Annotated in this window: 89 protein-coding genes and 1 pseudogene (2 of these 90 only partly in view); 27 read left to right on the top strand and 63 right to left on the bottom strand. The window is 48.0% G+C overall.

Annotated features, from left to right (window positions below):
* On the bottom strand, positions 1 to 563 hold the 5' portion of the coding sequence (locus tag SK066_RS20955) for an HD-GYP domain-containing protein (RefSeq protein WP_188775717.1). 472 nt of this gene lie to the left of the window's left edge; 563 of the gene's 1,035 nt are visible here — the first part of the coding sequence; it begins with the start codon at positions 561 to 563; the stop codon falls past the left edge of the window.
* 262 nt (positions 564 to 825) lie between these two features.
* On the opposite strand from SK066_RS20955, the gene SK066_RS20960 reads away from it, so the two are divergent.
* The gene (locus SK066_RS20960) at positions 826 to 1,257 is read left to right on the top strand and encodes a DUF6526 family protein (protein WP_320542867.1); all 432 of its coding nucleotides are present in this window, start codon (positions 826 to 828) and stop codon (positions 1,255 to 1,257) included.
* A gap of 517 nt (positions 1,258 to 1,774) precedes the next feature.
* On the opposite strand, the pseudogene queG reads toward SK066_RS20960, so the two are convergent.
* Together queG and SK066_RS20975 are read right to left on the bottom strand one after the other, a co-directional pair.
* A pseudogene (gene queG, locus SK066_RS23170) lies at positions 1,775 to 3,755 on the bottom strand (tRNA epoxyqueuosine(34) reductase QueG).
* A 457-nt stretch (positions 3,756 to 4,212) separates the two neighbouring features.
* Positions 4,213 to 4,635 (bottom strand): GNAT family N-acetyltransferase, encoded by a 423-nt coding sequence (locus SK066_RS20975; RefSeq protein WP_188775720.1) that lies wholly within the window; start codon positions 4,633 to 4,635, stop codon positions 4,213 to 4,215.
* Between the two features lie 837 nt (positions 4,636 to 5,472).
* Between SK066_RS20975 and SK066_RS20980 the strand changes: the two genes are divergently transcribed.
* Positions 5,473 to 6,084 carry a superoxide dismutase gene (locus SK066_RS20980; RefSeq protein ID WP_320542869.1) on the top strand — a complete coding sequence of 204 codons (612 nt, stop codon included), beginning with the start codon at positions 5,473 to 5,475 and terminating at the stop codon, positions 6,082 to 6,084.
* Between the two features lie 193 nt (positions 6,085 to 6,277).
* Here SK066_RS20980 and SK066_RS20985 read toward each other — a convergent pair whose 3' ends face one another.
* From SK066_RS20985 to SK066_RS21010, 6 genes are all read right to left on the bottom strand, one after another.
* Positions 6,278 to 7,594, bottom strand: a complete 1,317-nt coding sequence (locus SK066_RS20985; RefSeq protein ID WP_320542870.1) for an oligogalacturonate lyase family protein — start codon at positions 7,592 to 7,594, stop codon at positions 6,278 to 6,280.
* 208 nt (positions 7,595 to 7,802) lie between these two features.
* Positions 7,803 to 9,272, bottom strand: coding sequence for an A/G-specific adenine glycosylase (gene mutY / locus SK066_RS20990; RefSeq protein ID WP_407673835.1), 1,470 nt, complete (start codon positions 9,270 to 9,272; stop codon positions 7,803 to 7,805).
* Between the two features lie 479 nt (positions 9,273 to 9,751).
* Positions 9,752 to 10,165 carry a holo-ACP synthase gene (gene acpS / locus SK066_RS20995; protein ID WP_320542872.1) on the bottom strand — a complete coding sequence of 138 codons (414 nt, stop codon included), beginning with the start codon at positions 10,163 to 10,165 and terminating at the stop codon, positions 9,752 to 9,754.
* Between the two features lie 270 nt (positions 10,166 to 10,435).
* Positions 10,436 to 11,242, bottom strand: a complete 807-nt coding sequence (nadE, locus tag SK066_RS21000) for an NAD(+) synthase (RefSeq protein ID WP_188775723.1) — start codon at positions 11,240 to 11,242, stop codon at positions 10,436 to 10,438.
* Between the two features lie 118 nt (positions 11,243 to 11,360).
* Entirely contained in the window at positions 11,361 to 11,795 is a 435-nt protein-coding gene (locus SK066_RS21005) for a BrxA/BrxB family bacilliredoxin (RefSeq protein WP_188775724.1), read from the bottom strand.
* A 99-nt stretch (positions 11,796 to 11,894) separates the two neighbouring features.
* Positions 11,895 to 13,601: an ATP-binding protein gene (locus tag SK066_RS21010; protein ID WP_320542873.1), complete on the bottom strand. Its 1,707-nt coding sequence runs from the start codon at positions 13,599 to 13,601 to the stop codon at positions 11,895 to 11,897.
* Between the two features lie 318 nt (positions 13,602 to 13,919).
* Here SK066_RS21010 and SK066_RS21015 point away from each other — a divergent pair, with 318 nt between their 5' ends.
* The gene (locus SK066_RS21015) at positions 13,920 to 15,191 is read left to right on the top strand and encodes a BaiN/RdsA family NAD(P)/FAD-dependent oxidoreductase (RefSeq protein WP_320542874.1); all 1,272 of its coding nucleotides are present in this window, start codon (positions 13,920 to 13,922) and stop codon (positions 15,189 to 15,191) included.
* A gap of 62 nt (positions 15,192 to 15,253) precedes the next feature.
* On the opposite strand, the gene SK066_RS21020 is transcribed toward SK066_RS21015, so the two are convergent.
* On the bottom strand, positions 15,254 to 15,727 hold the full coding sequence (locus SK066_RS21020) for a copper amine oxidase N-terminal domain-containing protein (RefSeq protein WP_320542875.1): 474 nt from the start codon (positions 15,725 to 15,727) through the stop codon (positions 15,254 to 15,256).
* 390 nt (positions 15,728 to 16,117) lie between these two features.
* Positions 16,118 to 17,029, bottom strand: a complete 912-nt coding sequence (locus SK066_RS21025; protein ID WP_320542876.1) for a glycerophosphodiester phosphodiesterase family protein — start codon at positions 17,027 to 17,029, stop codon at positions 16,118 to 16,120.
* Positions 17,030 to 17,779: 750 nt separating this feature from the next.
* Between SK066_RS21025 and SK066_RS21030 the strand changes: the two genes are divergently transcribed.
* Positions 17,780 to 18,247, top strand: coding sequence for a MarR family winged helix-turn-helix transcriptional regulator (locus SK066_RS21030; RefSeq protein WP_250343794.1), 468 nt, complete (start codon positions 17,780 to 17,782; stop codon positions 18,245 to 18,247).
* A 164-nt stretch (positions 18,248 to 18,411) separates the two neighbouring features.
* Here SK066_RS21030 and SK066_RS21035 read toward each other — a convergent pair whose 3' ends face one another.
* The 4 genes from SK066_RS21035 to SK066_RS21050 form a co-directional block, all read right to left on the bottom strand.
* Positions 18,412 to 20,082, bottom strand: a complete 1,671-nt coding sequence (locus SK066_RS21035; protein WP_320542877.1) for an ABC transporter ATP-binding protein — start codon at positions 20,080 to 20,082, stop codon at positions 18,412 to 18,414.
* Positions 20,072 to 20,674 (bottom strand): ECF transporter S component, encoded by a 603-nt coding sequence (locus SK066_RS21040; protein WP_320542878.1) that lies wholly within the window; start codon positions 20,672 to 20,674, stop codon positions 20,072 to 20,074. The genes SK066_RS21035 and SK066_RS21040 overlap by 11 nt, the downstream gene beginning before the upstream one ends.
* Positions 20,675 to 20,776: 102 nt before the next feature.
* Positions 20,777 to 21,517: an energy-coupling factor transporter transmembrane component T family protein gene (locus SK066_RS21045; RefSeq protein WP_320542879.1), complete on the bottom strand. Its 741-nt coding sequence runs from the start codon at positions 21,515 to 21,517 to the stop codon at positions 20,777 to 20,779.
* A gap of 570 nt (positions 21,518 to 22,087) precedes the next feature.
* Positions 22,088 to 22,423, bottom strand: coding sequence for a hypothetical protein (locus SK066_RS21050; protein WP_250343798.1), 336 nt, complete (start codon positions 22,421 to 22,423; stop codon positions 22,088 to 22,090).
* 310 nt (positions 22,424 to 22,733) lie between these two features.
* Here SK066_RS21050 and SK066_RS21055 point away from each other — a divergent pair, with 310 nt between their 5' ends.
* Positions 22,734 to 23,213, top strand: coding sequence for a GAF domain-containing protein (locus tag SK066_RS21055; protein WP_320542880.1), 480 nt, complete (start codon positions 22,734 to 22,736; stop codon positions 23,211 to 23,213).
* Between the two features lie 368 nt (positions 23,214 to 23,581).
* Here SK066_RS21055 and SK066_RS21060 read toward each other — a convergent pair whose 3' ends face one another.
* Positions 23,582 to 24,271, bottom strand: a complete 690-nt coding sequence (locus tag SK066_RS21060) for a hypothetical protein (RefSeq protein WP_320542881.1) — start codon at positions 24,269 to 24,271, stop codon at positions 23,582 to 23,584.
* 510 nt (positions 24,272 to 24,781) lie between these two features.
* Between SK066_RS21060 and SK066_RS21065 the strand changes: the two genes are divergently transcribed.
* A complete protein-coding gene (locus SK066_RS21065; protein ID WP_320542882.1) occupies positions 24,782 to 28,678 on the top strand; it encodes a collagen binding domain-containing protein in 3,897 nt (1,298 codons plus the stop codon).
* Positions 28,679 to 28,914: 236 nt separating this feature from the next.
* On the opposite strand, the gene SK066_RS21070 is transcribed toward SK066_RS21065, so the two are convergent.
* Positions 28,915 to 30,435 carry a dihydrolipoyl dehydrogenase family protein gene (locus tag SK066_RS21070; protein ID WP_320542883.1) on the bottom strand — a complete coding sequence of 507 codons (1,521 nt, stop codon included), beginning with the start codon at positions 30,433 to 30,435 and terminating at the stop codon, positions 28,915 to 28,917.
* Between the two features lie 317 nt (positions 30,436 to 30,752).
* Here SK066_RS21070 and SK066_RS21075 point away from each other — a divergent pair, with 317 nt between their 5' ends.
* A complete protein-coding gene (locus SK066_RS21075) occupies positions 30,753 to 31,484 on the top strand; it encodes a hypothetical protein (protein ID WP_320542884.1) in 732 nt (243 codons plus the stop codon).
* Positions 31,485 to 31,688: 204 nt separating this feature from the next.
* Complete coding sequence (locus SK066_RS21080) at positions 31,689 to 32,306, top strand: hypothetical protein (RefSeq protein WP_320542885.1); 618 nt, start codon at positions 31,689 to 31,691, stop codon at positions 32,304 to 32,306.
* 124 nt (positions 32,307 to 32,430) lie between these two features.
* Here SK066_RS21080 and SK066_RS21085 read toward each other — a convergent pair whose 3' ends face one another.
* Positions 32,431 to 33,648 (bottom strand): ROK family protein, encoded by a 1,218-nt coding sequence (locus tag SK066_RS21085; protein WP_320542886.1) that lies wholly within the window; start codon positions 33,646 to 33,648, stop codon positions 32,431 to 32,433.
* A gap of 234 nt (positions 33,649 to 33,882) precedes the next feature.
* Here SK066_RS21085 and SK066_RS21090 point away from each other — a divergent pair, with 234 nt between their 5' ends.
* A complete protein-coding gene (locus tag SK066_RS21090; RefSeq protein ID WP_320542887.1) occupies positions 33,883 to 34,578 on the top strand; it encodes a hypothetical protein in 696 nt (231 codons plus the stop codon).
* A 211-nt stretch (positions 34,579 to 34,789) separates the two neighbouring features.
* On the opposite strand, the gene SK066_RS21095 is transcribed toward SK066_RS21090, so the two are convergent.
* The 10 genes from SK066_RS21095 to SK066_RS21140 all read right to left on the bottom strand — a co-directional run bounded on the left by SK066_RS21095 (position 34,790) and on the right by SK066_RS21140 (position 45,393).
* Positions 34,790 to 36,163: a TraB/GumN family protein gene (locus SK066_RS21095; RefSeq protein ID WP_320542888.1), complete on the bottom strand. Its 1,374-nt coding sequence runs from the start codon at positions 36,161 to 36,163 to the stop codon at positions 34,790 to 34,792.
* A gap of 216 nt (positions 36,164 to 36,379) precedes the next feature.
* Complete coding sequence (locus SK066_RS21100) at positions 36,380 to 37,324, bottom strand: alpha/beta hydrolase (RefSeq protein WP_407673836.1); 945 nt, start codon at positions 37,322 to 37,324, stop codon at positions 36,380 to 36,382.
* Positions 37,325 to 37,610: 286 nt separating this feature from the next.
* A complete protein-coding gene (locus SK066_RS21105) occupies positions 37,611 to 38,987 on the bottom strand; it encodes a TraB/GumN family protein (RefSeq protein ID WP_320542890.1) in 1,377 nt (458 codons plus the stop codon).
* A gap of 116 nt (positions 38,988 to 39,103) precedes the next feature.
* A complete protein-coding gene (locus tag SK066_RS21110; RefSeq protein WP_320544934.1) occupies positions 39,104 to 40,225 on the bottom strand; it encodes a peptidoglycan DD-metalloendopeptidase family protein in 1,122 nt (373 codons plus the stop codon).
* 255 nt (positions 40,226 to 40,480) lie between these two features.
* Positions 40,481 to 41,803: an ABC transporter permease gene (locus SK066_RS21115; protein ID WP_320542891.1), complete on the bottom strand. Its 1,323-nt coding sequence runs from the start codon at positions 41,801 to 41,803 to the stop codon at positions 40,481 to 40,483.
* Positions 41,796 to 42,701, bottom strand: coding sequence for an ABC transporter ATP-binding protein (locus SK066_RS21120; protein WP_320542892.1), 906 nt, complete (start codon positions 42,699 to 42,701; stop codon positions 41,796 to 41,798). The genes SK066_RS21115 and SK066_RS21120 overlap by 8 nt, the downstream gene beginning before the upstream one ends.
* The gene (locus tag SK066_RS21125; protein WP_320542893.1) at positions 42,698 to 43,666 is read right to left on the bottom strand and encodes an ABC transporter ATP-binding protein; all 969 of its coding nucleotides are present in this window, start codon (positions 43,664 to 43,666) and stop codon (positions 42,698 to 42,700) included. Before SK066_RS21125 ends, SK066_RS21120 begins: the two co-directional genes overlap by 4 nt.
* Before the next feature lie 14 nt (positions 43,667 to 43,680).
* Positions 43,681 to 44,070, bottom strand: a complete 390-nt coding sequence (locus tag SK066_RS21130) for a GntR family transcriptional regulator (RefSeq protein ID WP_320542894.1) — start codon at positions 44,068 to 44,070, stop codon at positions 43,681 to 43,683.
* Positions 44,071 to 44,116: 46 nt separating this feature from the next.
* Positions 44,117 to 44,833: a hypothetical protein gene (locus tag SK066_RS21135; protein WP_320542895.1), complete on the bottom strand. Its 717-nt coding sequence runs from the start codon at positions 44,831 to 44,833 to the stop codon at positions 44,117 to 44,119.
* A 371-nt stretch (positions 44,834 to 45,204) separates the two neighbouring features.
* The gene (locus SK066_RS21140) at positions 45,205 to 45,393 is read right to left on the bottom strand and encodes a hypothetical protein (RefSeq protein WP_188775745.1); all 189 of its coding nucleotides are present in this window, start codon (positions 45,391 to 45,393) and stop codon (positions 45,205 to 45,207) included.
* 814 nt (positions 45,394 to 46,207) lie between these two features.
* Here SK066_RS21140 and SK066_RS21145 point away from each other — a divergent pair.
* Positions 46,208 to 47,422: an MGDG synthase family glycosyltransferase gene (locus SK066_RS21145; RefSeq protein WP_320542896.1), complete on the top strand. Its 1,215-nt coding sequence runs from the start codon at positions 46,208 to 46,210 to the stop codon at positions 47,420 to 47,422.
* 140 nt (positions 47,423 to 47,562) lie between these two features.
* Here the strand turns inward: SK066_RS21145 and SK066_RS21150 are convergent, their stop codons facing one another.
* On the bottom strand, positions 47,563 to 48,135 hold the full coding sequence (locus SK066_RS21150) for a xanthine phosphoribosyltransferase (RefSeq protein WP_320542897.1): 573 nt from the start codon (positions 48,133 to 48,135) through the stop codon (positions 47,563 to 47,565).
* 592 nt (positions 48,136 to 48,727) lie between these two features.
* Between SK066_RS21150 and SK066_RS21155 the strand changes: the two genes are divergently transcribed.
* Positions 48,728 to 49,087, top strand: a complete 360-nt coding sequence (locus SK066_RS21155; protein ID WP_188775748.1) for a helix-turn-helix domain-containing protein — start codon at positions 48,728 to 48,730, stop codon at positions 49,085 to 49,087.
* 525 nt (positions 49,088 to 49,612) lie between these two features.
* Here the strand turns inward: SK066_RS21155 and SK066_RS21160 are convergent.
* The 17 genes from SK066_RS21160 to SK066_RS21240 all read right to left on the bottom strand — a co-directional run bounded on the left by SK066_RS21160 (position 49,613) and on the right by SK066_RS21240 (position 68,634).
* On the bottom strand, positions 49,613 to 50,938 hold the full coding sequence (locus tag SK066_RS21160; RefSeq protein WP_320542898.1) for a UDP-glucose dehydrogenase family protein: 1,326 nt from the start codon (positions 50,936 to 50,938) through the stop codon (positions 49,613 to 49,615).
* A gap of 513 nt (positions 50,939 to 51,451) precedes the next feature.
* Positions 51,452 to 52,600 (bottom strand): glycosyltransferase family protein, encoded by a 1,149-nt coding sequence (locus tag SK066_RS21165; protein ID WP_320542899.1) that lies wholly within the window; start codon positions 52,598 to 52,600, stop codon positions 51,452 to 51,454.
* The gene (locus SK066_RS21170) at positions 52,564 to 53,931 is read right to left on the bottom strand and encodes a sugar phosphate nucleotidyltransferase (RefSeq protein ID WP_320542900.1); all 1,368 of its coding nucleotides are present in this window, start codon (positions 53,929 to 53,931) and stop codon (positions 52,564 to 52,566) included. Before SK066_RS21170 ends, SK066_RS21165 begins: the two co-directional genes overlap by 37 nt.
* A gap of 83 nt (positions 53,932 to 54,014) precedes the next feature.
* Positions 54,015 to 55,307: a glycosyltransferase family 4 protein gene (locus SK066_RS21175; RefSeq protein WP_188775752.1), complete on the bottom strand. Its 1,293-nt coding sequence runs from the start codon at positions 55,305 to 55,307 to the stop codon at positions 54,015 to 54,017.
* Between the two features lie 33 nt (positions 55,308 to 55,340).
* Positions 55,341 to 55,925, bottom strand: a complete 585-nt coding sequence (locus SK066_RS21180) for a WcaF family extracellular polysaccharide biosynthesis acetyltransferase (RefSeq protein WP_188775753.1) — start codon at positions 55,923 to 55,925, stop codon at positions 55,341 to 55,343.
* A gap of 117 nt (positions 55,926 to 56,042) precedes the next feature.
* Complete coding sequence (locus SK066_RS21185; protein ID WP_320542901.1) at positions 56,043 to 57,293, bottom strand: glycosyltransferase family 4 protein; 1,251 nt, start codon at positions 57,291 to 57,293, stop codon at positions 56,043 to 56,045.
* Complete coding sequence (locus SK066_RS21190; protein WP_320542902.1) at positions 57,223 to 58,482, bottom strand: O-antigen ligase family protein; 1,260 nt, start codon at positions 58,480 to 58,482, stop codon at positions 57,223 to 57,225. Before SK066_RS21190 ends, SK066_RS21185 begins: the two co-directional genes overlap by 71 nt.
* Complete coding sequence (locus tag SK066_RS21195; protein ID WP_320542903.1) at positions 58,479 to 59,093, bottom strand: DapH/DapD/GlmU-related protein; 615 nt, start codon at positions 59,091 to 59,093, stop codon at positions 58,479 to 58,481. Before SK066_RS21195 ends, SK066_RS21190 begins: the two co-directional genes overlap by 4 nt.
* Positions 59,090 to 60,250, bottom strand: coding sequence for a glycosyltransferase family 4 protein (locus SK066_RS21200; RefSeq protein ID WP_320542904.1), 1,161 nt, complete (start codon positions 60,248 to 60,250; stop codon positions 59,090 to 59,092). The genes SK066_RS21195 and SK066_RS21200 overlap by 4 nt, the downstream gene beginning before the upstream one ends.
* Before the next feature lie 625 nt (positions 60,251 to 60,875).
* A complete protein-coding gene (locus SK066_RS21205; RefSeq protein ID WP_320542905.1) occupies positions 60,876 to 62,243 on the bottom strand; it encodes a flippase in 1,368 nt (455 codons plus the stop codon).
* Positions 62,244 to 62,258: 15 nt separating this feature from the next.
* Positions 62,259 to 63,242, bottom strand: coding sequence for a GDP-mannose 4,6-dehydratase (gmd, locus tag SK066_RS21210; protein WP_320542906.1), 984 nt, complete (start codon positions 63,240 to 63,242; stop codon positions 62,259 to 62,261).
* Between the two features lie 76 nt (positions 63,243 to 63,318).
* Positions 63,319 to 64,254 carry a GDP-L-fucose synthase family protein gene (locus SK066_RS21215; RefSeq protein ID WP_320542907.1) on the bottom strand — a complete coding sequence of 312 codons (936 nt, stop codon included), beginning with the start codon at positions 64,252 to 64,254 and terminating at the stop codon, positions 63,319 to 63,321.
* A gap of 33 nt (positions 64,255 to 64,287) precedes the next feature.
* On the bottom strand, positions 64,288 to 64,983 hold the full coding sequence (locus SK066_RS21220; protein WP_188775762.1) for a sugar transferase: 696 nt from the start codon (positions 64,981 to 64,983) through the stop codon (positions 64,288 to 64,290).
* Entirely contained in the window at positions 64,983 to 65,888 is a 906-nt protein-coding gene (gene galU / locus SK066_RS21225; protein WP_188775763.1) for a UTP--glucose-1-phosphate uridylyltransferase GalU, read from the bottom strand. The genes SK066_RS21220 and galU overlap by 1 nt, the downstream gene beginning before the upstream one ends.
* Positions 65,889 to 66,348: 460 nt before the next feature.
* Positions 66,349 to 67,017 carry a CpsD/CapB family tyrosine-protein kinase gene (locus SK066_RS21230; protein WP_320542908.1) on the bottom strand — a complete coding sequence of 223 codons (669 nt, stop codon included), beginning with the start codon at positions 67,015 to 67,017 and terminating at the stop codon, positions 66,349 to 66,351.
* Positions 67,001 to 67,756: a YveK family protein gene (locus tag SK066_RS21235; RefSeq protein WP_320542909.1), complete on the bottom strand. Its 756-nt coding sequence runs from the start codon at positions 67,754 to 67,756 to the stop codon at positions 67,001 to 67,003. The genes SK066_RS21230 and SK066_RS21235 overlap by 17 nt, the downstream gene beginning before the upstream one ends.
* A 500-nt stretch (positions 67,757 to 68,256) precedes the next feature.
* Positions 68,257 to 68,634 (bottom strand): hypothetical protein, encoded by a 378-nt coding sequence (locus tag SK066_RS21240; protein ID WP_188775766.1) that lies wholly within the window; start codon positions 68,632 to 68,634, stop codon positions 68,257 to 68,259.
* A gap of 527 nt (positions 68,635 to 69,161) precedes the next feature.
* Here SK066_RS21240 and mscL point away from each other — a divergent pair.
* Positions 69,162 to 69,644: a large conductance mechanosensitive channel protein MscL gene (mscL, locus tag SK066_RS21245; protein ID WP_320542910.1), complete on the top strand. Its 483-nt coding sequence runs from the start codon at positions 69,162 to 69,164 to the stop codon at positions 69,642 to 69,644.
* Positions 69,645 to 70,184: 540 nt separating this feature from the next.
* On the opposite strand, the gene SK066_RS21250 is transcribed toward mscL, so the two are convergent.
* Entirely contained in the window at positions 70,185 to 70,607 is a 423-nt protein-coding gene (locus SK066_RS21250) for a hypothetical protein (protein ID WP_320542911.1), read from the bottom strand.
* 735 nt (positions 70,608 to 71,342) lie between these two features.
* On the opposite strand from SK066_RS21250, the gene SK066_RS21255 reads away from it, so the two are divergent.
* Positions 71,343 to 71,999: an NUDIX hydrolase gene (locus tag SK066_RS21255; RefSeq protein ID WP_320542912.1), complete on the top strand. Its 657-nt coding sequence runs from the start codon at positions 71,343 to 71,345 to the stop codon at positions 71,997 to 71,999.
* Here SK066_RS21255 and SK066_RS21260 read toward each other — a convergent pair.
* Together SK066_RS21260 and SK066_RS21265 are read right to left on the bottom strand one after the other, a co-directional pair.
* Positions 71,983 to 72,768, bottom strand: coding sequence for a TrmB family transcriptional regulator (locus tag SK066_RS21260; RefSeq protein ID WP_320542913.1), 786 nt, complete (start codon positions 72,766 to 72,768; stop codon positions 71,983 to 71,985). The genes SK066_RS21255 and SK066_RS21260 overlap by 17 nt on opposite strands.
* Before the next feature lie 301 nt (positions 72,769 to 73,069).
* Positions 73,070 to 73,930 carry a zinc ribbon domain-containing protein gene (locus tag SK066_RS21265; RefSeq protein ID WP_320542914.1) on the bottom strand — a complete coding sequence of 287 codons (861 nt, stop codon included), beginning with the start codon at positions 73,928 to 73,930 and terminating at the stop codon, positions 73,070 to 73,072.
* Positions 73,931 to 74,224: 294 nt separating this feature from the next.
* Here SK066_RS21265 and SK066_RS21270 point away from each other — a divergent pair, with 294 nt between their 5' ends.
* The gene (locus SK066_RS21270) at positions 74,225 to 76,309 is read left to right on the top strand and encodes an ATP-dependent helicase (protein WP_320542915.1); all 2,085 of its coding nucleotides are present in this window, start codon (positions 74,225 to 74,227) and stop codon (positions 76,307 to 76,309) included.
* Between the two features lie 539 nt (positions 76,310 to 76,848).
* Here the strand turns inward: SK066_RS21270 and csaA are convergent.
* The 4 genes from csaA to SK066_RS21290 all read right to left on the bottom strand — a co-directional run bounded on the left by csaA (position 76,849) and on the right by SK066_RS21290 (position 82,358).
* The gene (gene csaA, locus SK066_RS21275; RefSeq protein WP_188775774.1) at positions 76,849 to 77,181 is read right to left on the bottom strand and encodes a chaperone CsaA; all 333 of its coding nucleotides are present in this window, start codon (positions 77,179 to 77,181) and stop codon (positions 76,849 to 76,851) included.
* A gap of 58 nt (positions 77,182 to 77,239) precedes the next feature.
* Positions 77,240 to 78,268, bottom strand: coding sequence for a M15 family metallopeptidase (locus SK066_RS21280; protein ID WP_320542916.1), 1,029 nt, complete (start codon positions 78,266 to 78,268; stop codon positions 77,240 to 77,242).
* Positions 78,269 to 78,348: 80 nt separating this feature from the next.
* Entirely contained in the window at positions 78,349 to 79,227 is an 879-nt protein-coding gene (locus tag SK066_RS21285; RefSeq protein WP_320542917.1) for a hypothetical protein, read from the bottom strand.
* Positions 79,224 to 82,358, bottom strand: coding sequence for a DEAD/DEAH box helicase (locus tag SK066_RS21290; RefSeq protein WP_320544935.1), 3,135 nt, complete (start codon positions 82,356 to 82,358; stop codon positions 79,224 to 79,226). Before SK066_RS21290 ends, SK066_RS21285 begins: the two co-directional genes overlap by 4 nt.
* A 476-nt stretch (positions 82,359 to 82,834) precedes the next feature.
* On the opposite strand from SK066_RS21290, the gene SK066_RS21295 reads away from it, so the two are divergent.
* On the top strand, positions 82,835 to 83,551 hold the full coding sequence (locus tag SK066_RS21295; RefSeq protein ID WP_320542918.1) for a copper homeostasis protein CutC: 717 nt from the start codon (positions 82,835 to 82,837) through the stop codon (positions 83,549 to 83,551).
* Positions 83,552 to 83,991: 440 nt separating this feature from the next.
* On the opposite strand, the gene SK066_RS21300 is transcribed toward SK066_RS21295, so the two are convergent.
* From SK066_RS21300 to SK066_RS21320, 5 genes are all read right to left on the bottom strand, one after another.
* Positions 83,992 to 84,924: an ROK family protein gene (locus tag SK066_RS21300; RefSeq protein WP_188775777.1), complete on the bottom strand. Its 933-nt coding sequence runs from the start codon at positions 84,922 to 84,924 to the stop codon at positions 83,992 to 83,994.
* Between the two features lie 988 nt (positions 84,925 to 85,912).
* Complete coding sequence (locus SK066_RS21305) at positions 85,913 to 88,357, bottom strand: glycoside hydrolase family 31 protein (protein WP_320542919.1); 2,445 nt, start codon at positions 88,355 to 88,357, stop codon at positions 85,913 to 85,915.
* Between the two features lie 582 nt (positions 88,358 to 88,939).
* On the bottom strand, positions 88,940 to 90,214 hold the full coding sequence (locus SK066_RS21310; RefSeq protein ID WP_188775779.1) for an ABC transporter substrate-binding protein: 1,275 nt from the start codon (positions 90,212 to 90,214) through the stop codon (positions 88,940 to 88,942).
* Between the two features lie 318 nt (positions 90,215 to 90,532).
* Positions 90,533 to 91,369 (bottom strand): carbohydrate ABC transporter permease, encoded by an 837-nt coding sequence (locus tag SK066_RS21315; protein ID WP_320542920.1) that lies wholly within the window; start codon positions 91,367 to 91,369, stop codon positions 90,533 to 90,535.
* Complete coding sequence (locus tag SK066_RS21320) at positions 91,369 to 92,298, bottom strand: carbohydrate ABC transporter permease (RefSeq protein WP_188776062.1); 930 nt, start codon at positions 92,296 to 92,298, stop codon at positions 91,369 to 91,371. The genes SK066_RS21315 and SK066_RS21320 overlap by 1 nt, the downstream gene beginning before the upstream one ends.
* Before the next feature lie 624 nt (positions 92,299 to 92,922).
* Here SK066_RS21320 and SK066_RS21325 point away from each other — a divergent pair.
* On the top strand, positions 92,923 to 93,681 hold the full coding sequence (locus tag SK066_RS21325; protein WP_320542921.1) for a tryptophan-rich sensory protein: 759 nt from the start codon (positions 92,923 to 92,925) through the stop codon (positions 93,679 to 93,681).
* A gap of 210 nt (positions 93,682 to 93,891) precedes the next feature.
* On the opposite strand, the gene SK066_RS21330 is transcribed toward SK066_RS21325, so the two are convergent.
* Positions 93,892 to 94,272, bottom strand: a complete 381-nt coding sequence (locus SK066_RS21330) for a RidA family protein (RefSeq protein ID WP_188775782.1) — start codon at positions 94,270 to 94,272, stop codon at positions 93,892 to 93,894.
* Between the two features lie 417 nt (positions 94,273 to 94,689).
* The gene (locus tag SK066_RS21335) at positions 94,690 to 96,090 is read right to left on the bottom strand and encodes an ATP-binding protein (RefSeq protein ID WP_320542922.1); all 1,401 of its coding nucleotides are present in this window, start codon (positions 96,088 to 96,090) and stop codon (positions 94,690 to 94,692) included.
* Between the two features lie 273 nt (positions 96,091 to 96,363).
* On the opposite strand from SK066_RS21335, the gene SK066_RS21340 reads away from it, so the two are divergent.
* From SK066_RS21340 to SK066_RS21360, 5 genes are all read left to right on the top strand, one after another.
* On the top strand, positions 96,364 to 97,221 hold the full coding sequence (locus SK066_RS21340; RefSeq protein ID WP_250343831.1) for a carbon-nitrogen hydrolase family protein: 858 nt from the start codon (positions 96,364 to 96,366) through the stop codon (positions 97,219 to 97,221).
* Positions 97,222 to 97,227: 6 nt separating this feature from the next.
* Positions 97,228 to 97,920, top strand: a complete 693-nt coding sequence (locus SK066_RS21345; RefSeq protein WP_320542923.1) for a GNAT family N-acetyltransferase — start codon at positions 97,228 to 97,230, stop codon at positions 97,918 to 97,920.
* A 16-nt stretch (positions 97,921 to 97,936) separates the two neighbouring features.
* Positions 97,937 to 98,608, top strand: coding sequence for a GNAT family N-acetyltransferase (locus SK066_RS21350; protein WP_320544936.1), 672 nt, complete (start codon positions 97,937 to 97,939; stop codon positions 98,606 to 98,608).
* Between the two features lie 710 nt (positions 98,609 to 99,318).
* Positions 99,319 to 100,044, top strand: coding sequence for a YoaK family protein (locus SK066_RS21355; protein ID WP_320542924.1), 726 nt, complete (start codon positions 99,319 to 99,321; stop codon positions 100,042 to 100,044).
* 379 nt (positions 100,045 to 100,423) lie between these two features.
* On the top strand, positions 100,424 to 103,102 hold the full coding sequence (locus SK066_RS21360; RefSeq protein WP_320542925.1) for a YhgE/Pip domain-containing protein: 2,679 nt from the start codon (positions 100,424 to 100,426) through the stop codon (positions 103,100 to 103,102).
* Between the two features lie 547 nt (positions 103,103 to 103,649).
* Here SK066_RS21360 and SK066_RS21365 read toward each other — a convergent pair.
* On the bottom strand, positions 103,650 to 105,167 hold the full coding sequence (locus tag SK066_RS21365; protein WP_320542926.1) for an HD domain-containing phosphohydrolase: 1,518 nt from the start codon (positions 105,165 to 105,167) through the stop codon (positions 103,650 to 103,652).
* Positions 105,168 to 105,414: 247 nt separating this feature from the next.
* On the opposite strand from SK066_RS21365, the gene SK066_RS21370 reads away from it, so the two are divergent.
* Positions 105,415 to 106,887 (top strand): potassium/proton antiporter, encoded by a 1,473-nt coding sequence (locus tag SK066_RS21370; protein ID WP_320542927.1) that lies wholly within the window; start codon positions 105,415 to 105,417, stop codon positions 106,885 to 106,887.
* A 256-nt stretch (positions 106,888 to 107,143) separates the two neighbouring features.
* On the opposite strand, the gene SK066_RS21375 is transcribed toward SK066_RS21370, so the two are convergent.
* Both SK066_RS21375 and SK066_RS21380 read right to left on the bottom strand, forming a co-directional pair.
* Positions 107,144 to 108,109 carry an anti-sigma factor domain-containing protein gene (locus SK066_RS21375; protein WP_320542928.1) on the bottom strand — a complete coding sequence of 322 codons (966 nt, stop codon included), beginning with the start codon at positions 108,107 to 108,109 and terminating at the stop codon, positions 107,144 to 107,146.
* Positions 108,102 to 108,683 carry an RNA polymerase sigma factor gene (locus tag SK066_RS21380; RefSeq protein ID WP_188775791.1) on the bottom strand — a complete coding sequence of 194 codons (582 nt, stop codon included), beginning with the start codon at positions 108,681 to 108,683 and terminating at the stop codon, positions 108,102 to 108,104. Before SK066_RS21380 ends, SK066_RS21375 begins: the two co-directional genes overlap by 8 nt.
* A 580-nt stretch (positions 108,684 to 109,263) precedes the next feature.
* On the opposite strand from SK066_RS21380, the gene SK066_RS21385 reads away from it, so the two are divergent.
* The 5 genes from SK066_RS21385 to SK066_RS21405 all read left to right on the top strand — a co-directional run.
* On the top strand, positions 109,264 to 110,958 hold the full coding sequence (locus SK066_RS21385) for a copper amine oxidase N-terminal domain-containing protein (protein WP_320542929.1): 1,695 nt from the start codon (positions 109,264 to 109,266) through the stop codon (positions 110,956 to 110,958).
* A gap of 561 nt (positions 110,959 to 111,519) precedes the next feature.
* Entirely contained in the window at positions 111,520 to 112,011 is a 492-nt protein-coding gene (locus tag SK066_RS21390) for a stalk domain-containing protein (protein WP_188775793.1), read from the top strand.
* Between the two features lie 925 nt (positions 112,012 to 112,936).
* Positions 112,937 to 113,632 (top strand): response regulator transcription factor, encoded by a 696-nt coding sequence (locus SK066_RS21395; protein ID WP_320542930.1) that lies wholly within the window; start codon positions 112,937 to 112,939, stop codon positions 113,630 to 113,632.
* Positions 113,625 to 114,731 carry a HAMP domain-containing sensor histidine kinase gene (locus tag SK066_RS21400; RefSeq protein ID WP_320542931.1) on the top strand — a complete coding sequence of 369 codons (1,107 nt, stop codon included), beginning with the start codon at positions 113,625 to 113,627 and terminating at the stop codon, positions 114,729 to 114,731. The genes SK066_RS21395 and SK066_RS21400 overlap by 8 nt, the downstream gene beginning before the upstream one ends.
* 81 nt (positions 114,732 to 114,812) lie before the next feature.
* Positions 114,813 to 115,343: the 5' portion of a M15 family metallopeptidase gene (locus SK066_RS21405; protein WP_320542932.1), read on the top strand. The gene runs 333 nt beyond the window's last position; the window shows 531 of its 864 coding nt (coding positions 1–531); it begins with the start codon at positions 114,813 to 114,815; its stop codon lies off the right edge, out of view.

Genomic DNA, 115,343 nt, shown 5'->3' on the forward strand with positions numbered 1-115,343 from the left:
AAGCCACGCCACGTATGGTGCATCCTCGAACCGGGAATCTGATCCAGCATATCCGCGCCGCCCAGCTTCCCAATATCATGCAGCAGTGCGCCCACACCAAGCTCCCACAGCTGATCACGATTCAGTCCGATATTCATACCAATAATAGAACTGAGCAAGCATACATTCATCGCATGCACGTATGCTGCATTGTCCGCTGTCTTGATTTCAGTCAACTGTACCTGTACCTCGCGTGAGCCAAGCACATCCTCCAGCAGCTGATCCACACTTTTCGAAATGCGCGAAGGGCTCCATTCCTTGCCCGAACGCAGCGCATCCAGTGTATCGCTCATTTCACTAATAATCTGCTGCTTGGTCGTCTCACTTAGAATCTCGACCAGCTCGACATCGTCATATTGCTCATCCTGCACATATAACATCGTGACGCCGATTCGATTCAGCGTGTTGACCATAAATACCGTAAGCTGCACCCCGGCAGACAGCAAAATCGTCCCGTTGCCCGAATAAATCGATTTCCCTAGATATTGTCCTGTTTCCACATTGTCTATGCTTACGTACCTCATCTGCATCCCCCTTTGTACGCAATGACAAGATATGTGCAGCCTGCCTGCTATTTATTCATAGTATTACGTTACTCTCACAGAATTTCAACAAAAAGTAAAAAATAACAGGATCGGAGGAGCAAAGTCACGCTGCCACCATCACGTATACATCGAAGCTTCTATATGCACTGACCGACGACTTCATTTTGCTACTGGTAGATTTAGCAGATGCAGGTGTAATAATAGATGAACCTATCTCGGAAACTGGAAAGGATATGTGATCATGGCAGCACCGAATAAGAAAACGATCCGCTTTGACTGGCCGTACCATTTTGTCGCTCTGCCGCTATTGTTAATCACGCTGGTGCTCACGATTACGTATTGGATCAACGCGCTACGCAGTGGGGAGAATACACTGCTCGCCTGGCTGTTGCTCGTACTGCTGCTATGCCTGTGCTTTGCGATTCCGCGTATTCGAGTGTATGCGACCAAGACGCAGGATCGGATTGTACGGATGGAGGAGCAGTTTCGATATTATCGTTTAACAGGAAAAGAAATGGATTCACGTGTGACACGAGAACAGATTATCGCGCTGCGTAATGCGAGTGATGCGGAGTTGCCGACATTGTGCGAGCGTGCAGTGAAGGAGCAATTGTCAGGGAAAGATATTCATGCGGCGATCACGAACTGGCGGACGGATGATATGCGGATTTGAGTGGTGAGGATAGATGGAATAGAAAAAAGGCAGCCTCTGTTGGTGGGAGGTTGCCTTTTTTGGGTTTGGGGGAAGATGAGTGTGATGTGGAGAGTGACGACCTACTCACTGAAATAAAGTATATTAGTCACATATTTCAACTCACACTCTCGCACGGAGAGTGACGGTTCGTGATTTTGTTGGTAACGCAGGAGGATTTGATATTTCAATCCACACTCTCGCACGGAGAGTGACCCGGCAGCAGTCACTTTAAACGAATTGGAAGACTTATTTCAATCCACACTCTCGCACGGAGAGTGACTGTACACCCTCTCAGCCCTTATCCCACAAGGAAAAAAACGACCAAAAGTGCGAACCTCATTTTTAGCCTACTCGAAAACATGCCAAAACACAACAAAAAACCCCGCAGCCCTTACGGGGCAAGAGGTGCGAACCTCCCGGGGTTTTCATGTGAGCTTGGGGTTCGCACTTATATACCGCCTACACTCCCAAGCTCATCGCTCCACTTCACCATTCATCAAAACAACATCGGCTCCGTTTCCAGCCCACGCCAGCCTTCCAATCCAAGCAAATACTGCTTATTATCCAGACCACCACCATACCCGACCAGTTGCCCATTCATCCCGATCACCCGATGACATGGCACAATGATCGATACCGGATTGCGGTTATTCGCTCCACCGACTGCACGTACCGCCGCCGGGCTGCCGATCTTCTCAGCAATATGCTTATACGATACAGCTTCACCGTATGGTACCGTACATAATGCTTCCCATACGCGCAGCTGAAATTCAGTTCCACGCATATCCAGCGGCAGATCAAACTCCTGCCGTTCACCTGCAAAATATTGCTTCAGCTGCATCGTTACGTTCGCTAGACGCTCAGAGGAATGCTCCAGCACATGCACACCATACCAGCGATTCGCCCATTCGGTTAGCCGCTCCGCTGCTTCCTCGTAGCTTCTGAACTTAATGTGACATAGTCCGCGCTCTGACTGTACCAGCGTTAACGTTCCGAGCGGAGTGTCCAGCTCGTCGTAGTAGAGGCGTTCCGATTCAGACAAAGATGTCAGTGTGAGTGCATTCTGATGTGACTCTATAGGAGCTGCATCCTGATATGGCTCTACATGAGCTACATCAGAATGCACCTGAACTACATCCTCATGCTGCTCCACGAGCATAGCTGTATCTACATGCTCCCCCTGCTCCACTCCAGTCGATGCACCGCTACGCTCCACATCGCTCACATCAGCTACCTCCATCTCAGGATTCACCCTACTCGCATCCACACTATCACTGAACCTCGACTTCCTGCTCATTGCGCTGTTCCTCCTCCAGGATATGCTGTGCTGTTAGTAGTCGCTCAATCACTTCATGCTCCTGCTCGCGTGCAAGCCCTGCCTGAACAGCTTCCAGCGCTTCGGCACCACCAATTCGGCTCAGCGCCCATGCAATCGTGCCGCGAATGACGGGACGTACATCCTTGATCAGCATCTCGCGTAGCTTCGGTACTGCGCTTTTATCCTTAAAGTTCCCCAGTGCGATAATCGCATTGCGCTGGATCGGATTTTTACCGCGCCATGCAGCGGATGTACTGCCGAACTCCTGCTTGAACTCTTTATTACTCAGCTCCAGAATCGGCAACAATAGCGGCTTTGCCTTTTTTGGATCAGGCTTGAGCTCCTCCTGATGATTCCAGCTTTTGCCCTTGTTTTTCGGGCAGACGATCTGGCATGTATCACAGCCATAAAGGCGATTACCGATTTTGCGCATATGCTCATCCGACAGCATGCCTTTTGTCTGAGTTAGAAAAGAGACACAAATTTGCGCATTGAGCTGCCCCGGATTCACAAGTGCTCCGGTTGGACAGGCATCGATACATTTCGTACATGTGCCACAATCCTCGGTCACTGGCGTATCCGGTGCAAAAGGAATATCTGTGATCATATCCCCCAGGAATATCCACGAGCCGAGCTTAGGCGAGATGATCGCACAGTTATGCCCGTAAAAGCCAATCCCTGCACGATGCGCCACCGCACGGTCGGACAACGCCCCCGTATCGACCATACTTTCGATGCGCGCTTCAGGCACACGCTCACGGATAAAGTCCTCCAAGCGCTGCATCCGATCGCGCAGCACGGTATGATAATCCAGTCCCCATGCCGAGCGTGCCATAATGCCGCGATACTCGCCTGGTGCAGACTTCGGCGGATTTTCCATTTTGGAATGATACGTGACCGCGATAGCAATGATCGAACGCGCCCCACCTAATGTGAGTGAAGGATCGATCCGTTTATCCAGATCCGGCTCCTCAAAGCCCGATTCATAGCCTTTACGCCGATTCTCCTCCAGCACCTCTCGCAAATACAAAAAAGGATCGGCTGTCGTAAAGCCGATATCGTCAATACCGAGCGCCGGTCCTGCCTCTTTGATCTCCTGCTTCAACCAATCCCAGCGATGCTGCTCTGCTGTGAGGGCTGATTGTCCTTGCCGTGTCACCTTACGGCCCCCTTACTTTGTTTCGATAATAATGTGTAGCTATTTAATGATCTGTAGCTCATTCGTACTTAGTTCGCACATACATATCTATAGATAAGCTTGTATCGTATAACGCTATACTCGCTATATTTCCATCATGAATAATTGTCTTTCTACTATAGTATACCGTTAAAATAGAAAAACACATCCGTTTCCCCGAATACTACCGGAAAACAAAATGTGTCCCATCAACAACGTATACGCTTGGATCGTAGCGACTCCGACCATGCAGCATATCCAGAAGCTATCTGAAATCAAGCCCACTGATGCCACAATGTCCGGCAGCACCGTTATCCATAACGGATAGCGGGCCGCTCGTGCAAGCGTGTATATTTAAACGATTAAAACAAGTATGGTCTCTAATCTGTTATGGTGCATTTTCTCTCTATACCTAAGCCTTCATCACCCTGTACAGGTATTAGCTACCAACGATGCTCAGCTTCTCGTAAGTGCGAAGCACTTTGCTCTCATCATAACCAAGTGCTGCATAGAGCGGCATAACCGCTTCATTGTGCTCATCACCTGCGACCATGATGCCACTTACATTACGCTGTTGGAAGCGTTTCTCCATTGAAGTGATCAATGCTTTGCCGATGCCACGGCCTCTCAGATCCGGATGAACAGCAATACGGTAGTAACAACCGAAATTGCGATCAATCGTACCAATTAACAAGCCAATAATCTCTTCTCCCTGCTCCGCAACAATAATTAACTCGGAATCCCAGGACAATTGTCTGGCAAAAGGGCCCATCGTGTGTTCGTAACACTCTTCGGACAAAGCTACTTTCAGCAGCTCCTTGACAAGGTGCAAATCACTCAGCTTAAAGGAACGAATATTCATCAGCCAAACTCCCTTTTCATCAGCTTAATCAAACCATGTTTCTACCACTCATACCCCTACTACATACCGCATGAGACAAGCACAAAAAAGAAGGACATCTGCGTATACAAGCCATAAGCCCTACATCAACAATTGTGTAAACTGCCGTCCCGAATTGCCCCATCAAAAAAGCAATAGAACAATCACATATCGCGCAATATAATCTCAGTGTTAATTAAACCATAAGTTTCTGAACATTACATCCATTTTCTGATGAAAGCGCTTTATAAATGGATGTTTCATCCAATTTTCATTAAAGTGCTTTTCAAACTTTCATATCCACGGTAAAACAAGCGCTTTTACCTATGAATATAAAGTTAAAATTATAATTATTCCTCTAAAAATCATTATCTTAATATGAAATAATATTGGCGACAAAGACGATTATATCACTACTCCGAGCATGTCACTATACTTTTTATCATAATGAACTCAGGATTTATTTTTACATAAAATGCCATGAGCAGTCTATTTTTAAAAGGGGATTACGATCCGTTTACAATATTAGGGACTTCATTTTACCCATTCTAACAACGTTCCTAAGTTGTTGTGCAAATATTCACACCTTGTTCACATTACGAACATACGATCCACATTACACTGGTCAATTGATGAATAAAAACTCACTTCACTCAAAAAAATTTTTACGCTCAGCCCTCATGGGATGGACTTTCTAAACACAAATGTTGATTTAGTCCAAAATATGCGGTTTAATAGATAGGGTAAGATGTTTATCTACATATGGAGTGGACACCATCAACGTTCGCTTCAAATCCAAATCTCAGGAGGTATTTTACGATGGCATTCGAATTACCAGCATTACCGTACCCTAACAACGCTCTGGAACCACACATCGACGAACAAACGATGATGATTCACCATGATCGTCACCATAACACATACGTAACCAATTTGAATAACGCTCTGGAAAGCGCTCCTGAACTGCAAGGCAAAAGCCTGGAAGAGCTGATCTCCGACCTGAACAGCGTACCTGAAAGCATCCGTACAGCAGTACGCAACAATGGTGGCGGTCACCACAACCACAGCCTGTTCTGGGAAGTTATCGGCCCTGACGCTGGTGGCGCTCCAACTGGCGAACTGGCTGCTGCAATCGACAGCGAGCTGGGCGGCTTCGACAAATTCAAAGAAGACTTCACAAAAGCAGCAACAACACGCTTTGGTAGCGGTTGGGCATGGCTCGTTGTGGACAAAGACGGCAAACTGGCTGTAACTAGCACACCTAACCAGGACAGCCCGATCATGGACGGTCAAACTCCACTGCTCGGTCTGGACGTATGGGAGCATGCTTACTACCTGAAATATCAAAACAAACGCCCTGATTACATCGGTGCTTTCTGGAACGTTGTAAACTGGGATGCTGTAAACGCTCGTTACACTGCTGCGAAGTAAGATCGCTGATCCCCTTCTTGCTTACCGCATGCGGTAATATAGAAAACACCAGTACCTACAAGGTACTGGTGTTTTTTGTTGATACTAGTTTTTTGTCACTAATATATCGTAGATGAGCCACATCAAGCATTGGATATCAGTCCATGTTACCTGCATCATCTACAATATCGAGATTTGATATCATGTCATCCCTCTATTTATCCCAGCGTGGCAATGAGGTGACATCCTCCGGCAGCTCCACCATGTACAGATTACTGTATCCACTACGATCACTGCTGAAAAATAGTCTGCGTCCATCCTCACTCAGACGTGGATGCGCATGAAGCTTTTGCGAATGGAAGCTACATCGTAGTTCACAGACGGTGAAAGGCCCCTCATATTCTTTTTCATATCCATACTGCTCCTGCTCGGAAGAATCGGATGCAGTCGAATGCGCCTTTACCTCAGAGCCTTCAGACGCAGCAACCGAATGACGTTCATCGGATGGAGCTACTTCATGCTCGTCCTTAGAATCAGAAGAAAGCAGATCAGATAACCCTGCACCAGCCAGCTTCCGCTGCCATACGGTCAGTACATCCACATCGCCTTGCCCATCTGCAACGACCAGCCGCTCATTTTGATACAGATGCCATGTTGCAAACGGCATCTCCTGTTCTTCCATACCCGTATTATCGTATCGAATCCGTCCGAAAAAATGACTTCCATCCTCGCGCAGCCCATGATACCCGATATACTCGCCATCCGGTAAAAAGCACTCATGCCCTACAGCTTCTCCTGCTGTTAACCGCTCCCGAATTGCCCAGACGCGTCCATCTCGCAGATCGATCCCCCATATACGCTGATCCACCAGATGCCACGGGCCTTCATGGCAAAAGGTCGCGAGCCACGGTAATTGCGGCGAAGCATTGATATGGGTAATAAAATGCTGCTCGCGATATAGCTCGCGTGCGTTTCCAGTTTTCAGGTCAATTTGCATGATGCAGCTGAGCGGCTTCGCCTCCATCCATTCCTGGTGCCCGACATAGCCATTGCCCAGATCAGTATCGATACGAGCGGACAGATCCTCACACACGCAGACCAGAATACTTTGCCCATCTGCTGTACAGGTTACATTGCTTAGTACATGCCCCTTCGGACAGCGAAACTTGATTCGTTCGCGAAAATTCGTCAGGTGTAACGCACGAATCATCCTGCCATCGGATACGATCGCATATTGTTCATCCGGTGTAAGCGCCACATCCAGATCATCATTGCCTGTGTAGGTCGTCAGCTGTGTCATCTCGCCCGTCTCCAGCTGAATCGAGAACAGATTCGCGCTATTATCTCGATCGGAAATAAACAACAAACGCTTGCCCCCATCATACAGACTATTCTCTGTAAAATAAGGCAGACGACTATGCCCGCGATAATCGGTCAATTGATGAACGGTCAAACCGGTATAGCGATCCGCGTACGTTTTCCATTCTGCTGCCCATATCGTTCCTTTTACCATTGCAATCGTTCTGGACATGGCTGCTTCCTCCCGAGATCAAATGGATCGGTGTCGCTGCTTATGATGTTACTAGACAACTACTATGAAGCTCTACACCGGTTTTCGTTTAAGATTTCCGTGAAGACATACGATTCAAACGATTCAAAAATGGCAGTTGGAGAATCGTCATTAGAGATTGAGCGTGTACTCATCATGATGCCAAGAGCTATCATGGAACGTGCCAATATCAACGTTTAATTCCAAAATACTGCTGTAAAATTTTCAAAAATAGATTCGGAAATGCGTACTTCTCCATATCCTCGGCATTGATCCAGCGATAATCATAAGCAAAGGCTTCACCCAGCAACGTACCCGGCACAGCCGCATACGTCTCTGGCTGCTCAGCAACCTGCTCCAACGGCTCTAATGTATCTGCAACCGCACTGGAGGCGAGCTGCTGACGAATACGTGTCATCGCTTCCGGTGTCGCTCCGCTTAGATGCAGATCGAGCGTGCCCTGCACAGTCGCCTCCTGCTCGTTTTCAGAGGCACCTTGAGAAGCATCCACTTTAGAGTTAGTTCTATCACCAGCGATACGCTCATCTGGCTTGCCAGCGGTAGAAATGAAAGCCGCTGATCCCGTATTGGCGAGACTCGATGGATCGCTACCGCTGCTTGCTAACGCGTCAGCCGCTGCCGCCTGCTGATCCTGTCCAGCTTCCGTGCAGCGGAATACACGCATATACCACTGAATATGGCTAAACGTATGCTCGGCACTCATCCATTCTAGCTGTGGACGAACATCTACGCCTTCATTTTCCAGCACCTGACGTAGACGATCCATCGCTGCTGTCTCAGACAAATCCGCACCAGCGCCTGCTTTTTTCGCATCCGATGCCAGCACATGCGGCAGCTCCCACATCCGCGCAAGCAGTCCAGTGGCTGGACGCTGACGAATGAGCACCTTGCCTGCATGCTCTCCCTGACCCTCGATTACCGCCATCAGGCGATGCTCTGGACGAGGAGGCTTGGCTTTTGTTTTGATCGGAAGCTGCTCCTCCATGCCGTTCATACGTCCTTCACAATGCTTCATCACCGGACAGGTGAGGCAATGCGGTGACTTCGGTGTACAGACCAGCGCACCAAGCTCCATCAGCGCCTGATTAAAATCCGATGCGCGTCCAGTCGGAATCAGCTCACCTGCCAGTTTTTCCATTTTGACGCGGGTGGAATTTTTGGCAATATCATCGCTCAGGCAAAAATAGCGTGACAGCACGCGCATCACGTTACCGTCTACTGCCGGAACCGGAACGTTATAGGCAATGCTAAGTACAGCGCCTGCGGTGTAGGGGCCAATGCCTTTGAGTGCAGAAATTTCATCTGGTGTATCCGGTACGATGCCGTCGTGACGCTCTACAACCTGCTTGGCAGCCGCCTGAATATTGCGGGCGCGTGAGTAATAGCCCAGCCCTTCCCAGTGCTTCAGTACGTCTTCCTCTGGCGCTTCGGCAAGCGATTCAACGGTTGGAAAGCGCTCGGTAAAGCGTAAAAAGTAAGGAATAACGGTATCAACTCTTGTTTGCTGTAGCATAATCTCAGAGATCCAGATGTGATATGGATTGCGGCTTCGTCTCCATGGCAGATCGCGCTTATGCTCGTCGTACCATGCCAGCAGCTCGCGGCTGAAATAGCGTTTGGCTTCTTGCTCGTTGGTCATGTTGTTGGACATTATACAGCTCCTTCTTCATGCACCCCATCTGTGCATGTCGTTCTTTTATGATTGGTTTGGTGTGCAATAGAGTGGCACCACTCCGGCAAGGAATAAGGGAACGGACTCGGGTGGAGCCGCGGGAATCTACGGATTAGGAATTCATTGTAGATTCCCGCCCCTCCAAAGGAGTCCTTTTCCCTTATTTCCTTGCCTCCGTTCCGTACGTATTGCAGCATGATTTAAAAGCAATAGAACACATCAATAAATCGGTACATATATGCCTAAATACGGCATGAAGCAAGCAATAGGATTGCAGTATTTAGCCTTATGTTCCGACTTGCTAATCGGGTCTTTCCGTTGTGGCAGTTAGCGGCTTGGTGTTGGTGTTGTTTTTAACTTGTATCTACTTTTGATTCGTGAATATGCCTGTTGGCGTCTTATCTGTATTTTCTCCCTACAATTTTAATGCTACTTTCCCTTCCAGCTCACAGTAGATCGCCCTTATCCAGTCGTTCGACTATGGCGAAGGCGGATGCCATGTGGGGCTGGTGGGAGATGCTGAGGTGGATGCGGTAGGCGCTATGACCGTCTTCTAAGCCCAGGCGTTGCCAGGCAGCTCCGGAGAGGGTGACGTTCGGTTTGCCTAATGGATCTGGTAAAATCTCGATATCTTCAAATCCGATCACTTTGCCGATACCGCAGCCGAAGGCTTTGGTGATGGCTTCTTTGGCGGCAAAGCGGCCGGATACAAATTCGGATTGACGTGACCCTCGGTGGTGAGCCACTTCTAGCTCGGCTGTGGTTAGCACACGTGCCATGAATCGTTCTCCAAGTGGACGCTCTAGAATTGCGACTACACGCTCGATTTCCAGCACGTCATGCCCTATTCCATAGATCAATATGCTACCTCCCGATCTGTGTGTATCTCTGCTTACGCATATGATCTATTGTACCAAATTCTTTGCTCTCAATCTGCCGCCGATGCAGATGACTTCGCGCAAGCATGAAGATGATTTCGTACGATGGTGAAGAGACGTGATTGAAGCGCATAAAAAAGCGACTACAACCATAGGATGGATTGTAGTCGCTTGGTTCACTTTTTAAAAGTGATAGCTGGCATGCTTTGCGCCCCTTACGATGGGGCAACAACACAGCTACCTGGTCAGCTATTAAATACCTGGAATCGGATCACGTTTGTGAGCGGTGCGCTTGTAGTAGCTTTCCAGACGCTCGGCTACTTCTGGCGCTACCTCTTTGCCTTCCAGATAATCGCAGTTATCGGCATAGGTGATGCCCAGCTCGGCTTCGTCGGTCTGATTTTCCCACAGACCCGCAGATGGAGCTTTATCCAGTATAGATTGCGGTACGCTCAGGTGGGAAGCAAGTTCGCGCACCTGACGCTTATCCAGCGTGCTCAGTGGCGTAATATCGACTGCACCGTCGCCATATTTGGTAAAGAAGCCTGTAATCGCCTCGGAAGCGTGGTCTGTACCGACAACAAGCAGATTGAGCGAGTTCGCGATGGCATATTGAACGACCATACGCGTTCTTGCTTTGATATTGCCTTTCGCTTGTGGGCTGATCGCTTCTTGCTCCAGATGTGGCATTACGCTGTTCACGGTTTCTTCGATCGCGTCGACGGCTTTGTGCACATTCGTTTCTACTTTGTATTTCAGGTTGAACGCTTCGGCTACCGCGTAGCTATCGTCGATATCTGCCTGCGTGCTGTATGGCTGGAATACGCCGACCGTTTTGTACTCAGTACCCTTTTCCTCGGTCAGCTCATCGGTTGCCTGCTTGCACAGCCCTGTCGCTACTGCGCTATCAATCCCGCCGCTGATTGCGATCAGCAAGCCCTGAGAACCGGACTTCTCGATATATGATTTCAGAAAATCCACCCGTTTGCGAACTTCTGCTTCCGGATCAATCGTAGGCTTTACTTTCAGATCATCAATAATTTGCTGCTGCATACTCATAACTGTTATCCACTCCTTCTGCTGTTCTGAACGTTTCTCTTTATATATACCCATAAACAAGTGAATCCTGCAACATCACATGATGTGATAGTTGCAGGATTCAGGGGCTTGCTTCTCATTACAGGCAGTATTTTTCGAAAGCATCATTCAGCGCAATGGAGATATCCTCTGCGGAATTGTTCTCGATCTGGTGACGCTCGATAAAATGAACCAGCTCGCCGTCTTTCATCAGAGCGATCGATGGGGAAGATGGTGGGAACGGTGCGAAATATTCACGCGCCTTTGCTGTTGCTTCTTTATCCTGACCTGCAAATACCGTGTACAGATTGTCAGGCTTCACGTCGCTTTGCAGTGCATGAGCAACACCTGGACGGCATTGACCAGCTGCACAGCCACACACGGAGTTGATTACGATCAGAGTTGTACCTTTCGCGTTCTCCAGCGTTTCCTCTACTTCTTCCGGTGTACGCAGCTCTTGAATACCGATGCTAGTCAGCTCGTCACGCATAGGTTGTACCATATCTCGCATATATTGATCAAATGACATTGACATTGAAGTTCACTCCTTACTTTTAATAAGCATTAACTCTATTATACACAGGTTCAGCCATAATACCACCGCCGAAGAGCCGATTTCCAATAAAAAACCGCCTTAATCCTCGTCTTCCTCCGTTAAGCTTTCCGTTTCCTCATTCGTACTCATTTGTTCAAAAATGACCGAAAAGGTCGTTCCCTTTCCTTCCACCGAATCCACGACAATTCGCCCATGATGCCGCTCGGCAATACTCAGACAGAGTGACAAGCCCAGACCTGTTCCTTTGGACTTGGTCGTGTAAAAGGGCTCGAACAGCTTGTCCAGACGATCTGCTGGAATACCCGGCCCCGTATCGCCAATGCGCATCACAACCTCACCATCTACCAGATCGGTTTCGATCCGCAGCTCACCACGATCATCCATCGCTTCCATCCCGTTACGCGCTAGATTCAAGATCAGCTGCTTGATCTCTCTGGAGTTCATCGCGATTCGTGGTAGCTGCTCATACGCATAGAATGCAATAGACTGTCCGCGCAGATTCGCATCTGCCCACATGAGCGGCAGCAGCTCTCGAATGATCGTATTCAGATCGCCAGCTTCCTTTTCAATGATGCGATTTTGAGCGAGGGATAGAAAGTCATTAATAATACTATTCGCACGGTCCAGCTCTTCCATCACGATCATATAATAATGATCGAGCGTAGCTGGACTTTTCTCCTTCATGAGTTGAAGGAAGCCACGCACCACAGCCATGGGGTTACGAATCTCGTGCGTAATGCTCGCTGCCATCTTACCCACCAGACTGAGCTGCTCGACATGGCTCAATTCACTGCGCAGATTCTCAATCTCCGTCACATCCTGACCGACGATAACGAATCCGGTTAGCTGCTCCCCTGGCTCATACCATAGAGGCGCGACATTCATATATAATACAGCATGATCTAGCCGTAAAATCTCACTTTCATTGGCATGGCTTTGCCTGGAGCGCTCGATCATCTTAATTGTCCCTACTAGACCCTCTGTCCGCTGCGGTTCCTCTAGCTTGAACAAGCATATTTCATGGATTCGCTCCCGTGTAGCCTGTGGGAATGCTCTGCGTAATTGTACCAATGCCGCATCGTTAATGGCGGTAATGCATCCGTTTGCATCAATAGATGTGATCATCATCGGGGCGACGTTCATAAGCTGACGTAGCTTTTCCGCTTCCAGAATGACACGATTGGATAACTCCATCATCTGCTGACTCACCTGCTTACGCTCGATCACACGCTCAATCGCCTGTACACAGTAGTCACCGACGATCACACCGGAAGCAATAATGAGACCGATCAATATCAACAGCGAGCTATCCATCTGATGAAGCCGCTGCTCTATAAATAGCACCACGATTCCGAATAGTGATCCTGTTATAATGAGCAGCAGCGCAATCATTCGCTTGATTCGCAGCGAAGAACGCTGGAATAACGGCGCACAAAGACCTGCTACCGGATACAATAACAGACCGGTCTGAATAAGGAGATCGCTTACATGATGCTCCGCACTAATTAACCAGTACATCGCCACACTTAATATAAATAGTATCAGTCCACGCTTTGCGCCTATATAAAGTACGCCAACCATCAATGAGACAGCACCTAACGAAATCTGGATATCCACCGCGCTATAGAGCGTCAATAGCCAGCCAATCACGATACTACAGGCAAAAGCAATCAAGAGCACCGGGGCATAGCCACGCCATTTCAGACGGATATCCTGAACAGCATCATCACCACTACGTTCTACAACAGCCGAGAAAATAAATACAGAGGAGCCTACAGTCAGCATTTGCAGCAGGATTTCCTTGACGGCAATAATAATGGTGCGCCCCTCCTTTAGTGTCTGTCCTATTTCGATTAAAGCATAGCCTGCTTTTCATTACAATATATAGTAGCTTCTACTATTATTTTGAACTCATTATTTGATTCACTTGTTATTTAGTTGTTACTGATTAGTATAGATCATTTTGTTGGTTAGTATTCAATCATTATCGCGAATATTCAACATAATTTTTCAGTAAAAATGCAAACCAGACACTGACGCTCTCATGTTCATGGTATACTATAGAGATAGCTTCATATTATGTATATAAAGGAACGATTACGTTTGAAATACGATATTATTGTGATCGGCGGCGGTTCTGCTGGTCTGATGGCAAGTGTGGCTGCCAGTGAGAACGGCGCACGCGTACTGCTTGTGGACAAAGGTAACAAGCTGGGACGGAAGCTGGGCATCTCCGGTGGTGGACGCTGTAATGTAACCAATGCGAAGGAAATTGACGAATTAATCAAATACATTCCGGGCAACGGACGCTTTTTGTATAGTGCGCTGGCGAACTTTAGCAATCTGGATATTATGCGCTTTTTTGAGGATATGGGTATTGCGCTAAAGGAAGAGGATAATGGGCGCATGTTCCCGGTATCGGATAAGGCGAAGACGGTTGTTGATGCGCTGATAAGTCGAGTACGTGCGCAGGGCGTGGAGATTCGAGTGAACAGCCCGGTCGCTGAGGTGCTGTACGAGGATGGAGCGGTCGCAGGTGTGCGTCTACGTTCCGGTGAACGTCTGCGCAGCAAAGCGGTCATTATCGCTGTCGGCGGCAAGTCTGTACCACAAACAGGCTCTGAGGGCGATGGATATCCGTGGGCAGAGCAAGCCGGGCATACGATTACCGAGCTATATCCGACTGAAGTTCCGCTCACCTCGCCCGAAGCGTTTATTCAAAGCAAGGAGCTACAGGGGCTGTCCTTGCGCGATGTCACCCTGACCGTCTGGAACCCGAAGGGCAAAAAGCTGATCATGCACGAGGGCGATATGCTGTTCACGCACTTTGGAATCTCTGGACCAGCGGCTCTGCGTTGCAGCCAGTACGTTGTCAAAGCGCTGAAAAAGTTCCCGGTCACCTCAGTACAGCTCACCATCGATCTGCTGCCTGATCGCAGTACAGACGATGTGTATCGGGAGACACTACAGCTCGCCGAGCAGGAATCTCGTAAAGCGGTCAAAAATGTGCTCAAGGGCTATGTGCCGGAGCGACTCATTCCGCTACTACTGCAAAAATCAGGTATTTCCGGTGATATCACCTACGATCATATTCCGAAGCAGCAATGGATGGAGCTGGCTCGCCTGATCAAGGCATTCCCGGTAGCCATTCACGGTACGCTGTCGATCAAGGAAGCCTTTGTTACAGGGGGCGGCGTGAACCTGAAGGAAATTCATCCGCAAACGATGGAGTCGAAGATGATGTCAGGGCTGTATTTCTGTGGTGAGGTGCTGGACATTCACGGCTATACCGGTGGTTATAATATTACTGCTGCATTTACGACCGGTCATGCGGCAGGTCGGAGTGCTGCGGAGGCTGTGCAAGCGTTGGTGTAAGCTGATGTAATAGGATGAATAAAGCCGTCTATCTTAAAGATAGGCGGCTTTATTCGTAGTATTTATTTACTCATCGTAATATTTACATTTAAGAAGCCATCATCTGCTTTTTTAGCATCTACTGTAGCTCCCAAAACTTCTGAGACAAATCGCAGAGGAACGATCACTCGATTAGGATAATTCAACAGAACAGGGGCATCCGATAGTACTTTGGGTTGCTTATTTACATAAGCCGTAGTACTACCTATCGTTAAGGTAGTCACAACACCTTTACTCGATACAATAGTTACTTGTTGTCTGGAACGATCCCAACTCACTATTCCCCCCAAATTTTGTGAGACAAAACGCAGAGGAACATAAGCAGTGCCCGTTTCTTGTTCAATATAGGGTTTGATATCCGTATTACCTGAAGCAATACTAATCGGACTCCCATTCACCTCAACATTGATAGTATAGATAGCTCTGGCGTTAGCCGCATGACTTGTAACAAGTAGAGCAACTAGCAATACACTAGAAATAAACATTTTTCTAATCATACGAAAGACTCCTTTCTTTAATTAACAGAGAATGTATATTGCTCCACATGAGAAGAATCGTTTTTGGTATGTTTTTGGTATAATTTATCTTTCCTCCATGCACCCATACATCATCATTTAATTTTTAAATTTTATATACACTAAATTTAACTTATTAATGAGGCCTGTTCCACGCCAAACACACATATATCCAATGCTGAAACTATATACTACTATATGATACCTTCGTACATTCTTGCTCTAGTTGACTACTTCATGCGAAAAAGACCTCCAGCACCATCTATTGGTGACATGAAGGTCTTCACTTTTAAAATATTAATTTATTAATGGATGAAATAAATTTCCCTTTAGTAAATAGCATAGCAACCTGTACTACGATCTCAAACTTCCCTACTCCACCTTCACCGAGCGACGCGCAGCACGCTCTAGCTGCTCCACTTCATCCAGATACCGGCGTAGCTTCTCCGTATCATCCGTCTGAATCATCGTAAAGCCCTGCTGCAAATGAGCCTGCCAGTTCGCTTCCGCATCACCTAACTCGGATTGACCTGCACACAATGAATCCCACATCGTATTGACCCACAGGCGGCAATTATGCTGACGAATAGTACGCAGCACCTCGGGCGCAACAAGCGGGCTATCCTCTCGCTCAAAGCAGATTTCCACCGCCTGCGGCTTTACATAGCGGCAGAAGTCATCCATCTGTGCCGTATGCTGCTCATTCGTACTATCTAAAACGTGCATATATAACGGCTTTTCTCCCACTCGGTGTATAAAACGATGGATCTCCTCAGGCTCTGCGGTGCTTTTGAACAGTGTTTGCTGCACGGTTTCGGTTCGCTCCAGAATCGGATAAATCTCCTCACGCCACGCCCAGCATTTATCCAGGTTAATCATCACCTTATTGCGTACAAGGATCATCACCTCTTCCAGTGTTGGAATGGTGTAGTTCGTCAGCAGCTTCGCCGATCCGCCCTGATATTGACGCAGCCGCAGCTCGCGTAGCTCAGCAAGCGTCATCTCCGCAATCGTTCCGCTACCATTCGTCATGCGATCCACTGTCTCGTCATGCATCAGTACAAAAGCACCATCGCGTGTCTGCTGTACATCAATTTCAATCAGATCCGCGTGTGCGACGATGGAATACTGAATCGCCGCCAGTGAATTTTCTGGCGCATGTCTCCAGTCGCCTCGATGGGCTGCGATCATGACACGTCCATCTGGGTTATGGAAGCTGGATACAATCTCGTTATAGCCTGTCCGACCTGGTTCATGTTCTGTTGTCAGGAAGTCTTCTCTCATTGGCGTTATCTCCAGTTCGTTATTTCCGGTCGCTGCCGGTAGCCTCGAATGCTTGTTATCCACTTTAACGTGTCAACATTAACGGGATTGGATATTTGTGCAATTTTTACGTAAACGTTTTGTAAACGCATCGATAAGTTACCAACATCCTATACACAAATTAGTACCAGATATTAAGTGCTTACGCACAAGTTATCAACAACTTATACACAGCCTGAGGATAGAAATTAGTAAAATACTTCCACACTATACAGGACGCGAGATAATTATGCAGATAGGCATGTGAATAAAAAGTTGATTTGGAGCTATTTTATCCTCACACGGTGTATAAACTGTGGATTTTATGCAGATCGAACCCCCTGAAAATGATGGATCGAATTTATTCACAAGGATATCCACAGTATTTATCCACTTTTCCACAGGGTATACACATCTTGCGCACATATTTTTTCCATTTTATTTGTGCGTAGGAAAATGGATGTTCATTCATTTATCCACAACATGCTTGCTTTCTTTTTAATGAAATACGGTTATCTCCAGCGTCAATTGTGAAATATAGAACACTTCGCTTACCGTTTAAATGAAATTTAATCCTTAAATTTAATATTTAAAATGCGCGGCATTGTGACAAATCACACATTTTTTAATTTTAATTGCAGGTAAGATAAAGATAGTAATCATAACTACTTCAACATTTGTCTCAATAGATTGGATGCCGTAATGATTCCATACAGAAAGGATGACCGTATCATGATTAATATGTCTATGAATAATACCGAGCAATCTATGCATCTGTACCGCGTTTTTGCCAAAGCCTTTAAAAGCTTGAGTGAGCACGCTGTAGCAGGCAGTAAGATCGAAGGCTTCAACTCCACCGCATTCTCTGTTATGGAGGTTTTGTATTTTAAAGGCGCACAGCCGATTCAGCAGATCGGTGCGAAGCTGCTGCTACAGAGCGGCAATGTGACGTACGTGATCGACAAGCTGGAGCATGGTGGCTTACTTCGCCGACACCCATGTCCAACCGACCGCCGCGTAATCTATGCTGAGCTGACCGATCAGGGACGTGCGATGATGGATGATATCTATCCAAAGTACGAGGAACGTCTGAACTTCGCTCTAAGCGGATTGAATGTACAGGAAAAGGAGCAGATGATCTATCTGCTCAAAAAGCTAGGTATGGAAGCGGAGCGCCTATCTCCATCCATGCGTAAATAATGTAGCGCTTCAGATCTATCTGGATTCCAGCAACACGATAGTACCTAACACAAAAAACGGATGCCCTATACGATAAGGACATCCGTTTTTTGATGTTTGATATACGCCAGCTTACCTGTGTACTTTATAGACTGGTAATCGTTTTGATCACTATTTATTAACGATCATCGAGGAGCAATGCTCATTCGACCTCGCTCTAATGTACACACACGAGACGCATAAGGATGGAACAATTCCGGCTCATGCGTCACGACCAGCAATGAAGCTCCACGCTGTATCGCATCTCCACATAGCTCGAGCAAGCGCGCAATCGTAAAATAATCCGCCGCCGAGCCCGGCTCATCTAAAATGTACAGCGAGCGCTCCAGTAGAAACTGTGCCGCTGCTGCCAGCAAGCGCTTCTGCCCACCGCTCAAGCTATACGGCGAGGCATCACGTTGCTCCAGCAGACCGATTCGCTCCAGCATCTGCTCTACTCTGGATGAATGCAGCTCTGGCAATTCCTCATGTCGACGCAAGCGGAGCTGGGCGCGCAGACCGAATGCACATTCCTCCCATACAGTCGCCGCTACCCATTGATGATCTGGATGCTGGAACAGATAAGCGGTATCCTCTGCACGCCTATCCAGCTTATCTCGATACGTATCGTGTGCGCCGCGATAGATCGTTCTCGCAGGCGGTTGAAGCAGACCGGATAGCAAACGTGTTAATGTCGTTTTCCCCGAACCGTTAGCACCACATAGCAATGTCATTTCGCCGGGGAATAGCTGCAAATCAATAGCCTGTAACGCAGGCAACGTCGCTCCTGGATAGGTGTAGCTCAGCTGCTTGATCTCCACGACTGCTGTGCGATGCTCAGCAGACAGGGCAGTCGGGTTCGCTGCTGATTTTACTGCCATTACTCTGCCTGCGTCTGGCAGAGCGATAGACTGTTCAATCGAATGCTGCTCTGACTGCATCGTCATCCCTTTTACCAATCCTGCTGATTGTTCTGTTGCCGAGTGTTCTCCTGCCGAATCTTCTGACGACCTTTCTATAGAAGAAACCGATGCTGATGGCAAAATAAATAGCGTCTCTAACCGCTCGCGATGCTGCTGCTTTATCGTCGCAGGCTCACCCTCCAGTAGCACCTTTCCTTCCTGGATAATGATCACACGATCAGCACGGTCTGCAAGCTCATCCCAGCGTGCAGATGCTGTAATTAGCGTTTTGCCTTGATCATGCCAGCGTTGGATCATCTGTGCCACACGCTGTCTGCCGGTCGGATCTAAGCTCGCCGCTGGTTCATCCAGCACCAGCATTTCCGGTTCCATCGCCAGTACAGCGCCTAATGCTGTACGCTGGCGCTGCCCACCAGACAGACGATGCACCGCCTGGGATCGCACATGCTCAAGCTCTAGCTCCTCTGTTAATCGATCGATACGCTTCCCGATCTCTGTAGCGGGTAGGCGTAGATTTTCCGGGCCAAATGCTAGCTCATCCTCTACCGTACCGACGACCAGCTCGGCATCCGGGTCCTGTCCCAGTGTACCGAGCACATCCACCAGCTCCCCCGGTGGTGCAAAGGCAGGATCAAATCCATGCACCAGCACGGTTCCTTCACGTTGCCCGCCAGCAAGCCGTGGCAGCTGTCCATTGATCAGACGGCAGATGGTCGATTTCCCGCTGCCACTTGCACCAATCATCGCCACCCATTCACCGGCAGCTACCGTTAGCGATAAGCCTTGAATAACAGGTGTAGAGCTACCCTCATATCTATACTGTGCATCCTTTAGCAGAATCGCTGGATCAGACACCATTGCCGCAGAAGACGTTGTCGACGATTTAGCGTCCATTCGAGAAGGCTGCGAAACGGCGCAACAGTCCTGTTTTGCCCAGTGCGCGTGCCAGTCCGACGGTCAGCAGACCACAGAGCAGAACACCGCTCAGAATGCGTACAACCATCGCAATCGCCAGCACACCAAAGCCAAATTTACTATATCCGAACAATTGAATCGCTACGATAAACCAGATCGGCACCATCGCGCCACCGACGAGCATCAGCACACCTGTCGACCAGTTACGATAACGCAGCACAGCGAAAATGATCTCCGCAATCGCCATATAGCATACCGCTGCTGCCAGCGCCGAGATCATACCATACGACGTTCCGACAAAGCTCTGTACCAGCGCACCGAGCGCGTACGTAATCACGGCTGTACCAGGCTTACGAATAATATAGTAAGCGAGTAAGCCATATACCATATACAGACCGGTAATGGTCGATGTGAGAATCGGACCACCCAGACTGCTCAGCAGCTGATTCACACCGGACATGTACATCGTCAGCACGGCATTGGCTGTAGCCAGTAGCGCCATCAGCACGATATCCATTGTTGTGAACGCTTGAAATGTTTTATTCATTGTATTCTGAATTGGGGTACTCATACATTCTCTCCTTACGGCATGCTCTAGCACACACTTATATTGTTAACCACGAATTATAATTTAGGTTAACAATAAACAGAAGTCAATCCCTTTTTTCATAGGCTACAGTAGAATACATACTATTGCCGTCAGGATCAGACCGGTAATCATCGTTGGTATCGCTGAGGCTGGCAGTACAAATGGACGGTAAAATGTACGCTCTGCATAAGCCCCAAAGCCCTTTGCATCCATCGCACCTGCAATATGCTGAATGCGGCGTATCGATCCAGTGAATACGGAGCCGAGATACTCGCGGTTTTGCCGAATCGCCTCCAGTCCACGTCCACGGCGTTCGCCGCGAAGTCTGCGCGCTGCCAGCGCAAGCATTGCTTCCTCACGCAATAACGGTAAGAAGGTGAGCGCCAGCGCCAATCCATAGGCAAATCGATAAGGCACTCTCAGCTTCTGCACCAGCGCACTCACCAGCTCGCGATAATCGGTCGTGAGCGATAAGGCAACCGAGGTCATACAGAGGATAAAAATACGCAGCGTCATCACAGCTCCATAATCCATCCCGCCTGCTGTAATCTGTAGCGCTCCTGCTTGCCATAGCACCGTACCACTACGTACCGTCAACAGAGATAATACGAAATACGGAATGCCAATCACCAGCAATAGCTTGAATAATGGACGGCCAATGACCTGCCCCGATCCCCACAGAATCGCCAGCCATACACATGCAAATAAAATCGTCTGCGGCAAGGCATGCTGAATATGCACAGCCAGCACCGAGACGCATAACAACAAAACGATCTTCGTCAGCGGGTCCATACGGTACAGCCATCTATGTTTGTTTATATCCAATCGTTCCACTCCCTGAGCTCTGCCGAGCCTTACTAGATCACGTCTCTTATGTTCAGCTTCTATATCTTGCAACCACCTGTACATAACCAATCATCGCTCAAGCATCGTTGCTTATAATCGCTTTGACTTGGTTACTGGGAAGTACATTTTTTTGAGTCAGAAGCGCTGTCCGCAATCGGTGTTAGAATAACGCATGCTTGTCATTTACGCAAGCATGGCTGCATCTGTTTTATGTGTGATTGCCACGTTTATCGTGACTGCTATCTAGCGCTTATCGCCTATCGTCACTTGGTAGGATGGTGCTGTTATTGTTGTAATGGTACTGCTACAGTTTATGATATGACTGCTATAGCTAGCGTGATGATACGTCCTATGCTCATCTATCCCTAATTTGCATCCAGCTTTAATTTCTGCACAAGCCAAAAACCGATATCCGCCCCAGTTGGAACGAATACCGGCAACTTGCCAGAGTTAATACTACGATCATGTTATGTAGCATCAAGCCCTTTTCAGTGGCATCGAATAGCAGCTTTCTCTTATCCGAGATCAGAGAATGATCTGATTCGGTACTTAGACGACGACGGAAGATTTGGGCTTGGAAGAGCGAGCACGCTCTGGAGAATTGCCGGTATCCGCAGACACGACCTCGCCGCATAGCATAGCAAGACGTTTGCGAATCTCGCGCAGCTCACCGATACCAGTACCTGTAATCCGGTACTCTTCACCACTCACGGTCAGCATATTTTCGGCGGTTAGATGCTCAAGCTGCTGCTTGACCTCGCGATCACCGACACGATATCCCCAATTTTCCAGTACAGGCTGCATATCAGCAATGGTCAGCTTATGCTGATTGGCCTGATGCAGCATATGAATCCGAATAAACAAATTTTGTACCTCCGCATGCATATACCCTTCTCTCCTTCCAATCGACTGATTAATATAGCGCTGAATAGATGTGCACAGGTCCGGAAACCGATTTGATTCAAGCTGTACTTACCCTGCCAGCCAGTGAGGTAAACATATTTCCAGTTTATATTCCAAATTTTACCTTACATTAAAAGTAATCTTCATCGTTCCACAGAGCAGTAATCTTTTCCTGATCTTCATTGGCAAAATATTAGTACAGCGGTATACTAGGACGTACACGTCAACACAGTAGCTGACCGCAGGATGAACCTGCGACCTGCAACCAATTTATACGAAAAAGGTGATTTCCATGTTTGAAAATATAACGTACACTGGCTCCCGTGAGGAGCAATATGCCACTGCACTAAGCCAGCTGAAAGCATTGATTCATGACGAAAGCGATCGAATCGCCAATCTGTCGAATGCGTCTGCACTGCTCAAGCAATTCCTACAGGATACGAACTGGACAGGCTTCTATCTGTATGATGGAACCGAGCTTGTTCTGGGTCCTTTCCAGGGCTTGCCTGCCTGCATTCGCATTCCACTCGGTAAAGGCGTATGCGGAACAGCAGCTGCGGAGCGCCGCACACTGCTAATTGCCGATGTGCATGAATTCCCGGGTCATATCGCATGCGATGCAGCGTCTAACAGTGAGATCGTTGTGCCACTTGTTCGTGGTGATGAGCTGATTGGTGTGATCGATATCGATAGTCCACTGAAAAATCGCTTTGATGAGCAGGATCAGCAATTTTTGGAGCAATTTGCTACCATTTTGCTAGAAGCAATCTGAGTGACTAAGCCTCAACCATAGATCACTCGTTACACAAAAAGCCATTCCCACATCAGAGCAGCACTCGTGCATCTGATACAGGGAATGGCTTTTTAGGCTGAAATGAAGCGGTAGTCGCCCCTATTCATCATTATCATTTTATAAAAAGGCAGCTATCTTATTAGAAGCCGACTTATACCATGAAGAGCTAGTGTGCAGCTTATAAGCTAATTTCGAAAAGTTGTCCACATGTGGATACTTTTTGATCGCTTATGCACTTCAACCTTATGCTCTATGCTCTACATGGGCTAAATGGAATGTATCATAAGGCAGAGAATATATCATGAGATAGAAAATACGCTATACACTCAACTCAGGCAAGCAGCGAATCAATCGCCTACGCTACTACCGTCCTGATACTCACCGCGTACACGTACGACATTACCGTCCTTGTCCAGATCGACACGTACGGTTGTCCCTGCCTTACGCTCATTGGCTGGGCCGTCTGTACCTTCAAAGTTCGCAGCTTTTTTATATTTTTTCTCATCTGTACCTTGCTTGATCACCACTTCGGTATCGGTTTCGGATACGAATTGACCTACGATATCACGCTGGGAATTGTCCATATCGTCTGCGTCCTTCGCAAGCTGTGCAGTAGCGATCGTGCTATCCTGCGCATTCAGTGTTACGCTCACCTCTTGACCCTTCAGGTCTACCGAGGCTGGTAGATCCGCAGCTGGCTCGTAGGAATTGCTTTTTGGAATCACGAGCTGATTACCACCCACATCGAGTGTCATCGTGTCGCCATTTTCAGATACATATTTACCAACTACGTTATAATCCGAGCTGGAATCACTTTTGTTTGGATCGGTAGAGTACTGACGGAAATCTCCCTCCAGCGTTTGCGCATTCGTGTTCGCCTGTCCAGTATCCTCTGGAGTCGCCTCACTTGCGCTTTGCAGAGGTGCGGTTGGATCGCCGCTCTGACTTGCCTCTTTATTATTTGTGTCGCCACATCCGGCAATCACACCTGATAATAAAACTGCCGCAGCAGTTCCCATCCATAATCGATTCTTCATACGAAAAAGCTCCTCTCGCTAGTAATATCCGTATTCGCAAGCAGTGTACATCGCTCATATGACCTTATACCCCAAACAACGGTCTTTCCAAACCTGCACCCTCTGGAATCATTCGCTCACTATTACGGAATGCTATGAATAGACAGCTATTTAGCAAGGATAAATGTACATTTTTTACCATGTTTCACCATAAACCGCGTGGTTTTAATAGTTCATACGGCTCGCTAAATGAAGCAGGTCATTGGAACTATAGTAAGGTGGTCAACTATCCGCAAAATTATTTACTAAATTCATTAATAAGTACGTTACATCAAGGGATGCAATAGAGTATAATCAAGTAGGTCACCTTACAGAAATTAACTATTTATTCATTGCATAGTTGCAGTGAAATAGTTAGCACATTGACTCCAATCTCCTCATTAGCACTTTAGCCGCAATGCTTCATCAGGGAGTACGGACACTTCAAGCTGACGACCGGAATCTATGAACTACATAAGAAAGGGGTTTTTTATGCATCTATTTAAGAAAGTTAGTGTAATAATGATCGCTGTCATTTTGTTGATGACAGGTACGCTCATGCCCACACTAACGTATGCGGAGGATAACACGTCCACGACTGCGAGTGATTCCAGTTCATCCAGTGCCTCCACAACGACAGTACAATCGGACACGTATGGAACGAATGGATCAACAACGGCACCAGATAATACGAGCGGAGCCGCTACACCTGATCCAGCAACATCAGCAGCCCCTGCGGCTACAACCCAGTCCACTCCAACAGCGAAGAAAAGCATTTTAACTGATGCGTTTTTGACAGATGCGAATGGTAATGTCATTCAAGGAGATGGATCAGGCGCAGCGATCGACCCGGATGCACCAATCAATCTGAATTACAAATGGTCATTGCCGGAGGATGGCTCGTACAAAGCCGGATCGACATTCGAATTCGATCTGCCCTCTACGTTTACACTTTATAATGATATCAACAATGTTTCACTCGACTTTGGCGGTCAATCTGTCGGTAGCTTCAACGCTACACAAAGCGGTCATGTAACCGTTACGTTCAACTCTACGATTGAACGCTACTCGGATATTCATGGCACCATGCAGTTCCGTACAGCGCTGAGTAAGCAAACGGTAAGCGGTAGCACCGAAGTGAAGATTCCTGTTCCCCTCGGCGATAGCTCCCAGGTTATCATCATCTATATCAAGCCAGCCAAAGGCAACGCCATTAGCAAAAAAGGTGCTGTCATTACGGGCGGCAAAATTCGCTGGACTGTCGATCTGAACACCAACGGTGAGAAGCTCGACAATGCCGTTCTGAGCGATCCGATGCTAGCCGGACTCAAGCTCGATCCAGCAAGCATTCAAGTGTACACACTGAATGTCAAAGGCGATGGCAGCACAAGTCAGGGCTCACAGCTTAGCTCCGGCTACACACTGACAGCAGACGATAGCCAGTTCAGCCTATCCTTTGATAGCTCGACTCGCTCTGCTTATCGTGTGATCTATGTAACCTCGATTACCGATAACGCTCAAACGGTATTCAAAAACAAAGCAACTCTGAGCACAAGTAGCGGTAGCGCTACAGCCGAGGCACAGGTTACCGTACAACAGCAATTTTTGAGTAAAAAGGTCGATAGTTACGACTCTGCTACCGGAACGATCAACTGGTCGATTGGCTACAATCTGAACAATCAGTCGATTCCGCAAAGTCAGGCGATTCTAAAAGACCGCTTTAACAGCTCACAGAAGCTGGTTGCTGGTTCAGTCAAAGTCTATGACACCAACAACAATGTGCTGACCGAAGGCACGGACTACACCGTAACGACAGTAGCGCCGCAAAATGGCACAACCGGCTTCGATCTGCAATTTAATAAGGATGTCCAAACAGCCTATACGATCAAGTACAGTACAGCCCCAGTTGGACAGATTATTCAGAATGACACGATTAATAACACCGTTACAGCAGGCAATACAAGCGCATCTGCCAGTCAGCCGATCAAGGGTCTGTCCTTTGTCAAAACATTGACGGATGCCAACTATATTCGCAAGGATGCAACGTGGAAGCTCGCGCTGGATAATCAGGGACAGCCTCTACAAAATGCATTGATCGATGATCAATTCCCGAATGGTGGACTGGAGTTCCTGCCAGATACGCTGAAGGTTATGCGTTCAGACGGTAGCGATTATCCTGCATCACTGTATACCGTAACTGTTAACGATGCACGCGCAGGCTTCCGCATTACGTTCCTTCAGCCGCCTAGCGAGCCGCTCAACATTACGTATCGCACGACATTCGATGCAGACTGGAAAAAGAACAAATCCGAAGTCTCTTATCAGAACATCGCTGCATTGTACTGGCAGGAAAACGGTACGTATCGTACTATTCCATCCGAAGCTCGCTTCTGGCCGGATAATCTGACCGTAAACAATGGCTCCAAAGACGGAACCTATAATGCGGTCACCAAAGAAATTACATGGACGATCAAAGCGAACTACAACAACAAGAAATTAACAAATGCAGTTTTAACCGATACGATCGAAGCAGGACAAAGCTATGTTCCTGGCTCACTCACTGTATCGAATATGACATTGCTCGGCTGGTGGAATGGTGTGGAGCAAGGCGCACCGGTTAATCCAGCAGACTATACGGTCACCACTCCAGCGGATGGGGCGAATGGCGGCACATTGCAAATTAATTTTGCCAAGCCGATCAATTCTGCTTACTGGATCACCTTCAAAACAACCCTGACCGGACAGGTCATCCCAAAAAGCGTGCACAATGCGGCAACGCTTAAAGGTAATGAAGGCGACTACCCATGGGCAGCGAATGTGAGCATCCCGAATGGTGGCGAGTACGTTAACAAAACGGGTGAGCAAAAAGGCAACAACATCAATTGGACAATCAATATTAACCGCGGCCAATCGTATGTTGAAAATGCCAAAATTATTGACACACCAACGCCAAATCAAATTTTGTTAACTGATTCATTCCATCTGTACAATGCAACAGTTGGGACGGATGGCTCATTGAAGCGTGGTACTGAGGCTGTTCAAGGTACAGACTACAAGCTGTCTGTCATTCCGGGCACACCGGAGCAGTTCGAGTTATCATTCACCAAGCCTATTCAATCGGCCTATATTCTCGACTATGCTACACTGATCACTGCGGGTGACCGCGATAAGGTGAGTAACAGTGTGAAGTTTACAGGCAACGGTATCACAACCGGAACGGTGCAAACGAACAAAGAAATCATTGTACGTAGCTCCTCTGCCAGCGGTACAGGCTCCGGTGCTACAGGCAACCTGATTTTGCATAAGGTCGATAGTGCAGATGCTACAATCTCACTAGCAGGTGCCGTATTCCAGCTACAGGATACGCTGGGTTTACGCTCACCAATCACGCTGACGACCGATGCACAGGGACGTATCCTGTTCACTCAGCTTCTGTATGGCACGTATAATTTGCAGGAGATTACCGCTCCAGCAGGCTATGTGCTTGATCCAACTGTACACTCGGTGACGATCAATGCGGCGAATCAGCAGGCAGGTAATGTACTGTCGATTACACTGACTAATACGAAGGCGCCACCTGTTGTGGGCAGTCTGCTTGTGAACAAGGTCGATAGTGCGGATGCTTCTATCGCGCTAGCAGGTGCTGTGTTCCAATTGCAGGATGCAGCAGGCGCTAATGCACCGATCGTCGTAACGACCGATGCTCAAGGACAGGCACTGTTCAACCAGCTGCCATATGGCACCTACAACTTGCAGGAGATTACAGCTCCACAGGGCTATGTGCTCGATTCGACTGTGCATTCGATTACGATCGATGCTACGAATCAGCAAGCAGGAACAGGCTTGGTGATGACGTTAACCAATGCCAAAACGCCAGTGACACCAACGCCGACTCCTACACCGGGTACGACGACACCTGGAACACCGACACCAACGCCGTCGAAGCCAGATAAGGATCGTCCATCAACACCAACGACACCTGGTAATGGTAACCCAACACCAGGCACGACAACACCAACCGATCCAACGGTTCCGATCAGCGATGATCCTGTACCGCAAGGTACGGTGACACCAGATCAGCCGTCCGTTCCACCAACAGATGAGACGACACCGGATATTCCAATTCCGGATGATCCGGTTCCACAGGGTACAACACCACCAGAAAGCACACCGGACATTCCGGTTCCAGATGAGCCAGTTCCACGTGGAACGACGGTGCCCTCTGAGCCTTCGACTCCGGTGAAGCAGCCATCTGTACCGATGCTGCCGAAGACGGGTGAGGACAGCAATACACCATTCTGGATCGCTGGTGCTTCGCTTGTTGCTCTTGGTATTTTGTTGAATCGTATGAATAATCGTCGCACACGCTCAAGCGGCAAATCCGAATAATGTAACACTAGATATCTAACAAAAATCCCACCTTACGAATGACCTGTAAGGTGGGATTTTTCTGTCTTATTTCTTGCTTATTTCTTGCTTATTTCTTGCTTATTTCTTGCTCCATTTTTCTTATACCATTTCTGAATACATAAAAGTTTATCTTTACGCGCTTCTGTAGCAAGCTATTCAGATATAAGATATAGACATGGAACGAGTAGGCTATCCTTATTTTTCGTTATTTCTCCTCATTCCTCGTCGTCCAGATTCAGCATATAGCTAATATCGGAGGCAGCCGTTGGATAGGCATAGATTACACTTTTAAGCTGATCAACTGTTAAGCCAAGTCGAATCGCGACTGCAAAATGATTGATTAGCTCATCCGCTTCACCGCTCAGCAGATGTGCACCGAGTACCGTCCGCTTTTGCTTATCCAAAATAATCTTAGCAAGTGCCTTCTCTCCACCTGTACGCTTGTAGGTGTACCAGGAGGACATATCGTAGGTCTTGATGCTGACTTCATCGCCTCGTTTACGTGCATCCTGCTCCGATAGCCCGACAGTTGCTAATCTTGGCATCGTGAAGGCGACACTTGGAATCTCGGTGTACTCGGCTGTTTGCGAAGGGCCATGTAGCATATTATTCGCCGCTATCTTGCCTTCCAGACCTGCGATTGGAGTGAGGGGCAAGCCCGGCGATGCCGCACAATCTCCAGCTGCATACACCTGCGGATTGCTCACACTTTGCAAATATTCATTGACGGTGATGCCGTTCTTCTGTGATTCCACATCGCCCTGCTCCAGCTCCAGACGATGAATATTCGGTCTGCGCCCAGCACCGTGGACGATCAAGCCACATTCGATATGGAGCAGCTCGGATGACTCATTCGTAATCGATTCGGATGTAGCAGAGGATGACGACTGAGACTGTGCAAAAGCGTCAGCGTGCTCATTGTCAGCTTGCTTGTAACGCGCACGAATTCGGTATAACGGCTGATTCGGCTGTGCGATTGGCGCCAGCGAGGAAGCTGTGACTACGGCGCCACCTGTCTCGGAGTCAGGATGCAGCGGTTCAATCGATTCTAGCTCGACATTCAGATGGATCTGAATGCCTGCCTGTCTGGATTGCTCCACCAGCGCATCCACCTGCTCGGGATCAAAGCCCTTGAGCGGACGATCACTACTATGCAAAATATGCACCTTCGCTCCAGCACGAGCCGCAATATGAGCAAACTCAAATGAAATATAGCCACCACCTACAAAGACGATCTGTTCTGGCAAATGCTCTAGCCCCAAAAAGCCATCGCTATTCGTCATATGCTCTTCACCCAGAATCGATAACGGTGCAGGCTCCGCTCCGGTTGCAATGAGAATATACCGTCCGGTTAATTGCTGTCCGTTCAACTCAATCGTTTGCTTGCCTGTAAAGTGCGCCTGTCCGTGTAAAGTATGAATACCTGCCTCCTGTAGCTTCTGTTCATGTGCTTCGGGCATCGGCTCGGTAAAGGTACGTTTGAATGCCATCAGATCCGACCAATCGATCATCGCCGTGACATCCATCCCTTTGCCACGCATACGTGCTGTTCGCTCGACCAGATCAGCAGCTCCAACCAGTACTTTTTTCGGATCACAGCCGCGTAGGGCGCAGGTTCCACCATATTCCCGTTCATCGATAATGGCGACCTCCCAGCCCTCCTGGCGGCAAAGCTGTGCAGCAGCGGCGCCGGCACTTCCGGTTCCAATTACGATCAGATCATAGGTTGATGTCACGTCGTATCGCCTCGTTCCCTGTAAGATAGTTAGGTGCTCTATTACCTTTTAACCTTGAATACAGGCACACAATCCCTGAATATATCGTAGCAAATGATTTGTCTACACCTGTGTAACAGGGCTTTCTTCCTGGTTAATATGTATAAGAGACAGGACAGATAGGTTAGAACGAATAAGACTATTCAACCAATTTGCTTTATCACTCGTCGGAAATGCTATTAACTGGGAATTGTCATCTTTTTATCCTTTCTTTTATTTACACACCATGTTAAATTGTAAAAAAAATCTATTAAATACAGATCAGAGGGGTTATGACGATGAAAAAATTATGGCTTACATTGACGATGACCGCTGTATTTGTCGGAAGTGCCGCCATTCCTGCTACACCGAGTTTCGCAGCTTCTAGTGATAGCAAGCCGGATGGCACATACACGATGGATCTGAATGATGATGGGAGCTATGAAGGCGATGTAGAGGACGATACGTACGGTGATGAGGGCACGATGGATGATATCGATCCTGCACTGGTCGCTGAAGCGGATCAGTTCGATCTGTATCTCGGTCAGCTCGGTGCATTACTGGATTACGAAGACAAAGCGTGGGCTGCCTACAATACCAATGATTATGTCAGCTCCAAAAACCGTAAGCAGGAATATCAGCTGATGACCTATACGGTGATCCCGAACTATACCAAGTTTTTGTCTGGATTAAAGCAGATCAAGCCTGAAAATGCAGAGGTTGCCCGTATTCACGCTCAATATGTGAAGGGTGCGTCCGCTGAGTTTGAAGCCTTTATGCTTTACAAAAAATATGTATCCACTCCCAAAATGAACGACCAGCTTCTGAAAAAAGTTCAAGCTAAGCTAACCGAAGGTAGTGATCTGATCGACCAGTTCTATAGCGATATCGATCAGTATCAGGTTCGCTTTGATGTGTTGTACGATTATGAAGACGATGGTAGCTATGACGATGAAGGCTACTACGATGAGGAAGCTGACAATTCGAGCACAGATGTAACGCCAAGCACATCAATGGACGATTTTATTTAAGCTTTTCGTTGATATAGCTAATTGTATAGCGGTACAGGCTTGATCATGTTGCGGCGGATATGGATAGCTTTCTCGCAAAGCATTCTATATCCGTCACAATGCACAGGAGCGCATACTCGCTGCACTCTGCTATCCCTGCCTCTCCTCTCCTTCACAGGATCAATAGGTTATAACCATCTCATATACATAAAGGAGCTCATCCCCATGAAAAAGAAACTTTCTTTACTGCTCGCCCTAACAGTTGTATTTGGCTTGACTGTCCCTTCTGTTGTCCCTTATGCACAGGCAGCTTCTACCGATACGACAGCAACAGATAGTAGCACGAACAGTACGGTGCAGCCACCAACGAACGAGGATACAGGCACAGATCCAGACCTCGATACAGGTGAAGATCCAGAGCTTGATCCTGCAATGCTCGCTGAAGCTGAGGCCATGATTTCCTATGGAGATCAATTGGATGCCATTGCTGTATATGAAGAGCGAGCGGTTGATACGTACAATAAATATCGCTATGTGACATCAGCGAATCGCAAGCAAGCGTATTCGGCGCTCACTTATACAGTTATCCCGAACTATACCAAGTTCCTGGCAGGACTCAAACAAATTAAACCAGAAAGCGTTCAGCTCGCCAAAATTCATGCGAACTATATCAAAGCAACTTCACTTCATCTGGAAGCAATGACATTGTTCAAAAAGTATGTATCCAGTCCAAAGCTAGACGTATCCATCTTAAATAAAGCAAATAAAAAGGTCGATGCAGGCATGGCTGCCCTGAATAGCTATAAAAAAGCGCTCGATGCCTATGGTGCTCAATTTAACTGAAGACAAGCCGAATCATATACGTAAGCCAATCGATACGATCTATCCCGTACCATTCGGAGTAAAAACTTCAATAGCCGATACATTCACAGCCCTATCGTTGTGAGTGTATCGGCTATTGCTATGTCTACATCTCCATCCGCTCCAGCACCATTACCGCAGCCCCTACCGAGGCGGCGCGCTCCTGTAAATAGCCACGCGAAAATTGGGGATAGGTTGCTGGCTCCCCATAAATTTGCTGCTGTGCCACATGAATCGCTGTGTCATAGTAGCCAGGCGCCGCTTGAATCAGTGCACCCCCTAGAATGACGCGCTCCGGCTGTAGCGTATTGATCAGGTTCGCCAGTCCGATACCCATATAGCCTGCCGAGCGATGGAACATCTCCTGTAGTGTCGGATCGCCCTGCTGTAAACGAGTCGTAATTCGCTCCCAATCGAGCATATCCATCGGTGCCGTATGCTGATCCTCACGCTCCGCTGCTACAGGTGTCCAATCCAAACCCATGCGGCTATGCTGACGCACCTGCTGCTCCAGCGCCTGAATCGACGCATACGCTTCGAGCGCACCGTAGTTCCCCCGATCATGCAGCCTTGCACCTCCAGCCGCCACGATCATTTGCCCAACGGCTCCCTCCTTGTCTACCGCTCCACGCATCAGCCGTCCATCGGATAGATACGCAGAGCGAATGCCCATGCCCGCATTCACATATAGTACATGACGCGCGTTATCTTCACGCATCGCCCAGTGTTCCCCTAGCAGAGCCGTATTTGTTCCATTATCCAGTAGTGCAGGCAGCTCCGTGCGCTCCCTTAGCAAGCGACAGATCGGCACCTGCTGCCAGCCCGGTGCATTAAAATAAATCGGATGATGAATCATCCCTGTCTCATGATCTAGTGGTCCCACCGCACCAACGCCAATACCAAGAATCCGGCGGCGGCTCATATGCCGCTCAGCGAGCACCTGCTGCACCTGCTGCCCCACCTCTTCCACCAGCTTCTCCGGGGTCATGCTCTCATCCATCGACCAGCGATGAGAATACAATGTATTCATGCGCAGATCGTACAAGCCTAGCACGGAGTACACACGCGAAATATCCAATCCGAAAATATACCGGTTATGCGCGTTCATCCGGTACAATACAGGCTTACGTCCTCCTGTCGATTGCCCCAGACCGGATTCGACGATCCAGCCCTCATGCAGCAGCTCATCCAGTACACGATTCAAGCTACTGCTCGTAATATCAATATCCTTCATTAATTCAAGCTTGGAAACGTCATCCTGTGCAGCAATCCGCTCATACGTCTGCCGCTTTAACGTTTTTGCTGTATTTTGATACACATTCATTCTCCCTATAGATGACATCATACAATGCCATTTGATATGTCTAGTTACGTTCATACGTCGAGCTTCATCCATATTGTGATATGTAGCTCCTGCACCTCACTCTATTGTAGCTACCTTATGGCGGAATAACCACCATCTAAAATAACTCTGCCCCAATGTCCAAATTTGCATAATTCATCCTATTAATGGTAAGTTAAATGTACCCCCATGATTTAACTAGAGGAGGTTATACATATGAAAAAATACACCGTACTTCTACTCACACTGATCATGAGCAGCTCTCTGCTCGGGTGTACCCAGCAAAGCAATACAGCAAATAACACGCCGTCAGACAGCTCGGCAACTACACAGCAACAGACAGAAACGACGACAACAGCCTCAACCGATAAGACAGCACCATCCAGTCAAGCTAGTCCAACGACAGCTCAACAGGGGGCTACTGCTACAGCAGAGCAAGTACAGGCTGCGACTGAGGTCGCTAAGCAGTACAAGCAAGCCGAATATGATGTGCCGGATTATAAGCAACTGAATATGGAGGATTCAAGTGCTACAGACAAGTCTGGATTACCAGCGATCTATCAGCAGCAATATGAGCATTTACAGTCGTATACGACTGCAAACTTTTTGAAGCAACAGATCACTAATCGTCTACTCGTTTTACCGCAGCATCTGGCGGTACAGTCCAAAGCTAATCTCAAGGCTGACGATCTACAGCTCACGCCTGATCCTGTATTTAAAGTCAAAGGAATTATGGAGATCGAATACCAGATGAACATCGCTGTGGGCGATAAGGAAAAGATTCCACTCACAGGCACACTGCAATTACAGCAAAACGAAGGGGAATGGAAAGTCATCAACGATGCTTACAATAAAACGCAGCTAGCCAAGCTTCTCGATCGTGCTGCTAGCAGAGCCACTTCTTCTTCCTAAAAATCATCAGCGTATACAAAAACCGCCTGTCTCTTATTGAGCACAGGCGGTTTTTATGATCACGTTTGTTACTTGCGGGCAGTAGTAGTATCGAAGTTTGGTAGGTACGGATTCTAAAGCTATGAATACAGTAACGCTGTATAACCTTTACTTTTGCCAAAATCACTTGTATTAAACCGTGTGTTCAACGATCACCAGCACGGTATCCAAACTATTTACGTACTACCGTGTAGCCCTTCTTCTGTAGCAGATGGACAATGCCATCATCACTCAGATAGTGGGCTGCACCCACAACGATGAAGTACTTTTTGCCGCCGCCATTTCTCAGATACCCGTCGATTTTGTCGACCATACCGATATTACGATCGACCAGCATCGCTTTGTGGTATTCTGGAATATCTTCGGAGCTTGTGGTCATTTGATACAGCTCGACTTCATTACCCGTTTTCCAGGTTTCCGCCATTTTGTCGACAGAATCATCGGTTTTGCCATCAGCATAGTCTTCATAGCCACGAAGCGCAGAGTACAATAGTAAATCCTGCAATTCTGGTGAGAAGTTGTTCAGCATACCGAGCTGAGACTGATCGGATTCGAGCTCAATTACAGGCAGCTTACGCGCGGCTGCTTGCTTGAGGAAATACAGATCGATTCCGTTGTCCGCCTGGTACTTGGACGTGGAATTGGCAATGGAGTCAACGATCATTTCGACCACCCATGGCTTGAATTCATTGAGTGCATCGGGTTCTTTGCCATTTTCTTTCAGGAATTTGCCAAGTTTGGCGTATGTATCCGCAGCGATATGATTAGGGAGTATGCTGCCATCCTGATACGTGCCCATTTGTGCGATTTGCTGGTAAAATTGATCATCTGTCGTTTTGGTAATGTCTACTTCAACGCCAAGATAATCGGCTTGAGCGAAGGCGTCCTCATATTCCTTACGCAGCGGATAAAAGCTGTCGTTCGCAATATGCATGGAACCGACCAGATAGACGGTATTGCCATTCGCTTGCACTTCCCACATGAATCCTTTGCCACCCGTTTGTACAGCTGGCGTTGTAGGTTCTGTGGTGGTCGCTGGTGGTGCAGTAACAGGCGGTGTTGCTGGAGCGACAGGTGCTACCGTATTGTCTACCGACGGTGCCGCTGCGTTATCTGCTGGTGCAGTAGACGGCGCTGTAGCTGCTGGAACGGTTACAGGAGCAGTGATCTGAATCGTGCGCGTTTTGGCATTCCAGCTTACCGCGTATCCGGTCAGATCGCCAAAGGTACGAATTGGCACGTAGATCGTACCATTCAGCTTGGTCAGCTTGCTTTTGACAGTGACGCTCTTGCCATTCACGATGGCGGTGATGTTGTTGCCAGATACGCTGGACAGAGTGATGCCCATCGCTTTGAGTGTAGAACGCAGCGGTACAAGTGTCGTCTGCTGCTGTACAGTAGGCGCTACGCCTGTGCTGTACTCTACTTTCTTATCGTTGATTTTGACCGTCAGCGGCTGGGCTGCGGATGCCAGCGCCGGGGTAGCGGTTACAAGCAGACCCGCTGCGAGAACCAGGGACAGTAATGGATGATGCCAATTTTTCATTGCAGGACTCCCTCTGAATGTGATGATATCCGAACTGTCCCATTCCTTGAATGATCAGGGATGATGCAAGTCAAACGTGTCTCTATTAATATTGCATATTCTTATTTGGAGTACAATATCCTTGTTACTGTATAATCATATTTTCATAAAAAATAGGGAATCGCTGACATGGTGCGTGGTGTCAGCGTATTCCCTATTAGCTTCGTATCAATTAGCTTATTTCTTACTATTATTACTCTCTAAAAAGCTCTTTAAATCTTCCGCAATCGTCTTGGACTGCGTATAGTGCAGATAATGCGTGCCATTCAGCGGTACGATCTCTGCGTGTGTGGAATTCGCGATCTGTTCTTCATGCAGTGGAATCCAATTCTTGATCTCTGGATCATCCTTCACGAGGAAGAAGATAACAGGCAAGTTTTTCGGGAATTGCAGCCCTTGTACCGACTCGAAGTTCGTCGGCAGGAGCTGGGCTTCACTCTGAATATCGGCATTCATCATATTTTGCAGGGTAATCATCTTGATCTGCTGCTGGGTTGGCTCGTCGACGCCTGGTGGTGTCATGATCTGTGCTGGATTCATTTTTACGATTAAGCGGTAGAAGCCCGACTGTTCCAGAAAGCTCAGCGACTGTGTATCCATCACCTCAGTTGGCTGAGTTGGTACGCTTGTATCAATTCCGGCAAAGGCAGTCACTTCATTCGGGTATTTGTTCACATAATCCAGTCCGTAGATACCTGCGATGGAATGACCCATCAGGATATACTTGTTAATTTTGAGCTGGGATAACGCTTCGTGCAGCTCATTTGTAATATTGTCTACGGTACGTGGCTTATCCGTCACATCGCTAAGTCCATAGCCAAATGGCTCTACGACAACGACTCGATAGTGTGGCGATAATTGCGCAATTAGTGGCTTGAAATCCAGTGCAGGTGAAGCGGTAGCAAAGCCGGGTAGCAATACGATCGTCTGCTCGCCTGAGCCTTGAATGAGCACGTTCATCCGCTTGCCGTCTACGGTTACGGCTTGTCCGTAGGACTGAATCTCCTTTTTCTCGGAGTTACTTGCGACGACATTCACGGTATAGACGGTAGCTACAAATAGTACGATCAAGAGTACGACAGTAGCCGCAGCGATGAGTATAAACTTGAGCAATTTCTTCAGTTTCATCTTCTTCATTCCTTCTCACGCACGACATGACGGCGACGTTGATTGTAGTGCCAAACGCTAGAAAAAGGTACGGATATTTTGCTGCACAAAAATCCCTTTTTTCATTTTACCTCGCGTTTATAGTGCCAAACGCTAGATCAGTACGGATATTTTGCTACGCAAAAATCCTTTTTTTATTTCACCTCGCGTTTATAATGCCAAACGCTAAAGGTACGGATATTTTGCTACGCAAAAATCCCTTTTTTATTTCACCTCGCGTTTATAGTGCCAAACGCTAGTACTACTTACGTTTGACCGTATATCCTTTGTTCTGTAATAGTTGTACAATCCCATCCTGACCTAGATAATGACCTGCACCGATTACGATAAAATACGTTTTGCCGTCGCCTTGTTGTAAGTAGCCGTCGATCTTATCGACCATATGAATGTTGCGATCGGTCAGCATTGCTTTTTTATATTCGGGCTCGATGCCCATGCTGTTCGTTAACTCTAGTAGTTGCTCATCATTACCACTCTTCCACATCTCTGCCATAGCTTTAAGCGTCTCCTGCTGGCTCTTGCCCATTTGATCTATGGCGGTATTCAGATTCTTCTCCTGCAATTCCTCGGAGAAGCCGCTAATCATCTTCATCTGGGAGTCAAACGTCTCCAGCTCCGTGACAGGTAATTTACGCTCGGCTGCTTTTTGTAAAAAGTGTAGATCAATACCCTCTGTTGCTTCATAGCCAGACTTTGCCGCATCCAGTGTGGCTAAGGTAAGTTCGGCAAACCACGGCTTGAAGGCGTCCAGCGCATCCGGTTTCATTCCATTTTGCTCTAATACTTTGCCAAGCTTAGCATAGGTTTCTGGAGCAATATGATCCTGAAGCTTGCTTCCATCCTCGTACATGCCCAGCTTCAAGCTTAGCTGTTGATCGGCTTCCGTCACTTTGGAAATATCGACCTCTACGCCGAGCACATCCGACTGCTGAAATGCTTCTTCGTACTCCTTACGCAGCGGGTAAAAGCTCTTATCTGCGATATGCATGGAACCGACCAGATACACGGTGTTATCGCCATGCTTCACTTCCCAGAGGAAGCCGCGTCCGGTACTTGTATTCGTTTCACTTCCTGCCAGAGCGTTACCTGATGGTGAGGTATTGCTACCTGTCGGACGCTCAGCTGTAGCTGTACCTGAAGACAACGTAATGATGCGCTTCGCGCTGTTCCACGTTACGGTATGTCCAGTCAGCTCGGCGAATGTGCGAACCGGTACATAAGTGACACCATCGACCATTGTTAGCGATCCGCTCGCCTGTACACGTTTGCCATGGATGCTAGCAGTAATCGTCTTGCCGGATACTTGTACCAGCTTTGCTCCCATGGCTTCCAGCGTCGCCCGCAGTGGCACAAGGGTAGTCTGCTGCTGCATTACAGGTGCTACCTTTGTATAACGAATCTGCTGTCCGTCGATATGCAGCGAAGGGGTAGAGGATACGATAGATGTCGCTGCATTCGCTTGTATATTCGTTGTTAGTAGACTTATAGTTAGGAATAGTGCTGTCCAGATCGATATCCATTTGCTCGCATTTTGCTTGCTTGATTGTGAGCGGTCTGACTCGTTCATCCTCTGCTTGGCGTCTGTACCAAAGTTAGCTATTCGATTTCTCAGTTTCATGGTGTTTCCCCCGTCCTGTAAAATGAGTGATCGTACCTAGAGCCATCCAATCGCGATAACGTTACAAGGGCTGGTGTAGACGAATCTCGCCTGCTGTACTACTTCAACTTACGAACTTACGGATTGTTATGAACGGTCTCACCTTTAAGCGGCTTCATACCATCAGGCCAACGAATTGCGATCGCCCGACCTTTGAACAGGTCAGCATGATCAGATACTTGAAAATGCATATGTGCTTCACTGGAATTACCAGAGTTACCTACATTCCCGACCTTTTGCCCTCGCTTCACCATATCGCCCTTTTTCACAATAACGGAGCCTTTTTCCAAATGTGCCAGTGTGCTGTATTCATCGCCATGCTGGATCACGACCATATTGCCAGCAGGCTGATCGGGATTCATTTTACCGACTGGCTCGTTATCTGGAATATCGTTTACGACGCTGACCACTTTGCCATCTGCGGGTGCAAGTGCTGGCTGTCCGAAGGCATAGTAGCTCTTATTCAGTTTCGGATCGCCGCTATACGAGACACCGTCTTTCATTTGAATAAAATCATACGCATAACGCTGTTCAGGTACTTCATAGTGATAGTTCTGCATCACATTATTGCCGCCCCAGAATACGAACCAGTCGCCATCAAAAGGTAACTGATACGTCGTACGAGTGAGCTTACTATCGGTATCTGGGAACGTTTCTACCGCTTTCATCACTATTCCTGAGATTTGACCGTTATCATTGACTGCTGCGATCAGACCGATCTTGCCTGTATCGCTAAGCCACTGATGAATGGTACTGCCATTCATATCCTGGGGTTTACCGAGTGGTGTGAATGCCTTGATATTTTGTAGCACCTGCTTTGTCGTTGCTGCCAATTGCTGTTCGGTAATGTCCTGTTGGAACTCTGGCGTAAATTGAGCATACACCTGCTTCGTTTGCCTGGCTAACAGGGCATCCGGGATGCGTTCAAGGGTAATCGGATCATTCGTTTGCTCTGCTGGTGATGCATCTGGTGCTTGCTGCTCGTCCATAGCTGTTGCCTCCTCTGGTGAAGCTGGCTGCTGTGCTGATGTATCGGAAGGAACGGGTGCGGTGTCATTGGAGGTGCACCCACTAAGTAAAAGCAGGGTCATACCTGTAGCTACAAGAAGAGGGAAGAAGGGACGGCTGACAGGATGAATAACCGAAACGTCTTTAGGCTGAGGTGAAGTCAAAAGGGAACGTAGCGTATTTTTTATCATTTTCAAACTCAATCTCTCCTTTATCTTCAGACGACGAGTCGATCAGGACAGATTCACAATTATCGACTCATCGCTAAAGGTATTGGGCTATCACATTATCTGCTGTAGCAAGTTCAAGCTAATCTACATTAAAGCTTCTAGTTATAATGACTACGAGATGAGGACTATTCTTACTAGAATGTTACTTGCTTGCTACGGGTGGCTTACATGCTATGGTGTAGCTATTTAGATTTCTCAAAACTAACTGCATCTTACTTAAATCTTGTACGCCTTCATCGCACGGCGTAGCTCCTTCCACGTTGGGCGCTTGCCATACATGAGTACGCCAGTACGATAGATTTTGGTGGAAATCCAGCCACAGACTAGAATGGAAACGAGTAGAATGATTGTGGAGACGAGAACCTCCCACCATGCGATCGTGCCAAGACCGATTCGGATCAGTGCTGTCGTTGGAGCGAAGAACGGCACATACGATGCAATCCGAATGATCAATGAATTCGGGTTCGAAATGCTGAAAATACCGATATAAAATGCCGCCAGTGTCAATACGGTCAGGATCGATACCGCTTGACCCAGATCCTCGGTACGGCTCACAATCGAGCCAACCGCTGCATACAGTGTGGAATACAGGAAATAGCCAAGAATATAAAACATAAAGCCGAGTACTGCGACATGCCACGATAAATTGGATACATGCAGATTGAACTGAGCGAGCACATCCTGATAATACGGTAAGAATAGATGTGCAATGACGACGACTGCATATACCCCCATCTGCGTAATACCGACCAGGAAGATACCGATAATTTTGCCAAACATCTGGGTTAATGGGGATACACTGGTGATCAGAATCTCCATGACACGCGAGCTTTTTTCCGACGTAATCTCAGAAGCGACCATATTGCCGGTCATCGTGAGCGAGATGAAGAACAGAATCATCAGAATATAGACGAGGATAAAGTTTTCACGCGTATACGAGCGACCATTGTCGTCCGTACCGCCGCTCCCCTGCTGATCTGGTGACTGATGCACAATCGTAACCGGGCTGCTCAGCTCCTGAAGCTGCTGTTCATTCAGCTGTCCGCCTGCTACACTGCGTAGCTTGACTGTCTGAGCGGCACTTTGTAATAGTGTTTGCGCGCTAGCTGCGTCGTTATCACTCACCAGTGTTACCGTTGGGAAGGCATCCTTGCCTGCTCCCTTGAGCAGCAGATATCCATCCAGCTCCTTATTTTGAATCAGACGATTCAGCTCTGCCTCACTGCGTGGCTGTGACTGCCAATCGATCTGCGTTGGCGCTGTCGTATTGCTTGTCGTAGCTGATGCTGCCTGTGTCTGCTGCTTCTGCGCCTGTACAGCGACCTCGCTAACCTGTTGTGCCAGTTCATTGTACGAGCCTGTCGCAATCCCTAGCTTCAACGCGCCCTCTTCATCGTTGCTGGAGAACAGCTGGATGGCGTACGGGATATTCAGAGCGACGATCAGTAGCACAGCAAGTAATAATGTCGTGATACGAAAGGACTTTGTTTTCACCTTATTCCGATACGTGAATGCGATTACAGCTCCGAGTTTATTCATGGGATGAACCCACCACCTTAATGAAGATTTCATTCAATGTTGGCTCTTGAATCTCGAAACGATCAACCGTGCCCTGCGCAATCGCTGCCTGCAAAATCCGCTGTGCGGCTTCTTCATTCGTAATATGAATGCGGTAATTCCCATCATCATGACGATCGACAGACTGCACACCTTCCAGCAGCTCCAGATTCGGAACAGGCTGCGGCGTACGAAGCAGCACATGCTCGCGAGGATATGACTTTTTGATCTCACGAATATCGCCTTGAAGTACAGGCTTCGAGCGGCGTAGCATCGTTAAATGGCGACATAGCTCCTCGACATGCTCCATGCGGTGAGTCGAGAATAGAATGGCAGTTCCTTCGCTTCGCAGCTCCAGCACGACTTCCTTGAGCATCTCTACGTTGACGGGATCGAGTCCGCTGAACGCCTCGTCCAGTATAAGAATCTGCGGACGGTGAATGACGGCGGCGATAAAGCCCATTTTCTGCTGATTCCCCTTGGACAATTCTTCAATCCGCTTGTTCTCGTATTCCATCGCATCAAATCGTTCCAGCCAGTAGCGCAGGCTTTGCTTCGCATCGGCATTTTTCATGCCGCGCAGATTCGCCAGATACAACAGCTGATCGCTAATCTTCACCTTTGGATACAAACCGCGCTCCTCTGGTAAATATCCCATCAACGGCTGAAGTCCACTATGATAAGGCTTACCATTATATAAAATGCTTCCCTCGTCGGGATAGATCAGACCGAGCACCATACGCATCGTTGTCGTTTTGCCGGCTCCGTTCGCTCCGAGCAGTCCGTAAATCTCCCCCGCTTCCACCTCAAGTGATAATCCATCTACTGCGGTATGCCCTGCATACTGCTTGACGATGCCATTTAACTGTAATGGATTCATACCTTCGCCTCCCCAAGATGATGGATTCGATAATCGTTCACCCAGCACGACAACAATTCTTCCCATTCCAGACCGTTAACCTGTACTGGAATATCGTTCTCCTCTGCAATCTGCTGAAGCTCGGCAGGCTGAGAGGTGTGTACGCGTACGCTTCCATCAGGCTTCGCATCCCAATCCAGTATGCCGGGCAACTCCTTCAGATCGTCCAATAGCTGTCTGTCTGCTACGGGACCGAGCCACACTTCCTTCCACTGCTGATACAGCTCGTCCTTTTCCTTCATGCCGCAGATTTGTCCTTCATACATGAGAGCGACATAATCCGCCAGTCGCTTGACCTCTTCCATCCGATGCGTGGTGATCAGCACTGTCACATCGCCGCGCTCCATCTCGCTATGCAGTGCGGACAGCATATCCTTCCAGGCAAAAGGATCAAGCCCGGATGAAGGCTCATCCAGCAATAATAGCTTTGGCGATGTTGCCAGTGCAGCCGCAAAAACAAATTTCTGCTGTTGACCCTTGGACAGCTTGGACAGACGTACATCATCAGGCACCTTGAGCTGATGTAGTAGCTCCTCAAATCGCTGTTGATTCCAATTCGGGTACCACTGCGAACGAAAGGCTGCGGCTTGCCTTGCTGTAGAGCGATTCTCTTCCAGCATAGGCAGCTCGGCTACATAGGCAATCTGTTGACGTAGCTGGACTGGCAATTCGCCGTCACATGCTTCGCCCATCCAGGTGATGCGGCCGCTATCCGGATACAGGGTGCGCAGCAACATGTGGATCAATGTACTTTTACCTGTACCATTCTCCCCGACCAGCGCAGTCACATACCCACGCGGTATACTCCAGTTAATCGGTCCGATCCGATGCTCACGACGTTTCTTACATACCTGTTCGAGTGTAATCGCCGACTCCAATTCTGATTGCATCATGCTAGCTGTCATTCCTGTATCCTGAATACTCATGCCTGTTCATCTCCTTAGGGTAGCTGCCGTTCACTCAGCAATTGTTCAAATAATTCATGCAACTGCTGACGATTCCAGCCAAAATTCGTTCCTCGTGTAATCACTTCATCCAGTAGCTGGCGAATCTGCTGTTCGCCCAAACGTACACGCTTCTCTTCCTCTACCTTCGTAACAAAAGTACCTGTTCCCTGACGGGTTCGTAATAAGCCTTCATTTTCTAGATCCTGATATACACGCCGGATCGTAATTACACTGCACTTGAGCTCTGCCGCGAACTCTCGAATGGAAGGAAGCAGTCGTCCTTCTTCAATCTGTCCGCTTAAAATAAGCGCTCGTAGCTGATCTTCAACCTGGCGGTACAGAGGCTCTGCACTATTTTCATTAATCTGTACTGGTATTCTCATACATCTCGCCTCCGTCTTTGACCCGTACCTCTCTCTCGCTTCATCTTCATACTAGATCACGTACTCTTGCTTTGCGGTAGATCACACGAAACGCGATGATTAGAGTGATCGCCGCTAGCGCCAGCCCGATCCACATAATTGGAGAAGCGAGCTGATAATCGATCGCTGCCTTCATCACCATACTGCTAGCATGCCTGTTGATCACAATACCAAGGATCGCAAGTCCGAGTAACAGCACGGTGCTAACGATACTCCAGAACAGGTATGTCTGTTGACGGACTGCATATTCCATATAGACATAAAGTGAAGTCAGGATCAGCCCCAGTGAAATCCAGCTAATGGCATAGGTCAGATAAGCGGTAATACTCATACCTGGAATCGTACGCGCTCCGACAAAATAGATGAGGCCGAAAAATAAAATGCTGTTGTATAGGAGCATAATGCCCATAACCTGCAATCGACTGCCCAGCACCGCTGAAAATGGAATTGGTAAGCTGCGGAAGTAAATCATCTGTTTCCGATACGTATCTTCCTTCATCAATCGGAAGGACCGACGGGAGTAATCGATACTCAGAAGCGGTGCGGTGACGAGCATTAGAATATCCAACAACCCATAATTTAGAATTTCGTTCTGATTGGTGTAATACAAAAATCCAACAATCACACCCATGTACACCATCATAATCGTCGACCAGATAAACATGACACTATTCGATTGTAGTTCCCGCTTGGTTATGAGCCATCCCTGTTTGAAATCAAACATACGTACACCCTCTCTGTTATGAATAACAAGTTTATCGTTAGATTACTTTGCTCATGCGTTGTGTGTGTATAGTGTATATATCGTTATACACAGTATATACACAGTATACACACTGCGGCAACATCTTTTTTGAATATTATTGGAATGAATTTGAAATTCAATTGCTCGCTGTATCGCTTCATTGTAGACAGGACAAGGGTTGGGTCACTGATCGAACATGATATCTAAACAGAAAAAAAGTCCTCTGGCAAAGTCGCCAAAGGACATATTTTCATACTTATCATATTTTAAAATGTTACATACAATTATCAAAATCATCATTCTCATAAGCATCAGCCAGCATAACCGATGCGTTCGTTATCTTCGTATGGTCAGGACACGGACGAATTAATTTTGTGCATTTCGTCCTCTACGAGAAGCGTGAGTTCTTCTTCGTATCCACCAGTAATATGATACTTGCGCACATATTCCTTTACGAATTTTTTTGGATCCTTAGGCCGGAAGATTCTTGTCATCTCCCGTAGACTTTCCTTGACTTCATTGTGACCTTTAGTTGCCATGGAATTCCCTCCCCAAAACGTGCCTTGTTTGTGAGTCGCCGAAAAGATCCTTAGCTGTGTCTTATAGTATGAAGTTATCTGTCTGTAGTGTGATCTTCTTAGCACGTGCCAACAGGCATTTATCTCAAAAATTACCCCTGGCTCATACATGTGAATCAGTCCGGCTGTAGCTCCTATCTTGTTATACAAGGCCGATATTGCCCTTCATATTGCTGCAATTGTCTTGCGTTAGGGCGCCTCTCTGGCGTGCTGACCCGGTCAAGAATGCTGCTATGTTATCAGCACTTATCTAAGCACCATCTTTCCCTATCATATCACATTCCAAACGCGAAAAGCACACTCAGTTTGTAAATTGAGCAATTTGGCAATGCTGCCAAAATTGATGGCACACCCGGCACCGTTCTCAAGCATCAAAAAGCGGGTAATAGACCGTACAATGAGAGCCCTCATTGCGCGATCTGTATCGTATATGACTCGGGGCTTCACTCAGCTTGATCGGAGCAAAACTGGACAACGCCTATAAAGGAGCTTTACTATAAGGTACTTAGCTATTCTCTTATCTAAGATTATGTATAGTTGTTAAATGAAGCTGCACGAGATGAAGCAATTCCGCTAAGAACTACATCAAAATCGGTCACAAACATCGGAAAGCGATTATAATAGAGCTGTACGAACCAGTAACCCCTCTATAAACGAATCCCAGGGTATGCCTGTGGCTACCTATGCATTGATACCAAGCGGTGCAGGCTTCAACGAGCAACCTTGTAGCATAAGACACCGAAGCCAAATCATTTGACCAGGAGAGGACATCCGTATGCAATCTAACTCTTGTGTTCTGATCTTGTATGCAAGCTATGGCGATGGCCATCTTCAGGCAGCGCGATCACTACAGGAAAGTCTGTTATCGCAAGGGATCAAGCGTGTGCTATTACTTGATCTGATGGCTGAGGCACATCCGTTTATTAATGATCTGACTCGTTTTGTATATATGCAAAGCTTCAAAACGATTCCGCATCTGTATGGCTGGGTGTATAATATGACGCGCAATATGAAGGCGGAATCGCCCTTTTCCAACTGGCTTCATTCCTTTGGCATTCGCCGCTTGCGCGAGGTGCTGGAGCAGGAGCGTCCACAGCTCATTGTGCATACCTTCCCGCAGCTTGCGCTTCCGCATCTCAAGACGCGCTGGGGCTTAACGGTGCCGCTCATTAATATTTTAACCGACTATGATCTGCATGGACGCTGGCTCCATCCGCATATCGATCATTATTATGTTCCTTCTCAGGCGATGCGCAGCGAAGCGATTCAGCGTGGCGTAGCTCCAGCTCATATTACCGTGACAGGTATTCCGCTACATAGCAGCTTTGAGGCGATTCCAGTAGAGGCGAAGGCGCGCTTACATAAACGCAAGCAATTGCGGCTGGAAGCAGGGCTAGATCCCGATAAAAAGACGGTGCTGCTGCTTGCTGGAGCGTATGGCGTACTGAAAAATGTACGCGATGTGAGTGAGGTGGTCGCCCAGCGTGAGGATGCTCAGCTCGTGATCATCTGTGGTAAAAATGAACCGCTACGCCGCGATCTGGAAAAGCGCTATGGTAGCCTGGACAATGTGCAGGTGCATGGCTTCACACGCCGCATGAGTGAGTGGATGCTATTAAGCGACTGTGCGGTGACGAAGCCAGGTGGTATTACCGTATCGGAATGTATCCGCTGTGGACTGCCTGTATTCCTGCTTCGCCCAGTACCCGGACAGGAGTTAGCGAATGCGCTCTATCTACAGCAGCAGGGCATTGCCGAGGTATGCCAATCGCCTGCACTGCTCGCTCATGCGCTGAGCGATATGCTGGATCAGCCGCAGCGTTTGGACATGATGCGACAGCAGATGGAACAGCTACAAATGCCAGATGCCGCCGCACGTATCGCTGGCGATCTGGTCACACGCTATATGAAGCAGACTACGCTGGGAACGAAGCTGGCGCCGATTCCTGTTTTACAGGGGAATGCACGTACTGCGAATGTAGAGCAGTAATAGGAAGAGACATGGCATCAGGCGCATAACGCCATTCCAGAAATACGAACCGGAATACATTATACAAACAGGCGGCGTGAATGCTCGGATTCGATCGAGCATTCGCGCCGCCTGTTGCTGTACATCCAATAGATTATTCCTTAATCGACAAACTGTACCTGTCCGCCCTCCAAGCCAGCGATCCGCACGAGCGATTCCAGACGATAGCCTTCATCGGTCAGCAGCTTAGCTCCAGGCTGGAAGGACTTTTCGATCACAATCCCGATTCCTACCACCTCCGCGCCTGCCTGCTGCACGATACGAGCCAGCGCAAATGCAGCCTCACCGTTAGCCAGAAAGTCATCAATAACAAGCACACGATCCCCGGGATGAATAAACTTTTTGGAGACGGTAATATCATTACTTTGCTGCTTCGTATAGGAATAGGCTGTTTCCACGAAAATATCCTCAGTCAATGTGAGCGACTTTTGTTTACGGGCAAAAATGAGTGGAACGCCGATCTCCAGCGCTGTCATAATGCCCGGAGCGATACCGGACGATTCGATCGTCAGCACGCGTGTCACACCGGCCTCAGCAAAGCGTGTGCGGAACTCACGTCCGATCTCCTGCATAAGCACCGGGTCCATCTGGTGATTCAGAAACGAGTCGACTTTAAGCACATTACCGGGAAGCACGATGCCCTCAGTGATTACTTTGTTGCGTAATAATTCCATATTATTGTAGCTCCTTTGGCATAGATTGGTTGAACAGGCATAGCTGCAAATAGGCACGATCTTGAGGTGCTAAAAGGTACCCCTACTATACTCGATTGGGGCTATTCCTGAACAGTGAATATCCTGCCCGGCTGCTCCATATTATTGGATCAACACAAATTTGTTACAGTTTTTTCCCAATTTCAATTTAATTTTACGGTAAACTAACCGATATAGATGTAGATTGTTCAAGTTCATGTAGCCATTATTCGTATAAAATTAGAACATCGTAGCCATCACTTCACGTATTTCCAGGATGTGAGGATTCTCCAAACAGGCTTTACATAAAATAGCCAAGCCGTTTTTGCATGAACATGTAGTATGATTTTTATGAAATATTTTTAATTATTTCGATATTTTTGTTTATTTGTAAAAAATAAGACTTATATGTTCATAAATAGCATATAAGGAAATTGCATCTATTTTTGCGAATCAGATGCCAAGTGGGAAATGCATGCACATCGTGCTATAATTTATTTACTGTCTGCGGCTTTTTTCCTATTTCTTGATTGCTGGGTCGCATACATTATTGCTTCACTAGGAGGTCTTTGTATTGTTTGCCCAACGCCTCAAACAACTTCGCAAACGACGAAATATGTCGATGAAGGAAGTCGCGGATTATGTCGGAGTAGCCAAAAGCACGTATGCGGGCTACGAATCAGGCTATCGTCAGCCTACACTGGAAACGATCCAAGCGATTGCTACCAAGCTCAGCACCACTTCCGATTATTTGCTTGGTTTAACAGAGCAGTATGATCCTACCCCACAGAACACCAATGCCCGGGAATTCTTGAATTATGCCCATCTACACTGGGATGGCGTGCCTCTTGAGGATGAAGATCTACAGTTAATTCGGCAATTGTTGGAGCGTGTCGTGCGAGATCGTGCGCACTCGGAGGAAGAACACCATTAATCATATTCCTATCCTCACTTCTGGAAATACAACTGTCGCAACGTCTAGTTTTTCCTTTCTTTTATCCGAGCCCTATGTGTTCTGTCCAGAGCGCTGCCCGGAATCCTTTAACATGGCTTATGCCGTACAACGTATCGTAACGACTTGATGAAGCCGGCTTCACCGCTCAGATGAAGTCGGTTTTGTGCTGTCTTTTTCCGTGCAGGCTATGTATATCTATGTCCTGAGACATGGTTCATATGCTAGCGACAGACTGGTTCTTATGGCGCATATCCGTCTTTTACCTATTCATATATAGCTGAAATGGCTTGTCTGAGGCTATACTACTTATGCTTATCCTTCATATAACAATACAGAAATCAAAAGAAACGTAAAAAAGCCACCGACGTGTATACATACAAGCGTCGGCAGCTTTTCAGCATGGTTTGTAAGCGCTATACTTATCAAAGGAATGTCTGCCCCCACCCCACTATAACGGTGGAATGGAGGCAAACAAGAATTTACAAATAATGGTTCAAATTTGGATCATTTGGCTACTATAACATTATCCCGAAGCAATGCCGGGCGACCCATTGAATGGTAGTCAAAGCGTGTAGCCTTGATGCGATCGGCGCTGTATACATTACGTCCATCAATCAATATCGGATTGCTCATCACGGCTTCCACCTCTGCCAGATCGATATTAACAAATTCGCCCCACTCGGTCAGCAGGCAGATCGCGTCGCAGTCACGCGCTGCTTCCAATGCGCTGGATGCGTAGCTGATCGCAGGATGATTGTACTCACGACGGAAGTTGTCCGCAGCTACCGGATCAAATACCTGTGGCAGAGCGCCAAACTCAACCAGCTTCGGTACGATCTCCAGCGATGGTGCTTCGCGCACATCGTCTGTATCGGGTTTAAAGGCAAGACCCCATACCGCAATCTTTTTATCCTTCAGTGTACCCAGTGAATCAAGCAGCTTGTCGATCACTGCCCAACGCTGAGATTGGTTCACTTCAACAACGGATTTGAGCAGCTTGAAGTCGTATTCTACGTTACCTGCAATCTGGATCAGTGCATGGGTATCTTTTGGGAAGCAAGAGCCACCGTAGCCGATACCTGCGTTCAGGAATGATGCACCGATACGGCGATCCATTCCCATCCCACGTGCGACCTGATCCACATCCGCGCCTACTTTGTCGCAGATGTTAGCAATTTCGTTGATGAACGAAATTTTGGTTGCCAGGAAGGCATTCGATGCATACTTGATCATCTCTGCACTGCGGATGTCCGTAACGACCAGATTTTCAGTGAGTGGCTTGTGCAGCTCCAGCAGCAGGTCTGCGGCTTGCTGGGATTCAACACCGATAACGAGGCGATCCGGATTGAATGCATCCTTAACCGCGGAGCCTTCGCGTAGGAATTCTGGCATCGATGCGGTAGCGAATGGCTGATCGGTCAGGCTAGCAATGATGCTGTTCACACGCTCATTCGTACCTACTGGCACTGTACTCTTCACAGCAACAACGGTATAGCCATCAATCGAAAGCGCAATCTCACGTGCAGCCGCTTCGATGTATTGCAGATCAGCTTCACCGGATGGAAGCGGCGGTGTACCTACCGCGATGATGATCAGATCGGATTCCGGTACGGAACCGCTCAGGTCGGTTGTGAAGGACAGTCGTCCCGCTTCAACGTTACGCAGCATGATTTCCTGTAGACCTGGCTCATAGATCGGCACGCCGCCATTGTTCAGCGTTTCGATTTTTGCCGGAATTTTATCCACACAGGTAACTGTATTACCGATCTCTGCAAAGCATACGCCGGACACCAGACCCACATATCCTGTACCAATAACCGTAATTTTCATTATCCACACTCCCATTTCCGATTTAGTTTGACGTTGTCGCCATTATTTAAAGGGGCATTCATACTTTGCTGTCGCAAAAATCTTTTTTTCATTTCACCTCGTGTTAGAAGTTCGCTAACAAGGTATAGATATTTTGCTGTCGCAAAAATCTTTTTTTCATTTCGCCTCGTGTTAGAAGTTCGCTAACACTTAAATGACCGGGAAAACTCTATTCATGGTTCATGCATATCAACCGATATAGTTTGTATAGCCTGTCTCTAGGACGATATCGCTCATTCTCACTAGCTTGTATCTGGGTGGAATGAATGCCATATAGCGATGGATCAGGCCACCTACCTTATCTATATGTGGAGGCTGATTATGATGAAATATCAGGGAAATCCGTCATTTGCCAAAGGCTGTCTCTGGGGTACTGCATTGTCTCTGCTGCTATGGGCAGCCATTTTCACCGTTGCTATCGCGTTGCGCTGAATGAACGCCTGGACTGACGTTAAGCCTGCTGTGAGCGATCACTCAGACGCTCACATGCTGAAGCAGATTACTAATATAGCGAGTAATGTCGGCTAGCACACGACTGTCTGACCTACCGCTAGAAGGTAACGGCTCTGCTCCTGCTGCATGCACATTGAGATCCAACCGATTCAGATCGAGCTGGCTAATCTGCTCCCAAGACATCAGCTGCATGGGATGATCCACCGGAATGGCATCCAGTGTATGTCGATCCTCGTAAAATCGGCTGCGATTCAGCAGCAGCAACGGCTTGTTCAGCACAACCGCTTCGCCGATCGTACCCCAACCGGGCTTGGTAATGACCAGATCGGCAGCGGCTACATAATTTTGTGATTCGCTGTAATCGGGCGGAATCCGATAAATATGCTCTCGCTCCACCATCATATTCGAGGACACGATAAAGCTGACATTTTCGCTGTCCCAGATCGGTAGTGCCTGTAATTCCTCCACTTCGATACTCATACCGAGTGCGAAAAACACGATGCGTCGTCCATCTCTCGCCAGCCTGTGCCGAATCCTTCTTACCTCAGCGGCATCCGGCTGGCGACAGAAGAAGCCGGTATGAATACGATCCTTGCAGCCCCACGCTGGCTCTGCACAGCCTGCCAGACCGATAAAATGATCCATCTGTGCATAGGCGGCGCGCAGCTCATTCAGCTCCTGCGGCTCTAACATATCCTGATATGCGGTATACCAGGTAAAATTCGATATGCCCAGTGATTCGATACCTGCACGGGCAGCAGCCACGATGGGGATCGGCGAAATATCGCTAATCACCAGCTGGGCACCGATACGCAGTAGAAACTCACCCTCCTGCTCCACTCTTTCAGCAAACAACGACATATCCTGCCTGTATTGCTTTCTCAGCCCTTCAATATCGGCTGCAATCGAATCATGCTGCAACACATAGCCCGTATCCGAATACATCGTTCGGAATTCTAGCTGATGGTTCCCTTGAAAGGGCTGCAACGATTCGTATAGAAAGCCCAGCGCCTTGCCACAGTTGATCACCAGATGTAGCGGTACGGGACTGTCCGCTAGCAATTGCCGAATGACCGCAATACTGCGAGCCGCATGGCCGTATCCATAATCGGATACGTAATACGCGATGACCGTTAGATCTTCATGCAGTTCTGTGCGATGTCTTCCCATGAATGGAACAGCTCCACCAGTCTATTTTCGCGTTCAAACATTCCCGTTTGTACGACGATAAACTCCATCTCGCTTCGTGCTCTCAAGCTGTGCATCGCCTTCACCGGGATATGCAGCACATTGCCTGCACTCACCTGCATCATATTGCCATTCAGGACGAACTCGCCTTCACCTTTGACGATTGTCCATACTTCTTCACGCTCGGTATGGGAACGATAGCTCAGGTTATGATCATGCTTGAGACCGATTCGCTTCGTTGACACGCAGCGTCCATCCTCATACGTCTGATCATCCAGCACATGCACCCAGCCCCATTGACGCTCTTCAAACATCGGACCCTGATCAAAGTTCACCAGTTCCTTCAGCTTCGGACTGCTGGCTTTGTCGGATACGAGAATACCGTCCGGACTTACCGCAACGACCACATCCTTCATGCCCAGCACCGTTACTGGAACCTTCGTTTCGTTCACCAGATGCGTATTTTCGCAATCGTCACTGATGATACCGCGTCCGATTTGGATATTGCTCATTTCCTCGGTCAATGTGTTCCATGTACCCAGGTCTTTCCAGTAGCCGGTGTACGGTACAGCCACGATATTCGCTGCCTTTTCGACAACCTCGTAGTCAAAGCTGATCTTAGGCAGCTTGCTATAATTTCTCAGTAGCTGTTCGTATTGGATCGGCAATCCCTTTTGCTCCAGCAGATTGATGATGTAACCGAGACGGAAGGCGAATACACCGCAGTTCCACAGTGCCTTCTCCGCGATCAGTTGCTCAGCATACGCTTCGCTTGGTTTTTCCTGAAAACGACTTACCTGACGGATGCCGGTTACTGTCGTTTCGCCGGAAGGAATAATATAACCGTATTTGGAAGACGGATACGTCGGCTCTACACCGATTAGTGCCAGATCAGCCTGCGATTCTTCAATCGCATCCTCCAGACTGCGTACCGTCTCGAAAAAGTGATTGTCTACATAAGGATCAACTGGCAAAATCGTAACGACCTCATCCAGGCTGACCCCCTTGATGGAATACAGATAGGTTGCCGCCAGTGCAATGGCGGGAAACGTATCCCTTCTGTCCGGCTCTACGATCAGCGGTACGTCCGCACCGACCTGACTGCGCATAATCTCAACCTGAGATTTGCCTGTTGCGATGTAGCTCGACTCGCTCAGTCCGCTAGCATCCAGCTGGTTCCACACCCGCTGTACCATCGAGACCAGCTCGCCCTGCTCATTTTCCAGCACTCTCAAAAATTGCTTGGATCTCGCATCATTGGACAGAGGCCACAGACGCTTTCCTGAACCTCCGGATAAAAGGATAAGTTTCACTCCAATCCCTCCTATGTTTTCTGTAGTTTGGGTATTCCGTTTATGCGAAATGAACGTATGTCGACGTCCAATCCCTGTTCCAGTTACCTTGATTCAGGCAGCATGCTTGGGGATGAAGACGGTGTAACCATCGATAGCAATAGCTGTCGGTATTTCTCCAGCGATACATCGCGGCGTAAGTACTTTTCCAGATAGTCGCGGCCATTTTGACCGACACGCTGTAGCTCAAAGGCATCCAGCTCGTACAGCTCGCGAATGCGGCTGGCTACATCGTCATACTGCTGTGGCTCGGCAACCTTGCCGCAATAGCTCTCCACGATCAGACGATGTGCTTCACTGCCTTCCTCCAGCACGCCCATCACCGGCTTGCCGGCTGCCATAACGCCGTAGATTTTACTCGGCACAGACACACCCTTTATGCCTTTCTGGTTCACGACCAGATGCACATCGGCGGCATTAAGTGAGTACTTGAGGTCTTCTTTGGGCTGGAACGGTAGGAAGCATACCTGACCGGATTCGATCAAGCCGTGCTTGGCAGCGTACTCCTGCATCTTGCTCTTCATCGCACCTTCACCGATAAAGGCAAACACCAGATCCTTGCAATCCTTCAGCTTCGGTACAATCGAGATCAGGTTTTCCAGATCGTAATACAGACCGAGATTACCGGAGTACATCACAACGAATTTATTTTCCCAGCCATGCTGACGTATAAATGCTGATACACGCGGATGATCCTTCGCCAGCGGTACAATCTCCTGCTCGTTCGTCCAGTTGTTGATGACCGTATTGGCAATCTGCTTCCGTCCACCAAAGCGGCGATCCAGCGTCTCCTGCATATCCTTACCGACCGTGATCACATGGTCAGATAAGGAACAGTTGATATTGTCGATCATACGAGCGATGTTAAAGATCCATTTGCGATCGGTATAGCCAACTGCCTCCGCTTGCTCCGGATTGAAATCCTGAATGTTATAAATATGCTTGGAGCGCTTGAGCAGCTTGCCGATTGTACCGATTAGTCCACCGAGTACCGGCGGTGTTGAGATCGTATAGATAAAGTCCGTGTTCTTTTCTTTGAGCAGCTGATAGGTCGCGAACCAGAAATACGTGGAAATGTACTTGATTCGGCTCAGCTTGTTCTGCTTGTCGACCTCAGGGAGACGGATACGCACAACCTCGATATTTTCCAATCGATCACGCAGTACGCGTCCCTTGCCTGCGTCTGTACCGCCATACCCTGGCGGGCATTCAGCGATGACAGTAATGTCGAAATCGTGCTGTAGGTATAGACATAGCTCCGTCAGCAACTGTCCGGTTGAAGCATAATCGGGATAAAAATAGTTGATGACGAACACGATTTTCGGCTTGTCTTTCATAACGGTATCCCTCCTTTGCATCCAATGTTGAGCTTATTTCACGATGTGTACAGCAGGCTTTGGTTCCTCCTCGGGAAAGCGATGTTTGAAAAAGGCTGCCGGGAAACCGATATGCACCTCATTGCGCGGAATGTCCTTCACAACCGTACTGCGAGCGCCCGCAACGCCAAGTTCATGGATCGTAATACCCGGATAAACGAATACGTCACTGGCTACCCATGCTCCATCCTTGATCACGATTGGCTTTGTAATCAGTCCGAAGGTCGGGTCACTTAATTTATGACTGCCGGTGCACAGGTACGTATTTTGCGAAATGACGCACTGGCTACCGATAATAATCTCATCCAGACTGTAAAACTCGACATCGTCACCAATCCAGGAATGCTCTCCAATGGTCACTTTCCATGGATAGGTGAATTTGGCTGAGGCACGAACCCGCACACCTGGTGCAAGCTTCGCTCCAAATAGATTGAGCAGGAATCGTCTCCAGCCGTACATATTATGCAGCGAGAAACGGAACAGCGTTCCCTGAACGAACCACCAGATCAGGCAATACCAGCCTGGCTTGCCGCGTGAATATTCCGCCTGACTGTACTGATCGAGCCGGATTTGCGTCATCTCCGTTCTCCTCCTTGTTAGTTAGGCTTCGCTTCATCATCTCCATGAAGATGATCTGTCATAAGTTGCAGCTCATCCTTATCATGAGCGACTACACATTGACTGCTTCATATACGTTTACTCTGCCTGCGGCGACTCCGATGAATACACCGGCTTGCCGGGCTGACGATCAATCGCTTTGTTGAGTACACGATCCAGCTTGTCGGCAACAACCTCATGCGCACAATCGCTCACAAGCCATTCCATCGCACGTACTGGATACAGATTGTATTGCTGTGGATGAGCGAGTATTTCATTCAATCCAGCTGCAAGCGAGCGCGGATCATCGTTGTCATAGGTGACGAACATTTGCTGATTAATCGTATTGATATCGGACACGCCGGAGGTGAGCACCAGCTTGCCGTATTTGATATATTCGACGACCTTGGACGGGAAGGAGCATTCACTAAATGGAATCTTCTCCCGCTGGGTGTTAATGAACAGGTCTGCCGTTTCCATTAGCTGACCGTATTCGTGATCATCCAGAAAGCCGTGGAATGTGATCGAAATGTGATTATGACGGAAATCCTGAATGAACCGCTTCAGCTTGTCCTCTACAGGCCCGTAGCCGGTAATATGCAGCTCCAGTGGACGATCGGTCTGGATATGCGGCAACGCGTCCAGCAAAATCTCAATTCCGCGGTCATAATCAAGTCGACCGGAGTAGACCATGCGCAGTGGACGATCGGTTCCCAGATCCACCTCGCGTACTGGCTTGAGTCGTGCTGGATGAACCGTGCCACCACGTACAACGGTATAGTTGTCAGTGCTGACTCGTTTTTTCAACACCGAGGTGACCAGAACGGCACCATCGAGCAATCGGTTAGCGAACTTCTCGACAGCAACTGAGATTTTTTTGTAATGACGGTTCGTTTCGGTAACGGCGTAGATACCATCCTCGTACTCGATCAAGAGCGGCACACGGAACAGCATTTTGAACAGAATAGCTGGAAGCGCCGTTTCCAGTCGATAGTTGTAAAATACAACCGCTCGTGGCTCCTTCTTGTGCTGGCGATTCCAGCGCACGAGCTGGAAGAAGACCGTGAACAACGTGACAAGCAGGCTGACACCCTTCATATCGATGTTGCCTGGATACACGACCTCACTGCGCTTGCCGATCGGGTACGTATCCCGCTGGAACCATTTCATCGTGCCGCGCTTGAGCAGCAGCGGTGAGATCACCGTAATATCGTTACCGCCTTCCTCCATCGCATGCAGGATGCAATCGATTTTTTTATTACCGGCGGTATGCTTGGCACTATAGCCCCTTTTCTGTTGCAACTCGCTGTTGACGTAAGGAGCTACGTATGCGACTGACTTCGTTGGCATGGACTTCACCTCGCTCTGTTTGTTCCTGCGCCTGCAATCGTCTGGTGTCAAGGAACATCAGCACGATGAACAGCGGCTGGAACAGCATATTTTCGGTAGAGAATACGATCAGCAGTCCGATAAAGACAAGTAGCGCCTGCACGACGCCTCCAATCGGCCGGAGCAACTGAAAGTAGTAATAGATCATCAAAATAAGCAGCATCGGTAATCCAAACTGATAACCGAATGTGAGTAACGAATTGGACGAATCCGGAATGCTGTAGCGCTCCATCAAAATCTCGTTGTTCTGGAAGCCCCAGCCGAGTAGCGGCTTCTCAATCATCAGCTCCAGATTCGAGCTGGTATCGAGTGAACGACGATCAAACGAAGCATTGCCATCCTGAAACTTATCCGTGATGACACCGCTCTGAGCGATAAATACCGCCAGCGGTACGAACAGGAACAGCGATAGCAGCATACGCGAGATTTGCTCACGTTTGCCATTACGAATGACATAGGCGAGATACAGCAGCGCGCAGATCATGTAACCGGATGTGGACATCGTGGTCAGCAGTGTTGCAGTCAGAATGATCAAGCGCCATTTCATTAGCTTCTTGTTCATGAACAGCGTTAGGAAAATCCCCAGATTCAGAAACACCTGATACGCACCAGGCTCCCAGAAAATGCCCTGGTTCCGCGACATATTCCATAACCCGTACACATGAAATGGCGTAATCCGGTATGCACCGCCCCAGACGCTCGTTGGCGGAATCAGCTCCCGCACCAGCGCAGCATCGAACGCACCGAGCAGGTAGAATGGCATCCCGAGAATCGCCAGCGCCAGAATCAACCATTGGTAGCTCTTCGCCGCCTGCCGTAGATCCAGTCGATTCAGCACCATAAAGACCGCCATAATCTTCAGAATCAGTCCGGCATAGCCACCAATATTCGTACGGTACAGCAGCATATTGCCAAGAATCACGATCATCACCAGCAGCAAAATCAGAAACTGCCTCGGCTCAATCCGCTTCGGAAAATAAAACACCACCGCTACCGCGAACAGCACCATAATGAAATCCGAATACAGCAGCTTGCCGAACAGCACCGAACCCGAGGTAACGACAATCAGCGCTACCGCAATAAAGGTTAAAAACTTATTTTTCACCGTGATGTCCGGCTGAGCGGACAATGTATAAGGATTGGTCATCATGCTTCTATCACATCCAGATGTTTAATCACCCGGGCAGGCACTCCAGCGGCAATGCAATTCGCTGGTATCGATCCTGACACAATGCTGCCCGCGCCGATAATACTGTTTTTGCCAATCGTTACTCCCTTGAGTACGACCGAGTTGGCGCCAACCCATACATTGTCTTCGATCGTGGTAGGCGCTGTGCCGATATCGGCACTGTTTTTGTTAAACCGTCGTCCCTCCGGCTTGATCGGATGAAAGTCGGTATCGCTAATTTGCACATTGACGCCAAGCATGACCTCGTTCCCAATCGTCACACTCGACATGGCGCAGATGCTTGCGCCGCTAATGCCCACATCATCACCAATCGTGATCGTGGCGCCGCTTGCGAGTGTACGGATAACGGTGCGATGATTCAGACCGATCGGGTTGCTGTAGTCATTCGAGCACAGGATGCAGTTGCGACCAATCGTGATGCTACTGCCCGGCTCCTTGTCTACAATCGGTACACCGACCGCAATCAGATTCGCTCCTGTCGTAATCCGCTGCTCGCGGAATAGGCGACGCGTTACCCAGGTGGCGCATTTTTTGGAGATTTTACGTTTGATTCGGATAAAAGAAGTGATCATACCGGCTCCCTAACAAAGAATCGATTATAAAATTCAAACGTGCGTTTTGTATTTTTACGAGCGTCAAAGTTCTCCTGTGCAAATTCCAGTGCCTGCTGTCCTAGCTTCTCATGCAGTGCACGGTCATTACCGATCCGCACCATATACTGCGCCATTGCATCATAGTCACCTGCTTCAAAAAGATAGCCTGTTTTGCCTTGCAGGATCAGCTCGTTAGGACCACCGATATTCGTACCGATGGAAGGCTTTCTCATCGAAGCGGCTTCGATAATGCTACGCGAGAAGTGCGGCTCTACGAATGGGCACATCATCACATCGCTGGCAGCGATCATTTGCGGTACATCATCACGGAAAGCCAGCGGATAAATCTGGTCATTGCCTTTGCATGCCTGCATGACCTTATCTTCATAGGCATTGTTTTTGTTGAAATAAAAGCCTCCGACGATCAGCTTAAACTTCGGATTATCTTTGGCAATTTTGTTAAATGCGTTAACCATATCGAGTACGCCATTGCCGTGAACGACACGACCGATGTACAGGAACACGATATCGTCATCCGCCAGCCCCAGCTCGCGGCGTACCGGCGCTCCATTCACATCCGGGTTGTACGATTTGAAGTCAACGAAGTTGTATACCACATCCAGCTCGCGCCCGTCGCTATCTACCGTCTCGGAATCAAACTGGTCAATCGAGATGTAGCCATCCACGTATTTGTGATTCATACGCTTTAAGATGTTGCCGGCAAAGGAATTCAGCAGCGGCTCACGCACATGACAGACGACCTTCGTCTCTGGCGATACTTTCTTTGCCGCTCTGGCAACCTGGAATAAGCATGTGCTATTCAAGTGGATAATGTCTGGCTTGTATTTACGAATGTATTTTTTGGCTTGAAAGTATGTTGGCAGTGCACCGATCAGATTGCGGATAAACAGCTTCGGCGTCATACCGGATACCGTCGAGCCGTGGAACGGAAACATTCCCTTCGCTACCTCTACCGGTAATCCCCCTGATTCCAGCAGCTTTACCGCAGGGCCGTTGCGGATCGTGAGCACATTGCCCTGGAACTTCTGCTTATCCAGATGACTGATCAGATAAGTAAGACTTCGTGGCGCGCCACCCATGTGACCCGAATGATGGACATACAGTACCTTTTTCAATGCTTACGCCTCCTTGGTAAGTTTAAGAATTAACTTTATTTAGATTAGATTGAAGTTGGTTTTAGATGTATTCTTTGAATAAATCCATAAGTGAAATGAGTTGCATTTGCTTAAATGCACTTGAATATAAAGCAGCTAAGCGTTTGGCATTTTAAACGCGACCGAGAAACGTTTATATACGCAGTCTAGATTTGGAGGTCACTTTAAACGCGAGCTCTAGAATAGTGAAAAGATAATTTTGCCAGTGTGCGCGAATGCTTCTGCTGCAACAATCACGTAACGCAGGGAAGGAAATAAGGGAAAAGGACGACTTTGGAGCCCGGGAATCTACCTGTACTCCTAATCCGTAGATTCCTGGGTTCCACCTGAGGACGTTCCCTTATTCCTTACCGGAGTGGTTGATATCCCAACATCCCCATTCACATACCCCTTCTGGCAAAATCATCTTTCACTTATCCAAGCTTGCTGCATCACATTCAAAAATATTTAAGACTTGATCCTAAGTCACAAGAAAACCAGCCTTTTCATGAACAGTTTTCACAAATTTGAAGTTTATTTTCAATTTAGGAAGCAGGAAAGCATCGGTTCCCCGACAGGGGGGAACCTGATGATCTGCTTTGCCTATTTATTCTTGATTGGTTGAAAGCTTCGCTTTGCCTGCTTTCAGTCTGGAGATCAGCGCCGTAATTGGCGAAATCAGTGTTTTGGACATCATCACACCGGATACCCGCGTTTCCTTGAACATGAAGGTGAAGGCGTAGCTCGATACGATAAAGGCAAATACCGTACCGACCGCAGCACCCATGCCGCCGAATAGCGGGATCAGAATCAGGTTGATGATGATCTTCGTGAGTGCACCCATCACCTGGCTGATCAGCTCGAACCGATACAGTCCTTCGCTAATAATCCATTTGTTCAGGGCAGCACGCATGAAGATGAACAGACATGCCCAGACGTGAATGACGAGAATGCTGATCGATTCGAGATACGCTTTACCGTATAAGATCGAGATGACTGGTTTGGCCATCAGGGTGACCGCTATACAGATGGCGAGCGCGAACCAGAACAGCAGATTGTATAGCTTTTGCAGCTCAGCATGATAGACAGCCGGGCCTAGCTTTTTGTTTTTGATCATGCTCGGGAAGTACGAAGCGGCGACGACGGTCGGAATGACGTACCATACTTCGGACAACCGGGCAGCCACCGCATAGATACCAACCGCTGTATCGTTAATCATGTAGCTCAGCATAACCTGGTCGATCTTCAGATAGATGATCGTAGAAATACCAGCAACAATGAGTGGCCATGAGCTATTCGTTAGCCGTTTGCCTAGCTTCCAGTTAAAGCTCCACTTGGTCAGCGACACGCGCTTCATCTGAGTGAACAACAGGAACAGGTAACCGAGAATGAGCTCAAGCGCATACGATGCGGCGAACCAGATGAGCGAAGAATGGAATACGATCAGCAGTACCTTCATGACCGAGGTCATGAGGAAGGCAATACCCTTCGCATATACCGCATACTTCGCTTCTACGGTGGAATCAAACCACTGGGAAATGACATCCAGCGGCTGGAACAGCATATTCGCTGCGATGATGATAATACTCCAGCGCACCATCGCATCCTGTCCCGGAATGGCAAAGGCCAATGCGACCGTGATCGCAAAGGCGATCAGGCCGCTGACCATGCGCAGTGTCGATACCGTACCCAGAATCTCGTTCTTATTATCCGGGTGCTCGACCAGCTCTTTGACGATAATATTTGCCAGACCAAGCGGCACAACCGCCGCAATGATCGTTACAAATGAGATCGCAAAATTGTACTGACCGAACTGCTCTGGCCCCAGATAGCGCGCAATCCAGATACTGACGATCAGATTGATGCCCAGTCGCAGGAACTTGTCCATCAATTGCCAGTTGCTGTTAAAGAAGATTTTGCGCTTTTCGGGAGTCATCGATAGCTTGCTTTTTATTTTGGCAATCGGATTAGCCATTCATAATCATCTCGCTTAATAGACAGGTACAGCCGATGGCTTCAGGGAATGACGCTTCAGATCAGCATCTACCATGTTTTTCACCAGCTGCTCAAAGCCAACTTCCAGCTCCCAGCCCAGCTTTTCCTTTGCCTTCGTGCAATCGCCGAGCAGCAGATCAACTTCTGCTGGACGAACAAATTTCTCATCAATGACAACATAGTCTCTCCAGTTCAGACCCACATGGTCGAACGCGATTTGTACCAGCTCTTCTACCGTGTGCATCTCACCTGTAGAGATGACATAATCGTCCGGTGTATCCTGTTGCAGCATGAGCCACATTGCTTTTACGTAGTCACCTGCAAAGCCCCAGTCGCGTTTGGCATCCAGGTTACCGAGACGCAGTTCTTTTGCCAGACCCAGCTTGATCTGTGCTACACCGTCCGTTACTTTACGTGTAACGAACTCCAGTCCGCGGCGTGGGGACTCGTGGTTGAACAGAATACCGGAGCAAGCGAACATATCGAAGCTCTCACGATAGTTAACGGTGATCCAGTGACCGTACAGCTTCGCTACACCGTAAGGGCTACGTGGATAAAATGGTGTTGTTTCGCTTTGCGGAATCGCCTGTACTTTACCGAACATCTCACTGCTGGATGCTTGATAGAAGCGTGCTTCCGGTTTAACGAGACGTACAGCCTCCAGCATGTTCGTTACGCCCATTGCTGTCATTTGACCCGTTGCTGTTGGCTGTGGCCAGGAAGAAGCAACAAAGGATTGTGCACCCAGGTTATATACTTCATCTGGATCGGATTCACGTACTGCCTCGATCAGAGAACCGAGGTCAGTCAGGTCAGCGGAGATCCACTGAATTTGATCCTTGATATGCTCCACATTTTCGTAGTTTGGTGTACTTGTTCTGCGGCGTACGCCGTATACTTTGTAGCCTTTTTCCAGCAGCAGCTCTGCCAGGTACGATCCGTCTTGTCCTGTTACACCCGTAATCAATGCAGTTTTCATAAATGAATTCCCTCCACCATATGTTTTTTAGGTTATCTTTTTATATTCACTTAAATGAAATGAAAATGAGCATGGATTAGCGAACAGCCAGGCTGCTTCGGTAATCCTCATATACTGCGCGAATGCCTTCCTCCAGCGGAATACTTGCTTTCCAGCCCAGCCCATTGATTTTGGTTGTGTCCACCAGTTTGCGTGGTGTACCGTCTGGCACCGAGGAGTTGAATACCAGTTCACCCTGGAAGCCGACGATGTCCTTGATCATGAGCGCCAGATCCTTGATCGCAATATCCTCGCCTACTCCTACGTTCACAATCTCATTGCCCTCGTAGTTGTTCATCAGGAAGATGCACGCATCTGCGAGATCATCGGAGTGCAGGAATTCACGCTTCGGTGTACCTGTGCCCCAGATTTCAACGGTAGCGGAGCCATTTTCCTTCGCTTCATGGATTTTGCGCACCAGTGCTGGCAGTACATGCGATGTTTTCAGGTCAAAGTTATCGTTTGGCCCGTACATATTTGTTGGCATCGCCGAGATAAAGGTGGAGCCGTACTGTCGGTTGTACGATTCGCACATTTTGATACCCGCAATCTTGGCGATTGCATACGGCTCATTGGTTGGCTCCAGCTCACCTGTGAGCAGATACTCTTCCTTGAGCGGCTGTGGTGCAAACTTTGGATAGATGCATGTGGAGCCGAGGAACAGTAATTTTTTCACGCCATTAAAATAAGCGGCATCAATCACATTCGTCTGAATGAGCAGATTATCACGAATGAAGTCTGCTGGAAAATCGTTGTTAGCCGCAATTCCGCCTACCTTAGCGGCAGCGAGGAACACATAATCAATCTGCTGTTCTTTGAAAAAGCTGTATACCGCATTTAGATTCCTCAAATCCAGTTCAGCACTGGTACGGTAGATGAGGTTGGTATAGCCTTGCTTTTCAAGCGCGCGCAGAATCGCTGAGCCAACCAGACCGCGATGTCCGGCTACGTAAATCTTGGAGTCTTTGTTCATCAATAATCACCTCATCAAAATTTAAATTGGTCATTAAAACGCGTCTTTGGCACCGAATAGCACTTTAACCGTTTTAACGAGAATAAATAAATCGAAAATTATCCCTCGTTTTTTGATATAATGTAAATCGAGATCAACCATCTCATCAAAGCTTAGCTCGTTCCGTCCGCTGACCTGCCATAACCCGGTGCACCCCGGTGTTACACTCAGTCTCAGCTTGTCGCGTGGACTGTATTCTTCAACTTCACGCGGCAATGGCGGACGAGGTCCAACCAGACTCATATCGCCGCGCAGTACATTCCACAATTGCGGCAATTCATCAATACTTGTTTTCCGAATAAAGCGACCGACTCTCGTGATGCGAGGGTCGTTTTTCATTTTAAACATCGCGCCTTCGACTTCATTTTGCGCAAGCAGATCCTTTAACCTCTCCTCCGCATCTGAAACCATTGACCTGAATTTGTACATTCGAAACGGCTGTTCATCTTTACCGACTCGGGTCTGATAGAAAAACACCTTTCCCTTCGGGTCTTCCAGCTTGATCAGAATGCCAAGTACAATAAAGAGTGGTAACAGAACGATTAACCCCAGCAGTGAGCAAATAATATCGAGCGTTCGTTTCACCAGCATATAAAACCGGAGTTTGGTGGTCATGCTGCCTACATGTCTCGCATAAAACTCGCTGTAGCTTGCTAAAGCCTCGGCTTCACTCCCATGTCTTGGAGTCATTACGCTTCACCTCTTGCCATCAGCACGTCCTTCTGCGCTTCTCTCTCCAGTACGTCCTTGAGAGAAGATAACAGCGGTGCTTTTAAATCTTCATTTTTCAAGGCAAATTCAATTGTGGTTTGAATAAACCCGAGCTTCTCGCCCACGTCAAAGCGTGTGCCCTGGAAGTCATATGCAAATACCTGTTGCAGCTCATTCAGACGCTGAATCGCATCGGTCAGCTGAATCTCGCCACCAGCACCGATCTGCTGCTCACCCAGGAATTCGAAAATTTCCGGTGTCAGTACATAGCGACCCATGATCGCCAGATTCGATGGCGCTGTGCCAGGAGCTGGCTTCTCCACGAATTGACGTACCTCATGCAATCGTCCAAACTGCTCAATCGGATCGATAATGCCATAACGATGTGTCTGATGATCCGGCACGGTTTGTACACCGATAACCGATTTCTCTGTCACTTCGTATTGCTCGATCAACTGGCGTGTGCAAGGTGTATCGGATTCCACGATATCGTCACCCAGCAGTACCGCAAATGGCTCATCACCGATAAAGTTACGTGCACACCATACCGCATGACCCAGACCTTTGGCTTCTTTTTGACGAATATAGTGGATATCGACCTTGGATGACTTCTGAACCTCATCCAGCAGATCCAGCTTGCCCTTCTCTAAGAGCGTCGCTTCCAATTCAAACGCATTATCAAAATGATCCTCGATTGCGCGTTTCCCTTTACCTGTAACGATAATGATGTCTTCAATACCCGAAGCAATCGCTTCTTCTACAATGTACTGAATGGTCGGCTTGTCCACGATTGGAAGCATTTCCTTAGGCATTGCCTTGGTTGCAGGCAGGAAGCGTGTTCCCAGACCTGCGGCAGGAATGATTGCCTTACGAACTTTCTTCACAAGATCACACCCTATCCCTTTTTTATTTGTTTCCCATGGTGACCAGCTGCACATATGTAGACCATGCCTTCTCCATATCCTCCAGAGACAGCACAGCCTTCCAGCCACTGCTCACCGCTCTGAAAGGATGCGTTATACTCTCTCCTTGCTCTGTATGGGATATAACGTATCATTTCAGGGCGCTTGCAAGCAGCGCTGGTAAAAGCCGTTACCGGGCCTTCAACCCGTCCTCATCTTCATGCCTTTGACGATGTACGTCTAAGGCTGCATGTGCAGCCCACAGCATGACCGAGTGTCTCCAGTGATATGGGTGCAGGAGGCATTACCCCAAGCTTGGCCTGTATTCTGTGCTATCGAACCTGCCGAACCACCGCTATACGCCGTGCTTCGTGCAGGGTAAATCATCATTTGCTAATCATACTGACCGTAACATCTACTGTCATATTGTTGCGGCTTGCGACTAATCGTGATAGGCCGCAGACAACGTTTTGCGACTCGCCTGATTCAGCACGGCACCCAGAATACGGGCGCCTACAAATTCCAGACTGGTGATCGCCTTCGTAATATCCTTACGACTCTCGCCACCGGACTTGATCACCAGCACAACGCCATCGCAAAGCGTGGTCGCTACCTGTGCATCCGTAAATGGAAGAATCGGTGGTGTATCAAGAATAACGAGATCATATTGTGACTTGACTTCGTCCATCAATGCTGCCATCTGAGGTGAGCCTACAATCTCGGATGGATTCGGTGGTACAGGACCTGACGTGAGTACGCTCAGGTTCATTGTACGACTCGGCTGAATATTCTTTTCCAGATCGGCTGTGTTGAACAGCACGTTGGATAGCCCTTTTTCATTCGACAGGTTGAAAATGCGATGCATCGCTGGATTACGCAGATCGCCATCGACGATCAGCACGCTACGTCCTGTTTCGGCATAAGCAATCGCGAGGTTCGCGACCGTGGTACTCTTGCCCTCACCAAGCGCCGCCGAGGTGACGAGTACGCTTTTGACACGTGCATCCAGACGGGAGAAATCGATATTCGTACGCAGTCCCTTATACGACTCAGCGATGAGCGACTTCGGATTCTGCTTTGTAATGAGCGGCCATTTAAGTGTGGTTGGCACGTTCTCCACCTCCTACCAAAGGCTTTGCAGGTACATGTTCCTTCGCGGTCATATCGTCCTCGGTCATCTTAGCGATCACGCCAAGCACTGGAAGCCCAAGCACATCGCGAATGTCTTCCTCCGTCTTAATCGAGTCATCCATGTATTCCAGCAGGAAGGCTACCGCGATACCAATCACAACCGATAGGATCAGGGCAATCAGTACGAACAAAATTGGACTGTTACCGATTGGAACGCCTCCAGCAGCCGGGTCAGCCTGATCCAGCACAATGATATTATCCAGATTCATAATCTGAGGCACTTCACTCTGGAACACCTTGGCAATCGCATTGACCGTCTTCGCAGCACGCTCATACGAGCCATCGGTTACAGTGAGCGACATGACCTGCGTTTCGTTAACTGAGCTTACACTCACCATATTGATGAGCTGCGTTGCATTCAGTCCAAGCTCTGGATGATCCTGAACGACCTTATTCATAATCGCTGGCGTTTTGATAATCTCCTGATACGTCTTGATCAGTTGAATGTTGGAATTGATCGTTCCCAGATCCAGCTGATTACCTGTGTTGCCATCTGACGATTTTGGCGTACTGTTTACCACCAGCTTCGCCGTGGCTGTATACTTGGGCGCATTCGTCATAAACGCGTACGCAGCCGTTGCAGCCGTAATCACAACGACGATCAACATAATGAGCCAGAGGCGCTTCTTGATGATATTCAGATACTGTTTAATCTCCACTATGTCTCCTCCAGTAACTGTTAAGATGTTGTTCTTACCTAACAACCACGTTTCATTGAACCTCTCTATCTTTCACTTCGAAGTTCGCCAACACTACGCTGTCCAAGCAAGCTGTCTGCTTCGTCATGCTGTGTTTGCTGATGTGGCCCGCATATCCGGTTTGCATTCTCCTTTCCGGCTTCAAAATCAACATGTACGTGTATTAGTTACATTCTGTCATTATTAAATTACAAATTTGTAACATGTTAAGAATAGAAAATAACGGCGTTCACTTCAATGTCAGACCAAGAGAGATTGCCGTTCTGTATATGATGACTGTTACAAAGCTACGTACATTGCTTCTTACATCCATATTCCATATTTCGCTATGCAGTTGTGGGATGAACTCTGTTCCCGTCCTTAATAGTTATTCGTTTTGAATAACTTATGCGCTCATTATACTGCCTGATGAAAGCTTTGTAAACCACCTTCACTTGCGAAAATGGTTTCATTTACCATTTTTACGAAGATTGGTTATCCTCTGCTGTCATGAATCCTTCCAATGTTCCTCCATTGTTGATATGGTTCATGAGATCATCTACATTTCCTTGAATGCCCATTTTCTCGAAAATCATATCAATCAACAACGCCACATTGATGCTCTTCGCGCTCTGTTCTGAAATTGGACGATACATTTTATCTTGATAAATCCCCTGCTGATACGATATTTCCTGATTCAACGGGTAACGGGCCAACGACAACCAGTCTGCCAGATGTCCATTCGATTTGCAAGTTTTGCTGTCTTGTAGTGCTGGATCGGTGGAAAGACGGTGGAAGAATGTCTTCACCTCATTCTTCTTTTCGATCCATGCTTGATTAAGGACTTGCTGATTTCTCACATCAATTCCCTCCTATGATCCAGTTGGCTCTTATTCGTTTTGAATAAATTATAATTTAGGTTATCTGAAAATCATGTCGAATGCTAGTCTAAAAATAAAACTTTATTTTTTTAATTTTCGACTTTATATATCTTTGGTTTTGGGCATTAAGGAATACAAAATGTCGTATTCTATCCCTTTAGACTCAGCCTTTTTTTATTTTCAGAAATTTACAGGTCTTTCCGTCTAGTTCTCACCCTGTTTACAGTTTACTTGGTAATTTAAACACTATTTAAAGTTTGAAACTGGTTAAATTTGTTAATTACGTTGGTTAATTATTTGTTACTATTACGTGTATCCGTTTACAATTCTTTCACCTCATGAATCTTGCTTGAAAAGGAAGCAGGAATTCATACTTAATTTAGCAAATATGTTAAAATGAAATCTGCCTGCTGATATGTCCAAAGTTCCAAATCAGCCAATACGACATTTTTTACTACGAAATGTAGCAAAACTATCCATTTTTGAATAAAAAGGAGCTAAGAACTATGGGATTAGTGAAAGAATTTAAGGAATTTGCCGTTCGCGGCAACGTTATCGACCTCGCTGTCGGGGTTATCATCGGTGCAGCATTTGGTAAAATTGTTACTTCCCTGGTAAATGACATCATTATGCCCCCTGTCGGGAAGCTGCTCGGCGGCGTCAACTTCGCCGATCTGTTCATCAATCTGGATGAATTAACAGGAAGCAATGCGAAGCACTTCGTCTCGCTCGCTGAAGCTCAGCAAGCAGGCGCCGCGGTCATCGCATACGGGCAGTTTATTAACAACGTAATCGACTTCCTGATCGTTGCGTTGTGCGTATTCTTGCTGGTGAAAGGTATCAATATGCTCAAGCGCAAAGAACACGCGAAGCCAGCGCCAGAGAAAACAACGCGTGCATGCCCGTATTGCACGAATGAAGTATCGATCAAAGCAACACGTTGCCCACATTGCACATCTCAGCTGGATACGGCTGCGCCGACCGTGTGATGGGATAGGGACAGTAAAAGATAAAAGAAGAGGGACTGCCTTGATGGGCAGTCCTTTTTCTTTTGGAGATTAGGTTTGTATATGTTTTGCACATGTAGGATTCGTTAAAAATGAAGGTAGCAGGTAGCGCTGTATTATGTATACTCCTGCTCCTTCTATTTTACCTTCAACCCGATCCTTCATTTCTATGTAACTACGCTGTCTACTTCTACTTCTACTTCTACTTCTACTTCTACTTCTACTTCTACTTCTACTTCTGACCAATGATATACTTCCATGCTTTCCCCATCCATACTCTTTTTCGAAGCATCTTCAACACTTCGCTATTCCTCACACTTTAATCCTTTATATGATACGACTGACTTTACATCCCCCTTACTCGGGTAGCTCTCCTCCTCGTAATATGCACGCCATTCTAAGCATTACGTAAATATGCAAAACAAAACGCCTTGTGAGCATGAAATGCTCGGTCAAGGCGCTTTATTGGATACGATCAAGTACTGTATGCTCATTTTTATCCTGCCAGAGTCCAGGCTGAGGTTAGATCGGGCGGTTTTGGCTGGGAAGAAGATTCGATACGATATTCTTTAAGTCCCGGTCTTCCTTATATGTCTTATCACCTGTATCCAGCTCACGAATGTGGATATATTGGTAGTCCGCTTGCGGATTTACAGGGTTGTAACGCATCGGATCAGATGGGTCGGCTTTTACTTCATACTTCATATCAGTTAACATCTCGGTCAATTGATTTACATTTGGAAGCTCATCTTCGTTTACAAAAATAAGTCCTCGTAGCGACTTGGTCTCCTGTTCGTGAACCACATCAAACTTTACGATACATTCCATTTGGCTCTCCAACCTTTCTCTATTGTAGGGTATGGTATGCTGTAGTGGCGGCACCGTTTTAATCTCGATATAATGATGAGCATACATGACGTTCATACTTACGCGATGCCAGATCATTTCAACCGCTTCTCACCCATTTCACGGCTCACTATTATAATAGAAGAAACTAGATTAAAAAGATGTAAGATATTTAACTTTGCACAGATTATTTTTTATTTAGTTTAAAAAATATTCACAATTTTTCTTCTATTATAATAGTACATATCCATGCAAGCTTAGAGCAGTTAATACACAGACAAATGCATTATTCAGGAAACAGACACCACTCTGGTAAACGGAAAAGAATAAAGAAATGAGCTTCCTTATTTCCTTTCCTCCGTTCCCTGTGACTCACATCCATACGCGTTTGTACACATGCTCTAATACCTGAACTGCTTTAAAGACGAATCCTGATATTGTACAGAATGATGAAGTTACTGTATGAGCAGCTATATTTCTTATAAAATGGAATAGACCGAATTTTACATTTAAGCCGTTCAAGATACTAATCCATATTAAAGTAGTACGTTTATATGCTACAATTCGTGCTTCAAAAGTAAAGCTTCACATTTTAAAGCGTAACACTTGTACTTGTACTTGTACTTGTACTTGTACTTGTACTTCAAAATGCTGCGACACGCACAGAGCGAGGGCAAGGAAATAAGGGGAAAGGACGACTTTGGAGGGGCGGGAATCTTCATTCTATCCAAATTCAAAAGATTCCCGCGGCTCCACCGAGTCCGTCCCCTTATTCCTTGCCCGAGCGGTGCCCCACTCAGCACAAATTTAATGACAAGGATGTGACCCCTAATCATGGCAGATCACGAACTACTAGATATTTACGACGAACAGGATCATCATATCGGTGTATGTCCGCGCTCAGAGGTGCATCGTGTTGGACACTGGCATCATACCTTTCACTGCTGGCTTGTACGCGATACCGAAGCAGGTCGTATGCTCGTTTTTCAACAGCGCCAGCATAATAAAGATACATTTCCCGATCTATACGACATCACCGCTGCTGGACATTTACTCGCAGGTGAGACGGTAGAGCAGGCGGTACGTGAGTTGGAGGAAGAGCTAGGTGTACCGCTTCGCTTCGATCAGCTCACACCACTCTTCATTACGCGCGATGGATGGGAGTTTGAAAGTCCCTCTGGAACGTTGATTGATCGTGAGGTAAGTAGTGTGTTTGGAGCATGCAGTCCACTCACGTTGCAGCAATATGAGCTGCAAGCGGACGAGGTGGCAGGTGTATTTGAAGCTCCGCTCTCGCAAATGCTGGAAATGTTCCACGGGGAACGAGCCTCTGTAACCGCAACGGGTATATATGGTCAGTCAGCAGAAGCACCTGCCGGCGATCCACCCTATGTACACGTCGAGGTTACCGTAGAACAGTTTGTTCCACAGTCACCTGGCTATTATGAGAAAACCTGCACCTTGCTACAGCAACTCAGTCCGCTGGAATAATACCGGGCAAATAGCGATCCAAAATGCGCGTATAGCCCTGTCCATAACGCCGGATTAGCTCCTGGCCTAGATCATTTTCCATTTCATATAAAATAATCTCCTGGGAAAAATGCTGCAATAGCAGCTCAGCCATCAGCGGATGCTCGGTAACAAGTGCCTGCGCAGGAATACCATCGCCGCGCATCCCGACAATGCACCAGTGACGGTCGATGACCATCCAGAATTTGCGTCCGCTGATCCCTCCCTTGAGTAGACGAATCCCCGGATGCCCATCCTCCTCCAGACCCTCGAACGACCATAATACTCGAACGCCGCGCTGCTCGGCATTTTCTAATTTTTGTCGAAACCATGCCGCTTCCTCACGCCAGATTCCAGCGACGATCTCCTCGCCCGCTTTATCCAGCTCCCGATTGATCAGCTCGATCACATTACGCTCTCCCTCTACCATATGAAACGAAGGGCTTTCTTCGCGACTACTCGGCATTGCCTGTTCCAAATACGACAATGACGCATCAATCTGCCCTGCGATCATACGAGTAAGCTCCTTCACCGGAAGCATGCTGTACCTTGCTGGTTCACCAGGTGTAAGTTGTACAACGCCACGTGTGAGTAAACGCTGTAATGTCGCATATACGTTAGAGCGCGACACGCCAAGCCGCTTGGCCACCTCGTATCCCGACTGTGTAGATTGCTGTGCCAGACAGACCATGACCTTTGATTCGAGCTCGGTAAATCCAAGATTACGCAAATGCTGAAGCAGTTGTTCCATCAGGCATACCGTCCTTTGCAGTCATTTTGATGCCCGGCAGACAAGCTCAAGCGGGCGTGAACAAGAATAGGCTGGAACACGTTCCATTCGCCAATGCTTCGACTGATCCGCGATACATTATGTATATAGACAGCAGCAGGCTGATCGGTAGGTAGTGATCAGCCTGCTGTTGCCTGGTTCGTATGTGATTCATGATGTGTGTATAAAATAAGTAAGCGTTGGTATGGAGAAATGCTATTATCATCACCGCACGCGTGAATTCCGCTACAAAGGCAGTGCGATCCCCACATTCAATAAGGAATTAAACGACCTGTTCGGTTCCGCAGCTTGGACACCATTTGGAGCCTTTAGGCAGTGCTTTGCCGCATACCTGACAGTTAAATGTACCGGGATCTACCGTTTCCGGTTCCGGTGCTTCCACTGGCTCGGTTGCCAGCAGGGTATCACCCTCCGAAGCAGTTGCCTCCGGCGTTTTCGTTAATGATGGGGAAGACGCTGTTGGCGCTGGCGTAGCCGTCTGGCTAGTAGAAGAAGCTGACTTGGCTGCTTGAGCTGTATCTTCTTGCTCTTCCTCCAAAGGAATGCCCAGATCCTGCTTCCATGCACGTACCAGACGATCGAGCTCATCCTGGCGCTCCTGATCTTCACGTAAACGCTCTGCGCGGCGCTGCTCCGTTTCTTCACCTGTCAGCTCAGACAGATCGAGCTCCTGCTCATCACGACGTGGCGATGATACCAGTGCATCCAGCCCACTCTCGTACGAAGCTTCGCGCTCATCCGTCGCTTCACGCTCGCTACGTGGCGTGGCGAGCTTTTCCATTTTGCGTCCGCAATTCGGGCAGAAGTTAGCATCCAGTGCCACCACCGTACCACATTCGCAAATACGTTCATTTTTCAAAATAGCAATGCGCGTACGAATCTCTTCGATCTCTTCATTCAGCAGATCGCACGCCTTGCACAGCTCGGTCATCTCTTCCTCGGCAATCGACATATCCCCTGCACGATAGCCTTCATAGAATACCTCGCCCATACGCATATAATGTACGCCAATTTCGCGCTCAATGTCCACGATATGTCCATTCATCCGATTGACCTCTACCGCATTTTGCGCTCGCTCGGTTGCTTTACCAGCACCGCTCTTTAGCCGTTGTAAGATATTCATGACTATTCTCCTCCTCTAATTCCACGGACGGCTGCTACATTTTCGCTGTGCAGCGGTCACTATCCCGTTACCAATCACAACAAGCGCTCTATTGGGGGATTACTCAAAGAGTATACATCCATTATAATAGAAGGATATGTATAAAAGTAATCGGTTATAACGAATATACCCTCAATCAAAACGGCTTGTAACCCTATCATAACAAAATTTTCGCTCAGTTAAAAAAAACGGGCATAAACCCGCTTCATCTCGCCTTATGAGACGCTGCGAATAGCAAGGAAAGGAAGATCCCTTTTGAAAGACACCATAATGAAAGACTCCCTACGACCACAGGGGGTCGCCCTGCATACTACATTACCTGCCGCTGCCATCGCTCCATCCGACACGAGTGTCACGCTCGTACCGGACAGCATGGAGGACGCTTTTTTCTTCCGTGCCTTGGAGAAGCAGGGCATTCTGCTCAATGCCCCTCAGATTGAAGCCGTTCGACATGGAGATGGCCCGCTGCTCACACTAGCCGGTGCGGGCTGTGGCAAAACGACGGTGCTGACAGCACGAACCGGTTATCTATTATCCGTGCGCAAGGTCGATCCGAAGCAGATTCTGCTCGTTACCTTTACGACCAAGGCTGCCGCCGAGATGAAAAGCCGGATTGCTGCGCTACCCGGTGTGAACGCTCGGACTGCCAAAGCCATTGAAGCACGAACATTCCATGCATTCGGCTTGTTGCTGCTACGTCGTTACGGTCAATTGACCGAGGACATCTTCGGGGATACCCGTGCGCAGCATGGTGTCATCCAGCGTCTGCGACGCGAAATCAACTCAACCAGCACGACTCCGCCAGAAACGCTACTCGCCATGCTATCTGCGATCAAGCTGGAAGGCAAAACGGCAGAGGATCTGCCTAAGGATACCCCGGAGGAACGTGATCGCTGTGCTCTGCTCTGTCGCTATGAGGAATGGAAACGTAATTATAACCGGATCGACTTTGACGATATTTTACTGCGCACTGAGCAGCTATTAGAAAATGAAGGGCTGCTCGCTACGCTACAGCAGCGTTTTCAATATATTATGGTGGATGAATTTCAGGATACGAACCGCCTGCAATACGGTATGGTGGACAAATTAGCCCAGCAGCATCGCAATCTGATGGTTGTGGGTGACGATGATCAGACGATCTACTCCTTTAATGGGGCGCGTCAGGAGTATATCCTGGATTTTCCAAAGCGCTATCCGGGCACACGCATTATTGCGCTGGATATTAATTATCGCAGCCATCCACAGATTCTGGGGCTTGGTGTGAAGCTGATTGCTCATAATGAGGCACGTCATGCGAAGACGCTGCAAGCTGGGGTCACTGAAGGACAAAGTCCACGTTATCTGCGTCCCGCCCATGCGGATGAAGAAGCCGATTGGATTGTGAAGCGACTCCGTCAGCAGCAAGAGGATGGCTATGCACTGGGCGATATTGCGATTTTGCATCGTACAGTCAGCGGAACGCGTGCGATTGCCGAGCGTCTGCTGATGGAGGATATTCCATTTATTCAGTATGGAGAAGCGCCGGTGTTTTATGATCATTCACTCATTCGTCCGGTCATGGATCATTTAAGGCTGGCGGTCAATCCGCGCCGGATGGAAGCTTTACCTGGCGTGATCGGGCCGCTGTACATTTCGCGCGATACGGGCATGGATTATATAATGAGTCAGGAGCAAAAGCAGGCGAAAAAGTATCCACTGATTCACCTGTATCACTGGGAGCGCCTGCAAACCTTCCAGCGTCAGCAGGTGAAGGAACGGATCGTATTTTTGAAAAAGCTGCGTGAGCTCAAGCCGCTGTATGCGATTCGTGAGATTCGCAGAGTGTTTTACGATAAGTTCGCCAGTGCAGACTTTAGCGGGCCTGCTACCCGTCATAAGGATACGATTCGTGAAACGCTGGATGAGCTGGAAAGCGCGGCTGGTAAATTTTCAACGGTAGAGGAAATGGTTACCTTTGCCGATGAGCTGACGATCAAGCGTGAACAGATGATGGAGCTGATGAAGCAAGCCGATCCGCAGGGCATTCATCTGATGACGGTACACCGAGCGAAAGGGCTGGAGTTTCCGTGTGTGTATTTGCTGGGAGCTTCGGAAGGTATTTTGCCGCATAAGGCAGCGTTGCAGGATGAAGCGCCTGAGGATGTGAAGGCGGGTCAGGGTGTGAGTGGTGCTGATCCCGATGGGAAGCTAATGCAGGCGGCACTCGAGGAAGAACGGCGGATTGCTTATGTTGCGGTGACACGGGCGAAGCATGAGCTGTATGTGTCGTCGCCGGCGATGCACCATGGGAAAACGGTGCCGCCGTCGAGGTTTTTGGTGGAGGCGTTTCGGGGCAAATGATTTGGATTGGTGCAAATTATAGTTGCTTGCTTCAATCACTCCGGTAAGGAATAAGGGAACGGACTCCCGTCTCGCACAGGAATCTACGTAGTAGGAAAAAGTTGTAGATTCCCGTGCTCAAAAGTCGTCCTTTCCCCTTATTTCCTTCCCTTCGTTCCGTTCTTATGCAGCATGGACAATTTTGCGCAGGTGGTTGCAGGATTTTTTTAGTAAAGATTTAGATACAAGACAATTGTTACAACAGTGATTCGCTTTACCTTGTAGATTTCATTTTTCGGTAGATGATGTACTGATTGAAATGCTTGATTATTAATAAACTATAAGCATGTCTTCACTTGCTTTTACAGCTTTATCTAACAAGCACCTTTTAATAAAAAGAGCCTGACAGTATCGGAGATTCATTCCGTTGATGCTGTCAGGCTCTTTTGATAAGTGTAAAGATTATTCCAACTCTTCCGACTTAATGGGCTATTACAACTCAGAAGCGTTTATTTTACATGGACGCTTTGTAATTCTTATGACTTGTTATCGTTTATAGCTCAGGCAATGGGCGTGCCGTTTGGCAGTTGTTCATCTGCTTGCAGCAATACAACATCGCCTTCGCCAGGGACGCCGCCGAGGACGAGGACTTCGGAGTCGAAGCCTGCGATACGGCGTGGGGGGAAGTTGACGATGGCGATGATCTGGCGTCCGATGAGCTGTTCTGGTGTGTAGCGCTTGGTGATCTGGGCGCTGGAGCGTTTGATGCCCAGTTGCTCGCCGAAGTCGATCTCTAGCTTGATAGCAGGTACTCTTGCTTTTTCAAACACTTCGGCGTGGATGATGGTGCCGGTACGCAGGTCTAGCTTGTGAAAATCTTCAATCGTTGCCATGTCTGGATTCCCCTTTCGCGTTGTACATAAAGGCGTGTAGCTGAGCTACTAGGATTAATTAGGACTTGATATTTTTCTCATCAAAATATTGCTCCAGCGTCATGCCTTTGCTGGTCACATCTTCTGCCAGTGCCTTGCCGATGTAGCGGATATGCCATGGCTCCCATGTGTAGCCCGTGCTGGATTCGCCATTTTCGGTGTAACGGATCACAAATCCGTATTCCGGAGCATGCTCCTTCAGCCATTTGCCTTCCTTAGTTGCGCCAAAGCTTTGTTCCAGTCCGTAGCCGATGCCCGGGCCAGATACGTCGATGGCAAGACCGGTCTGGTGTTCACTCGTACCTGGACGTGCGCTTACGCGGTCGGTATATTCCTGACCTTTAGTAGCGACGTTATTTTTGTAGATCGCGACCTGACGCTTATAGGAACGGTAGCCAGACACTGCACGCAGATCCAGACCGTCCTTTTTCGATGCTGCAAATAGCTGTTCTAATGCTGCGGCAGCTTCCTTACGCATATGGCTCTTTTCCAGTACGCCGCTGTAGGAAAAGGCTACGTTAGGAACGACCAGATCCGGTGGAATATAACCGTCTGGCAAAGAGCGTTTTTTGTTGACGATAACGGTGATTGATTCGGGATCGTTCACGACCATTTTACCGCCCTTTTCGGAGATCGTGGATTGCAGAGAGCTCTTCTCGCGGATTTGCAGCAGACTGGAAGCATCGCCACTAGTAGCGGAGGTATTCGTCGTATCGCTACTGTCTGTATTCGCATTTTCACTACTCGTGCTATCATTGTTGCCAGTGTTGTTCTGTCCGCTCGATTCGCTACTCGATGCAGACGAATCACTCTGGCTACCGGAGGTCTGACTGTTATCTGTCGCTTGCTCCGAACCGTTCGTATTGTCTGTCGTGCCCGTATTATCGGTAGCACCTGTACTGCCTGTCTGCGTACTTTCGGTTGTGCTACCTTGCTGTGCAGCTGCACCCGTGTCGTTCTGTGCGTTTCCCGCGCAGCCGGCAAAGATCATACCCGACATCAGAATGCCTGCCGGAACTGCCCATTTCCAAGACGTTGATTTGTTCATTAGTGGTCTCCTTTGTTAGTCACGTTGACTGGAAATAAATAGAGCCGGCGATAAAACACTCCGGCTCTGCAACGTTAACATTAGGTTTTGCCGCGCCGGGCGGCTGCATGACGCTGCCTTGTCCGCTCCGCGATTCGGCGTCGAATCTCTTCATAGCCGTTCGGTGCTGCCGGAATCTCCGGCAATAGATCGGACAGATCGGGCAATTCCTGCTGCTCTTCCTCGCTCGCTCCGAATACTGGAGCTTTGCTCACCGGGATCTCCCATGCGGGCTCATCCTGCTCCAGATACGCTTGCACATCAGCCAGTAGCTCTCCAACCTGATGAAGCGTTCCAGCTGCTGCTGATTCAGCGAGCAAGCTACCGAGACTCGGCTCATCTGACAGTACACTTTCATCGCCAACTTCATCCAGTTCCTCCGAAGTGGACTCCGGTGCAATCAGCATATCGCCACGCCATAGCTTCCAGATGCGCTCCTGTAGCTGCTCACGCTCCAGTCCAGCGAGTTGCCAGGCAAGCAGCGGTTGCTCCTTTAACCGCTCATGCGTCTCTTTTAGTATAAACAATCCCGCTTCATCCTGCACCTTTGCATCATCGAGCCGAGTGAGCCACTGCTCCAGCGGCTCACTCGCATACGGTGTGCATGCCAGCAATCGCTCTGCCGCAGGTGCTTCGTCCTCATCCTCACTATCTGCTAATTGAAGATTCCATATCGACAGCCGCTGTGTAGACGAGTGATTTTTACTCGAACGTGTAGGTGACTCCGTACGCAGCAACAGCTCGACGAGCAATGCGGACAGGCTTAGCTTTTCCAGCATCAGCTGCAATTGCTGTGGCTCTGGTGCGGTAATATGAACGGTCAGCTTCTGATGATCTGCGCCAGCAGAGGGGCGAACGGTCGCCTGAATAATGCCAGGAGCGATCTTCCAATCCTGCATCGTCCATTGCTCCTTACTCATTCTTCCGTCCCCCATTCTGCCGCCTGTAATGAAACGAGCTGCTTCAGCTCTTCATCCGACATTTCAGTAAGCCATTGTTCACCTGCGCCCACGACCTGCTCGGCAAGTGTCTTCTTACTTTCGATTAATTCATCGATTCGTTCTTCCAGCGTCCCCTGACAGATCAGCTTGTGCACCTGCACATTACGCTGCTGTCCGATGCGGAATACACGGTCGGTCGCCTGATTCTCTACCGCCGGATTCCACCAGCGGTCATAGTGAATAACATGGTTCGCACGCGTCAGGTTCAGTCCAACACCGCCTGCCTTGAGCGACAGGACGAAGATTGGTGGGCCTTCTCCCTGCTGGAATAGACCGATCATCTCATCCCGACTCGCCTTGCTCACACCGCCATGCAGGAAAAATGGCTCCTGCCCATAATGTCTGCCGAGACGAGCCGTTAATAGCTCACCCATCTCCACATACTGAGTAAATACGAGTGCAGCCTCGCCGCTATCTCGAATCATATCCAGCAGCTCGATCAGACGTGCCATTTTACCGGAGCGTTCCTGCTTGCCGGTATCTTGCTTGCCTGACGTGCCGATCAGATACGGGTGGTCACAGATTTGCTTCAGCTTGGTCAGTGATGATAGCACGATCCCTTTGCGCGTAATACCTTCACTATTACTCATTTTGCCCAGCATATCGGATACGACACTCTGGTACATACTCGCCTGCTCGACCGTCATGTAGCAATACGATTTCAGCTCGATCTTATCTGGCAGATCACGACGGATATCCGGGTCGCTTTTAAGACGACGTAGCATGAATGGCGCGACCAGCTTGCGTAGCATGGATAGACGCCCTTCTGCTTCGGGTCCCATCGCGGTATTGTACGTTTGCCGGAATGCAGACGATGTCCCCAGATAACCTGGATTCAGGAATTGGAAAATCGACCATAGCTCACTCAGACGATTTTCTACCGGTGTACCGGTCATCGCGATCCGATGCGGCGCGTTCAGCTTCATGACACTTTGCGCCTGCTTGGTACGGTAGTTTTTAATATATTGTGCTTCATCCAGCACGATCGAAGACCATTCGACCTGTCGTAGATCCTCGCCATCTCGACCTGCAAGATGGTAAGTCGTAAGCACGATATCATGTGCCTTCGCCTCAGCGATAAACTCTTCTCCGCGTGGGCGACGGCTACCATGGTGAATATACATTTGCATATCGGGAGCAAAACGCTCCAGCTCGCGCTGCCAGTTGCCGAGGAGCGAGGTTGGGCATACGATCAGACGCGGTGCCGTCACAGGTTGATCCAGCATACAGGTGATCACCTGTACCGTTTTACCGAGTCCCATATCATCGGCAAGACATGCGCCAAAGCCTAGATCGCGCATCGTCGCCAGCCATTGGAAGCCGCGTTCCTGATACGGGCGCAGTGTACCATGCAGCCCTTCCGGCACCTCGCGCTTAGACAGTTCACGCCATGCGCTACCTTCCATGAGGCTACTCAGCAGCGGATTCGTCTCGATCTCGAAAATATGCAGACCATTCCATAACGCATCCTGCTCTTCGGCATAAATATGCATCAGCTCGTTAAACGAAATCTCGCCTTCCTCATGTCGACGAATAAAGCGCAGCACCTGCTTGATCTCATTCAGATCAACCTCGACCCAGCCGCCATCCAGCTGAATAAGCGGAACACCATTTTTTACAATCTCAGCAAGCTCGGCTGAGCTGAGTGTTCTGCCATCCAGTACCGCTTCTGGTTCAAAGGAAACCATCTGCTCCATGCCAAGTCGTGCCGACTCATTCGGACTGCGCTTTTCATGAAGCTGTGACGTTTTCACCTTGAGCTTCAGCCCGGTACGGCGTTTGCCTTCACGCGTCCAGCGCGAAGGAATCTGTACGATAATGCCTGCCTTACGCAGACGCGGTACATCATTTTTCAAAAAGGCATATACATCTGCCGCTTCCAGCGTGCCACCGACCGGATGCGAATGGTCGATCCAATAACGCACGATCGGTGAGCACTCTGCTGCCTGTCCAAGCTGGGACAGCATCGAGCGCTGTACATGCTGGTAGGTGCGTCCGCGTACCATCAGATCCTCGTCTTCATGACGCCATAGCAGCGCAGCCGGAAGCAGCACTGCTGGATCAGACTCGTCGCCTGCCCAGAAGCTCATTCGCCATTCCTGCATCCCTGCTGCCCCCTGCTCCTGTGGCGGCTCCAAACGTACAACAAGCGATAGCTCACCTGCTGTGCTGCTAACAGTACCTGCTTCGGGTACAGGCACTTCGGCATGACTGTGTACGCGAATATCCTGCTCCAATACCGCCATATCCTCAGCCGTTCCCTGCACTGCCAGTTCACTAGATGCATCATATAAAGTATTCCACCATAGATGTGCCTGCGGTGAAGTGCCGCGGCGATAGTTGGCCTGATACATGCGGAACTTTCCATAGCCAGCATCACGCAGCATACGCCGTATTTCGGCATCCATCATCGCCACGAGGAAGGAATGCAGCACCTCGGCACGTGCGCGTGAAGCGACAGGCGGCTCCGATGAAGCAAATAAGGACAGCGCCGATAAACCGATCATCGGAATCGCTTCGGCTAGCTTGGCAAATATCTCGCGATCTTCACCGACGAGTAGTGGCTTCCATACGCCATAGAGCGATGCCTGCGCACTGCGTCGTCCGGTGCCTGCTACGATGCGGCTATCCGGTACAATTTTGCCATCGCGCAGCAGCTTACGTGCAAAGCGTGCGACCGTTTGCCAGTAGACCATCTCACCGCCAGGCTTGATGCCCTGAGCTGTAATCGCCTGTTCATCCCATGCGAGCAGTAAATCATATGCCTGCTCTGCGGAGAGAGCCAGCCCCTCCACCATGCGACCCGGTAGCCGCTTATTGCGCCCGGCGCGTCGTACGATAGGCTCGCGTGTCGTAGGCGTGTTGCCATTTACCGGCCCGGACTTGAGCTCTGCCAGACGCAAACCAGATTGCGCAAACGGGCGAATACCCGCTGGCAATTGCAATCGCCGCATCACCTTCATCCATGCGTCTACCTTCGGCTCCGACATTTCACCGGAAAAACAGAAAAATACGTCTCCAATCCATATTCCATATAACGGTTGATCCATCATCGTCTCCCGTCCATCTCGGTCAAATCTTTGCGATCGTTGTATTTGGTGTTTAAGTTCATCACAGGGTATCCCTTTCATGACTTGAAAACAAGCTTTTGTCGGTCCTCTGTTACTTCTCCTGTCTGGGCACGAACCATGCCTTCACCCAGTACAGGTATCTTATCTATTATAAGATTGGTTCTCGAAAAATGCCATCCCTCCTTTAGTTATAAACCCGTTTAATTACGCGGTTTCTGTGCCATCCATACGTATATTTTGACAAAATTCTTCTTGAAATCTGCAATTTTATGATTTAAAAGTTTATCCTCGCACTGGGTCAGACCTGCCTGTCTCTCCCATTATGTCGTGTATACAAAGGAGATATAGGAGGCTGGAACAGTCGCTTCATCTGTATTCACAAATATGTAGCCAAAGATGCGATATAATGAATTTTAAAGATAGAGTATTTATTTTATGTCAAAGGAGAGCACACGATGAATCGAATCCTGCTTGAAGTCATTGCAACTACACCGGAGGATGCCCACATCGCTGAGGCTGCTGGTGCAGATCGGATTGAGCTGATCTGTGCACAGGGAGAAGGCGGACTGACCCCGAGTCTGGGCATGGTAGAGCAGATCGTGTCAGAGCTTAACATCCCAGTTCATGCGATGATTCGTCCGCATAGTCGGAGCTTTAGGTATGATGAAGCAGAGCAAGGGAGTATGCTGCGCGATATTCGCTATTTTGCCCGCAGTGGTGTGGCAGCGCTGGTGCTTGGTGTACTGGATGGAAATGGACATATCGACGAAGTAGCATTACAGCGTATGCTCGCTGCTGCCAGTGAAGAACGAGATGATCTACAGATTACGTTTCATCGTGCAATCGACGAGGTGCACGATCTAAATCAAAGTATTGAGCTGCTTGGCAAATACAGCACGATCACGCGCATTCTGACTTCCGGCGGACGACCATCTGTATTGGAAGCAGTGGAGGCATTCCCTGCACTGATTCGAGCAGCAGAGCAGCATTCGCTATCCTTGATTGCAGGCGCAGGACTCACACTGGATACGCTGGAGAGCTTTGTACGTCAGACAGGAGTACGCGAGGTGCATCTAGGCAGTGCTGTGCGTCAGCAGGGAAATATTCAGCTTCCACTGGATGCCGAACGGATTCAACAGGCACGGAGAATTCTAGATGCTTGTGTTAACTAAGCCATATGCTATATCTGAATAATAAATAAGCTGAATACGCTCTACAGGATGCACCGAATGTATATTGCGGATTGTAGTATGTATCTCTAAATAGTATGTATCTCTAAAATAAAGCGGCACAGCTACTCCATTCACTTCGGAGTAACTGTGCCGTTAGTATGTGTGTGATATTAAGTATGTATGCGACATGAGATAACGTAAGTAACCCCAGTCCAGCAAGTAACTCCTTTATAATGAAGCTCTATAGACAAGTGGTGCTCATTCTATTGCGCCTACTATCCGCTACTGCTCACGCCATCCGATATAGCTCCATCCCGATAACTACAGATCATTTTCACCGGATCGATTCCAGACAATAACACACTGAGCATCAGTATATTCCCTATGTATAGAAATAGACCACGCACATCAGCGGAACGGCTGCTCTATTGCTCGCCAGTTTAGCCGAACAACAGAGCATGACGCTGCATCGCAATTCGTGCAGCACCCACCATTCCTGCTTGATTACCCAGCATCGCTGGCTCCAGACGAACCGGATAACCGCCCAGCTCATCAATACGCTGAATGAGTCGCGTCCACCATGTTTCACGTGTAACAATAATGCCTCCGCCAATAATAATCGCCTGCGGATCGAAAATCTGATCCAGATTAATGATCGTATTCGCCAGATCATTCAACCAGTTATCCAAAAGATAATGCGCACCTGTATCTCCACGCTTGGCTGCTTCCAGCAGACTGCGAGATGTCCAATCTGGATGATACTCACGCGCCAGTCGATTCAGTGCTGTACCGGATACATACTGCTCCACACAGCCACGCTTACCGCAATTGCACGGCAACCCTCCTGGATGTAAAATCATATGCCCTAACTCGCCTGCACCGCCATACTGACCGGAAATAATCTCACCATAATGTACCAGCGCACCACCGATGCCCGTGCCGATCGTCAGCATAATCCATGACTGAATCGTGCGTGCAGCACCGATCCAATCCTCACCTGCTGCTGCCGCATGTGCATCATTTACCGCGTATACAGGCAAGCCTGTCGCCTCCGATACCTTTTCCGCTAGACGTAACCCTTTCCAGCCAGGCAAATTATCGGTTGCTTCCAATACGGCTCCTGTTTCACGATCAATGCGTCCAGCCGAACCGATGCCAATCCCATGTACCGTAATAAAAGAACGTTTCACATTGTCATATACGATACTTTTCAACTCATTCGCAATATACAGCACACGTCCGAGAATATATTCGGCTCCCTGCTCTGCACGAGTAGGCAGCTCCATTCGTTCAATCATCTGCCCGTGCTCGTTCACCAATGCACCCTTAATTGCAGTACCGCCTATATCTATTCCAATCCAGCATGATTGCATGTCGATCATCTCCATGAATGCAAGGTAATATGTGTCGTACGTTGATCTGCCCACTATCATGTTATCGATGTTTTACTACGAAAAGATTATACCATGTCAGGTATTTACTTATTCAGCACGGATCATAGCACGATTTATGTGATGGGTGACAACTTGTCCGTCGAGATCACGGCTTTACTTGTGCTAAATAGGTAACATTTTTATATTTTTGTAGAATCATTAATGACTTATATAAGTAATTATTATATAGTTAAAACGTTAGGAGGTGATACTATGCTTACACTTCTGACAGCGCTGATTAATTTAGCCATTGCAGCGATGACGTTGTATGGAAAGTTAATCTACAGCCCAAAGAAAAAGGTCTCCAAGCGTCGCAAGCGCTCGAAGACCCAAAGCTAGTTACATCTGAGGGGGATTGAATCCCCCTCTCCCTAACATCATTATACCCATTCAACCTCACGTTTAAAAGCTATTTTCTAGCAAAATATTCAAATCTCCTTAAAAAGTCTAAATCTACAACGCCTAGCCACTAAGCCCATCTATGTTAACGTATTTAAATTTCGATAAGGAGGTGTTCCGATGCTCGAATACGTGACGCTAGCGATTACGCTTGTTGCATTAGCGATCAGCTTATACAATCTAACCACTACCATTCGCAGCAAATAAGTAGCTTTTATTCATCCTAGCTTGAGTACTAGCGGCTTGATTCGCTCCAAAAATCAGCGCTTCCGATCTAGCCATACTATAGCTGCACCTATACTCAATAGCATCATAAGTAGCTTTTACATCTCATCTTGATATATCTACTCTTGTATATCCAATCCATTACTCCATAGTCGAACAGCTATTTATCACCCTCCTTACACGCACATATCAAAAAGCCCGCTCTATAGGCGGGCTTTCCAATTGCACTTTACATTACATTCAACGAAGCACCATCATTCAATGTGCTATCCTACATATTTCATCTTACATCATTCACCTACACTTATACCTTCAGCACCAGCTCATCCAGCTTCCGATCCTCGATCTGGATCAAAATATCTCCACTGCTCTCATCCAGACTCCAGCCAATACCACCTTCAGCCAGCTCATCCAGCGAAATACGCTCCAGCTGCTCAATCGCAGACGGTGCAAAGCCCGGCTGACGCAGTGTAAAGCGCAGATGCTGACGCTTCGCTACATACGCATCCTCGATATAATGGATCGTCAGACGCAGTGCATCCTCTTGCCCTTGCGCACGGATGTACAGCTTGGACGTCTTGCCACTTTCATAGGCAAACGTCTCGCCATCATCCTCATACAGCGTATACTCTGCACGGAAGTCTGGCTTCGCTTCTGCACCATACACATGGAAGGTGACCACATCATCGCTTTCATGATCATCGCTATATTGATGCAACGCACCCTCGGCAACAATTGCCCCTGCACGTACATAGATCGGCAGCACATCCAGCGGCGCATCCGCCAGAATGGTACGTCCACCCTCATGCTTCTCGCCCGTCCAGTAATCGTGCCATACGCCTTCTGGCAGGTAGACCGCACGGTAATCCGTATCTGGACGATACACCGGCGCAATGATCACATCCGGGCCAAAGAGGAACTGGTCGCACAGATTGGTCACCTTTGGATCATTTGGATACTCTAGCAGTAACGGGCGCATGATCGGCATTCCTGTCTGCGACGATTCATAGAATAGATTGTACAGGTGCGGCATCCAGCGATAACGCAGGCTGATATATTCGCGTACAATCTCTTCGACCTCTTCACCGAACGACCACGGCTCCTGACGCGTCGTGCCCAGTGCCGAGTGGTTACGACAATACGGGAAAAATACACCCATTTGCGTCCAGCGTACAAGTAGCTGTGCCGATGTATGATAGGCGAATCCGCCGATATCCGGGCCAGCAAATGGTAGACCGGACAGCCCCATATTCAGCACCATCGGAATCGCCATCGCCATATGCTCCCAGAAGCTACGATTATCGCCTGTCCAGATCGCCGCATAGCGCTGAATACCGGAATAACCCGCGCGTGTCAGAACAAAGGGACGTCGTCCATTCATATGACTCTTCATGCCTTCATAGGTCGCACGTGACATCAGCATACCGTATAGATTATGGATTTCCTCATGGGTCACCGGATCGCCATCGTTCAGATGCATCACATCCGGGTCCATCGTTTTCAGCGTATTAAATACCGCTGGCTCGTTCATATCATTCCAGATGCCATCGATACCGAGCGAGGTATAGAATTCGTGCTGATCGCCCCACCATTTAGCGGTACGGGTCTCGGTAAAGTCAGGAAATGCACTCGTTCCCGGCCATACATCACCAAAATAAATATCGCCCTCCAGACGGCGGCAGAAATGCTCCTCCTGCACACCTTCGCGGTAGATTTTGTATTTCGGGTCTTTTTTCACGCCTGGATCGACGATCGGTACGATGCGAATACCCATCTCACGCAGCTCCGCAATCATGCCCTTCGGATCAGGGAAACGAATTTTATCAAACGTAAATACACGATACTCATCCATATAGTGAATATCCAGATAGATCACATCGCAAGGAATTTGTTTATCGCGGAAATTACGCGCTAGCTCCATCACTTCAGTCTGGTTCATGTAGCTATAACGGGACTGATGATAACCGAGCGACCATTTGGGCGGTAAAGTAATCCGTCCCGTCAGCGCAGTATAACGACTCACCACATCCTTCAGCTCCGGGCCATAGATAAAATAAATATCGTACGCGCCAGTCATACAACCAATCGTATACGCCACACCATGCGAACGCATATCGAATTCCGAGCGTCCCGGGTTATCAAGGAACACACCGTAGTTGATGCCGCTATGCATATGAATCAACAGCGGAATAGATTCGTACAGCGCCTCAATCTCTGGCATATGCGGTGCATACACATCCGTATTCCACATCGTGTACCGCTCACCGCGCTTGTCCAGAAAGCTCGACTTCTCGCCCAGTCCATAAAAGTGCGAGTCCTCCTGCATATTAAATAACGCACTGGTTGCACCACGCGGGCTCCAGCTCAATGTCTCCTGACGAGCCACCTCAATGCCTTCTTTATTCGTAACCGTTAGTGCAAACGTTTGTTTATCAATAGAAACCGTCAGCTCTCCTGTTAGAAAGCTCAGTTGCTGTTCATTGTCTTCAATCTCCGGCTTAAAAATTTCCTTCGGTGGCAGGACAGCAATCGTTGTAGTCAGATCAATGACACCCTCGCCAAACACCTTAAAACGAAACTCTGTTGGTGAAAAAAACACCAGCGCAGCCCCTGCCTTTTGACCGTGGCACAAGTAAGCGCCATCATATTCGCGCCAGTCGCGTAGCTGTCCGAATGTGTTCCAGACCTCTTGTATGACCGGGGCGTCGGCTTTGTCGGGGTGTATCGCTTCGCTTGTATCTTCCATCATTAGTTTTTCCCTCCATGGCTGGTATTTTGAAATAAGGCACAGATTGGGGCAAGCCGCCTGGATGATCGTACGGTGAATGGGTCCTGGTGAAGGGTCTGTTCAGGAGTAGAGCGGCTATTAAGTATAAAATGTATATAAGCCGTCTGCCCTGCCTTCAATCTGCCGATAGAGAAAAATTTCTCCTTGATAGGATGCATTATAGCATTTGTGCTAACGTTTGCACAATAACTGTTTGTACATTCATGTGAAAGCCGGATGATCCACTTTTGATAGATCATCCGGCTGGGTTTGAGAATGGTACTATTGAGTTTGTAGACGTGTGCTTTTGAGTGGGCACCACTCCGGGAAGGAATAAGGGGACGGACTCTGGTATCGCACAGGAATCTACGGAGTAGGAGAGAAATGTAGATTCCCGTGCTCAAATATCGTCCTTACCCCTTATTTCCTTCCCTCCGTTCTGTGCGACTTGCATCAGATCATACAAACCAAATAATTTCCATTTGTCATTTATGCAAGGTTGTTGATATATCGCATTCTTTTTATATCGTTGGATGAGCAATTATTTTATTAGTACTTTGTTTACTAACGCAATTGCAGATTGACCCATTGCTCCTGCATTTGCTGTAGCATCTCCTCGCGATTTAGCTCACCGGCGAGGTAGGCTTGCATGGTGCTGGCGTAGTCTTTGCTTAGTCCCATCGGGAATTTGGGGAAGATCCATGGGAGGATTTTACCTGCATCGTTGTAGCGGACGATGTCGGCGCCGATGGGGCCTAGCTGCTTGTCTGTTGTTTTGATGCTTTTGAAGGCTGGGACGAATTTGAATTCGTCGGTGATGTAGTGACGACCGGTGTCTGAGGTGACAAGCCAGTTCAGGAATTCTTTCGCTTCCTGTTTTACTGGAGAGTCTTTGTAGATCACCCAGTTGTTTGGCACGCGGACGAACAGGCGGTCGTTTTCTTCTTTGTTATTGTTGATTGGCATTGGCATGAGACCGATATTCATGTTTGGCTTGATGCCATCGATCTGTACCTGTGTCCAGTTGCCCTGCTGCATCATCGCCGCTTTGCCGTTGGCGAACAGCGTTACCTGCGTATTATAGTCTGTGGTCAGTGGGTTCGGGTTACCGTACTGTACCATAAGATCGAGCAGGTTCAACCACTCATTGAACTTTTCGTTACCCGGAATTTGTGCGGTTCCGTTATCCAGCTCTTCGATGAATTTGTTCGGATCCGGCTGGTGGGAGAACGGAATCGTTACATTGTGATTGCCCAGCACCCACCACTCCTGAAAGCCGTTGGAAAATGGCGTGTAGCCTGCTGCCTTGAGCTTTTCGCATACAGCACGAAGCTCATCGATTGTGGTTGGAACTTCTTTGATACCTACTTTTTCAAAAATATCCTTATTGTAAATAAAGCCGTAGCCTTCCAGACCGTTCGGCTGACCGTAGATGTGTCCGTCCTTACTGATCTGGTCGGCTGCACCGTCTACCAGATCGCTAACCCAAGGCTGGTCGGACAGATCCTCCAAATACTCCTGCCACAGATTCAGCTCCTCGTCCCCACCATTGGTGAAAATATCCGGCACATCGCCTGCGGCAAATTTGGCTTTCAGCGATGCGGCATAGTCTGCACCACCGCCGACGGACTGAATTTGTAGCTCCACATCGGGGTGCTGCTTTTCGTATTCGACCTTGAGCTTGGCAAGCGCATCTGCAATCTCGACCTTACCCTGATAAATTTGAATTACCTTTTTCCCGCTGGATGAAATATGGCTGTTGTTGTTATTGCCGCAGCCTGCGACGATAAGCGCCATGATCGTCAGCAACATCAGGGGAGTAAGCCACCGTTTTTTCATGCAAAGGTCCTCCCGTCCGTAGATTTCTTTGTTAATTTGCCTGTTGCCTGTCCGTACACTGTGCTTCTGATCTGCCTGTACGCTATAGTTCGCGAATACTTTTATAGTCGCGCACGTTAATGGTTATGCAGGTTTCTAGTTCATTCACTACTCGTTCCTAATGAGTATGTTCATCTCATAATGATTTGTGCATTAGCTTGAATAAACATGAACCGTTGCATCGCTGGGCAACTTGCTCATTCATATGAACACTTTCATCCTATACATTCCATCCTTATGGATGAATCGATCCATAGGAGTCTCAGTTAACCGCCCACTTTACCCTTTTACCGATCCAGCTGTAATCCCTTGAATGATATATCGCTGCAAGAACAGGAAGAAAATAATAATCGGCGTAATCCCAAGCACCAGCGCTGGTAACGCCATATCCCATTGCTTGGTGTATTGCCCGAAAAAGCTATACGTCGCAATCGGAATCGTCCGTAGCTCTGGACTCGACAGAATGAGTGACGGTAGCAAATAGTCATTCCAGATCCACAATGTATTCAAAATGATAACGGTCACAAACATCGGCATCATCAGCGGACAGACGATACGGAAAAATACACCATAGCGATTCGAACCGTCCACCCGTGCTGCCTGCTCAATCTCCAGCGGCACAGTCTTCACAAAGCCGTGGAACAGAAACACCGACAATGGCGCACCAAAGCCCAGATAGCTAATGATCAGACCGGTACGGCTGTTATTCAGACCATATTTACTCGCCATCTCCACCAGCGGCAGCATGATCGATTGAAATGGAATGACCATCGCCGCGACAAATACAAAGTACAGAATCTGATTAAATCGACTCGGCTTACGTACCATCTGGTAGGCTGCCATCGAGCTAATCAATACGAGGAAAATATTACTCACTACCGTAATAATGAGCGAGTTCCCAAATGCAGACGGGAAATCAATCGCCTTCCACGCCTCTGCATAGTTACTCCACACAAACTGCTGTGGCCATGATGCCGAATTGGATAAAATATCACCGAACGACTTGACCGAGTTCACCACGAGAAAGTAGAACGGAATGAGGAAGATCAAGCCGACGATAACGACGATAATTTCCAAAATTAAAGTACGAACGGTATATTTGCTCTGTACGTCCATTACATCTCAACCTCCCTGCTCTTGGTCGCACGTACCTGAATGGTCGTAATGATCGCTACGATGATGAAGAAAATAACGGCCTTCGCTGTCCCTAATCCAAGACGGTTATTCGTGAAGGCTTCATTGTAAATATCGAGCGCTACCGATTCGGTCGCTTTGAATGGCCCCCCTGCGGTGAGTGCGAGGTTCAGGTCAAACATTTTAAATGCCCATGAGATCGCCAGGAACAGACAGATCGTTACGGCTGGCATCACAAGCGGCAAAATGATATGACGGATCACCTGCATCCGGTTCGCCCCATCAATCTCAGCCGACTCCAATACATCCTTAGGAATATTGTTGAGCGAGGAAATGTAGATAACCATCAAATAACCCGCCGTCTGCCATACAAAGACGATCACAATTCCCCAGAACGAGGTCGCCCGATCACCGAGCCACGGTAGATTGAATAGACCAATCCCTGTCGCTTCGCCAACGGCTGCAAAGCCGCGAATAAAAATAAACTGCCAGATAAAACCGAGCAGCAAGCCCCCGATCATATTCGGCATAAAGAAGATCGTACGCATCATATTTCGTGTGCGAATCGGTTTGGTCAGTACATATGCGAGAACAAAACCGAGTAAATTCGTCAGCAAAATACCAACCACCGTAAAGCGAACGGTAAACCAGAACGCATTACGAAAATCGGGGTCCTTGGTCAGGATATGCGTATAGTTCTCAATCCCAATAAAATTAATTTGGCGCGAAATCCCATTCCAGTCGGTAAACGAGTAATACACGCCCAGAAAGAACGGAATGAGCACGATCAAAATAAAGAAAAATGTCGCCGGGCCCACAAATACAATCTGGTGAAGCCATTGCAATAACCGCTTACGCCCAGCGCTTTTGGCGGCACCCTGTGTTGCCTCCGATACCCTGATATCGTTCATCATCTCAACCCCTTTAGCATCAGCATTTTCCTTCGGCATAGTTGTGGAAATCGTCCTGTTCGTATGTATACTGCGATGAACAAGCTACGCCAAAAATTGATAGACCATTTCCATATTTTCAATCGCAATATATTGTTATATACCCAAACATTGTAAAATTGATGTCGATGTTTGAGGAAAATTTGGTAGCGTTATCATTTGGGAGTTGATTAGATTAAACATGGGTGTTGGGGTGGGCACCACTCCGGCAAGGAATAAGGGGACGGACTCCGGTATCGCACAGGAATCTATAGAGTAGGATCAAATTGTAGATTCCCGTGCTCTGAAACGGTAAGATATTTTGCTTCGCAAAAATCACTTTTTCATTGAACCCCGTGTTAGAAAGTCGCTAACACTATAAGTCGTCCGTTCCCCTTATTTCCTTGCCTCCGTTCAGTGCTCCTTGCAACATGACGGTTTAAGTCTAGTAACTCTTTTTAGCAGCAATGATTACTTTAAGATGAAATACTGAGATTTTCTTTTAAAATACAAAGCATCTTGTTAGCGATACCTCAATTGCAGGGTATATAATTAACGTACTGTCCTCTAACAGCACTATTACCTTTGAACAAGGAGGCAATTCATTTGAGAAAACTGAATATGTATCGCTGGCTGAACGTGATTGGCATTGTGGCGGTGCTTGTGGTGAATTACATGGCATCGGCGCTACGGCTGTTCGGGAGGGACACGGGGGATATTTCGGATCAGTATCAGCTGTATATTACACCTGCTGGCTATGCGTTCTCGATCTGGTCGATCATTTATCTGCTGTTGATCGGGTTTGTCATTTACCAGTTCCGCAATCGCGAGGATAGCCAGGAATCGGTGCTCACGATTGGGCCGTGGCTGTTTTTGAACTCGCTCTGTAATATTGGCTGGTTGATGCTATGGCATACGTTGCAGCTTGAGATTGCAGTGCTTGTGATCGTATTGCTACTCGTCACACTTATCGTGCCGTATCTGAAGATTCGCCGAATCGTTCATCCAACGATGGGACAGATCTGGTTCGTGAAGCTACCTTACAGCATTTACATGGGCTGGGTATCGGTCGCTACGATTCTAAATGCCGGGATCGCACTTAGTAAAAATGAATGGTCAGGCTTTGGACTTTCACCGACTGTCTGGTCAGTCATAGGTCTGGTTGTTGGGGCGCTCATTGCGCTATTAATTAGCTACCGTTTCCGTGATAGCATCTATCCGCTTGTATTCGTCTGGGCGTATGTGGCGATTGCGATGAAGCACCCGGATATTCAGACGGTATGGTGGACATCGCTAGTTATTGCTGCTCTGCTGCTGGTGGCAGCAATCTGGATGTTCTTTGTACGGAATAATGCGAGGGACTGACGAAAATTCATAGGATTGAGCTATTGAATGAATGGCTGCGTATTCTGCTACACCTCTGCGTCGATTTTGTCATTTCATTCCGCTTTAAAACTATAAAAGCTTTGCCTGCACAGATACCGGAAGGTGATACACCGGAACCTGTATGAAGGCAAAGCTTTTATTCGTATATCCATTTTTACATCCTGACTTCAAATTACGTATTCATCGTCATTACTTCTTGAGCGCAATAACTTCAATCTCCACCAGTGCATCCTTTGGCAGACGAGCGACCTGTACGGCGCTGCGTGCTGGATAAGGCTCCTGGAAAAATTGACCGTAAATCTCATTCATTGCAGCAAAGTCATTCATATCGTGCAGGAACACGGTTGTTTTTACAACCTGATCCAGACTGCTGCCTGCTGCTTCCAATACAGCAACGACATTTTGCAGAGCGACACGCGCTTGCTCCTGTACGCCCTCTGCCAGCTCACCACTTACCGGGTCAAGACCTAGCTGACCGGAAGCGAAGATGAACATACCTGTATCAATCGCCTGGGAATACGGGCCCAGTGCGCCCGGTGCACGATCGGTTGCAATCGGTTGTTTGCTCATAGATTAACGTCCTCTTTTCGTATGGATTCGTGAAGGATGACGTGCCAGATATGCCTGTAGATCAGCTAACGGCTCGTCATTTTTCTTCACAGGGATCATCTTCATTTATTCTATCGGGCGAATCTTGCATTGGCAACCATTCGATATTTTTCTTACAGAGTGGATTAAACTATATGAAGTTCTTACAAAAGTTCTTACAAAAGTTCTTACAAAAGTTCTTACAAAAGTTCTTACAGAAGTTCTTACAGAAGTTCTTACAGAAGTTCTTACAGAAGTTCTTACTCAAGTTCTTGTAGAAGTTGTTGTCGCAGTTCTTCTATAAGCTCCTGTGCAACGTTTATAAAATTAAGAATATCGCTTCGACACCTCTATACACCGATCCACCTTCATTTTTCATAAGCACGTCAGCTGTACTCTTCACCGTATCGGCAAATACAGTGAAAAGGTACTGCCCTGCCCCTCTGTACTTTGTAAACGAAGATGACCGCCCAGCAGATGTGCCAGATCGCGGCTGATCGACAGGCCCAGTCCAGTACCACCATATTGACGTGTAATTGACCCGTCCGCTTGCTGGAAGGCTTCAAAAATCAGCTGGTGCTTGGCATCAGCGATACCAATTCCGGTATCGGTCACATCGAAGACGATCCAGCTTAGCGACTCATCGCCCGTGTGTTCTTCCTCCACGCGAATACATAGCGTCACACTGCCTTCTCTGGTGAATTTGAACGCATTCGCCAGCAGGTTACGTAAAATCTGCTGTAGCCGCTGTGAGTCCGATAAAATAATTTCAGGCAATGGCTGCTCCTGAAGGATATGAAACTGCAAACCTTTACGTTCCGCAGTCATCTCGAAGTGCATATGCAGCAGCTCTGGTATTTCGCTCACATTCACTTCCTCCTGGACGATCTCTAGCTTTCCTGCCTCCACCTTAGACAGATCAAGCACGTCATTGATCAGCTCCAGCAGATCAAGTCCAGAACGGTAGATCATACCGCTATATAGCTTCGTTTCGCCCGGTGTACGCTCATATTCCTGCTCTGACATCATTTGCGCCAGATTAATAATACTGTTCAGCGGTGTACGCAGCTCATGCGACATATTCGCTAGAAATTCGGATTTGTATTGGGAGGATAACAACAGCTGATGAGCACGCTCCTCCAGCACATGATGTGCCTCCTGCAATTCTTCCGTTTGCCGGGACAGCAGACGATTGGCATGCTCTAGCTGTAAACGACGCTGCTGCTCCATATGAAATTCACGTAGCAGAAGCATCATGACCATACTCAAAAAAATACAGATCGGCAGCATAATCGGTACAATTTCGACCAAATACAGCTTAAACGGCAACAGTCCGATCAAGGCCAGAATCGCAACATTTACAATATTAACGATCAGCACGGTGATGGTGCCTTTGACCGCTAATCGCAGGCGACTTTTCCGCATCCATATGTTAAGCAGCGCACAGACGATCCCCAGCGTCGTGGCATTAATGAATCCGATCAGTGCCGCCTCGGAAATGCCAAACGTAAACCGCATGAGTCCAATCCCGAGCCCGATCACGATAATGACGGATGGGCGTGCATACACCATCGCCGCGACGATCAACGGCACAAAGCGTAGATCAAAGATTAGATTTTCCGGTAAACGAAAGCCGAAGAACGAGCTAAGCCAACCAGCGAAAATAAGTAGAATGACAGAAAGGATATATTTTAAGCGAGGTGATACACGAGTCAGGCCGTATTTGTACAATAGATTCGCCAGATAGGCTAGCGTAATCATCATACCGGCATTCATCAGGAAGTTCTTTACAAATTCCATTTGCTCACTCCTGAGTTAGGATAGGATAGGTATTAGATATTGGGTCTGCTATGGACAGCGATTCTCGTATGTATTGATATACGTGAGGCTGGATGATTTGTAAAATAATTGGTAATGTTCCTGTTTATCATACCACATAATTGTGGGGATTCCTCCCTTTTGCCGTTATACGCCTTCTGTTATGATGAGTGAAGTGTACATCCTGTGTACACCTTGATCATACGAGCGGTGTCTGCTTGAAAGGACACCTACAGAGGAGGCTATTATACGACAATGAAATTCCGTGTATCTGCTGTGCAATATCATCTTCATACGATAGCTTCTTTCGACGAATTTGCAGCGCAGGCAACGCATTATGTGCGTACTGCGCAAGAATTTGATGTCGACTTTATTTTATTTCCAGAGTTTTTCACGACGCAGCTCCTATCGATCGGTGATGAGAATGGCGTAGCGCTTGGTATTGAGCGTCTGCCCGAATTCACCGATGCCTATATCGAGCTGTTCCGTGGTCTGGCTAAAGAAACCAATACTCATATTATCGGCGGCACCCATGTGATTGAAAAGGGCGGCAAGCTATATAATACGGCGCATCTATTTTATCCAGATGGACGTGTAGCTGCTCAGCCTAAGCTCCATATCACCCCAACCGAGGTGACCGAGTGGAATATGTCTGCCGGAGATGAGCTGAATGTGTTCGAGACAGACAAAGGTACGATTGCGCTACTCACCTGCTACGATATTGAGTTCCCTGAGATTGTACGGATGGCAAAGGCACGCGGCGCAGATGTGATCTTCTGTCCATCGTGTACTGACGATCGCCACGGCTTCCACCGTGTTCGGTATACGAGCCATGCGCGTGCAGTGGAAAATCAGGTGTATGTAGTAACGACAGGCACGATTGGCTCCCTGCCAACGGTTGACTTTATGCGTGGTAACTTCGGACAGGCAGCCGTGATTACACCAAATGATGTACCATTCCCACCTCGCGGCATTCTGGCGGAGGGTGAGATCAACGACGATATGATCATTACCGCTGATCTTGATCTAGAATTACTCTACAAAGTACGTGAAAAGGGCTCGGTAACCACATGGCGGGATCGCCGTACTGATCTGTATACCGATTGGAGCTGATTCGCGATGAACCGGACAGTACAGCACTATGCCAAAGCCTGCTATGTGTACCATGATAAGCATCCGCATCCCGCAACCGTGCGTTCCTATACAGTCGAGGATTTTGAACAGCTGATTGCGATACAGGCAGCCGCCTTTCCCCCACCTTATCCAGAGGAGCTATGGTGGAATCAGGAGCAGCTTCATGAGCATATTACTCGCTTCCCACAGGGAGCGCTCTGCGTCGAGATCGATGGCAAGCTGGCAGGATCGATGACCGGACTGGTGATTGCCTTTGACGAAGCTCATCCGCAGCATACATGGGAGCAGATTACCGATCATGGCTATATCCGCAATCATGATCCACAGGGCGATACCTTGTATGTGGCTGATCTATGTGTGCATCCCGATTATCGTCAGTGGGGACTGGGCAAGCTGCTGATGCAATCGATGTATGAGGTAACTGCCGCACTGGGGCTCAAGCGATTACTCGGTGCAGGTCGTATGCCTGGCTATCATCGGGTAGCAGATCGTTACTCCCCAGCGCAATATGTCGAGCGTATTACTTCCGGTGAGATGTATGATCCGGTTATTTCGTTTCTTATGCGCTGTGGACGTACGCCGCTAACGGTAATTGCAGATTATCTGGAGGATGAAGAATCGCTGAATCATGCTGTTTTAATGGAATGGAAAAATCCACTACCCCCAGCACAATCCTAAGGAGGATAACATGACGATGGACTATATTCGTATTACACATATTGATGATCCCTTATTTGCTGATATGCATGCTCTGATGGGACATATTTTCCCACCGGAGGAAGTGCTGGAATTTGAATTATGGCGCGAGCCGCTGGAAGACCCGGGTATTCGTGTTTTTGTCGCAGTGCATGAAGGACGCGTTGTAGGCGCAACAGAGTATCGGTATTATGAGGACGATAATGTAGCAATGACGGATTTTACAATCATTGGTGAACCCGGTCTTGGTATTGGGCCGTTTCTAGCTCAGCATCGTCAGCAGGATCTACAGCAGCTGGCTACAGCCAATGGTAAGGAGCTATTCGGAATGTTTGCTGAGATCTATGACCCTTATCGTGCCGAGCGTCATGAATTTGGCGGCGTGAAGCCGATGGACCCGTTCGTTCGCCGTGAGGTGCTGGCGCATCTAGGCTATCGCAAGCTGGACTTTACGTATGTGCATCCATCCTGGAACAATGATGGCGAAGCGGTATCTGAGCTGGATCTGTGTTTCCTTGCGTATGAGGCGAATACCCACTCTCTGCCTGGCGCACTGATCGAAAAGTTCCTGCGTCGTTATTATGCGGTGCTGGAGCAAAAGCCTGCGGCATGGGAGGATATGGTGAGCGAGGTTGGTAAGCGACAGCAAGTTGAATTATTGCCGCTATAAATTATCATTGGGGTTATAGATTTTGTTTGATTACGATATACATGGTATATGCATTTTGCACGATAAGTTGTAACTACTACGTGTTGTGTTTATCACTTGCAGACTACAGAAATAACTAAAGCGTTCTTCTCCAATCTATAACGGAAAAGAACGCTTTAGTTTTGTATATTACAACTAATGCTAGTCATATTAGCGATCATGTTGAGGTTTGTACAAAATAAAATATTTGTGCGTTTTATTGAATTATAGACTTACAACTACTGTGGTATTGGTCAGCTCGCACTATATCACGTTGAGGAGTACAACTTTATTGATCCGAAAATAAAAACAGACGGCTGTAGTCCCTTTGCAGGATACTACAGCCGTCCTTTATGTTATGTGCCTTCTATGTCGTTGTCACATGCAATGTAATACTAACGCACTTTGGGCAAACTTGCAACCCCTTTTACGAATATAATTGCCATTTGGTAAATATTACATATTTGTAATTTTTGTGTTTGCAATTTAATTGTAAGCAAGCAAAAGTTCATACTACACCGTTAAATGCAAGCATCGACTATGGTAACATAATAGAGACCATTGGATAGAGTATGCCAGCCTATCCTATAGGATACGTCTTACAGCCTGAAAAATAAGGGTAAATGCTGCAGACGTATGTTAGCATACTTACGTGATCCTAAGAAGGTTATCGTTGCTCGGAAGGAGAATGAATGTTGAAGACAAATTTTTATCGTAATTTGATTATTATACTGCTCTGCCTGGTCGCAGGCATTGTGGATGTGATCGGTTATCTGAATCTGGGACGGGTGTTCACCGCCAATATGACCGGGAATATTATCATTATGGGCATGGCGATTGGTAATCTGCATACCGTATCCTTTCTGCGTTCGGGTGTCGCATTTGCTGGCTTTATCGCGGGCAATGCGATCGCAAGACTATTTTTAGGAAGCCGTAAGCCAGATGGCCCGTGGTCGTCTCGTCTGACGATACTGGTCGTCATTCAGCTGATCTTTTTCCTGATCTTCGCCCTGCTAGCACGTGATCTATTGATTCCAGCAGTGGAATATAGCTTAATCGTTCTACTCAGCTTCACGATGGGTATGCAGACGACGATGGCGCGTCGACTGGGCATCGCCGGAATATCGACGACGGTACTGACGAACAATATGGCGAGTGTGGTGGAGGATGTGACGGCACATCTGCGCCAGCTTGCACGCCGAGATGGAACAGCTGCGCGTGAGAGCTGGCCTGTCGCAGAGACATTGCTGCGCGTACTGGCAATCCTTGTTTACGGCGGTGGAGCCGTGATCGCGACCGTTGTGGAGCAGCGGATTCCACTAATCGCCATCTGGATCGTGATCGTGACGATGCTGATCGTGCTGGGGATCGTACTTGCTGTCTTTCATCGTAAAAAACAGCTGAGTGAAAGCAAATAATACTAGCTCTATACGTTCGATATGTGCTCTATGTATTCATTGTGATTTCGTATCATTTTGGATGGATGAACTCTATAGTAATTGAAGCACTTAGAGCACTTAGAGCACTTAGAGCCCCACTACACTGCATCTGCTCCTTATATTCCCTCTTCATGAAACCGAACCGTGCAAAATGATGCGTATTCTTTTATAATTAGATAGTATACCTAATTATTTTGATTCTGGTTCATTTATCCTTTACTTCAAAAGCTACACCGCTATCACAGATCGAATCCTTTTTTCATTTGGAAGCAACCAAGCTTTTTTGGGTAATGGAGATTACTGTCGAACCGAGATTCATGCATACCAACACTATAGAACCGGGTGGTTATCAGAACCTATGAGAAATATATGGAGCATTTACAAATCCGACTGGAAAAATCTATTTAGCGTCTCGACCGGCATTCTGCTGGCTGTGGCGATTATGCTGCTTCCGTCGGTGTACGCCTGGTTTAACATCAAAGCGATGTGGGACCCGTACAGCAATACGTCCGGCATTATTATTGCCGTGACCAATGAAGACAAAGGCACGAAAATTCAAGATAAGGACGTGAATGTAGGGGAGCAGGTCGTCACCAATCTCAAGCAGAACAAAAAGCTAGGCTGGACGTTTGTCGATGAAGACCAGGCGAAGCGCGGATTGGATAATGGCGATTATTATGCGACCATCCTCATTCCGCCGGACTTTTCCGAGAAGATCGGTAGCATACTGACCGATGATCCGGTGAAGCCAGAGATCGTTTATACCGTGAATGAGAAGATTAGCGCGATTGCGCCTAAGATCACGGACAAGGGCGCAACCACATTGACGCAGGAGATCAGTGAAGAATTTATCGAGACAGCCAGTGAAGCGGTACTCACCAAGATGAAGGATGCTGGCATCAAGCTGGAAGAAGAACTGCCGACGATCCGTAATATTGAAAATAAGATTTTAACGCTAGAGGCACGTTTGCCGGAGATTAATCAGTTTGCCGATCAGGCGCTCGTGCTGGAGAAAAAGCTGCCTGAAATAAATGCGCAGGCGCAGAAGATCGTAGAGCTGCAAAAACGACTGCCCGAGATCGAGCAAGCCGGACAAATGATCCTGAAGGTCGAGCAGAATCTGCCCAAGATCAAGGAAGCAGGAAATGCCATTTTAGAGCTGCAAAAGCGCTTGCCTGAGATTCGTAAAGCTGCCGATAAAGTGAACGAGCTGGATGCGAATTTTTATAAGGTAGAGGATGCGCTGAATCAGGCGATTACCGATGCCGACAAGCTCGCAAGCATCATTGCAACCGCGCAACAGACATTGCCAAAGGTGCAGGAGATTACGAATATCGGTGCAGACTTTAGCGATCGAGTGAATACATTCCTGAATGATAATGATGGTGCATTCGATGCGATCGCTCCGGTCATTCGTCAAAATCTCGTGCTGCTACAGCAGACTGCCGATGCAACGACGCAGCTTGTCGATGCAGTTGATAACGCCAATATTGATCCGCAAACTGCGCTGGATACGTTATCCTTCGCTGAAACGAGACTGACACGCGGTGCTGCGATCGTTGAACGTATTACTGACCTGCTGACGAGACTCAACAATGTGCTGCCGAATCAACCACTGAGCGATCGGATTAGCCGTCTGAACAGCATCCATGATCTGATGGAGCGCCAGATTGCGCTTGTACAGGGCATTAGCGATGCGATCCGTAATGGACAGCAGCCGGCACGCGATATTCTCGATAATCTGCGTCAGCTCTCCACGCAGACGAGTGATGCGCTTGGCGATCTGATCTCCGTTTACGATTCGCAGATTGTACCTGATATTAACAAGGGTCTCGACAATCTGAAAACGGTCGCTCGCGACGCATCCGACGTGCTGCACACGGCTAATAACACATTACCTGATATCGCAGCCGTACTAAGCGATGCGCAGAGCGGCGTTGCCTTTGGACAGCAGGAGCTGGCACGAATTAAGCAGGACTTGCCGCAGATTCGCGCCAAGCTTCACGATGCGAATGAGCTCATTCAGAGCCGAATGGATCAATTTGACGAGCTGGTGAATACGGCGGCCAGCTTCGTGAACAATGATCTGCCTGGCATTGAAAATAAAGTACATGAAGCCGCCAACTTTGTGCGTAATGATCTCCCACGCGCGGAGAAGGAATTGAACAAAATTACCGATTTGATTCAAAACAAGCTACCTGAAGCAGAAAGTGCCGTGCACAAGGTCGGCGACTTTGTACGCAACGATCTGCCCGGTCTGGAGAAATCGGTTCATAATGCAGCCGATAAGGTACGCTTGCTGAAAAATAGCGATAGTGAGCTATCACAGATCATCAAATGGCTCAAGGGCGATATCCAGCAGGAAAGCGACTTTCTATCCAGCCCGGTCGAGCTGAAGCAGGTTCGCACGTACCCGATCCCGAACTATGGCTCGTCGATGTCGCCATTTTATACCACCTTATCGATCTGGGTCGGCGGGATGCTGCTCATCTCCATGTTCAAGGTCGAGGTCGAAGATCCGGAACGACGCTTCCGTCCGTATCAAGTATACTTCGGACGTCTCGCTACGTTTATGACGATCGGACTGGTGCAGGCATTTGTAATCTCGATGGGGGATATCTTCATCCTCGGTGCATATGTCGCAGACAAAGCGTGGTTTGTCGCGATGAGTATGCTGATTAGTATGGTATTTGTTACGATGGTATACACGCTTGTATCCGTATTTGGCAGTATTGGTAAGGGGCTGGCGATTATCTTTCTCGTCTTGCAATTTTCCAGCTCCGGCGGAACCTTCCCGGTTAGCATGACCGGTACGTTTTTCCAGGCGATCCATCCGTGGTTCCCCTTTACGTATGCTGTGGAGCTATTACGCGAAACGGTTGGCGGTATGCTGATGTCGATCGTTTACCGAGACATTCTGTATCTGATCGGGTTTATGCTATTGTTCATCCTGTTTGCACTCTTGCTTAAAAAGCCACTGGGGCCGTTGACGGAAAAGATGGCAGAGAAAGCGAAGAAAACCAAACTCATACCTTGATTGGGGCGTGAGGGGACTACGCTGTGACTTTTGCTTGGGAGTGGGCACCACTTCGGCAAGGAATAAGGGGACGGACTCCGGTATCGCACAGGAATCTACGAAGTAGGATCGAATTGTAGATTCCCGTGCTCAAAAGTCGTCCTTTCCCCTTATTTCCTTGCCTTCGTTCTGTGCTGCTCGCAGCAAAAGTTGTGTATGTCCTCTCACGCAATTGGCGGTTAGCAGGAAGTGCCCTTAATGCATTCGCGGTAAGGGCATTCGTTGCATGGAGTGCATGTAGGTACATTGACTGCGTTATTGACTCACTTTCGATACAAAAAAAGCACCTATATCCAACCCCAAAACAGCAAAAAGGTCTGATCCTTTTAAAGGATCAGACCTTTTTGCTGTTTCGTTATCGTCCAAATGAGGTTTTTGATAGTAGGTAGGTTGCAAGTGAATGAGGTTATATCCATTATTGAATGCAGGATATGACATTTTGTACGCTTATTCGATGGGAGTAGCTTTATATAGATGGGCACTCTATTAATCCGTACACGCTATACATTCACTGCGCTTCAGCGTTGTGTAGCTCCTGCTGCTTGCGGCGGTAGTCTTCGATGAATAGGGTGGCGAGTTGGGGGTCCCACTGGGTGCCTCTGCCTTCTTCGAGAATCATGATCGCGCGATCCTTAGGCATTCCTTTACGGTAAGGGCGGTCGGAGGTCATGGCGTCGAAGGCGTCGGCTACGGCGATGATGCGTCCGAATAGCGGGATGCTGTTTCCTTTGAGTCCATCAGGATAGCCTTTTCCGTCGAACCGCTCGTGATGTGAGCGTACACCTGGCAGATAAGGGCGCATGGCGTCGGCAGGCTCGACCTGACGCAGGATGCTTTCGCCCATTTCGGGATGCTTTTTGATCTGGTCGAATTCTTCATCGGTCAGCTTGCCGTCCTTGAGCAGTACGGCATCCTTGACACCGATCTTGCCGATATCATGCAGGAGCGCAGTTTTGCGGAGCTGGTCGATGTCGTATTCACATAAGCCAGCACGCAGTCCGATCTCGACCGCATAGGCAGCTACACGCTGGGAGTGACCTGCTGTATACGGATCACGAGCATCCAGTGCTGCCGCCAGTGTGGCAAAATAGCTGTCCAGTAGCTGCTGATTACGGCTATCTCGCATATTCAGTCCTCGCACCATATGATTGAAGCCGAGGATCAAACGGGAAAAGTCATCGGAATACTCGTCATGTGCAATCACGCCAAAGTCGCCTGCTTCTACACGAGACATCGCATTGAACAGATTGTTGATCGGATGCTCCACATCACGTGCCAGCAGAAAAGCACCGCACAGACTGAATACAATACTTACGCCGATGACCAGCCCTGCCCATTGCCAGTATTGCATCGCATCAATGCCTGTCATCTCCTGTAGGCGAATCTGGGCAGCCAGACTGAATAATGTAACCGGAAATACACCGATCAGGAAAATGCTCAGCTGATACTTCTGGCGCACCGTGAGATACACATGCGCTAATGCAAGTGTATCGCGACCATGCTGCTTGTACAGCTTGTCCTTGACTACACGCAACAGCGGACGAATCGTAATCGAGGTCAGGAAAAATTCAATAAACGCGTGCATACTGGCGACCATAATCGCGCCGGCGATTCCGATCCCGATGTAATACCACGGCATCGTAATCCATTGTTCCGAGATGGCCAGGCTTACCAGTGCAATAGCCGGGACGGTCAAGCCTAGAAAATGGGGCAGCATAATACGATAGATGGCGAGCTTCGGGAATCGATGGAGCTGAACATACGCACGCTCCAATTGCTCAATGCTGGCGATGTCCGCTACTAACGCTTGCCGAATCGGAGCAAGATGCTTGGAAAAGGTTATCCCTTCCAGCAGCATCATAATCATAAAGGACACCAACATAATGCCGAGTAAAATTAGATTTTGAAAGAGTGTGGTATTGATGGTGGTCATAATCATCAGCCCGCCCACCACAGCGACGGCCAGTACGGAACCCATCACGTAATTCGCAATCATTTTTCGCAGAAATTTTTTATATTCATTCACAGAGGGTTCCTCTTTTCCGCACATTAAAACCTATAGTCAGGCTCAGGTATGATGTTATTAGCCTGATCATTGGATGACGTCGATGGAGAAATGAGAGCGGTAGGATCGTTTCCAAATATAGAGTCTCACTATTATATTTCGGCAAATCGAGCCAAAAGTTGATATTTTTCTCAGTAGACTCTGGTTTTACTCCAGAATACGGAGAGCTACCGCTAGAACATAGATTGGAATGATAGGAGGGCTTAGCATGGAAGCAACTGAAATGACAAGCGATCTGATTTTACTGCTGGGCACATTGCTGCTGCTTGGCGTACTATCAGCCAAAATTTCCTCACGGTTCGGCATGCCAGCACTCGTCTTTTTTATTATCGCTGGGATGATTCTGGGCCGATTCATTTATTATGATAATGCGTTTATTACGCAGTGGTTTGGTGTACTTGCACTCGTTATTATTTTGTTTGAAGGTGGGATGCAGACCGATTTCCGGCAGATTCGTCCGATTATACGCCCTGCACTATCGCTGGCGACGATCGGCGTGCTGCTGACAGCATTTGTGATCGGATATTGTGCACATCTCATTCTCGGTGTGAGTTTACTGGAGGGGATGCTATTCGGCTCGATTGTCGGCTCAACCGATGCGGCAGCGGTCTTCTCCGTACTCGGCGGCAAAAATGTACGCAGCTCGCTCACCTCCACACTGGAGGCTGAATCCGGCAGTAATGATCCGATGGCGGTATTCTTAACGATTATGTTCATCGAGCTCATCCAATCACCGGATACGAGCATTGTGGGCAAAATTTTGTCCTTTGTCTGGGAGATGGGCTTTGGACTTGTGCTTGGTCTGATTTGCGGGAAGCTCGCGGTATGGCTCATCAATAAAATTCATTTTGAGACGTCCAGTCTGTATCCGGTGCTCGCCATCTCCAGCGCCCTGTTCACGTATGGTATCAGCTCGATCACCCATGCGAGCGGCTTTCTCGGTGTATATGTGATGGCGCTGGTGATGGGGAATTCCGATCTGACGTATCGTCGTACGATTTTGCAATTTAATCAGGGGTTTGGCTGGATTATGCAGATTTTGATGTTTGTCCTGCTCGGTCTGCTCGTCTTTCCAGAGCAGCTCCCATCGATTATCTGGCAGGGTCTTGCGCTGTCGATTTTGCTGATGATCGTGGCACGTCCAATTGGCGTATTCGTCAGCCTGATGTTCAGTCAATTTAACTTTACCGAAAAGACACTGCTATCATGGGCAGGCTTACGTGGTGCGGTACCGATCGTACTCGCTACCTATCCGCTACTAGCAGGCATTGAAAATGGACAGTTATTTTTTAACGTGATCTTCTTCGTTGTTCTCACCTCGGCATTAATTCAGGGAACGACCATCTCGCCCCTTGCCGAAAAGCTGGGTCTAACGGAAACGGACAAATACGCACAGCCATCCATTATGGAGCTGGTGGCAACTGGACGCACACAGTCGGAAATCAGTCATATGACACTTACTCCGCGTAGTCAGCTCATTAATCGGCAGCTACAGGATATCGATCTACCACCAAGCGTGCTCATTACCGCTGTGCTTCGCAATGAGGATATCGTCACACCGCGTGGCGACACCGTATTGCTACCAGGCGATAAAATCTATCTGCTCGGGCCGAAAGATAAGCGTGAGGATATTCGGCGACTATTTACAGGAGAAGGGAAGCCTTCCCCATCTGCTTCATGATCAGTAGAATCTATCATTGAGAAGCAATCATGACAATTAGCACGTCAAGCGCTATACTTTCGAGCGCTCCGATCAGTAGTCCATCATACCAAAAAGGCAGTGTGTCTCTACCTCTGACACACTGCCTTTTATTCATATTCATTCGTCGTTTGTCCTATCATGGAAGCTCCAATGTGGTGCATTTATCGTGCGATCACTAAGCGGTTTCTAGGGCAACATCACCACGTGATCGCCCTGACCTAGCGATCCTACTCACTTAACCCTGATCGGCAATATTCGCTGCAAGAATAACCTGTCCGCGTGGCTGACTGCCCTTCTCATCTGGCTCCAGTGTAATCGCAATCGTATCATAATCATCCGGCTGGAACGTATAATACATCGCTCCTGTACCATCCCTTGTAAGGAATGTACCGGCACTCTGCTTTACATTGCCTTTAATTAACCAGACCTGAAATGCCTGCGAGCCTTGTAGCTTCGGCAAATTATCCGCCTGTACGAGTAAGTGCGTGCCTTTGGCATCAATTACGATCGTTGCCAATCCCTGCGCGACAATATCCTTGGCAGCCGGGCTCAGTTTGACCGCTTCATTCACCTTTAGTCCCTGACTTGGCATCGATGCCGATACAATCTTCTGCTGCAAGCTGCCCACCTCATCGCTGGTCATGGCTAGCTGCTGCTGCAAATTCCCGATTTCACCGCGCAGATTACCAGCATACATACCGATAAAGATAGCGGCAGCGACAGCGATAGCGGTAGTCATCTGCCAGATTGTCGCCTTATTACGTGCGCTACTGCGTCGTCCGACACTAGCTGTCTCCGTACGTGACGGTGTTGGTTTTGCTGTTGGTGCTTCGGTTGCTGTAGGGATCGTGCTGCGCTCTGTTTGCTGTGGTCTAACAGACGCTGTATTGGACAGTGCAGCGTGCGATACTTCTGCTCCTGCTGTTGTATTTGCTACAGTATCCGCCTGCCCCAACTGCTGCTGATCCTCTGCAAATACACGTTCCAAAATACGATTCTTCATGCCCTGTGGCGGCTCTATTAATTCAACGGATAATGGCAAAAATCCGACAACTTCGCGCAACTCCTCAACAGCGAGACGGCATTCCTTGTTATCCTTCATATATGCCTCAAATCGCTCCTGTTCTTCACGATCCAGCCCGCCGAGTACATACATTTCGACCATATCCATCCACTCATGGTGTTTGTGTTCATTATTCATATGCGTTTCCCCCCTTTACCGCTTCAGCAAGCTTCCCATGAAGCTGCCGTATCGCAAGTCTGACCCTGCTTTTAACGGTTCCAAGCGGAATGCTAAACTTCTCGGATACTTCATGCTGCGTCAATCCTTGAAAATAAATTGACTCGATGACCTGCTGCTGTTCTTCACGGAGTTCCAACATTGCTTCACGAATACGCTGGCGTTCAAAATTCATTGCCACCTCTTGCTCCACATCGGCGCCGGTATCCGGAAGAACCTGCAGAGCTTCATCACCGACCGGGTCGGCTACAGCTCGCGATGCTTTGCGCCGTAGCATATCTACGGCTATATTGCGTGCAATTGTGAACATCCATGTCGAAAGCTTCCCCTGGCTCCGATCATAGCGTTCCGCGTTATTCCATACTCTCAAAAATAACTCCTGTACGACTTCCTCAGCCGCCATCGTATCATGCACGATCCGATAAGCAAACGAATATATCGCACGTTCATAGCGATCATATACCTGTTCTAATGCCTCTGGCTCCTTTGCGGCAATCCTTCGCATTAGCTCTCTATCGTCCATCAGTTCATTCATCCAAGGGCTCCTTTCCCATTCCCCTCTATTATAACGTTCGCACAAAAATTTGCGATGGATGACTTTTATATGCAAATATTTTCTGGTCGTCATACCGGAGGGGAGTTATGTCTACTTCCATATTATTTGCTTAAAATTAAATTTCGTCACATCTAATGTCAGTTATAGCAGGATTGAGTACGTAAAGGCAACCCTTACAGCTCCTTCATCCATCCAGCAATGCCGCCTATTCACATGAATTATTTTCCAATAATTCCATGATCATATGCTATATATACACTGCCTTACCGTGCCGTTTCATCATATATTTCAGTTCCTTAATTTTATACTTTAAAAGGTGCATGAAATGATTCCAGACGGTTTAATAACAGCATATAGCCCTTTTGTACCATCCAGAACCTACATAAACGGGCTGGCAGTATTCGTATGACCGTAGCTTTAGGTAATTCCTGCAAGCCTTTTCATGACCAGAGATTCATTTTGCACTGTCGTATGATCTGCTTTGCCGCTTTACACGTTTTAACGGATAGACAAGCTGCAATGCGGCTGCCGTCTATTCATCAATTTGAAGGAGTGTGGGATGATGTTCAAATCGGTTCTATCCAAAATCGGCATTTTGCTGATGGCTGTTGTATTGATCGTACCAACAACAGCAGGTGCAGCAGCAACAAGCAAAGGGGCTGGCGCTGATCTACGTGCTACGCTGGGACAAATTCTTGGTGAACATGCGCTACTTGCCATTATCGCCATGCAAAAGGGAATTGACGGCAAAGCTGATTTTGATCAGGCTGCCGCTGCACTGAACGCGAATACGGACGATCTGTCGGCTGCGGTTGCCAGCGTATATGGTAATGCTGCTGGCGATGCATTCAAAACGATCTGGTCGTCTCATATCGGCTACTTTGTCGATTATGTAAAAGCGACAGCTGCCAACGATAGTGCTGCCAAGCAAAAAGCGAAAGATGAGCTGAATGAGTACAAAGTTACTCAAGCCAAATTCTTCGCTGATGCAAACCCGAATCTGCAACAAGCAGCTCTGGAAGCAGGACTGACTGAGCATATCAATATGCTGCTGACTGCTTTTGATGCTTATGTAGCTAAAGACTACACCAAAGCATACGATACAGCGGATCAAGCGTACAAGCATATGTTTATGTTTGGCGACATCCTGAGCGCTGCGATCGAGAAGCAATTCCCGAACAAATTCACAAGTGACATGTCTACTACGCAAGCGTCTGATCTGCGTTCCGCACTGGGTATTATCCTGGGCGAGCACGCGACACTGGCAGTATGGGCTATGCAAAAAGGAATTGACGGTGCACCAGACTTCAATCAGGCTGCTGGACTGTTGAATAAAAATACAGATGAGCTGTCTGCTGCTGTAGCAAGCGTATACGGTAATGCTGCTGGCGACGCATTCAAAACGATCTGGTCATCCCATATCGGTTACTTTGTTGATTATGTAAAAGCGACTGCGGCAAAAGACGAAGCAGCGAAGAAAAAAGCAAAAGATGAGCTGAATGAGTACAAAGTTACTCAAGCGAAATTCTTTGCTGATGCGAATCCAAACCTGCAACAATCCGCATTGGAAGCAGGTCTGACCGAGCATATCAATATGCTGCTGATGGCATTTGACGATTATGTAGCGAAGGATTACACCAAAGTGTACAGCCAGGAGCGTATGGCCTATGCGTATATGTTCATGTTTGGCGATATCCTGAGTGAAGCGATTGTGATGCAGTACCCTGACAAATTCGGCGGTACATCCAGTGGTGGCTCCACTACACCTTCGACTGGCGGTACAATGCCTTCTACTGGTGGCATGGATGGCATGAATCACGGTGGTACAACGGGTGGTATGAACGGTACAACCTCCGCAGATGCAAGCCCTGAGCTGCAAACGAAGGTCATTCAATTCACTGTAGGTAGCAAAATGTACATGGTGAACGGTCAATCGATGATGATGACGACCAAACCAATCATGTACAACAACAGAACGTATATCCCGCTGCGTTATCTGGCAGCTAATATCGGTGCGAAAATTTCCTTCAACAACACGATGAAATCGACTACCCTGAACACAGGTAGCGATGTACTGGAATTCTGGAACAATTCCCGCCGTTACAAAATCAACAACATGCTCATGATGACTGATTCGATGGTCATCTCCAGAGACGGACGTACACTGGTGCCTGTTCGCTTTGTAGCTGAGACATTCGAATGGAATGTAACGTACAACAGCAATGGCATGGTAACACTGAGCAAAACGTATTAATCGTTAAACTCATGACAGAGTAGCATCTGTTCAAATATGCTACACTACCAGCCAACCCTATGAGCGGGGCTCTGCCTCTTCATAGGGTTGGCTTTTTTTCTGCTACTGCTACAAGCTTTCCATTGCTGGAGGTGAGACAACCCACGCATAATCATGTATACGCAGTGCTTAAATGATCTCAAGTAATCTTCAAGTGATGCTCGATAAAAAACCTAAGTTTGCCTGGCATCCGGTACATCCATCATGCTCGCTTGCTCCCCTACCTTTTAGCCTGTACATCAAATCTGGAATCTGTTTCCATAGTCCTGCTTCATTCGGTAGAGGAATTTACCATTTCCAATCAAAATCGATCCTTTTTTGGTACTATCTGATTAATTACTTTCGAATCCGTTTATACAATACATAGACAGCAACAACATAAGCAAACGATTCTCCAACATACAGCAATGCGTTGACATACGAATTAGATTGGAGAACGATTACGCTTTTCCTGATTGGTGGAAGCGCTATATTTCCTTGCAGTCAGGTCATACATCAACTTCAGTAAAGGGGTAATAGACGATGAAAATGAGAAAACTGCTTGCACCTGTTCTTGGACTCTCCCTGATGCTTCCTGCTGCTGGCGCATTCGCCGCAGAAGGCACGAGCGCTGACTACAATCCTGAGCTGCAAACACGCGCGATCCAGTTCAACATGGATAGCAAAATGTATATGGTGAATGGCATGTCCATGATGATGCCGATGAAACCAGTGGTGTACATGGGTACAACTTATGTGCCATTGCGCTACCTGGCAGCTAATGCCAACATGAAAACATGGTACGATCCAATGACCTCCACTACATGGCTGGATACAGGTCTGGCACGCTACGAGTTCTGGACAAAAGGCGCTAACGCAAAAGTCTACAAAGTAGACAATATGCGTAAAGCTCTGAACGATCCGATCATCTCCATGAACGGTCATACGCTTGTTCCTGTTCGCTGGTTCGCGGACAACTTCGAGTGGAACATGATGTACAGCAATGGCATGATCACACTGAGCAAAACGTATTAATCGTTTAGATAGATCGATACTGTGACGCTGGAGTATATACGAAATGCTGTCGTGGAGATCAACCACTGCGGCAAGGAATGACTCCATTATTCACAACAGTAAAACCCAAAGCCTCTTTTAATAGAGAAGCTTTGGGTTTTGCTATGTAATCCATCCTGTTCGCTTTTCTGTTCTATGTATTGTAAAATTTGACTTCTGAAGCGATGTGCGGTATGCTATTAGATGTTATTTTTAACCCTCGGTTTTATCCTTCGCAATTTTCCGGATGCTGCCGGAATCATTTCAAATTTCCTTTTTTCCTAAACCCATTGAAATTTGACAATCTGATTCACACTGGCGCGGTCATCGGAGCCGCAAGGACAAAAGAGAGGTAGGGCTTTTGTTGTTTTAGATTCATCGTGTATGCTCACATACCCTATTCCATGTACGGCTATGTGCATACCCTACAAGCAAGCGAACCAAAACCGTCCTCATCCACATTGCTTTTTCACCGCACACATGAGGTTACGGGTTAACAAATAGCTGCAGCAGGCAGCCATATGAAACCGGAGGGCAGGTCTACGCATCCTGACTCTACGCACGCTGGTCCATCCCAGCGCTCGAACCGGCATAACGCCTAGTTCGACTTGAACCGGTCTTGTTCACGTATAACAAACGCACATGAAGCATTTCACATATGGCTCGTAAGCTGCATGATTGGCTTATGACATGAACGTATAAAACATAAGATGCAACAAACCAAAAAGATCCCCGGTCATGACAACCATTCAGGTTGTAAGGCCGGGGATCGTCCAATTTTACAGAGGTATAGCGCAATAGAATCCGATCGTTGCTCGGCTGCCGCGGTTTGCTTTCCGCATGGTATCTGTTACATTCAAATAAATGAACGCGGTATACACCATCATGTACAGGAGTGAAATGCATAATGAAGCCAATTACGATTCTGATTGCGGATGATGAGGCAGAGATCGCTGATCTGGTCGAGCTGCACCTGCAAAAGGAAAAGTATCAGACGGTCAAAGTATTGGATGGACAGGCAGCATTGCATGCTGTACACACACAGGCCATTGATCTGGCGATACTCGATATTATGATGCCAGGCATGGACGGTTATGAGCTCACCCGCAAAATTCGGGAAACGCATCATCTCCCGATTATTTTTCTCAGTGCCAAAACATCCGATATGGACAAAATTACAGGGCTAATTACAGGAGCCGATGATTATATGACCAAGCCGTTTAATCCGATGGAGCTGGTCGCACGCGTTAATTCCCAATTGCGGCGTTCTCTGCAATTCAGCCAGCCACTTCCTGTACAACGTACCGTATTGGAAAAGGGCGGGCTGGTCATTGCTCCAGAGCAGCACAGCGTTACACTGTACGGCAAGCCGCTGGAATTGACGCGTAAGGAATTCGACATCCTCTACTTGCTTGCCAGCCACAGCAAGCAGGTATTTAGCGCGGAGAGTATTTTTGCACAGGTATGGGGAGAAACCTATTACGAGAGCGGTAATACGGTGATGGTGCATATTCGTACACTACGTAAAAAGCTCGGCGAGGATCGGGATAAAAACAAATTTATTAAAACGATCTGGGGTGTGGGGTATACGTTCAATGACTAAACGTAGAAGCTTTCGAACAACGATGATTTGGCTGCTCGGCTTGAGTATGCTCGCTTCTGGCGCGATCACGTATGGCGTGTACAAGCTACTGCAAGCGTACTATGCTGGCGTTCGGAGGGAAGATCCGCTCGCCGAGTATCGCTATATGATGCGCAGCATTGGCGATATCTACTTCTTCCTGCTGCTATTTATTCCACTCGCGATTTTCTTTTTCTTCTGGTTTACCAGGCCCTATGTCGCTTATTTTAAAGAGATATCGACAGGCATTAACCATCTGGCTAACGGAAATTTCCAGCATCGTGTGCAGATTTCTTCAAAGGATGAGCTTGGCACGATTGCTGCGGATGTGAATCTAGCAAGCGAAAAGCTACAGCAAGCGATCGAGCGAGGCGATTTTGCCGAGAACAGTAAGGATCAGTTGATTGTGAATCTGGCGCATGATCTGCGTACACCGCTTACCTCTGTGCTAGGCTATCTGGATCTACTCATCAAAGACGAGCAGCTTACAGATGAGCAGGTGCGTCATTTTACAGCGATCGCCTTCACCAAGTCGCAGCGTCTGGAAAAGTTAATCGATAATCTGTTTGAAATTACACGTATGAACTACGGTATGCTGCCCTTACAAAAGACAGAGCTGAACTTGAGCGAGCTGCTGAAGCAGATGAATGAGGAGCTTTATCCTGTATTTGAAAAAAATCATCTCATCACACGTTTGAAGCTGGAGTCTCCACTGGTCGTCTCTGGTGATGGTGAACTGCTTGCCCGTGTATTTGAGAATCTGCTAATGAATGCCTCACGTCATGGCAAGGATGGTGTGTACGTGGATATTCACGGCCTGCGAGAAGCGGATCAGATCGTTATTCAGATTATCAACTATGGCGGCTATATCCATCCGCAGGATCTGCCCTATATTTTTGATATGTATTACACAGCAGATCGGGCGCGTACGTCGCAGGAAGGCGGAACCGGTCTGGGCTTATTTATCGCCCGCAATATTGTAGAGCAGCATGACGGCACCATTTCGGTTCAAAGTGATGCAAGGCAGACGGTATTCGAGGTTCGTCTTCCCACCTTTTCACAGCTACCAAACGAAATTTAAGAAAAACTTTAAAAATGCCCCACTTTTTCTTTAATCTATGTCCTTTATCGTTGATTGTATATCGATCAAGGAGGAAGACAGATGAAGAAAAGATGGGGTTTTGCTATGTTTGCCCTTCTACTCGTCGTGATGTCATCAGCTATATGGCTAGCGCATATGAACGATACAGCTGGCTATATAGAAAGTAGACAGCACGAGGATGAGAACGATACCGTCCCCTTTACTGGATCTATACAGGAGCAGGTACATAAAGGAGATTTGTTACTCGTTAACAATCAATATCCGATCAGCCGCGACAGCATCAAGACAGATATTGTCGATGTGTCCAAGCAGGAAGATAGGAATCCAGGCTTTGTTTTAATGGATTCCAAGCTGATGTTATCGCAGGAAGTATTGGAACGATTTCAGTATATGATTGCGGCGGCTGCGGAGGATGGTATCCATTCCTTTCTCATGAGCAGCGGCTACCGCGATTGGGACAAGCAAGAGGAACTATATCAACAAAAAGGCGCCGATTACGCCCTGCCAGCAGGGCATAGCGAACACAATTTAGGATTGTCACTCGATATCGGCTCGACCGTAAACGTGATGGAAGAAGCACCCGAAGGCAAG

Source organism: Paenibacillus hunanensis (genome assembly GCF_034055775.1).
Taxonomy (GTDB): Bacteria; Bacillota; Bacilli; order Paenibacillales; family Paenibacillaceae; genus Saccharibacillus; species Saccharibacillus hunanensis.

Excerpts from the sequence above, each read along its gene's own strand:
- SK066_RS20960 (WP_320542867.1), top strand. The coding sequence starts at position 826 with ATGGCAGCACCGAATAAGAAAACGATCCGCTTTGACTGGCCGTACCAT.
- SK066_RS20975 (WP_188775720.1), bottom strand. The coding sequence starts at position 4,635 with ATGAATATTCGTTCCTTTAAGCTGAGTGATTTGCACCTTGTCAAGGAG.
- SK066_RS20980 (WP_320542869.1), top strand. The coding sequence starts at position 5,473 with ATGGCATTCGAATTACCAGCATTACCGTACCCTAACAACGCTCTGGAA.
- SK066_RS20985 (WP_320542870.1), bottom strand. The coding sequence starts at position 7,594 with ATGTCCAGAACGATTGCAATGGTAAAAGGAACGATATGGGCAGCAGAA.
- mutY (WP_407673835.1), bottom strand. The coding sequence starts at position 9,272 with ATGACCAACGAGCAAGAAGCCAAACGCTATTTCAGCCGCGAGCTGCTG.
- nadE (WP_188775723.1), bottom strand. The coding sequence starts at position 11,242 with ATGAGTATGCAGCAGCAAATTATTGATGATCTGAAAGTAAAGCCTACG.
- SK066_RS21005 (WP_188775724.1), bottom strand. The coding sequence starts at position 11,795 with ATGTCAATGTCATTTGATCAATATATGCGAGATATGGTACAACCTATG.
- SK066_RS21010 (WP_320542873.1), bottom strand. The coding sequence starts at position 13,601 with ATGCTGACTGTAGGCTCCTCTGTATTTATTTTCTCGGCTGTTGTAGAA.
- SK066_RS21020 (WP_320542875.1), bottom strand. The coding sequence starts at position 15,727 with ATGATTAGAAAAATGTTTATTTCTAGTGTATTGCTAGTTGCTCTACTT.
- SK066_RS21025 (WP_320542876.1), bottom strand. The coding sequence starts at position 17,029 with ATGAGAGAAGACTTCCTGACAACAGAACATGAACCAGGTCGGACAGGC.
- SK066_RS21030 (WP_250343794.1), top strand. The coding sequence starts at position 17,780 with ATGATTAATATGTCTATGAATAATACCGAGCAATCTATGCATCTGTAC.
- SK066_RS21035 (WP_320542877.1), bottom strand. The coding sequence starts at position 20,082 with ATGGACGCTAAATCGTCGACAACGTCTTCTGCGGCAATGGTGTCTGAT.
- SK066_RS21040 (WP_320542878.1), bottom strand. The coding sequence starts at position 20,674 with ATGAGTACCCCAATTCAGAATACAATGAATAAAACATTTCAAGCGTTC.
- SK066_RS21050 (WP_250343798.1), bottom strand. The coding sequence starts at position 22,423 with ATGCATGCGGAGGTACAAAATTTGTTTATTCGGATTCATATGCTGCAT.
- SK066_RS21055 (WP_320542880.1), top strand. The coding sequence starts at position 22,734 with ATGTTTGAAAATATAACGTACACTGGCTCCCGTGAGGAGCAATATGCC.
- SK066_RS21060 (WP_320542881.1), bottom strand. The coding sequence starts at position 24,271 with ATGAAGAATCGATTATGGATGGGAACTGCTGCGGCAGTTTTATTATCA.
- SK066_RS21065 (WP_320542882.1), top strand. The coding sequence starts at position 24,782 with ATGCATCTATTTAAGAAAGTTAGTGTAATAATGATCGCTGTCATTTTG.
- SK066_RS21075 (WP_320542884.1), top strand. The coding sequence starts at position 30,753 with ATGAAAAAATTATGGCTTACATTGACGATGACCGCTGTATTTGTCGGA.
- SK066_RS21080 (WP_320542885.1), top strand. The coding sequence starts at position 31,689 with ATGAAAAAGAAACTTTCTTTACTGCTCGCCCTAACAGTTGTATTTGGC.
- SK066_RS21085 (WP_320542886.1), bottom strand. The coding sequence starts at position 33,648 with ATGAATGTGTATCAAAATACAGCAAAAACGTTAAAGCGGCAGACGTAT.
- SK066_RS21090 (WP_320542887.1), top strand. The coding sequence starts at position 33,883 with ATGAAAAAATACACCGTACTTCTACTCACACTGATCATGAGCAGCTCT.
- SK066_RS21095 (WP_320542888.1), bottom strand. The coding sequence starts at position 36,163 with ATGAAAAATTGGCATCATCCATTACTGTCCCTGGTTCTCGCAGCGGGT.
- SK066_RS21105 (WP_320542890.1), bottom strand. The coding sequence starts at position 38,987 with ATGAAACTGAGAAATCGAATAGCTAACTTTGGTACAGACGCCAAGCAG.
- SK066_RS21110 (WP_320544934.1), bottom strand. The coding sequence starts at position 40,225 with ATGATAAAAAATACGCTACGTTCCCTTTTGACTTCACCTCAGCCTAAA.
- SK066_RS21115 (WP_320542891.1), bottom strand. The coding sequence starts at position 41,803 with ATGAATAAACTCGGAGCTGTAATCGCATTCACGTATCGGAATAAGGTG.
- SK066_RS21120 (WP_320542892.1), bottom strand. The coding sequence starts at position 42,701 with ATGAATCCATTACAGTTAAATGGCATCGTCAAGCAGTATGCAGGGCAT.
- SK066_RS21125 (WP_320542893.1), bottom strand. The coding sequence starts at position 43,666 with ATGAGTATTCAGGATACAGGAATGACAGCTAGCATGATGCAATCAGAA.
- SK066_RS21130 (WP_320542894.1), bottom strand. The coding sequence starts at position 44,070 with ATGAGAATACCAGTACAGATTAATGAAAATAGTGCAGAGCCTCTGTAC.
- SK066_RS21135 (WP_320542895.1), bottom strand. The coding sequence starts at position 44,833 with ATGTTTGATTTCAAACAGGGATGGCTCATAACCAAGCGGGAACTACAA.
- SK066_RS21140 (WP_188775745.1), bottom strand. The coding sequence starts at position 45,393 with ATGGCAACTAAAGGTCACAATGAAGTCAAGGAAAGTCTACGGGAGATG.
- SK066_RS21145 (WP_320542896.1), top strand. The coding sequence starts at position 46,208 with ATGCAATCTAACTCTTGTGTTCTGATCTTGTATGCAAGCTATGGCGAT.
- SK066_RS21150 (WP_320542897.1), bottom strand. The coding sequence starts at position 48,135 with ATGGAATTATTACGCAACAAAGTAATCACTGAGGGCATCGTGCTTCCC.
- SK066_RS21160 (WP_320542898.1), bottom strand. The coding sequence starts at position 50,938 with ATGAAAATTACGGTTATTGGTACAGGATATGTGGGTCTGGTGTCCGGC.
- SK066_RS21165 (WP_320542899.1), bottom strand. The coding sequence starts at position 52,600 with ATGGGAAGACATCGCACAGAACTGCATGAAGATCTAACGGTCATCGCG.
- SK066_RS21175 (WP_188775752.1), bottom strand. The coding sequence starts at position 55,307 with ATGAAAGACAAGCCGAAAATCGTGTTCGTCATCAACTATTTTTATCCC.
- SK066_RS21180 (WP_188775753.1), bottom strand. The coding sequence starts at position 55,925 with ATGACGCAAATCCGGCTCGATCAGTACAGTCAGGCGGAATATTCACGC.
- SK066_RS21185 (WP_320542901.1), bottom strand. The coding sequence starts at position 57,293 with ATGCCAACGAAGTCAGTCGCATACGTAGCTCCTTACGTCAACAGCGAG.
- SK066_RS21190 (WP_320542902.1), bottom strand. The coding sequence starts at position 58,482 with ATGATGACCAATCCTTATACATTGTCCGCTCAGCCGGACATCACGGTG.
- SK066_RS21195 (WP_320542903.1), bottom strand. The coding sequence starts at position 59,093 with ATGATCACTTCTTTTATCCGAATCAAACGTAAAATCTCCAAAAAATGC.
- SK066_RS21205 (WP_320542905.1), bottom strand. The coding sequence starts at position 62,243 with ATGGCTAATCCGATTGCCAAAATAAAAAGCAAGCTATCGATGACTCCC.
- gmd (WP_320542906.1), bottom strand. The coding sequence starts at position 63,242 with ATGAAAACTGCATTGATTACGGGTGTAACAGGACAAGACGGATCGTAC.
- SK066_RS21215 (WP_320542907.1), bottom strand. The coding sequence starts at position 64,254 with ATGAACAAAGACTCCAAGATTTACGTAGCCGGACATCGCGGTCTGGTT.
- SK066_RS21220 (WP_188775762.1), bottom strand. The coding sequence starts at position 64,983 with ATGACTCCAAGACATGGGAGTGAAGCCGAGGCTTTAGCAAGCTACAGC.
- mscL (WP_320542910.1), top strand. The coding sequence starts at position 69,162 with ATGGGATTAGTGAAAGAATTTAAGGAATTTGCCGTTCGCGGCAACGTT.
- SK066_RS21250 (WP_320542911.1), bottom strand. The coding sequence starts at position 70,607 with ATGATCTGGCATCGCGTAAGTATGAACGTCATGTATGCTCATCATTAT.
- SK066_RS21255 (WP_320542912.1), top strand. The coding sequence starts at position 71,343 with ATGGCAGATCACGAACTACTAGATATTTACGACGAACAGGATCATCAT.
- SK066_RS21260 (WP_320542913.1), bottom strand. The coding sequence starts at position 72,768 with ATGGAACAACTGCTTCAGCATTTGCGTAATCTTGGATTTACCGAGCTC.
- SK066_RS21265 (WP_320542914.1), bottom strand. The coding sequence starts at position 73,930 with ATGAATATCTTACAACGGCTAAAGAGCGGTGCTGGTAAAGCAACCGAG.
- csaA (WP_188775774.1), bottom strand. The coding sequence starts at position 77,181 with ATGGCAACGATTGAAGATTTTCACAAGCTAGACCTGCGTACCGGCACC.
- SK066_RS21280 (WP_320542916.1), bottom strand. The coding sequence starts at position 78,268 with ATGAACAAATCAACGTCTTGGAAATGGGCAGTTCCGGCAGGCATTCTG.
- SK066_RS21285 (WP_320542917.1), bottom strand. The coding sequence starts at position 79,227 with ATGAGTAAGGAGCAATGGACGATGCAGGATTGGAAGATCGCTCCTGGC.
- SK066_RS21290 (WP_320544935.1), bottom strand. The coding sequence starts at position 82,358 with ATGGATCAACCGTTATATGGAATATGGATTGGAGACGTATTTTTCTGT.
- SK066_RS21295 (WP_320542918.1), top strand. The coding sequence starts at position 82,835 with ATGAATCGAATCCTGCTTGAAGTCATTGCAACTACACCGGAGGATGCC.
- SK066_RS21300 (WP_188775777.1), bottom strand. The coding sequence starts at position 84,924 with ATGCAATCATGCTGGATTGGAATAGATATAGGCGGTACTGCAATTAAG.
- SK066_RS21305 (WP_320542919.1), bottom strand. The coding sequence starts at position 88,357 with ATGATGGAAGATACAAGCGAAGCGATACACCCCGACAAAGCCGACGCC.
- SK066_RS21310 (WP_188775779.1), bottom strand. The coding sequence starts at position 90,214 with ATGAAAAAACGGTGGCTTACTCCCCTGATGTTGCTGACGATCATGGCG.
- SK066_RS21315 (WP_320542920.1), bottom strand. The coding sequence starts at position 91,369 with ATGGACGTACAGAGCAAATATACCGTTCGTACTTTAATTTTGGAAATT.
- SK066_RS21320 (WP_188776062.1), bottom strand. The coding sequence starts at position 92,298 with ATGAACGATATCAGGGTATCGGAGGCAACACAGGGTGCCGCCAAAAGC.
- SK066_RS21330 (WP_188775782.1), bottom strand. The coding sequence starts at position 94,272 with ATGAGCAAACAACCGATTGCAACCGATCGTGCACCGGGCGCACTGGGC.
- SK066_RS21335 (WP_320542922.1), bottom strand. The coding sequence starts at position 96,090 with ATGGAATTTGTAAAGAACTTCCTGATGAATGCCGGTATGATGATTACG.
- SK066_RS21340 (WP_250343831.1), top strand. The coding sequence starts at position 96,364 with ATGAAATTCCGTGTATCTGCTGTGCAATATCATCTTCATACGATAGCT.
- SK066_RS21345 (WP_320542923.1), top strand. The coding sequence starts at position 97,228 with ATGAACCGGACAGTACAGCACTATGCCAAAGCCTGCTATGTGTACCAT.
- SK066_RS21350 (WP_320544936.1), top strand. The coding sequence starts at position 97,937 with ATGGACTATATTCGTATTACACATATTGATGATCCCTTATTTGCTGAT.
- SK066_RS21355 (WP_320542924.1), top strand. The coding sequence starts at position 99,319 with ATGTTGAAGACAAATTTTTATCGTAATTTGATTATTATACTGCTCTGC.
- SK066_RS21360 (WP_320542925.1), top strand. The coding sequence starts at position 100,424 with ATGAGAAATATATGGAGCATTTACAAATCCGACTGGAAAAATCTATTT.
- SK066_RS21370 (WP_320542927.1), top strand. The coding sequence starts at position 105,415 with ATGGAAGCAACTGAAATGACAAGCGATCTGATTTTACTGCTGGGCACA.
- SK066_RS21375 (WP_320542928.1), bottom strand. The coding sequence starts at position 108,109 with ATGAATAATGAACACAAACACCATGAGTGGATGGATATGGTCGAAATG.
- SK066_RS21380 (WP_188775791.1), bottom strand. The coding sequence starts at position 108,683 with ATGAATGAACTGATGGACGATAGAGAGCTAATGCGAAGGATTGCCGCA.
- SK066_RS21385 (WP_320542929.1), top strand. The coding sequence starts at position 109,264 with ATGATGTTCAAATCGGTTCTATCCAAAATCGGCATTTTGCTGATGGCT.
- SK066_RS21390 (WP_188775793.1), top strand. The coding sequence starts at position 111,520 with ATGAAAATGAGAAAACTGCTTGCACCTGTTCTTGGACTCTCCCTGATG.
- SK066_RS21395 (WP_320542930.1), top strand. The coding sequence starts at position 112,937 with ATGAAGCCAATTACGATTCTGATTGCGGATGATGAGGCAGAGATCGCT.
- SK066_RS21400 (WP_320542931.1), top strand. The coding sequence starts at position 113,625 with ATGACTAAACGTAGAAGCTTTCGAACAACGATGATTTGGCTGCTCGGC.